The 103,463-nt window shown below is 34.4% G+C and carries 95 protein-coding genes, 2 tRNA genes, 2 pseudogenes and 1 riboswitch; of the genes and pseudogenes, 37 read left to right on the forward strand and 62 right to left on the reverse strand.

What is annotated here, in order from left to right; all coding sequences use genetic code 11:
- A partial coding sequence (locus J3U16_RS06855) for a hypothetical protein (protein WP_267342742.1) occupies positions 1-187 on the reverse strand: 187 nt, incomplete at its 3' end.
- A 415-nt stretch (positions 188-602) separates the two neighbouring features.
- On the opposite strand from J3U16_RS06855, the gene J3U16_RS06860 reads away from it, so the two are divergent.
- Positions 603-827: a hypothetical protein gene (locus J3U16_RS06860; protein ID WP_267330249.1), complete on the forward strand. Its 225-nt coding sequence runs from the start codon at positions 603-605 to the stop codon at positions 825-827.
- On the opposite strand, the gene J3U16_RS06865 is transcribed toward J3U16_RS06860, so the two are convergent.
- The 6 genes from J3U16_RS06865 to J3U16_RS12120 all read right to left on the reverse strand — a co-directional run bounded on the left by J3U16_RS06865 (position 817) and on the right by J3U16_RS12120 (position 2,892).
- The gene (locus J3U16_RS06865) at positions 817-1,035 is read right to left on the reverse strand and encodes a hypothetical protein (RefSeq protein WP_267330248.1); all 219 of its coding nucleotides are present in this window, start codon (positions 1,033-1,035) and stop codon (positions 817-819) included. The two genes, J3U16_RS06860 and J3U16_RS06865, sit on opposite strands and share 11 nt — an antisense overlap.
- 32 nt (positions 1,036-1,067) lie before the next feature.
- Positions 1,068-1,250: a hypothetical protein gene (locus tag J3U16_RS06870; RefSeq protein ID WP_267330247.1), complete on the reverse strand. Its 183-nt coding sequence runs from the start codon at positions 1,248-1,250 to the stop codon at positions 1,068-1,070.
- Between the two features lie 19 nt (positions 1,251-1,269).
- Positions 1,270-1,470, reverse strand: coding sequence for a D-Ala-D-Ala carboxypeptidase family metallohydrolase (locus J3U16_RS06875; RefSeq protein ID WP_267330246.1), 201 nt, complete (start codon positions 1,468-1,470; stop codon positions 1,270-1,272).
- Between the two features lie 89 nt (positions 1,471-1,559).
- A complete protein-coding gene (locus tag J3U16_RS06880; RefSeq protein ID WP_267330245.1) occupies positions 1,560-1,778 on the reverse strand; it encodes a hypothetical protein in 219 nt (72 codons plus the stop codon).
- A 199-nt stretch (positions 1,779-1,977) separates the two neighbouring features.
- Complete coding sequence (locus J3U16_RS06885; protein ID WP_267330244.1) at positions 1,978-2,427, reverse strand: hypothetical protein; 450 nt, start codon at positions 2,425-2,427, stop codon at positions 1,978-1,980.
- A gap of 303 nt (positions 2,428-2,730) precedes the next feature.
- Complete coding sequence (locus J3U16_RS12120) at positions 2,731-2,892, reverse strand: endonuclease (protein ID WP_416379929.1); 162 nt, start codon at positions 2,890-2,892, stop codon at positions 2,731-2,733.
- Positions 2,893-3,336: 444 nt separating this feature from the next.
- Here J3U16_RS12120 and J3U16_RS06890 point away from each other — a divergent pair.
- Positions 3,337-3,687: pseudogene (locus J3U16_RS06890) on the forward strand (tyrosine-type recombinase/integrase); the annotation flags it as partial.
- A gap of 23 nt (positions 3,688-3,710) precedes the next feature.
- On the opposite strand, the gene J3U16_RS06895 reads toward J3U16_RS06890, so the two are convergent.
- The 3 genes from J3U16_RS06895 to dusA all read right to left on the reverse strand — a co-directional run bounded on the left by J3U16_RS06895 (position 3,711) and on the right by dusA (position 7,131).
- Positions 3,711-3,787 (reverse strand) — tRNA-Arg (locus tag J3U16_RS06895).
- 269 nt (positions 3,788-4,056) lie between these two features.
- Positions 4,057-6,072, reverse strand: coding sequence for a DNA helicase Rep (gene rep / locus J3U16_RS06900; RefSeq protein WP_065734450.1), 2,016 nt, complete (start codon positions 6,070-6,072; stop codon positions 4,057-4,059).
- 99 nt (positions 6,073-6,171) lie between these two features.
- Complete coding sequence (gene dusA / locus J3U16_RS06905) at positions 6,172-7,131, reverse strand: tRNA dihydrouridine(20/20a) synthase DusA (RefSeq protein ID WP_267342744.1); 960 nt, start codon at positions 7,129-7,131, stop codon at positions 6,172-6,174.
- A gap of 381 nt (positions 7,132-7,512) precedes the next feature.
- On the opposite strand from dusA, the gene J3U16_RS06910 reads away from it, so the two are divergent.
- Positions 7,513-7,884 carry a DUF5362 family protein gene (locus tag J3U16_RS06910; protein ID WP_220224822.1) on the forward strand — a complete coding sequence of 124 codons (372 nt, stop codon included), beginning with the start codon at positions 7,513-7,515 and terminating at the stop codon, positions 7,882-7,884.
- An 86-nt stretch (positions 7,885-7,970) separates the two neighbouring features.
- Here J3U16_RS06910 and bamE read toward each other — a convergent pair whose 3' ends face one another.
- Complete coding sequence (gene bamE, locus J3U16_RS06915) at positions 7,971-8,414, reverse strand: outer membrane protein assembly factor BamE (protein WP_065563231.1); 444 nt, start codon at positions 8,412-8,414, stop codon at positions 7,971-7,973.
- Between the two features lie 208 nt (positions 8,415-8,622).
- Between bamE and J3U16_RS06920 the strand changes: the two genes are divergently transcribed.
- The 6 genes from J3U16_RS06920 to J3U16_RS06945 all read left to right on the forward strand — a co-directional run bounded on the left by J3U16_RS06920 (position 8,623) and on the right by J3U16_RS06945 (position 17,135).
- A complete protein-coding gene (locus J3U16_RS06920; RefSeq protein ID WP_267342747.1) occupies positions 8,623-9,234 on the forward strand; it encodes an FKBP-type peptidyl-prolyl cis-trans isomerase in 612 nt (203 codons plus the stop codon).
- A 363-nt stretch (positions 9,235-9,597) separates the two neighbouring features.
- Positions 9,598-10,419, forward strand: coding sequence for a 4-hydroxy-tetrahydrodipicolinate reductase (dapB, locus tag J3U16_RS06925; RefSeq protein WP_267342748.1), 822 nt, complete (start codon positions 9,598-9,600; stop codon positions 10,417-10,419).
- Positions 10,420-10,427: 8 nt separating this feature from the next.
- Positions 10,428-10,925 carry a tRNA adenosine(34) deaminase TadA gene (gene tadA, locus J3U16_RS06930; RefSeq protein WP_220224824.1) on the forward strand — a complete coding sequence of 166 codons (498 nt, stop codon included), beginning with the start codon at positions 10,428-10,430 and terminating at the stop codon, positions 10,923-10,925.
- A 132-nt stretch (positions 10,926-11,057) separates the two neighbouring features.
- Positions 11,058-11,597 carry a hypoxanthine phosphoribosyltransferase gene (gene hpt / locus J3U16_RS06935; protein WP_065563227.1) on the forward strand — a complete coding sequence of 180 codons (540 nt, stop codon included), beginning with the start codon at positions 11,058-11,060 and terminating at the stop codon, positions 11,595-11,597.
- Positions 11,598-11,614: 17 nt separating this feature from the next.
- Positions 11,615-13,333, forward strand: a complete 1,719-nt coding sequence (locus tag J3U16_RS06940; RefSeq protein WP_305082836.1) for an autotransporter assembly complex protein TamA — start codon at positions 11,615-11,617, stop codon at positions 13,331-13,333.
- A gap of 1 nt (position 13,334) precedes the next feature.
- Positions 13,335-17,135 (forward strand): translocation/assembly module TamB domain-containing protein, encoded by a 3,801-nt coding sequence (locus tag J3U16_RS06945; RefSeq protein WP_267330238.1) that lies wholly within the window; start codon positions 13,335-13,337, stop codon positions 17,133-17,135.
- 41 nt (positions 17,136-17,176) lie between these two features.
- On the opposite strand, the gene mnmD is transcribed toward J3U16_RS06945, so the two are convergent.
- Positions 17,177-17,890 carry a tRNA (5-methylaminomethyl-2-thiouridine)(34)-methyltransferase MnmD gene (gene mnmD, locus J3U16_RS06950; RefSeq protein ID WP_267330237.1) on the reverse strand — a complete coding sequence of 238 codons (714 nt, stop codon included), beginning with the start codon at positions 17,888-17,890 and terminating at the stop codon, positions 17,177-17,179.
- Between the two features lie 86 nt (positions 17,891-17,976).
- On the opposite strand from mnmD, the gene J3U16_RS06955 reads away from it, so the two are divergent.
- Both J3U16_RS06955 and cmoM read left to right on the forward strand, forming a co-directional pair.
- On the forward strand, positions 17,977-18,714 hold the full coding sequence (locus J3U16_RS06955) for a 1-acylglycerol-3-phosphate O-acyltransferase (RefSeq protein ID WP_065734458.1): 738 nt from the start codon (positions 17,977-17,979) through the stop codon (positions 18,712-18,714).
- A complete protein-coding gene (gene cmoM / locus J3U16_RS06960) occupies positions 18,704-19,471 on the forward strand; it encodes a tRNA uridine 5-oxyacetic acid(34) methyltransferase CmoM (protein WP_267342749.1) in 768 nt (255 codons plus the stop codon). The genes J3U16_RS06955 and cmoM overlap by 11 nt, the downstream gene beginning before the upstream one ends.
- A 54-nt stretch (positions 19,472-19,525) precedes the next feature.
- Here cmoM and J3U16_RS06965 read toward each other — a convergent pair whose 3' ends face one another.
- The 4 genes from J3U16_RS06965 to J3U16_RS06980 form a co-directional block, all read right to left on the reverse strand.
- A complete protein-coding gene (locus J3U16_RS06965) occupies positions 19,526-20,866 on the reverse strand; it encodes a GntP family permease (RefSeq protein WP_065563268.1) in 1,341 nt (446 codons plus the stop codon).
- A 199-nt stretch (positions 20,867-21,065) separates the two neighbouring features.
- Positions 21,066-22,067, reverse strand: coding sequence for a 4-hydroxythreonine-4-phosphate dehydrogenase PdxA (gene pdxA / locus J3U16_RS06970; RefSeq protein WP_065734461.1), 1,002 nt, complete (start codon positions 22,065-22,067; stop codon positions 21,066-21,068).
- 74 nt (positions 22,068-22,141) lie between these two features.
- The gene (locus J3U16_RS06975) at positions 22,142-23,440 is read right to left on the reverse strand and encodes a four-carbon acid sugar kinase family protein (RefSeq protein ID WP_065563221.1); all 1,299 of its coding nucleotides are present in this window, start codon (positions 23,438-23,440) and stop codon (positions 22,142-22,144) included.
- A gap of 69 nt (positions 23,441-23,509) precedes the next feature.
- A complete protein-coding gene (locus J3U16_RS06980) occupies positions 23,510-24,274 on the reverse strand; it encodes a DeoR/GlpR family DNA-binding transcription regulator (RefSeq protein WP_141673957.1) in 765 nt (254 codons plus the stop codon).
- A 249-nt stretch (positions 24,275-24,523) separates the two neighbouring features.
- Between J3U16_RS06980 and J3U16_RS06985 the strand changes: the two genes are divergently transcribed.
- The 5 genes from J3U16_RS06985 to J3U16_RS07005 all read left to right on the forward strand — a co-directional run bounded on the left by J3U16_RS06985 (position 24,524) and on the right by J3U16_RS07005 (position 28,819).
- Positions 24,524-25,519 carry a KpsF/GutQ family sugar-phosphate isomerase gene (locus J3U16_RS06985; protein ID WP_267330233.1) on the forward strand — a complete coding sequence of 332 codons (996 nt, stop codon included), beginning with the start codon at positions 24,524-24,526 and terminating at the stop codon, positions 25,517-25,519.
- Positions 25,520-25,637: 118 nt separating this feature from the next.
- Entirely contained in the window at positions 25,638-26,564 is a 927-nt protein-coding gene (gene rfaD / locus J3U16_RS06990; protein WP_065563218.1) for an ADP-glyceromanno-heptose 6-epimerase, read from the forward strand.
- An 11-nt stretch (positions 26,565-26,575) separates the two neighbouring features.
- Positions 26,576-27,616, forward strand: a complete 1,041-nt coding sequence (rfaF, locus tag J3U16_RS06995; RefSeq protein ID WP_220224830.1) for an ADP-heptose--LPS heptosyltransferase RfaF — start codon at positions 26,576-26,578, stop codon at positions 27,614-27,616.
- 2 nt (positions 27,617-27,618) lie between these two features.
- Positions 27,619-28,581 carry a lipopolysaccharide heptosyltransferase RfaC gene (gene rfaC, locus J3U16_RS07000; protein ID WP_267330232.1) on the forward strand — a complete coding sequence of 321 codons (963 nt, stop codon included), beginning with the start codon at positions 27,619-27,621 and terminating at the stop codon, positions 28,579-28,581.
- Positions 28,582-28,618: 37 nt separating this feature from the next.
- Entirely contained in the window at positions 28,619-28,819 is a 201-nt protein-coding gene (locus J3U16_RS07005) for a YaeP family protein (RefSeq protein WP_065734473.1), read from the forward strand.
- Here the strand turns inward: J3U16_RS07005 and J3U16_RS07010 are convergent.
- The 3 genes from J3U16_RS07010 to trmA all read right to left on the reverse strand — a co-directional run bounded on the left by J3U16_RS07010 (position 28,812) and on the right by trmA (position 32,340).
- Positions 28,812-30,224 carry a heavy metal sensor histidine kinase gene (locus tag J3U16_RS07010; RefSeq protein WP_081299540.1) on the reverse strand — a complete coding sequence of 471 codons (1,413 nt, stop codon included), beginning with the start codon at positions 30,222-30,224 and terminating at the stop codon, positions 28,812-28,814. The genes J3U16_RS07005 and J3U16_RS07010 overlap by 8 nt on opposite strands.
- On the reverse strand, positions 30,202-30,888 hold the full coding sequence (locus tag J3U16_RS07015; RefSeq protein WP_065563213.1) for a heavy metal response regulator transcription factor: 687 nt from the start codon (positions 30,886-30,888) through the stop codon (positions 30,202-30,204). Before J3U16_RS07015 ends, J3U16_RS07010 begins: the two co-directional genes overlap by 23 nt.
- Before the next feature lie 351 nt (positions 30,889-31,239).
- Positions 31,240-32,340 (reverse strand): tRNA (uridine(54)-C5)-methyltransferase TrmA, encoded by a 1,101-nt coding sequence (trmA, locus tag J3U16_RS07020; RefSeq protein ID WP_267330231.1) that lies wholly within the window; start codon positions 32,338-32,340, stop codon positions 31,240-31,242.
- 243 nt (positions 32,341-32,583) lie between these two features.
- Here trmA and srmB point away from each other — a divergent pair, with 243 nt between their 5' ends.
- Together srmB and J3U16_RS07030 are read left to right on the forward strand one after the other, a co-directional pair.
- On the forward strand, positions 32,584-33,894 hold the full coding sequence (gene srmB, locus J3U16_RS07025) for an ATP-dependent RNA helicase SrmB (protein ID WP_267330230.1): 1,311 nt from the start codon (positions 32,584-32,586) through the stop codon (positions 33,892-33,894).
- A 125-nt stretch (positions 33,895-34,019) separates the two neighbouring features.
- Entirely contained in the window at positions 34,020-34,622 is a 603-nt protein-coding gene (locus J3U16_RS07030; protein ID WP_065563210.1) for a peroxiredoxin C, read from the forward strand.
- Positions 34,623-34,770: 148 nt separating this feature from the next.
- On the opposite strand, the gene J3U16_RS07035 is transcribed toward J3U16_RS07030, so the two are convergent.
- The 4 genes from J3U16_RS07035 to J3U16_RS07050 all read right to left on the reverse strand — a co-directional run bounded on the left by J3U16_RS07035 (position 34,771) and on the right by J3U16_RS07050 (position 36,872).
- Positions 34,771-35,103 carry a DMT family transporter gene (locus J3U16_RS07035; protein ID WP_065563209.1) on the reverse strand — a complete coding sequence of 111 codons (333 nt, stop codon included), beginning with the start codon at positions 35,101-35,103 and terminating at the stop codon, positions 34,771-34,773.
- A 934-nt stretch (positions 35,104-36,037) separates the two neighbouring features.
- Positions 36,038-36,113, reverse strand: a tRNA-Lys gene (locus tag J3U16_RS07040).
- Between the two features lie 97 nt (positions 36,114-36,210).
- A complete protein-coding gene (locus J3U16_RS07045) occupies positions 36,211-36,525 on the reverse strand; it encodes a DMT family transporter (protein WP_065563283.1) in 315 nt (104 codons plus the stop codon).
- Between the two features lie 23 nt (positions 36,526-36,548).
- Positions 36,549-36,872 (reverse strand): DMT family transporter, encoded by a 324-nt coding sequence (locus tag J3U16_RS07050; RefSeq protein ID WP_065734479.1) that lies wholly within the window; start codon positions 36,870-36,872, stop codon positions 36,549-36,551.
- 599 nt (positions 36,873-37,471) lie between these two features.
- Between J3U16_RS07050 and J3U16_RS07055 the strand changes: the two genes are divergently transcribed.
- From J3U16_RS07055 to J3U16_RS07065, 3 genes are read left to right on the forward strand one after another with little or no spacing between them, the layout of a single operon-like run.
- Entirely contained in the window at positions 37,472-38,128 is a 657-nt protein-coding gene (locus tag J3U16_RS07055; protein ID WP_065734480.1) for a nucleoside recognition domain-containing protein, read from the forward strand.
- On the forward strand, positions 38,121-38,594 hold the full coding sequence (locus tag J3U16_RS07060; protein WP_267342751.1) for a YjiG family protein: 474 nt from the start codon (positions 38,121-38,123) through the stop codon (positions 38,592-38,594). The genes J3U16_RS07055 and J3U16_RS07060 overlap by 8 nt, the downstream gene beginning before the upstream one ends.
- Positions 38,595-38,608: 14 nt before the next feature.
- Positions 38,609-39,709: a M20 peptidase aminoacylase family protein gene (locus J3U16_RS07065; RefSeq protein ID WP_065563279.1), complete on the forward strand. Its 1,101-nt coding sequence runs from the start codon at positions 38,609-38,611 to the stop codon at positions 39,707-39,709.
- A 42-nt stretch (positions 39,710-39,751) separates the two neighbouring features.
- On the opposite strand, the gene ribB is transcribed toward J3U16_RS07065, so the two are convergent.
- The 6 genes and pseudogenes from ribB to eco all read right to left on the reverse strand — a co-directional run bounded on the left by ribB (position 39,752) and on the right by eco (position 46,124).
- Entirely contained in the window at positions 39,752-40,390 is a 639-nt protein-coding gene (ribB, locus tag J3U16_RS07070) for a 3,4-dihydroxy-2-butanone-4-phosphate synthase (protein WP_220224838.1), read from the reverse strand.
- A gap of 146 nt (positions 40,391-40,536) precedes the next feature.
- Positions 40,537-40,675: riboswitch (FMN riboswitch) on the reverse strand.
- A 109-nt stretch (positions 40,676-40,784) separates the two neighbouring features.
- Positions 40,785-41,543 carry an ABC transporter permease subunit gene (locus J3U16_RS07075; protein ID WP_416380372.1) on the reverse strand — a complete coding sequence of 253 codons (759 nt, stop codon included), beginning with the start codon at positions 41,541-41,543 and terminating at the stop codon, positions 40,785-40,787.
- A 237-nt stretch (positions 41,544-41,780) separates the two neighbouring features.
- Positions 41,781-42,653, reverse strand: a pseudogene (gene potH / locus J3U16_RS07080) (putrescine ABC transporter permease PotH); the annotation flags it as partial.
- Between the two features lie 324 nt (positions 42,654-42,977).
- Positions 42,978-44,114, reverse strand: a complete 1,137-nt coding sequence (potG, locus tag J3U16_RS07085; RefSeq protein WP_267342753.1) for a putrescine ABC transporter ATP-binding subunit PotG — start codon at positions 44,112-44,114, stop codon at positions 42,978-42,980.
- Between the two features lie 100 nt (positions 44,115-44,214).
- Positions 44,215-45,324: an extracellular solute-binding protein gene (locus tag J3U16_RS07090; protein WP_065734484.1), complete on the reverse strand. Its 1,110-nt coding sequence runs from the start codon at positions 45,322-45,324 to the stop codon at positions 44,215-44,217.
- Between the two features lie 305 nt (positions 45,325-45,629).
- Positions 45,630-46,124 (reverse strand): serine protease inhibitor ecotin, encoded by a 495-nt coding sequence (gene eco / locus J3U16_RS07095; protein ID WP_065563276.1) that lies wholly within the window; start codon positions 46,122-46,124, stop codon positions 45,630-45,632.
- A 102-nt stretch (positions 46,125-46,226) separates the two neighbouring features.
- Between eco and ydiK the strand changes: the two genes are divergently transcribed.
- The gene (gene ydiK, locus J3U16_RS07100; protein ID WP_065734485.1) at positions 46,227-47,279 is read left to right on the forward strand and encodes an AI-2E family transporter YdiK; all 1,053 of its coding nucleotides are present in this window, start codon (positions 46,227-46,229) and stop codon (positions 47,277-47,279) included.
- Between the two features lie 132 nt (positions 47,280-47,411).
- A complete protein-coding gene (gene pssA / locus J3U16_RS07105; RefSeq protein ID WP_267330226.1) occupies positions 47,412-48,767 on the forward strand; it encodes a CDP-diacylglycerol--serine O-phosphatidyltransferase in 1,356 nt (451 codons plus the stop codon).
- Positions 48,768-48,819: 52 nt separating this feature from the next.
- Here the strand turns inward: pssA and J3U16_RS07110 are convergent, their stop codons facing one another.
- The 3 genes from J3U16_RS07110 to J3U16_RS07120 form a co-directional block, all read right to left on the reverse strand.
- Entirely contained in the window at positions 48,820-49,785 is a 966-nt protein-coding gene (locus J3U16_RS07110; RefSeq protein WP_267330225.1) for a sugar-binding transcriptional regulator, read from the reverse strand.
- 546 nt (positions 49,786-50,331) lie between these two features.
- On the reverse strand, positions 50,332-51,891 hold the full coding sequence (locus J3U16_RS07115) for a hypothetical protein (RefSeq protein ID WP_267330224.1): 1,560 nt from the start codon (positions 51,889-51,891) through the stop codon (positions 50,332-50,334).
- A gap of 631 nt (positions 51,892-52,522) precedes the next feature.
- On the reverse strand, positions 52,523-54,496 hold the full coding sequence (locus J3U16_RS07120; protein WP_267330223.1) for a TonB-dependent receptor domain-containing protein: 1,974 nt from the start codon (positions 54,494-54,496) through the stop codon (positions 52,523-52,525).
- A 194-nt stretch (positions 54,497-54,690) separates the two neighbouring features.
- Between J3U16_RS07120 and J3U16_RS07125 the strand changes: the two genes are divergently transcribed.
- The 4 genes from J3U16_RS07125 to J3U16_RS07140 all read left to right on the forward strand — a co-directional run bounded on the left by J3U16_RS07125 (position 54,691) and on the right by J3U16_RS07140 (position 60,272).
- Complete coding sequence (locus tag J3U16_RS07125) at positions 54,691-55,590, forward strand: siderophore ABC transporter substrate-binding protein (RefSeq protein ID WP_267330222.1); 900 nt, start codon at positions 54,691-54,693, stop codon at positions 55,588-55,590.
- Between the two features lie 195 nt (positions 55,591-55,785).
- Positions 55,786-57,102: a 30S ribosomal protein S12 methylthiotransferase RimO gene (gene rimO, locus J3U16_RS07130; protein ID WP_065561714.1), complete on the forward strand. Its 1,317-nt coding sequence runs from the start codon at positions 55,786-55,788 to the stop codon at positions 57,100-57,102.
- A gap of 9 nt (positions 57,103-57,111) precedes the next feature.
- Entirely contained in the window at positions 57,112-58,500 is a 1,389-nt protein-coding gene (locus J3U16_RS07135) for an MATE family efflux transporter (RefSeq protein ID WP_267342754.1), read from the forward strand.
- 602 nt (positions 58,501-59,102) lie between these two features.
- Positions 59,103-60,272, forward strand: a complete 1,170-nt coding sequence (locus tag J3U16_RS07140) for a phosphoethanolamine transferase (protein ID WP_267330220.1) — start codon at positions 59,103-59,105, stop codon at positions 60,270-60,272.
- 120 nt (positions 60,273-60,392) lie between these two features.
- Here the strand turns inward: J3U16_RS07140 and J3U16_RS07145 are convergent, their stop codons facing one another.
- The 12 genes from J3U16_RS07145 to J3U16_RS07200 all read right to left on the reverse strand — a co-directional run bounded on the left by J3U16_RS07145 (position 60,393) and on the right by J3U16_RS07200 (position 72,804).
- Positions 60,393-60,746 (reverse strand): PTS glucitol/sorbitol transporter subunit IIA, encoded by a 354-nt coding sequence (locus J3U16_RS07145; RefSeq protein ID WP_065734494.1) that lies wholly within the window; start codon positions 60,744-60,746, stop codon positions 60,393-60,395.
- 18 nt (positions 60,747-60,764) lie between these two features.
- Complete coding sequence (locus tag J3U16_RS07150; RefSeq protein WP_065734495.1) at positions 60,765-61,790, reverse strand: PTS glucitol/sorbitol transporter subunit IIB; 1,026 nt, start codon at positions 61,788-61,790, stop codon at positions 60,765-60,767.
- A 12-nt stretch (positions 61,791-61,802) separates the two neighbouring features.
- Positions 61,803-62,324: a PTS glucitol/sorbitol transporter subunit IIC gene (locus J3U16_RS07155; RefSeq protein WP_065734496.1), complete on the reverse strand. Its 522-nt coding sequence runs from the start codon at positions 62,322-62,324 to the stop codon at positions 61,803-61,805.
- 45 nt (positions 62,325-62,369) lie between these two features.
- Complete coding sequence (locus tag J3U16_RS07160; RefSeq protein WP_065734497.1) at positions 62,370-62,756, reverse strand: transcriptional regulator GutM; 387 nt, start codon at positions 62,754-62,756, stop codon at positions 62,370-62,372.
- Positions 62,757-62,835: 79 nt separating this feature from the next.
- Positions 62,836-64,083, reverse strand: a complete 1,248-nt coding sequence (locus tag J3U16_RS07165) for an NAD(P)H-dependent oxidoreductase (RefSeq protein ID WP_267342755.1) — start codon at positions 64,081-64,083, stop codon at positions 62,836-62,838.
- 217 nt (positions 64,084-64,300) lie between these two features.
- A complete protein-coding gene (locus J3U16_RS07170; protein WP_065734499.1) occupies positions 64,301-65,248 on the reverse strand; it encodes a sugar-binding transcriptional regulator in 948 nt (315 codons plus the stop codon).
- A gap of 359 nt (positions 65,249-65,607) precedes the next feature.
- Complete coding sequence (tkt, locus tag J3U16_RS07175; RefSeq protein ID WP_267342756.1) at positions 65,608-67,614, reverse strand: transketolase; 2,007 nt, start codon at positions 67,612-67,614, stop codon at positions 65,608-65,610.
- 115 nt (positions 67,615-67,729) lie between these two features.
- A complete protein-coding gene (tal, locus tag J3U16_RS07180) occupies positions 67,730-68,680 on the reverse strand; it encodes a transaldolase (protein ID WP_065561718.1) in 951 nt (316 codons plus the stop codon).
- A 766-nt stretch (positions 68,681-69,446) separates the two neighbouring features.
- The gene (locus J3U16_RS07185) at positions 69,447-69,683 is read right to left on the reverse strand and encodes a FeoC-like transcriptional regulator (protein WP_065561719.1); all 237 of its coding nucleotides are present in this window, start codon (positions 69,681-69,683) and stop codon (positions 69,447-69,449) included.
- Between the two features lie 15 nt (positions 69,684-69,698).
- On the reverse strand, positions 69,699-71,999 hold the full coding sequence (gene feoB / locus J3U16_RS07190) for a Fe(2+) transporter permease subunit FeoB (RefSeq protein ID WP_267342758.1): 2,301 nt from the start codon (positions 71,997-71,999) through the stop codon (positions 69,699-69,701).
- Positions 71,996-72,235 carry a FeoA family protein gene (locus J3U16_RS07195; RefSeq protein WP_267342760.1) on the reverse strand — a complete coding sequence of 80 codons (240 nt, stop codon included), beginning with the start codon at positions 72,233-72,235 and terminating at the stop codon, positions 71,996-71,998. Before J3U16_RS07195 ends, feoB begins: the two co-directional genes overlap by 4 nt.
- 194 nt (positions 72,236-72,429) lie before the next feature.
- A complete protein-coding gene (locus J3U16_RS07200; protein WP_255561409.1) occupies positions 72,430-72,804 on the reverse strand; it encodes a nitrous oxide-stimulated promoter family protein in 375 nt (124 codons plus the stop codon).
- Between the two features lie 72 nt (positions 72,805-72,876).
- Here J3U16_RS07200 and J3U16_RS07205 point away from each other — a divergent pair, with 72 nt between their 5' ends.
- Complete coding sequence (locus J3U16_RS07205; protein WP_267342761.1) at positions 72,877-73,707, forward strand: shikimate 5-dehydrogenase; 831 nt, start codon at positions 72,877-72,879, stop codon at positions 73,705-73,707.
- Between the two features lie 203 nt (positions 73,708-73,910).
- On the opposite strand, the gene J3U16_RS07210 is transcribed toward J3U16_RS07205, so the two are convergent.
- From J3U16_RS07210 to coaE, 6 genes are all read right to left on the reverse strand, one after another.
- Entirely contained in the window at positions 73,911-74,864 is a 954-nt protein-coding gene (locus J3U16_RS07210; RefSeq protein WP_267342762.1) for a carbohydrate kinase family protein, read from the reverse strand.
- A 422-nt stretch (positions 74,865-75,286) separates the two neighbouring features.
- A complete protein-coding gene (ycaO, locus tag J3U16_RS07215; RefSeq protein ID WP_267342763.1) occupies positions 75,287-77,044 on the reverse strand; it encodes a 30S ribosomal protein S12 methylthiotransferase accessory factor YcaO in 1,758 nt (585 codons plus the stop codon).
- Positions 77,045-77,075: 31 nt separating this feature from the next.
- Positions 77,076-78,095: a tRNA (adenosine(37)-N6)-threonylcarbamoyltransferase complex transferase subunit TsaD gene (gene tsaD, locus J3U16_RS07220; protein ID WP_267342765.1), complete on the reverse strand. Its 1,020-nt coding sequence runs from the start codon at positions 78,093-78,095 to the stop codon at positions 77,076-77,078.
- Complete coding sequence (gene yacG / locus J3U16_RS07225; protein WP_065734517.1) at positions 78,095-78,307, reverse strand: DNA gyrase inhibitor YacG; 213 nt, start codon at positions 78,305-78,307, stop codon at positions 78,095-78,097. Before yacG ends, tsaD begins: the two co-directional genes overlap by 1 nt.
- Positions 78,308-78,332: 25 nt before the next feature.
- The gene (gene zapD, locus J3U16_RS07230) at positions 78,333-79,070 is read right to left on the reverse strand and encodes a cell division protein ZapD (RefSeq protein WP_065734518.1); all 738 of its coding nucleotides are present in this window, start codon (positions 79,068-79,070) and stop codon (positions 78,333-78,335) included.
- The gene (gene coaE / locus J3U16_RS07235; protein ID WP_065734519.1) at positions 79,063-79,677 is read right to left on the reverse strand and encodes a dephospho-CoA kinase; all 615 of its coding nucleotides are present in this window, start codon (positions 79,675-79,677) and stop codon (positions 79,063-79,065) included. The genes zapD and coaE overlap by 8 nt, the downstream gene beginning before the upstream one ends.
- 324 nt (positions 79,678-80,001) lie before the next feature.
- Between coaE and lexA the strand changes: the two genes are divergently transcribed.
- Entirely contained in the window at positions 80,002-80,628 is a 627-nt protein-coding gene (gene lexA, locus J3U16_RS07240) for a transcriptional repressor LexA (RefSeq protein ID WP_065734520.1), read from the forward strand.
- 51 nt (positions 80,629-80,679) lie between these two features.
- Complete coding sequence (locus J3U16_RS07245; RefSeq protein WP_267342767.1) at positions 80,680-81,060, forward strand: hypothetical protein; 381 nt, start codon at positions 80,680-80,682, stop codon at positions 81,058-81,060.
- A 79-nt stretch (positions 81,061-81,139) separates the two neighbouring features.
- Here the strand turns inward: J3U16_RS07245 and hisM are convergent, their stop codons facing one another.
- The 3 genes from hisM to J3U16_RS07260 are packed head-to-tail and all read right to left on the reverse strand — an operon-like array spanning position 81,140 to position 83,349.
- Positions 81,140-81,859 (reverse strand): histidine ABC transporter permease HisM, encoded by a 720-nt coding sequence (gene hisM, locus J3U16_RS07250; protein ID WP_267342768.1) that lies wholly within the window; start codon positions 81,857-81,859, stop codon positions 81,140-81,142.
- A gap of 12 nt (positions 81,860-81,871) precedes the next feature.
- The gene (locus tag J3U16_RS07255; protein ID WP_267342769.1) at positions 81,872-82,555 is read right to left on the reverse strand and encodes an ABC transporter permease; all 684 of its coding nucleotides are present in this window, start codon (positions 82,553-82,555) and stop codon (positions 81,872-81,874) included.
- A 5-nt stretch (positions 82,556-82,560) separates the two neighbouring features.
- Positions 82,561-83,349 carry a lysine/arginine/ornithine ABC transporter substrate-binding protein gene (locus J3U16_RS07260; RefSeq protein ID WP_065561733.1) on the reverse strand — a complete coding sequence of 263 codons (789 nt, stop codon included), beginning with the start codon at positions 83,347-83,349 and terminating at the stop codon, positions 82,561-82,563.
- Positions 83,350-83,685: 336 nt separating this feature from the next.
- On the opposite strand from J3U16_RS07260, the gene yccS reads away from it, so the two are divergent.
- The gene (yccS, locus tag J3U16_RS07265; protein ID WP_218060024.1) at positions 83,686-85,776 is read left to right on the forward strand and encodes a YccS family putative transporter; all 2,091 of its coding nucleotides are present in this window, start codon (positions 83,686-83,688) and stop codon (positions 85,774-85,776) included.
- A 26-nt stretch (positions 85,777-85,802) separates the two neighbouring features.
- Here yccS and J3U16_RS07270 read toward each other — a convergent pair whose 3' ends face one another.
- The 4 genes from J3U16_RS07270 to yejK are packed head-to-tail and all read right to left on the reverse strand — an operon-like array spanning position 85,803 to position 89,261.
- The gene (locus tag J3U16_RS07270) at positions 85,803-86,360 is read right to left on the reverse strand and encodes a hypothetical protein (RefSeq protein WP_267342770.1); all 558 of its coding nucleotides are present in this window, start codon (positions 86,358-86,360) and stop codon (positions 85,803-85,805) included.
- 46 nt (positions 86,361-86,406) lie between these two features.
- Positions 86,407-87,414 (reverse strand): hypothetical protein, encoded by a 1,008-nt coding sequence (locus tag J3U16_RS07275; RefSeq protein WP_267342771.1) that lies wholly within the window; start codon positions 87,412-87,414, stop codon positions 86,407-86,409.
- Positions 87,411-88,253: a deoxyribonuclease IV gene (gene nfo, locus J3U16_RS07280; protein WP_065561737.1), complete on the reverse strand. Its 843-nt coding sequence runs from the start codon at positions 88,251-88,253 to the stop codon at positions 87,411-87,413. The genes J3U16_RS07275 and nfo overlap by 4 nt, the downstream gene beginning before the upstream one ends.
- A 9-nt stretch (positions 88,254-88,262) precedes the next feature.
- On the reverse strand, positions 88,263-89,261 hold the full coding sequence (gene yejK / locus J3U16_RS07285; protein WP_065561738.1) for a nucleoid-associated protein YejK: 999 nt from the start codon (positions 89,259-89,261) through the stop codon (positions 88,263-88,265).
- A 178-nt stretch (positions 89,262-89,439) separates the two neighbouring features.
- On the opposite strand from yejK, the gene J3U16_RS07290 reads away from it, so the two are divergent.
- A complete protein-coding gene (locus J3U16_RS07290; protein WP_267338398.1) occupies positions 89,440-90,828 on the forward strand; it encodes an MATE family efflux transporter in 1,389 nt (462 codons plus the stop codon).
- Between the two features lie 55 nt (positions 90,829-90,883).
- On the opposite strand, the gene J3U16_RS07295 is transcribed toward J3U16_RS07290, so the two are convergent.
- Positions 90,884-91,777 (reverse strand): hypothetical protein, encoded by an 894-nt coding sequence (locus J3U16_RS07295; protein ID WP_267342773.1) that lies wholly within the window; start codon positions 91,775-91,777, stop codon positions 90,884-90,886.
- A gap of 392 nt (positions 91,778-92,169) precedes the next feature.
- Entirely contained in the window at positions 92,170-93,036 is an 867-nt protein-coding gene (locus tag J3U16_RS07300) for a YicC/YloC family endoribonuclease (protein ID WP_267342775.1), read from the reverse strand.
- Between the two features lie 150 nt (positions 93,037-93,186).
- Here J3U16_RS07300 and rph point away from each other — a divergent pair, with 150 nt between their 5' ends.
- The 3 genes from rph to J3U16_RS07315 all read left to right on the forward strand — a co-directional run bounded on the left by rph (position 93,187) and on the right by J3U16_RS07315 (position 95,823).
- Positions 93,187-93,903 (forward strand): ribonuclease PH, encoded by a 717-nt coding sequence (gene rph / locus J3U16_RS07305; protein WP_065561744.1) that lies wholly within the window; start codon positions 93,187-93,189, stop codon positions 93,901-93,903.
- Between the two features lie 13 nt (positions 93,904-93,916).
- On the forward strand, positions 93,917-94,564 hold the full coding sequence (gene pyrE, locus J3U16_RS07310; protein ID WP_065561745.1) for an orotate phosphoribosyltransferase: 648 nt from the start codon (positions 93,917-93,919) through the stop codon (positions 94,562-94,564).
- Positions 94,565-94,710: 146 nt separating this feature from the next.
- Complete coding sequence (locus tag J3U16_RS07315) at positions 94,711-95,823, forward strand: SIMPL domain-containing protein (protein ID WP_267337016.1); 1,113 nt, start codon at positions 94,711-94,713, stop codon at positions 95,821-95,823.
- Positions 95,824-95,892: 69 nt separating this feature from the next.
- On the opposite strand, the gene J3U16_RS07320 is transcribed toward J3U16_RS07315, so the two are convergent.
- Positions 95,893-96,633 (reverse strand): GntR family transcriptional regulator, encoded by a 741-nt coding sequence (locus tag J3U16_RS07320; protein WP_267342776.1) that lies wholly within the window; start codon positions 96,631-96,633, stop codon positions 95,893-95,895.
- A gap of 137 nt (positions 96,634-96,770) precedes the next feature.
- On the opposite strand from J3U16_RS07320, the gene J3U16_RS07325 reads away from it, so the two are divergent.
- Both J3U16_RS07325 and J3U16_RS07330 read left to right on the forward strand, forming a co-directional pair.
- Positions 96,771-98,642 (forward strand): beta-glucoside-specific PTS transporter subunit IIABC, encoded by a 1,872-nt coding sequence (locus tag J3U16_RS07325; protein WP_267337017.1) that lies wholly within the window; start codon positions 96,771-96,773, stop codon positions 98,640-98,642.
- 13 nt (positions 98,643-98,655) lie between these two features.
- Positions 98,656-100,092 (forward strand): 6-phospho-beta-glucosidase, encoded by a 1,437-nt coding sequence (locus tag J3U16_RS07330; RefSeq protein WP_065734534.1) that lies wholly within the window; start codon positions 98,656-98,658, stop codon positions 100,090-100,092.
- Positions 100,093-100,173: 81 nt separating this feature from the next.
- On the opposite strand, the gene dinB is transcribed toward J3U16_RS07330, so the two are convergent.
- Both dinB and cptA read right to left on the reverse strand, forming a co-directional pair.
- Positions 100,174-101,229, reverse strand: coding sequence for a DNA polymerase IV (dinB, locus tag J3U16_RS07335; RefSeq protein ID WP_267342777.1), 1,056 nt, complete (start codon positions 101,227-101,229; stop codon positions 100,174-100,176).
- A 73-nt stretch (positions 101,230-101,302) separates the two neighbouring features.
- The gene (cptA, locus tag J3U16_RS07340) at positions 101,303-102,997 is read right to left on the reverse strand and encodes a phosphoethanolamine transferase CptA (RefSeq protein ID WP_267342778.1); all 1,695 of its coding nucleotides are present in this window, start codon (positions 102,995-102,997) and stop codon (positions 101,303-101,305) included.
- Between the last annotated feature and the right edge of the window lie 466 nt (positions 102,998-103,463).

The raw sequence follows: 103,463 nt of genomic DNA on the forward strand, positions 1-103,463 counted from the left end.
CAGACAAATAAGCTGTACCAAATGATTGAGCTCTCTCGTCTTTAGAGGATATAAAATTATTAAAATCATTGTAAGAAATATATCCTTTTATAAGATATAGATTTATCCAATCATCTTTTTTAGTGTTATCTGCAAATACAATAAAGGTAAATAAAGTTAATATAAAAAAATATAATATTTTTTTCATAAACAATCATCCAAACAATAAGATGATTTATTATACCATTAACATTCAAAGAATAACTATAACTTAGAGTTAGTGTCATTTCTAAGTGTAACTGATTGAATATGCAGTTATTCTTTATAGCTGCTCGTGAATTTTTATAGTTTATACGGTAGAAGTGAATGGTTATTCAAACATCAATTACGTTTATTATTAACATTCCTGTGTTGGATTGTTTTATATTCAACCAAAATGTCTCTAATTTGCTCGAAGTGTTGCTTTATAGCACCATTAAACAACCCTAAGGGGAAAGACACAGTTTTAACAGGTCTATGAAAATTAAACTCAGACTCAACTTGTTTCCACATTTCTTTAAAAAATTCACTGTAATCCATTACTAACCCTTTTTATTGCGCTTTTATCCTTATTACACTTCTCAATGACATTTAATAAATGCTCGTTATATCGGAAGCTATCACCAAAAATCATGGGATTAGGTGGTAAATTTGGTAAACAGTTACTTAATAGATTGGCTGGTATCGGTCGATTCACGTATACCTTTCGCTCGGTTGTACAAGCTTGTATAGGCATAGGCACAAACTGCTTAGCACAATCATTATCTTTGAGTTGCTCATTAATTTTCTCCTGCCGTTCTAGTGATTGATTTTCAAATTCACGTTTTGATATTTCGTTATCTGCGATGATTTGGTTGTTTCTAGATATGTTTGCTCTAGCTGGTTAATTTGATTAGTTAGCTCGGCGTTAGCGGTTTTTAATCGTTTTTTCTCCTGGTAATTGTTGTAACCAAAATAAATAGAGAAAACAAAACTGACAATAAGCAATGCTATACTTAATAACTTTTCTTTACTCATAGCAAACCCTTCTTATAAATCGTCTTACCGCCTTACTTAACAGCAGTCAAAACTATCTGACGGTTACTTTTTTTGCTAAATCCAATATGTACCCACTGGTTGTGCTCCTGGATAAGTTTGTCAAATTGAACACCAGCATCAATCAATTTTTGACATATTTCTTTAGGGGTACCATACGGTGAATGAAAATCGACAGCTAATCCCGGTATGGGCACTGATTGATACTCCACCTACTCATGCATTTAATGCAGGACAGCGATACCCAGAGGTGATAATTATAGGCTTACCTAGTGCTTTTCTAACCAGCTCAAATTTGATAGCAGTCAGTTGCACATTTGGCATTAAATTTTTGGGTACTGAATTATCAATTTTTAAACGACTAGCAGTTGATGAACGTGTAAATTCTTCTAGCGTGAAATGTTCAGTTAAGTTCATTAATCGTCTCTTTTGGCTTTTCTTATTAACTGTTCTTCTAATGCTTTGATTAGAGCCGCACCTGACCATCCAGCTAAGCCAGTTATACCTCATGCTAACTCAAAATCCCAATTAAAATAACTTGCGGCTAATACAACAAGCGTTCCAGCAAATATAGATATAAATATTTGTGCAACTAGCACCCAGATATTGAATTTATTTCCGTTCAGAAACTGATAGCAATAGTTAGATAATGAACCGAGCAAAGTGACAAAAAATAAATAGACAACAACTGTCCAGTTGACGTTGTCAGGATCTTTTATCGGCATGTTTAAATCTTCTTATTAATTATGAGTGGCAACATACTAGCTGAATGTGAGTTATGGGTGAGTCTTGCATTGCTACCGATTTGATGTTGAGTGAATACTCAAAATTTAGGTATAAAAAATCAGTAATTAAGTTAAGCTATTTCGTATAAAATCTTATTGAATTAATTAGGTTAAAATACATTATCAATTTTCTGTATAATTAAAGATCATACTCAAAATTAACTCCTTCCGATTTTAAATAGTCTTTAATTCCATTTATTGAAAATCTTTCTAAATCTTGTATATTAATTGTAGGGGTAATAAATTCTTTTTTTAATTCATCTGGCTTAGATGATAATAGTTCATTGTTATGAAACCATTGAACTTTTGATTCATTTTCAAAAGTAGAATACGATAGTTCAATATAATTTTCTATTTTCCCTGAAATACAATTATTTGATTTTTTCTTTAATTCATAAAGTAACGAATTATTATTAGGTGTGAAAAATTCATACACAATTCCAGTGGAAGAATTTAAATGAATAGAGTTATTATAAAATTGCAGTGGTATTTTAATTTTATTTTTGCCATATTGATTCAAAACAATAAAAGACTTCACTGTAGGACTTTCTGAAATTCTCAGTGGACCGCCAATATTTTCAAGTTGCAATACTTGATCGGTATATATATCTCCTTTCTTAATAAGAGTTTCATTTACTATAAAAAATGGCTCATTAGAGATTTTATCGACTTGATACTGCCTTATAGCAAAATATACTAAAAAATTGTTAAGAATATATTAACTACAATAGAACATATATTAACTTTTTCGTTTACAGTTAAATTTTCTTTATCTTTATTTTTCTCTTTTAATTTATCTTCAGGCATATTTTATGTTGAAACTGAACATGTGATTTTTTAAAAAGTTATATAATTTATATACTATCATGTGCCAGTAATATATCCTATCTAATTATTTACACGGCAGAGTAACGAACTTATTATCATTACTCTGAATTTGTTCTATTAGTTTGTTGTGATCACATTCCCAGTCATCAGACGAGTTCGTTTTATTCCACACAGTCATTAATTTGTGCTCTGAATCAGATAAATTGATATTGTATTTATCTGTCATTTATAAATATGTACGAGCTATTGCTACCCTGATTTCTTCTCTTGACTGAAATTAGCGGATTTGAAAATCCACATTTGTTTTACATGCTGTGAGAGCTCATTAGTTAATTGCGAATAGAGATAACTTGAACGCTCGCCATTTATCTCCCAAATGACAGCTGTTAATTGTGCAAATTTAATGAAATCCATTTCGAATACTAAATAGCTGTATAAATATTTAACTTTTTAATAAATAATGTTGACCCTCATTGTAAGGTACCTTAAAACACTAATCATAACGTAAGGAACTTGATAAGGTACCCCCAATCTAAGACGAAGGCTTAAAGAAAAGAAAATGAAGTATTTAATCATATTTCTTCTACTACTTTTAAGTTTTCCAGCTTTTTGAGTAGCATCAAAGGTGTGGCGGAAGCCTCACCTATGACCTTTATTATTAAATGACTAGGCAATAGATTTATTAAAAAGCCGACGGTTGATCAATAAAACATATATGCTTGTAAATTCAAAAAACAATCATATCAATGATATTGATCGCCGTGCGTTTAATCGTGCTACTGAAAAATGTAATATCGAAGATTTTCATTTTCATGATTTACGGCACACATGGCCGAGCTGGCATGTTCAAAGTGGAACACCGCTATTTACTCTAAAAGAGTTTGGAGGCAGAGAAACGCTAGAAATGGTTAAAAAGCAGGCTCATTTGAATGCTGACCATTTAAGTCAATTTTCAAATGCAGTCACAATTTGGTCACAAAATATTAATAAAGATACTCAAGCCGTAAACTTGGCAGTATAACTCATTGATTATCTTATATTTAATGGCGTCCCCTACAGGATTCGAACCTGTGACCTACGGCTTAGAAGGCCGTTGCTCTATCCAGCTGAGCTAAGGAGACATCGATTGGATTTAGTGATTAAACGCTGAGTATTATATAAAGCTATTTTGATCCGTCAATGCTTTTTAATTGATTATCAATCTATATAGACAAAATATCGTCAATTTTGACGTTATCGGCAATAAATTCAATACTAATAATCAGAAAAAATAAAAAAATATTCATTTATTCGATCTCAAAAACCCCGTTCCTCAACTTTTTTTCAGTTATGTCGATAAATTTGTTTAATAATTTGAGCTGTAGTTAATTGTTTTTGATATATAGATAATTTATTTTGCGCTAGCTATTTGCGCTTTTAGCATCGCTAACCGGCTTTGGCCTTGTTGCATTTTCTTTTCTGGTGATAGTTCATTACGCTGATCTTGCCACGCTAAATCGTCTTGTGGAAGTTCGAGTAAAAAGCGACTTGGTTCAACATAAACTGTTTCACCAAATTGTTTTCTCTGCCGGCTGAATGAAAAGGTTAGCTCTTTTTGGGCTCGAGTTATGCCTACATAAGCAAGTCGTCTCTCTTCTTCGATATTGTCTTCATCAATACTTGTTTGATGAGGTAATACCCCTTCAGACATACCAACTAAATAAACATAAGGAAATTCGAGGCCTTTTGAGGCGTGTAATGTCATTAACTGTACTTGATCTAGCTCTTCTTCAGTTTCATTTCGCTCTAACATATCACGTAACGTAAATCTTGCTACTGCTTGTTCTAGCGTTAATGCTTCGTCTATTTCATCACCCTGTAACATTTCATTCAGCCAGCTAACTAACTGTTCAACATTACGCATTCGCATCTGCCCGGCTGTTGGTGAGGTAGACGTTTCATAGATCCAACTTTCGTAGTGAATCCCATGTAATAATTCATGAATCGCGGCCATTGGTTCGGAATGTGATTTTTCTATCAGAGAATCAAACCAATGGATAAAAGCATGTAGGGTTTCCATCCTTTTGCCTGATAATAATTCGGTTAGCCCCATATCATGACTTGCATGATATAAGCTTACACCACGTTGATTTGCCCACTCACCCAGTTTTTGGATAGTTGCCGGCCCTATTTCTCGTTTTGGTGTATTAATAATGCGGATAAAAGCATTATCATCATCTGGGTTGGTTAATAGGCGTAGGTATGCCATTAAGTCTTTAATTTCAATGCGAGCAAAGAAAGATGTCCCACCAGAAATTCGGTAAGGTATTCGATACTGCATTAGCATTTTTTCAATTAAGCGAGACTGGTGATTTCCGCGATATAAAATAGCATATTCACCGTATTGGCTATTATTAGCAAAACGATGACCAATTAAGTCATTAACAACTTTTTCCGCTTCATGTTCTTCATTGTCGGCGGAAATCACTTTTAAATGTTCACCATAACTGAGTTCTGAAAATAATTTTTTTTCAAAGATATGCGGATTGTTTTCAATTAAGATGTTAGCAACTTTTAGAATTCTTCCTGATGATCGGTAATTTTGTTCTAATTTAATCACTTCTAACTTAGGAAAGTCTTGTTTTAGTAAAATTAAATTTTTAGGACGAGCCCCCCGCCATGAGTAAATCGACTGATCATCATCACCAACAACCGTAAATTTAGCTCGGCTACCTACTAATAATTTGATAAATTCATATTGGCTGGTATTAGTATCTTGATATTCATCAATAAGCAGGTAGCGGATACGGTTTTGCCATTTTTCTCTAACTTCTTCATTTGTTTTTAGTAACAATGTAGGTAGTAAGATTAGATCATCGAAATCTAATATACTGCAAGACTTAAGTTGTTTTTCGTAAAGTTGATAGCAGTGAGCAAATAATTTTTCTTTGTTGGTTTGTGCTCTAGCCATTGCAACTGTCGAATCAACGATATCATTCTTCCAATTTGAGATGGTAGAACGTAATTGGTTGATGAGATCTTTGTCTCCATCGAACCATTGTTGTGTTAGTTCTTTGAGTAGAGCAATTTGGTCGTGGTCGTCAAATAATGAAAAATTAGATTTTATACCAAGATGTTTATGTTCTCGTCGAACAATATCTAAGCCTAAAGTATGAAAAGTTGAAATTTTCAGACCTCTTGCCTCTTGCTTACTTAGCGATTGAGCAATACGTTCTTTCATTTCTCGTGCAGCTTTATTAGTAAAAGTCACGGCAACGATATGACGAGGTAAATACTCTTTGACTCGAATTAGATAAGCTATTTTATTAATGATTACCCGAGTTTTGCCCGAACCCGCACCAGCCAATACAAGGCATGGCCCCGAAACATATTCCACAGCTTGTTGTTGACTTGGATTTAAACGCACAGAAGAAAAGCCCTAAGTAAAGTTGTTCGTTAGTATATACTGATTTATCAATCATGCGCAATCAGACGCATGACCAATTAAGCTAGACAAAATTCTTTATTAAATGAAAGTTAATGCGTGTTCAACAACTTCAATTCCCGCTCCTGGTTTATGCGCATTTTCGCTAAGGTAACGTCGCCACTGTTTTGCACCTTTTCTACCATTAAATATTCCTAAGGTGTGTCGCATAATATGATTGAGTTGTCCGCCTTGACTAAGTTGTGTTTCAATATAAGGATAAAGAGTTTGTATTGCGACAATAGGATCGATAATTGGCGTATCATCTCCAAAGATTTGCTGATCAATCTGAGTTAATAGCATTGGATTTTGATAAGCTTCTCGCCCAACCATGACACCATCAACATAGTTTAGATGATGTTTGATTTCTTCAATGGTTTTAATCCCACCATTTATGGCGATAGTTAACTGCGGATAGTCACGCTTTAGCTGATAAACTCGCTCATAATCAAGTGGTGGTACTTCTCGATTCTCTTTTGGGCTTAGCCCCGAAAGCCATGCTTTGCGAGCATGAACAATAAATGTATCGGTATATGGCATCACTTTTTCAATAAAATCACATAAAAATGAATAACTATCTTGGTTATCAATACCTATGCGTGTTTTTACCGTGACAGGTATATTTACCTCTTTTTGCATGGCATCAATACAATTTGCGACTAAATCAGCTTTTCCCATTAAACAAGCACCAAACATACCATTTTGAACGCGATCTGATGGGCAACCTACATTAAGGTTAATCTCATTATATCCTCGTTCCTCTGCCAACTTAGCGCATTTAGCCAACGCTATGGGATCACTTCCACCTAATTGTAAACTTACTGGCTGTTCCTGTTCATTAAAAGCGAGATAGTCTCCTTTACCATATAAAATCGCGCCAGTGGTTACCATTTCGGTATAAAGTAATGTTTGTTTAGTTAATATTCGATGAAAATATCGACAATGTTTGTCAGTCCAATCCAGCATTGGAGCTATAGAAAATTTATTTAAGGTTGATTTCATTGATATACCGGTGATTAAAACTGTCTTTGTTGGTTATATTAAAATATTATTATACTTGGAACAACTTCATCTACACTCTTTAAACCTTCATTGTAAATACACTTTAGCCTTAATCAGGCATTAAGCAGCTAATTTTAAGATGTTTAAAGTCTTTTTCTAATATCATTCCCAGTGGTACTAATTTCCCATTTAATTGTCTTACTCAAATGCACGTTAGAGCTAGTCTTTTCGTTATTTCAGGGGGCACCTTAGAATGATGTGATTAATATAAAAGTTAACAATGTACAATTCTTAAACAAATTTACCTCGACATAGGTAAATAACGTGTTATTCTGACTTGCATTTTTTTAAATATAATAATTGGTAGTGATAGGAATGGAAATGTTAACAGATAATACAGATACTATTTTAATTAAATCAACAGAATTGTTAAAAAGCCAATTGAGATTTATTGGAGTTATGCAACAAATCTTTGGCGTAGTAAATATTGTTATAGGTGCAATTAGCTGTTTAGGTATAATTACAGCTATTGTTGGTATTCCAGTAATAATCAACGGAGTTAAACTTTTTCAATCCGGTAGTGCATTTAGTCTAGCAGCAGCCCTCGGTAGAGGAGAAGACTTTACTGAAGCTATCAGAAATTTACATGGGTATTGGAAATATGTATTAATTGGAATTATATGTACAGTTATTCTTTTCTTTATTTACTTTTTAATCATCTTTTCAATCATTGCTTCTATAGCTAATCACTAATAATTTCCACAGTAATAATTTATCGAATTAAATAAATAAAAACCTCGCAGAATGACGAGGTTTTTTTGAAATTTTTATTCCGATTATTACTCTTCAGGGGCTTGTGGCGGACGTGAACTATTCGGTTGATCATCATCAGATTTTATATTAATTGGGTCTGAAATACCCTGTTGGTTCATCTCTTCTAAAGATAAAGAACCTTCTAAAGACGAAGTTTTAATATCAGTAACTATCCCCATCTCATTAAAGTAAATAGCATAATTAATTTGGCTTAATTTTCCATGTTGAGGTTGTTGGCGGAAAACATAGTACCAAACATTACCACCAAAGGCTGAAGTTAACATTGGCGAGCCCATAATAAATACGACCTGATCTTTGGATTGACCAACTTGTAATAATTCGATCGCTTCTGGAGAGATATAATTACCTTGATTGATATCAGGTCTATAAACTAAACGGTCAACAAGTGAACAACCAGTTATCGATATACTAGTCACAATTGCAAGCGGAATAAGTTTGAAAAACGACATCTAAATTAATCCATTCAAATATATAATGTCGCTTATTATCGCTGATATTTTGACTAAGCGCTAGATAAAATAAAAAAAACTTTAGGTAATAGGATATAAAATGTTTGCTTATATTGATGATAATTAACAACTGTTAATATTTTACTTTTTATCTCGAATGTTAATGCTCTATAATAAAAAACTATTCTCAACAAATGACAGGTAAAAAATGAAATTAGATACAATTGAGCAAAAAGCAAGTTATGCAATTGGACTTCAAATTGGCCAACAGCTAAAAGAATCTGGCTTACATAATTTAGAGTTAAATGCATTGAAACTTGCTATGGAAGATGTGCTAAGCGGTAATCAACCGGCTTTACCTTTACAAGAATTACATGATGCCCTTCGTCATGTTCATGAAGAAGCAGCTAAAGAAAAAGCTAAACAAGCAGAAAAAATTGCCCAAGCAGGTAAGGACTTTTTAACTGAGAATCTAAAAAAAAATGGCATCAAATCGACTGAATCTGGTTTACAATACGAAATTATTAAACAAGGTGATGGTGCATTCCCTAAAGCAACAGACCGTGTTCGAGTCCATTATACTGGACAGTTAATTGATGGTACGGTATTCGATAGCTCAGTTGAAAGAGGACAGCCAGCTGAATTCCCTGTCAATGGTGTGATTCGCGGTTGGGTTGAAGCATTACAATTAATGCCAGAAGGTTCAAAATGGCGTTTATATATTCCTCAAGAGTTAGCCTATGGTTCGCAAGGGGCTGGCGCTTCAATTCCTCCTTATAGTGCATTAATTTTCGATGTAGAATTATTAAAAGTGCTATAAGTTTATATGGGCGCATTCGCGTCCATATTATCAAGTTCAATCGCAAATCAATTGCTTTATTTGATCTCTCAATATTTCGCAATAAAAAATGGATATACCAAGCAAGTATTATCTATAAAATAAGACAACGCTTTTTGACTAAAGTGTAAATTATCAGCAATAGGCAAAAATGCCCCCTTCAAATCAATCCTCTTAAAAATATGGTTAAAAGTGCCGTCTTATGGCATCCGTTATTGCTATTTAGTTTCGACTTAGTCACATAAAGCATGAAATGTATATCATTTTGTTTAAGTATATAACTTGAAAGTTTTCCGCTATAATAATTTGTTATAAATATCTGATAAAAAAGTTAAGGAAAGTTATATGGCTACAAGTATGATTCGTATCGCTATTGCTGGCGCTGGTGGAAAAATGGGGCGACAGCTTATTCAATCTGTGTCACAAATAGAAGGGGTTACATTAGGTGCCGCATTTGAACGAGAAGGATCATCATTGGTCGGTAGCGATGCTGGTGAACTTGCCGGAATTGGGGCCTGTGGAATTAAAGTGACTGATAATCTACAACAGGCAAAAGACCAATTTGATGTATTAATCGATTTTACTCGTCCTGAAGGCACACTTGCTCATTTAGCTTTTTGTACAGACAATAAGAAAATGATGATTATCGGTACAACAGGATTTGATGAAGCAGGAAAAAAAGCTATTGCAACAGCCGCTAAGCAAATTGCTATTGTATTTGCTGCAAATTTCAGCGTTGGCGTGAATTTAGTGCTCAAGTTACTTGAAAAAGCGACTAAAATTATGGGTAGTTATACTGATATCGAAATTATAGAAGCACATCATCGTCATAAAGTTGACGCACCTTCTGGCACTGCACTAGCTATGGGCGAAGCAATTGCTGATACTTTAGGCTGCGATTTGAACGACCGCGCAGTTTATTGCCGTGAAGGACATACCGGAGAAAGACCAAAAGGTGCTATTGGATTTGCAACTATTCGTGCTGGTGATATTGTTGGTGAGCATTCGGCTATTTTTGCCGATATTGGCGAAAGAGTCGAAATTAGCCATAAAGCCTCAAGCCGAATGACGTTCGCCAATGGTGCAGTCCGTGCTGCATTATGGCTTGCTGAGCAACCTGAAGGACTTTATGATATGCGCGATGTGCTTAATTTAAACAATCTATAATATTGAGTATGTTAGATGAAATTTGGATGCGACGAGCATTAGAATTAGCAAAACACGCAGAATCACTAGGCGAAATTCCTGTTGGAGCGGTTATTGTTGATGAACATAACCAAATCATTGGTGAAGGTTATAACCAATCAATAATTAATCATAATCCAACTGCTCATGCGGAAATTATGGCAATAGAACAAGCCGGTCAGCATAAAAAGAATTACCGATTAGTAAATACAACTTTATATGTCACCCTTGAACCTTGTATCATGTGTGCGGGTGCAATCATTCATAGTCGCATCAAGCGTGTGGTCTATGGAGCAAGTGATTTTAAAACTGGTGCGGCAGGTTCTTACATTGATATTCTTTCCCGAACAGGAATTAATCATTATGCTCAAATCATTGGTGGCGTATTGGCTGATGAGTGTAGTTCAATGTTAAGCGCTTTTTTTCAGAAGCGCCGCCAACAAAAAAAGCAAAATAAACAATCAATCCTCAAAACAATTGAAGATTAATTTAATATTTAAAAGAAAATTCTTTTAATCATTTCTTAATTATTTGATAAAAAATTAGTTTAGTTATTCTTTTTACCTATGAAAATTGTTAAAATCTGTTCTGATTTTTTTAAAGTACACTGAGCATTATTGATGAAAAAGCACACATTAGAAACGATGATATCGGCTGAAGATATCCAAACACGAGTAAGTAAATTAGGACAACAAATTAGCCAAGATTATGCTCAAAGTCAAAACGAGCTTATATTAGTTGGTTTGTTAAGAGGTTCGTTTATTTTTATGGCTGATTTAAGCCGTGCTATTACTGTCGGGCATGAAGTCGATTTTATGACGGCTTCGAGTTACGGCAATGCGGTGGTAAGTAATAGAGATGTTAAAATATTAAAAGATTTAGATGAAGATATTCGTGATAAAGATGTGTTGATTGTCGAAGATATTATTGATACAGGTAATACGCTTAGCAAAGTGATGGCAATTCTTAAGTTGCGTCATCCGCGTAGTATTGAAATTTGTACATTACTAGACAAACCATCTCGGCGTGAAGTAGCAGTACCTGTTAAATATATTGGATTTTCCATCCCTGATGAGTTTGTGGTTGGTTATGGTATCGATTATGCACAACATTACCGCCACTTACCTTATATTGGACATGTGAAATTACTTGAATCTTAAACATTATCGAGGTGTATGTGTTACGATTTTCTCGCTCATTATGCTTACTTTTAATGGTTACGACAGCATCAACTTATGCAGATATGAAGTTATCCATTAAAGGATTGTCTGGAGAGCTTGAAGAAAATGTCGACGCGCGCCTTTCTTTAATTACGCCAGATAAGATTAATAATACGCCAAATTTCAAACGTTATTTTGAGAGTGAAACGCAAAAAGCATTACGTGCTTTAGGTTATTATTCCCCTACTTTTGAATATGATGAAACCGATCCTAAAGTATTATCAGTAAAAATAACTCCTGGACAACCTGTTAGAATAAAACAATTAAATATCAATCTGAATGGTGAAGGGAAACAAGATAAAGATTTTCAAGAATTAATGGCGACACAATTACCTAAAATTGGTGATGTGTTGAACCATGGCACTTATGAGAATTTCAAGAAAGGATTACAAAGCATATCGTTAAAAAAAGGGTACTTTGACGCAGATATGCCTACTCATCAATTGGCTATAGCTCAATTTGATCATCAAGCTTTTTGGAATATCGACTTTAATACAGGTAAGCGTTACAAATTTAGTAAAGTCAATTTTCCTAATGCAAAAATCCGTCAGGATTATCTTCAAAATATTGTACCGTTTAAAGAAGGTGATGAATACTCTGCTGAAGATTTATCTTTATTAAATCGCCGTCTTAGTTCAACTAACTGGTTTAATTCTGTTGTGGTTACACCAGATTTTCCTCATCTTACAGCAGATAAAGCATTACCCATTGAAGTTGCAACAACACCTAGAAAAAGAAATGCAATGGACTTAGGTTTGGGCTTTTCAACCGATAATGGTGTGCATGGTAAAATTGGTTGGAATAAACCTTGGATTAATAGCCGAGGACAGAGTTTTCAAAGTAGTTTATCCCTCTCATCGCCTGAACAGATTATTACGATGAGCTATAAAATTCCACTGAAAAAAAATCCGATTGAACAATATTATACTATTCAAGGTGGTTATAAAAAAATCGATAATAACGATACCTATTCTCGATCTTATACATTTGGCGTGCTTCGTAATTGGGATAACTTTGATGGTTGGCAAACAGCATTAGGCTTAAATATGTTGCGAGACAACTTCACCCAAGGTGATGACAGTTACAAAACTAACTTATATTATCCATCAGTTAGTATTTCGCGTGTTCGTAATGATGGTAAGTTATTGCCTATGTGGGGGGATTCTCAGCGTTTTTCAATTGAAGGCGGTGCTGATGCGTTAGGATCTGATATCAATTTAGTGCGTTTTCAGACGCAACAAACTTGGATTCGTTCAATAAATCAATCTCATCGATTCATTGCTAGAGGTAATTTCGGCATTATCCAAGCCAGTAACTTTGAACGAGTTCCGCCCTCTTTCAGATTTTTTGCTGGTGGTGACCGAAGCATCCGCGGGTATAGTTACCAATCCATATCACCTAAAGATAAAAAAGGTAAATTAAAAGGCGCGTCAAAACTGATAACCGGTTCTGCTGAATATCAATACAATGTTACTGGTTCTTGGTGGGGAGCGGCATTTATTGACACTGGTGAAGCGATAGATAAAGTCGATAAAGCTAAGTTTTATACAGGTACAGGCTTAGGTGTTCGATGGGCTTCACCGGTAGGCCCAATTAAGTTCGATTTAGCAACACCTCTAAACAAAAAAGATAAAGGCTCAATACATCTATATATTGGTTTGGGAAGCGAATTATAAAATGGCAAAAAATCCAAATAGAGTAAAAAAAGCTGAAAAAATAAAGCGAATCCGAAAGTGGAAAAAACGCAGTATTGTCGTGTTATCCATTTTTGTTTTTCTCATCACCTTTATTATTTTGATGATCTATACCAGTTTAGGTGTAAAACTAACAACTTACGTACTTAATAAGTTTTTACCAGAATTAAAAATTGAACAAATAGATGGCACTTTTCATAATTTACACCTTCAAGGGCTGTCATTAGAACTTCCGGGCATTGATGTTAAAGTAAAAGATGCAAAATTCAAATTGAATGGTTCATGTTTGATTCAAACCAAAATTTGTGTCAAACAGTTTGATGCTGATGGTGTAAGCGTTATTATTGATACTGACAAAATCAATCGTTCACCAGATGAACCTATTCCCGAAAAACGAGAAACAATTAGTACACCACTACCAATTGATCTTAAGCAGACCCATATCACTAATGTCAATGTAAAAGTCAATGATATGCAATTTGGCATGTCAGACTTTACAGGTAAAGCTAGATGGGTGAATGAAAAAATTTATGTTTATCCATCAGTTGCTATGGATTTATCAGCTATCTTTGCCGATACTGATGATAATAAATCAATTACTACTTCAAATGATGATTTACCATTAAATCAAAAAATTAACCAAATATTTAATCAACCTCTAATTACGTCACTACCACAAGTTAATATTCCATTAGATTTTGATGTTACTAGTTTAACCGGTAACAATTGGTTGCTACATATTGGTGGTCAAGATTACCATTTCAACCAGGTTAGTATTAAAACGGATACAATTAATAATCATATTATTGTAAAACAAGTTGAAACTGATGCTATAACACCATATGCCAATGGGCATGCTTTTGTATCAGGGCAGATTACCTTAGGCGATGATTGGCCTATTTTTGCTTTAGTGAAAGTGGATACTGAAAGTAATCATCTTAATGGACAGTTTTCAGGAAAATTATTAGGTCAATTGTCCACTTACACCAATATTAACGGATTGAACCAAATTACTATTGATGGGCAAATTAACTTTATTGAGAAATATTTACCATTAATGGCTAAAATCAATGGTAAACATATTCAATGGCCAATTGAAGGTAAGTCACAATATCAGTTAGATAATTTTAATATCGCATTAGATGGAAATACCGAAAAATATAATATGCTAGCCAAAGGCGATATTAAAGGTGAAGGTGTGCCTGATACCAGTTTCGACGTTGTTGGTAATGGCACAAATCAATCAGCATCCTTTGATCATGCTAATATTAAATTACCTCAAGGTAGCATTAATATTACAGGTTATTTAGATTGGCAAAAAGCTTTAAAATGGGATACTAATATAAAATTAGATAATGTTGATCTTACTAAAGAATTACCTGCCTACCCTATTCGTTTAGCCGGACAATTAAAAACCACAGGGGCATTCGATGAGGATTCATGGCAATTAAATATACCGGATATGCAGTTAAAAGGTAATATAAAACAAGCAAACTTTTCAGCTAATGGTAATTTGTTTGCCGATTCTAACCACGCTATATCAGCCAATAACCTTGAAATGGTTTGGGGTAAAAACCAAATTAACATCAATGGTTCTACAGATAAGGGAAATTTGACTGCGCAACTTAATTTAAGTGCTTTATCATTACTGGCTGATAATCTCAATGGTGCTGTTGTAGGTAATATTAAAATGACAGGAAATAGTGCTTCCTCTGTTATTAATACAAATTTAAATATTAACGCATTAAGTTATGAATCTATTTCGATAGCCAAAGCAAACCTAACTGGCAAAGTTCAATATACCAATCAATTTAGTGGTCAATTGAATCTAGTTGGTCAAAATATCGATATTGCAAATGAAAGTATCAAAAAAGCTAACATAGAACTTTCAGGTAATGAAGCTCATCACACTTTAACCATCAATCTTGATGGTAGCCCTCTTTCCATGACAACTTCTTTAACAGGTGAACTTGATAAAGAACATACTATATGGACTGGAAATATACCACGTAGTTTAATAACATTAGGTGATAAGAGCCGTTGGCAATTAACCAAGCCGATCAGTCTTTCTTATGATATCACTAAAGAAATTCCAACTATTGGCGCTCATTGTTGGCGTGATAATATTTCAAGTATCTGTTTAGATAAATCATTTTCTATTGCGCCAAATAATGAAACATCAATTACATTAAAAGATATTGATCTGGCTAAGTTACCTATTCCAAATGATGGTGAAACTAAAATTGATGGTTTCATAAATGGAAAGGCAAATATTAAATTTGATGACTCAAGCAAAATTCCAAGTATCAAAGCAAATATAACTAGTAATAAAGTTTATGTTAAACAAATGATCACCAATCAAGCTTTGCCGATTCCATTTGATTTATTCAATATCAATGCAGAATTTAATGAGCAACAAGCTAAGCTAGATTGGCGTTTTAGTTTAAATAAATTAGGAAAGATCACTGGTGATTTATTAATTAAAGATCCTACCGCCAAAAAAGAGTTAAGTGGCCAATTGAATATTGACAATTTGGCATTAGCGATTGTAAATCCGTTATTAAGTAAAGATGAATATGCCAAAGGCGCTATCAATGGTAATATCAAATTCTCTGGCTCATTAATGGACCCAATCTTAAATGGTGGCATCAATTTAAGACATAGTGATATTAAGACTTATCAATTACCAATTGATGTAAAATCCGCTATGGTTGATATTAAATTTAATGGTAAATCATCAACCTTAAAAGGTGTATTAGTTACTAAATCTGGAAATATCAATATTAATGGCCAAGCTAGTTGGAATAACTTTGAAAAATGGCAAGCTAATATAACTGTAAATGGTGCCGCTATGGAGGTTACTGTACCGCCAATGATTGTTATGTCTGTCATTCCAGACATTAAGATCGAGGCAACGCAAGATGAACTAACGGTACTTGGTAAAGTTTCAATTCCAAAAGGTAAAATTACGGTTGATTCACTTCCGCCTTCAAGTATTGATGTTTCTCCTGATGAAGTAATGTTGGATAGGAACTATAAACAAATTCAACCACAAAACTTTGGTATGAAAATTAATAGTCATATCGAAATCAATATTGGTGATAACGTCACGGTCGATGCATTTGGATTAAAAGCATCATTAAAAGGGAAATTGATCGCTACACAGACTAATAAAGGGTTGGATTTACATGGTGAAATTCTTATTCCTAATGGTCGATTCCATGCCTATGGACAAGATTTAATTATCCACAAAGGAGTTGTCACTTTTTCAGGACCAACCGATCAAGCTATCTTAGACATAGAAGCAATAAGAAATCCTGACTCAATGGATAATAGCAATATTACTGCAGGGATTCGAGTTAAAGGATCTACAGAAGATCCTAAGATCGAAATATTTTCTGATCCAGCTATGTCACAACAAGAAGCACTTTCTTATTTAATTCGAGGTCAAGGTCTTGACAGCTCCGATCAGAGTGACAACGATATGATGACGGCATTTTTAGTCGGTGTTGGGACAGCAAAAACAGGAAAATTCATCGGTGATATAGGTAATGCTTTTGGAATTAAAAATCTAACTTTAGATACTCAAGGAGCAGGCAATAATTCAAAAGTGGTAGTGAGCGGCTATATTTTACCTAATCTACAATTAAAATACGGTGTAGGTATTTTTGACTCATTAGCAACGTTTACCTTACGATATAGACTTTTACCAAATTTATACGTGGAAGCTGCTTCTGGTCTAGCGCAAACTTTAGATCTTATTTATCAATTTGAATTTAATTAATTTCAAACTCTAATTTAGTTTGTCAAAATTGGCAAACTAAATTAAGATTTACTGCCAATAAGCATTTCTCGCTTAACCCCAAATCCCTTATGTTTTTTGACATTAAAACCTGCATTGATTAAATTACGTCGAACAAAGCCTGCCGCTGTAAAAGTAGCAAAAGAACCTCCTTCATTCGTTAAGTCATAGCACTTTTTAAAAAGCGATTCCGACCACATTTCAGGATTCTTTGCAGGTGAAAAACCATCAAAAAACCAAACATCAATCAAACAATTTTGTTGTTTTAAAAACTTTGGATAGTGAGTGATATCGTCATAACAAATAACTAAATGAGTATAATCTAAAACGATACTTTGAGACTCGTTTAAAGAATCTCTTAATTGTTTGGCTAGTAAACTCAAAGAATCATTACTGTTGATTATTTTACTATGAACTTTTGACATTTCTTTTTCAGATAAAGGATATTTTTCAACACTAAAAAAATCCAATCTTTTAAGAGGACTATTAGGTTTATTCTCTCTAAATTGTTTGAACATTTGCCAAGCAATTAAAAAACTTAGACCTGTACCAAAACCTGTTTCTGCTATAGTGAAGCTTTCGCGCTGATGTAGCAAAAAACGCTCATATAAACTATTTCCTTCAATGAACACATAACGAGTTTCATCGATTGCGCCGTTGGTATTAAAATAGATATCATCAAAATAACGAGAAATTGGGGTTTGATTTTCATCCCAAATGATTGTTGATTCGTGCATAAACATCCTTCAAAGCGATATTTAACAAACTGTATATTCTTATAGATTACGTATATAATACGCCAAGTTAACTTATGAGGTAAATTATGGTTTTTCTTTTTCGCTTAATCATCGTGTTATTTATTGGTATTTTAACTTGTGTACTAGGCGTTATTTTTTGCTTATTCAATCCTCGCAACCCCAAAAATGTGGCTCGATTTGCCCATCTTTTCAGCTTTTTCTTTAAACCAATATTAGGAGTAAAAGTCGATACTCGTAAATACCCCGAAATTGAAAATTTAGGTAGCTGTGTATTTATTGCTAATCACCAAAATAATTATGATATGGTTGTCGCTGCTGATATTGTACAGCCTAAAACAGTTACAGTAGGCAAAAAAAGTCTTGCTTTGATTCCATTCTTTGGTCAACTTTATTACCTTACAGGAAATATTTTGATTGACCGTAACAATAAATCAAAAGCTCGTGATACGATTAATTTGGTCGTTAAAGAAATAAAAAAACGTGGTATATCAATTTGGATGTTTCCTGAAGGAACCCGTAGTAAAGGGCGAGGTTTGTTACCCTTTAAAACAGGCGCATTTAAAGCAGCTATTGCAGCTGGAGTCCCTATTGTGCCAATTTGTGTATCGGATACGAATAACATTAAGCTAAATCGCCTCAATAATGGTCATATGATTGTCGAAATGCTCTCGCCTATTGAGACAAAAAATTTACGTAAAGAAGATGCAAGAACTTTGATGGAACAATGTTATCAACAAATGTCAGAAAAAATTGCTCAGATTAATTTAGAAGTAACTAAATTAAATAATAAATATGACTGTTAACGATCGTAATTTTGATGATATTAGCCATAAATTTGCCAAAAATATTTATGGTACAACTAAAGGCAAAATCCGAGAAGCTATTGTTTGGCAAGAACTTGAAAACATATTAGCCAAATATCCTAAACCTATCAACATCCTTGACGCTGGTGGTGGTCAAGGACAAATAGCGTGTAGACTTGCCAAATTAGGACACAATATAACTGTTTGTGATATTTCCAAACAAATGCTGGATTTAGCTAACCATCAAGCGCAGCAAGAAAATTTAACCTTAAACTTTATTCATTGTTCAATTCAAAATCTTGATAAGTTTATCGATCAACCTTTTGATCTTGTGATTTGCCATGCTGTATTAGAGTGGGTAGCTGATCCTGTACAGATAATCCAATCTTTAAAAAGACATCTAAAAAAAGAGGGTTATTTATCTTTAATGTTTTATAACTATCATGGACTATTATTTAAAACGGTGACATTAGGTAACTTTGGATATACTCAATCAGGACTTGCTAAACGCAAAAAGAAAACCTTATCGCCTGATTATCCTCGTGATCCAAATCAAGTGTATCAATGGCTAATTGAACAAAGTTTTGAGATTACGAATAAAACAGGAATCCGAGTCTTTCATGACTATTTAACTAATAAGTCAAAAGCAGAAACTCATTTTGATCAGTTATTAGAAATTGAAAAACAATACTGCCAAATCGAACCTTATATTAACTTAGCTAGATATATTTTAGTTACTGCAAAATTATTAAATTGAAATTTATAGAAGATATTAAGGATAGCATATTCCTTTACGCTATCCTTTTTTATTTTAAAAGAAAATTGCATTAACAACTAATAATGTAACCGTTCCTGCAGCCCAAAGAACGGTAGTTGTCATACTCCAAACTTTAATTTGTTCTTTAACTTCTGTAACCCCTAATGAACGATTAACCACCCAAAAGTATGCATCATTGAAGTGAGAGAACATAAATGATCCAATAGAGCACCCTAACCCTGCCATAATTGGATTTACACCTAGTGTCCCAATCATTGGGGCAGTAATACTTGCTGCTGTAATCATTGCAACCACACCTGATCCTTGTATTAACCGAATCAAAGTCGAGATTGTCAACGGTAACAAAATACCTGGGACTCCAATTTGAACAATATACTCTGCGATTATTTGCCCTGTCCCTGAATCACGCAACACCATTCCTAATGCGCCACCGCCACCAATGACAAGCAATATAATACCTGCTGATCGAATTGAATTTTCCATTTGATGTACAACATCTTTTCTTGGGAATGAATTGGTTAAGGCCATAATTGCGATTAATAGCCCAATTCCAACAGCAACAATTGGGTGCCCGATAGTTTTTAACATAATAGCAATAGAGTTATCCCATTTCATTTCATTAACTAATGTCGCAGTTAATATCAGAATAATTGGAGTAACTATTGGTGCAAAAGATGCTAATGCGCTTGGTAATTGTTGGTCATCTTGTATATTTTGTGATGTAACAGTCAAGCGTTCCCGTGTGAAGTTTTCACCATCTTCAGTTGGAATTTGATAAATGCTACGACCCACATGACGAGTATAAATAAATCCAGCAATAGTAATAGGTATAGCTACAACCATTGCCCATAGCATATATTCACCTAGTCCAATACCAAACTGAGAAACAACACCAAATGGCCCAACTGCTGGCGGGATCATACTATGACTAATAACTAATCCCATTGCTAATGTTGAACCAAGTCCCACAACGGACTTACCTGTACTACGAGAAATTGCCTTTACAAGAGGTAATAGGACAATAAATGCTGAATCACAAAAAACAGCCAAACTAACTAATAATCCTATAATAACTAGGGCTAATTCTTCTCTTCCTTTCCCTAATAAATTAATAAAAACTTGAGCCATTTTTTGTGCAGCACCACTCATCTGCAAAACAGACCCCATCATAACACCAAAACCAATTACAATTCCGATGTTACCAAGTGTGTTACCAAAGCCTTTACTAATTGTTGCTATCATAAACTCACCAGGCATTCCCCCTAATGATCCAGTAATTACAGCTGATATAATTAATGCAGGAAATGCTTGAATTCTTGTTTTTAAAATCATAAAAAGTAATAAAGTTATTGCAACAAGCAAACCAGCTACCATTCGCCAGCTACTTTTTTCAATACTATGTAAACTTCCTAAATAAAAAACAATTAATCCTACAACCACTAGAATAATGCCATTTAATAAGACATAAGGATAAAGTGATTTTTTATTATTTTCTTTTTTAGACATATGCAAACCCTCCTTCGACAATGATAATCATTATCGAAAAATAAATAGTTATAAGTATAAATACTTACTAACGTTTGAAATTTGGTGCGTAAAGTGCAGCTAAACGAATTGCTTCAATCAAACTAACTGGATTGGCTATTCCTTTACCGGCAATGTCATTTGCTGTGCCATGATCAACTGAAGTACGGAGAATAGGCATACCATTGGTAATTGAAATAGTACGATGAAAATCAACCATTTTCGTTGCAATATGACCTTGATCATGGTACGGAGATAACACTGCATCATATCCCCCACCCATGGCAAAATGGAAAACACTATCTGCCGGTTTCGGACCATTAATATCAATCCCTTGTTGTTTAGCCATCTCAATACCAGGTAATAGGACATCATCATCTTCATGACCAAAAAGACCATGCTCACCACAGTGTGGATTTATTCCTGCAACGGTCATTTTAGGTTTATCAATACCTAATTTGATTAATGCTTCATTACAACGGATAGCATAATCACATACTCTTTCTGGTGTTAATGATTCGATGGCTTTGATGAGAGCCAGATGGCGTGTTAGGAAAAAGACTCGTAAATCTCTAACTTGAAACATGGTTAAAGGATCTTTACTGCCAGTAAGGTCTGCTAATATCTCGGTATGACCGATATAATTAACATTTCCTGCTTTTAACGACTCTTTATTGATTGGTGTAGTTGCTATAGCATCAAGTTTCTTTTGCATAGCAAGCTCGGTTATAACTTTAATATAATTAAATGCAGCTTGCCCACATTGGCCTTCAATTTGGCCAATTTTGAAAGTGTCATAATTTAATTGGCCACATTGAATAAGATTCAAAACATTAGGTTCATCTTGTATTTGTGAAAGATCAGTTATTTGATTGATATGTAAATTTACTTTGGAGAATTTACAGGCATCTTCTAATACTTTTTTATCACCAGCTACCACTACACATCCATATTTATACGTTTCTGGTGCAGCGATACTTTTAACAACAATTTCAGGACCGATTCCTGCGGGATCGCCCATAGGCACGCCAATTAAGCTACGATGGTTCATGTCTTACTCCTTTAACTTTTTTCAGAATTTATTAAACTCTATTTTTATTTATTAACTAAATTAACTCAGGGTTATTAATGCTTTAAACTTTCATGTGATGAAATTTTTGTACTCAGATAATCGATACAATGAACTAAAGTATTATCATTACCAACAAAACCACCTTTAGTTACAATCGAATAACCATCGCATTGTCCTCCAACCAAATGCCCGTAAACTGTTAATGGTTCTACTTCATCTTTTAGCAAGAACCCACTACTGCCTAAGCGATTAACAACATTTACGGTTACATCACCTCCACTGGTATAAATGCCACGTATGATAGATTCAGGATGGAGTAATACCTGTGCAGTAATTTCAGCAATGGCTTGATTTAACGTGTTGCTAATTTCGCTCTTATTCATATTATGTTTAGTAGCGAGTTTACTTAAATCACAGACATGCTCAGGCATTTCAACTGTATCAATACCAATAACATCAAATTGTTCGACTTTTTCTAACAATTTATCGACGATAGGTTTAGCTTTCTTAGTGTCTTTTGCAATCTCAATTAATTCATCGACTAAAACTGTTTCTAACCAAACTTTCCGGTCATATCTCAATTTTTTAATTTGTCTTTGAGTAAGATCCGAAACACTTCCTATTGCAACAAAGACTTTGTTTGCCATTTTTTTTTCAGACGAATAACGAAGATCTGCAAATTGCGCAGTAAATGGTCCAGGATCTACACAAAAAACAGGCAAATTAATATTATTAGCTGCTTGAGCGATAACGCTTATATCCGTATCTGTTGTTGCGTCAAATATGACAATTCGTCCTCCCTGTTGATATATTTGTTTTAACCGTTGCTCAATTCTATCTTTGCCTTCTAAAACATCCTTTAGTGCAATATGAGAAACTGGATAACGGGATTGGCATCGAAATAATTCAATAATTGAAGACTCAGTCATTGGATTTTTAGGATCGTTACGCATCGCTGTATTTTGTAATGGAACGCCATTAACTAATAAAGAACCACCTACACAGATACGATCACTCGATGGGTAAACTGGAACAACTAAAGCCATTAAATTAGGATCATTATCAATAACGGCATCAACTTCTGCTCCTAGATTTCCTCGTAATGTTGAATCAATTCGTTTACTAATTAAAGGTTGATATTTACTAAATTGATTTATGCAATCAACAACACGCGAATATGCCTCTTTATAAGGTATTGAACGAGAATCTGTTGCAAACGAAATAACATCAAATTTGCTAAGATCTTCATTAAATTTTTCCAAACAAGTGATCGCGTTAAACCCTTTTTTGCTTAATAAAGCACATGTGGCATTAGCACCTGTTAAATCATCAGCTACAACGGCTACTTTCATATTTTTGCTTCCTCTCAAAAATTAAGTTCAGTTAATGAACTTTTTATACATCTACCATTAGATAGTTTGTTACACGACTTCAAACATATATTTAATATCCTGTTTTAATAATTGCTTTTCAAAATTACTCGGAAATTGCTTTTCAGTTATAAGGTAATTGAAGCGACTCAAATCACAGATTTTAAATCGACATCTAAGTCCTAATTTACTGCTGTCAACAAGCAAAACAGATTGAATAGATCGGGTTAAGGCCATCCATTTACAGTCAGCTTTAATTTGAGATGTCGTTAATGCGCCATCTTCAAGATTAAAACCATCAGCGCCAATAAATGCCAAATCGATAACCTGTTCAGATAGATACTTCATTGATTGTGAGTTATAAATGGCTGCACTAGACGCTTGTATCTCACCAGGGCAAATAATGGTATTCACTTCTGGATGAGAAGATAATTCAAGAGCAACGTGTAAATCTGGAGTAATAACTGTAATAGGAACATTGATGTTCAATGCAAATTCTCGCATTGTTGTGCCTGCATCAATAAAGATCACCATTCCTGGTTGCAATAATCCTGTTGCAATTTTACCTACCTTCTTTTTTCCTTCTGAAAATCGATTTTGCTTGATGTTATATAGAGGGGTACCATTTAAAAAACTTCTCTTTATTTCACCACCATAAGATACTTTTATTAGGCCTTTTTCTTGCAAAAGCTTCAAATCACGCCTAATACTCATATGCGAAACGGAAAAAAGCTTAGATAATGAATTGATATTGGCAACATCATATTCATCTAAGTACTCTAAAATTCTTTTGTATCTCGGTAATTCTTGTTTCATAGTTAATTTCTCAATTAATTTGAGGGCATTGTAGTAATAAAATAATTCACAAAATGTTAATCTTTTAACACTTTCACAACCAAGTTTAACAATTGTGATCCCAATCAAACTTTCACTTTTTCATCGTAATTATTTTGTGAATCATCAAAATTATTTTTCATTTTATTAGTACAATTTCTAAACATGTTTAATTCGTTGTTGACAGAATTAATTCAATTAAATCAATTTATAAATAAGGATAATTGAGATATGACCACAAAATCTGCGAACCTTTTGACACTTAAAAGTGAAACTTTAAAAATGGCGAAACAAGTTTTAAAACAAGAAGCAGCTGCAATAGAGGATATTGTTGATACCATCAACGAAAGTTTCTTTAATGCTGTCGAGTTAATTTTGAATACGTCAGGAAGAGTTATCGTAACTGGAATGGGAAAGCCAGGATATATTGCTCGTAAGCTTTCAGCTACATTTATGAGTACTGGAACACCATCATTTTATTTACATCCAGCTGAAGCAATCCATGGTGACTTAGGTAGCCTTACTAAATTTGACACCATTATTGCGATATCAAATAGCGGAGAAACCGCCGAGATTCTTAATATCTTATCCACCATACAAAAAATTAACATTCCACTAATTTCAATTTGTGGTAATCCTTCATCGACGTTAGCCCGATTTGCAACATATAATTTAGATGCGCATATAACTAATGAAGCATGCCCATTAAATTTAGCGCCAACTACAAGTACTACTGTCCAATTAGCATTAAGTGATGCTTTAGCAATTTCAGTTATGAACGCTAAAAAATTTACCAAAAATGATTTTGCTTTTTATCACCCAGGCGGAAGTTTAGGGCAAATTCGTTTAATGACTGTTAAGCAATTGGTAGAAAAACATAATAGACAGATATCGATTACTGCTGAAAAATCTATTTCTGATGCCATTTTTGTGATGACTAATTCTGGAATAGGTGCAGTTGCAATAGTAAATAAGGAAAATGCATTACTTGGTATAATCACTGATGGCGATATTCGAAGACAGCTAAAGACTTATCCAGATTTATTAAATATCAATGTTACTCAGTTGATGATATCAACTCCTGTAACAGTTGAACAACACCAAACAGTATCAGATGCTTTAAATATAATGGAACAACACAAGCCAAGACCAATAACAGTTTTACCGGTACTTGATGTTAATGAAAAATTCATAGGTATGATTCACATAACTGATATATACCATTAAATCGTGTCATTTTTTATCATAAATTCATTAGCAACAAAACTAAGATGTAGAAATGAATACTCGAAAATTTGCCAATAAATCGTTATTATATTATTTTTACTAGTTAAAGGTTGTGATTATGATTGTTGTTACTGGCGGTGCTGGGTTTATTGGAAGTAATATCGTTAAAGGATTAAATGATCTAGGGCACAAAGATATTTTAGTGGTAGATGATTTAACTGATGGTACTAAATTTTCAAATTTAGCCGATTTAGATATTGCTGATTATATGGATAAAGATGAATTTATAGCAGAAATAATATCTGGCGAAAATCTTGATATTGAAGTTATTTTCCATCAAGGTGCTTGTTCATCCACAACAGAATGGGATGGCAAATTTATGATGGAAAATAATTATAATTATTCTAAGGATTTGCTCCATTATTGTTTAGATTTTGATATTCCTTTTTTATATGCATCCTCAGCTGCCACTTATGGTGGTCGGAGCGATAATTTTATTGAAGAGCGTTCCTATGAAAAACCATTAAATGTTTATGGTTATTCAAAATTCTTATTCGACCAATATGTCCGTGAAATATTACCACAAGCAAATTCACAAATTTGTGGATTTCGTTATTTTAATGTTTATGGTCCACGGGAAAACCATAAAGGTAGCATGGCTAGCGTCGCATTCCATTTAAATGAACAAATCAATAAAGGGGAAAAACCTAAATTATTTACTGGAAGTGATAATTTTAGACGTGATTTTATTTATGTTGGAGATGTCGTTGAGGTAAACTTATGGTTCTGGAAAAATAATGTTTCTGGCATCTTTAATTGTGGAACTGGACGAGCTGAATCTTTCCAATCAGTAGCTGATGCAGTTTTAAATTATCATCAAAAAGGTGAAATTGATTATATTCCTTTCCCAGAACACCTGAAAGGACGTTACCAAAGCTTTACTCAAGCTGATTTGACTAAATTTAGAAAAACAGGATGTCCAATTGAGTTTAAAACAGTTGCACAAGGTACAACTGAATATATGAAATGGTTAAACGAGCAATAAGAGGAACAACAATGAAAACCCTGATTATTGGTCCATCTTGGGTTGGTGACATGATGATGTCACAAAGTTTATATCGCACTTTAAAGCATCTAGAGCCAAGTATTGAAATTGATGTAATGGCACCAGCTTGGTGCCGTGCTTTATTGAATAAAATGCCTGAAGTCAATCAATCAATTGCTATGCCAATTAATCATGGGGAGTTTGCATTAACTAAACGTTACCAGCTAGGAAAAGAATTACGTCAATACGACCAAGCAATCATTTTACCTAACTCATTTAAATCAGCACTGATTCCTTTCTTTGCTAAAATTCCTAAACGCACTGGCTGGAAGGGTGAGATGCGTTATGGTTTATTAAATGATATGCGCATACTTGATAAAAAAGCTTTTCCATTAATGGTCGAACGTTATGTCGCCCTTGCCTACCCTAAACAAGATATCCATTCAGCAAAAGATATTCCTCAACCAATTTTATGGCCAAAACTGAGTGTTGAAAAGGATGAGGTTGAGCAAGCATTATCAAACTTTAATATTCCTACAGATGTTCCTTTAATTGGATTTTGTCCTGGCGCTGAATTTGGCCCTGCTAAACGTTGGCCTGATTATCACTATGCTGCATTGGCTGATTTGATAGTAAAACAACATGCTAAAATTATTATCTTTGGTTCAGAAAAAGATAAAGCTGTTGGAGAACAGATTATTGCCAAAATGGCGCATGGTGATCAGTGTATTAATCTTGCTGGCCAAACAAAATTAGAACAAGCGATCAACTTGATTGCGGCATGTAAAGCAATTGTCACTAATGATTCAGGCTTAATGCATGTTGCAGCTGCACTTGATAAGCCTTTAGTTGCACTTTATGGACCAAGTAGTCCTGATTTTACTCCCCCATTATCAAATAAAGCAGAAGTCATTAGACTCATTACTGGCTACCACCGAGTTCGTAAAGGTGATAGTGAGCAAGGTTATCATCAAAGTCTAATTGATATAAAACCCGATCATGTTTTTGAAACATTGATGAAACTTATCGTTCGCTGTGAAAAGAGTAATTAATTATGCGTGTATTGGTTGTTAAAACTTCATCAATGGGTGATGTGTTGCATACTTTACCGGCTTTAACCGATGCCGCCAACAATCTACCAAATATTACATTTGATTGGGTAGTTGAAGAAAACTTTTCACAGATTCCAAGTTGGCATTTTGCTGTAGATGAAGTTATCCCAGTTGCAATAAGACGTTGGCGAAAAAACTGGTTTGCTAAAACGGTTCGTGAAGAACGCCACCAATTTATAGAACATTTAAGACGACAACAGTATGATTGCATCATTGATGCTCAAGGTTTAATAAAAAGCGCATTTTTAATTACTCGTAAAGCGCGAGGTATTAAGCATGGCTTAGATCGACAAAGCATCAAAGAACCCATCGCTAGTTGGTTTTATGATGTTAAACATCATGTCCCTAAACAGATGCATGCCATAGAACGTGTTCGGATGCTGTTTGCTAAAAGTCTTAATTATTTGCAACCTGATTCAATCGGTGATTATGCTATTGCTAGTCATTTCTTAACTGCATTACCTGATGATAACCAGAAATATTTAGTATTCCTTCATGCTACTACTCGCGAAGAAAAGCACTGGACAGAAGAAGCATGGCAAGAATTAATTAAATTAATTCAACCAACAGGACTAAGGATTAAACTACCATGGGGAGCTCCTCATGAGCAAGAACGGGCTTTACGCTTAGCACAAGGATTTAATCACGTTGAAGTATTACCAAAGCTTTCTCTTAACGAAATCGCAACGGTTATTGCGGGTTCAAAAGCTGTAGTGTCAGTAGATACAGGATTAAGCCATTTAACAGCGGCACTAGATCGTCCTAATATAACTTTATTTGGAAAAACCGATCCAAACCTAATTGGAGGATATGGCAAAAACCAACACAGCATCATTTCAAAAGATAAAACGATGCAATCAATCACATCCAATGAAGTTTATCAAATGTTAACTGCGTTTATTTAAATTGTATTTGAGTTTCAATAAATAGGAAGATAATAATATGAACAAATATCATGAGCTAATTCGTGAAAGATATGCTCAAATTGGCAGTAATGATTTAGGTTATATTGAAGATGCGTTAGGTGCGGTAATGATGGTACTTAATGAAGTAGTCGATAATCAACTAGTACCGCAAGATCTAAGAGAAAAAGCCGCATACGCTGCAGCTAATCTCTTAATAAGTGATTATGATGTTAAATAACGGTCGGAAGATTGATTATAAAACGTGTAGACAGATCATCTGATTCAACATAAATATGACCCTTATGTGTATCAATAATCGATTTCACAATAGCCAAACCAATTCCGGTACCTGAGCTATCTTTGTTATTTCGATGACGCGATTCATCAACTCGATAAAAGCGGTCAAAAAGATGAGGTAAATGACGACTTTCAATCTTTTTACCAGGGTTAGAGATGATAATTTGAATTCGTTTTTGTGTAAGTTGACCCAATTTAATCTTAATTGTTTGATTTTCAGGGGTATAACGAATCGCATTGGAGATGATATTACTTATCGCCCGCCCTAACATCATTTTATCGCCTTGAATATGAGAACAATTACCTTCAAGTTCAAAAGTAATATTTTTCTCATCAGTCAAAGGTTCAAAATATTCACACATTAAACTAATCATCGAATGTAAATCTATATCGATAAGATTAGGTACTAGCTGATGATTATCGGCTTGTGCTAAAAAAAGCATATCCGATATCATCTGAGACATTTTTTCATACTCTTCTAAATTAGAATATAAAATTTCTCGGTACTCTTCTGTAGAGCGCGCATTATTTAAAACAATTTGCGTTTGTGTCGTTAGATTTGTGATTGGTGTTCGCATTTCATGGGCAATATCTGCGGTAAAATTGCGTTGTCGTTCAAAGACATCTTCCATTCGATGAAGCATATTATTAAACGCCTTAACCAAACTCACATATTTTACAGGAACCGAAGCTGTTGAAATACGATAATTTAAGCTTTTCATATTAATTCGTTCAATTTTTTTAATTAAACGATTAATTGGTTTTTGTGTGTAATAAATGGAAATTAACGATCCAATCAATGCTAACACACAAGAGATAGCAATTAGTAAACCTAATCCATTTCTCAATCGATTTATAAATTCAAGCTGTAAATTGCGCGCTACTGCAACTATTGTCGTATATTGACGCCCTTCATCCAGTAGAACTCTGGAAGCACCGATACGATAAGATGATTTATCGATATTCCAAATCGCCGTACTATTTTCGGTAATCAATCGTTCAAAATCTTCTTGTGATAAAGCAATAGATAAATTAGGACCACGAGTGCGATACACAATTTTTCCTGAATCATCAATGATATAAACAAATAGATGATGATGACCGGTCAAGATGAGTAGTAGATTTTGAAAGAATTCATCTCGATTTTCATCGGGTGAATAATAGGTAAGTTCACGTTCAATTGAGGTAATAACTGAATTCAATTCCGAAACATTTTGCTGAATTGAAATTTTTTCAAACGTATGTTCAATAAGATAACTGAAACAATAAAGTAGCCCGCAGGTTAGCAGGCATACGATAAGTGGTATACGAAACGATATGAAGTTACTCTGCTTCATCCAAGACATCTAATTTATATCCCATTCCACGGACTGTATGAATTAATTTAGGTTCAAAATCGGCATCGATCTTGTTCCTCAATCGCCTAATTGCTACATCAATTACATTGGTATCGCTGTCAAAATTCATATCCCATACTTGTGAAGCAATAAGTGATCTTGGTAAAACTTCTCCGGGATAGCGTAAAAAATATTCTAGTAATAAAAATTCTTTATTCGTTAAATCAATTCTTTTATCACCTCGGGTTACTGTTCGTTTAGGTAAGTCCATAATTAAATCAGCAATGCTTAATTGATAATTATTGACTTGTGGAACGTTTCGTCTTAATAAGGATTTAATTCTTGCTAACAATTCAGCGAAAGAAAAAGGTTTAACTAAATAGTCGTCTGCGCCTAAATTGAGTCCTTTCACTTTATCTTCAACACTTCCCATTGCAGTAAGTAAAATAATTTGAGTATCTTTCCCCGCTTCACGCAAAGACTGTACAATTTTCCAACCCACAATATCAGGCAGCATTACATCAAGAATAATCAGATCATAATCTTCAGTCATTGCTCGATGATAACCATCGAGTCCGTTATCAGTAAGATCTACAATAAATCCTGATTCAACTAAACCTTGACGAAGATATTCACCGGTTTTTTGTTCATCTTCAACAACTAACAATTTCATATTGAATATTCCTTAATGTTTTATCAGGTTATCGAAATTGCATAATGCAGTTATAGGATATATTAGAAAGTCAAATGACATCATGACATTTCAGTGACTATTTTGTAATTTTGCAGTCATTAAAACGTCTGTTTAGGTTTGCTATAGTAGCACCACAATGATTCATGAGGCTAGACAGTATTGTTTCATTGTTTTATTTCCTTTCATCCATTCCTTGCAATTTAATGCAGCCCTAGTTTATCTAGGGTTTTTTTTTGCTTTTTAAACCACTTAATATGAAATAATTGGAATAAAACAGTTAATTTGGCATAAAATTTATCTTATTTAAACCAGATTAACCGTTTTTGAATATTATTGATATTCCTTTTTACGTAATACAATACCTGTTTCAATATGATCAGTATAAGGAAATTGGTCAAACATAGCAAAATGTTCTATATAATGCGTTTGAGTAAGTTGTTGCAAATTATCTTTTAAAGTATAAGGATTACATGAAATATAGACAATTCGATCATAACTTTGAATGATATTAATCGTTTTATCGTCTAATCCCGCTCGAGGAGGATCTACCAACACAGTTTGACAATGATAATCATCTAAATTAATACCATTTAATCGATTAAAATCCCTCTCTTTCCTAATGGCAGAAGTAAACTCCTCAGCAGATAATCTCACAATAATTAAATTATCAATATTATTGATTTTGATATTATGTTGTGCTGAATAGACGGAAGCTTTTGCAATCTCAGTTGCTAAGACTTTATTAAAATTTTGAGCCAATGCAATAGAGAAATTACCGTTACCACAATAAAACTCTAGAAGATCACCATTCGACTCTTTAGTTACCGAAATAGCCCATTCCAACATTTTTATATTGATAGCCGCATTAGGTTGAGTAAAACTGTTTTCAACTTGTCGATACTTAAAAGTCTTATCAAATATTGGTAAAACCTCATCAACATAATCAGCATCAATGGCAATTTTTTGATTACTTGCTCGACCAACCAGATTAGCATTAATTCCTAGTTCAGCTAATTGTTGTTTTAAACGCTCAGCAGCAATTATCCATTCGTCACCTAATTTTTTATGATACAAAAGTGTTATTAATAACTGCCCACTAAGTGTAGAGAAATAATCAATTTGAAAAAGCTTATGACGCAAATTATCGTTATATTGAATTAAAGGTAAAATCGACTGCATTGCCTTGTTAATCAGTTTTGAAGCAATAGGAAAACTATCTATTCTGACTCTTTTCTTCTTATCATACATTATATGATAAAGCTCATCACCATTATGCCAAATTCTAAATTCAGCACGCATTCGATAATGACTAATAGGTGAAGAATAAGTCACTAACTCGGGTAATTGAAAATCAGATAATATCGTTTTTAAATTGATTATTTTATTTTGTAACTGCTGGTTATATTTATCGTTCGAAAAAGATTCTGTCATATTTATAATTCGACCATCAATTTTGATAAAGAGTGAATAGTATTTTATAATTTCTAAAAATCATAATTCTATCATAATCCCCAGCTTATGATAAGCTCATACGCCAGTAGTTGCCTATCAAATAAAGCGTCTGCAATTAAAACAATTTTTACTTTCATATAATATGATTGGTTGCTGATAAAGATTGTAGTTATAGCGATTGCCGTTATAATGTGGGGCAAAATGATAGATTAGAAGAGCACTATGACAACGCAAACTTTCTCTGATTTACAGTTAGATGATATTTTAATTGAAAATCTGCAAGCGCAAAACATTAACGAACCCACTGTAATACAAGCACAAACTGTCCCTGTAGCCCTAGACGGTAAAGATGTTCTAGGATCAGCTCCGACAGGAACCGGTAAAACATTGGCATTTTTAATTCCAGCAGTACAACATCTGCTTGATTTTCCGCGTCGAAAACCTGGACCTCCAAGAATATTAATCTTAACCCCCACTCGAGAATTAGCTATGCAAATAGCTGAACAGGCAAAACTACTAACAAAGTCAACACACTTGAGTATAGCCACGATTACAGGTGGAGTTGCTTATATGAATCATGCCGAAGTTTTCAGCAAAAATCAGGATATAGTCATTGCAACAACCGGACGTCTATTACAATACATTAAAGAAGAAAATTTTGATTGTCGTGCAGTTGAAATGCTCATTTTGGATGAAGCCGATCGCATGTTAGATATGGGGTTTGCTCAAGACGTTGAAACCATTTCAGCTGAAACACGCTGGCGTAAACAAACATTATTATTTTCAGCAACGTTAGAAGGAGAAGGTTTACATAGTTTTGCTAATCGAATTCTTAACGAACCTATTGAAATCAATGCAGATCCTTCTCGAAAAGAACGAAAGAAGATTTTACAATTTTATTATCGTGCTGATGATTTAACACATAAAGTCGCGTTGTTAACTCACTTATTAAAGCAGAAAGAAGTTAAAAAAACTATCGTCTTTGTTCGTAAACGTGAACGTGTACATGAATTGGTTTCACTGCTGCATCAAGCTGGAATTCATAGTTGTTATTTAGAAGGAGAAATGGTTCAAGCCAAACGTAACGAAGCCATCAAACGGATGAATAACAACACGGTCAACGTACTGGTAGCAACTGATGTTGCTGCTAGAGGGATAGATATTAACGATATTACCCATGTTATCAATTTTGATGCACCTAAAACGGCTGATGTTTATCTACATCGAATTGGTCGAACCGCTAGAGCAGGGAAAAAAGGTACAGCAATTATGTTGATTGAGGCACACGATAATGAGTTATTACAAAAAATTGAACGTTATATTCGTGAGCCTATCAAATTAAGAACAATTGATGAACTACGCCCAAAAACCAAAGCACCTAAACCAGTAACAAAAAAGAAACCTTCGCAAAAAGCTAAACAGAAAAATGCGGCTAAAAAGCAAGAAGAGACTAAAAAGAAAAAGCTAAAACAACGTCACCGAGACATTAAAAATAAGGGAAAACCCAATAAAACGATAATTAAAACCGAATAATAATTTATTTACCATAGGTTAAACTTATGAAATCAATTGCTGATAACAACTTGGCGTATTGGCTAAGATTGATATAATAAAACGCATATTCAGTATATACATTTGCTACACAAGGAAAAAATTTTATGACATTAGTCACTCGTAAAGCACCAGATTTTACTTCAGCAGCAGTACTAGGTACTGGCGAAATTGTAAATAATTTTAATTTAGCTGAGCATATTAAAGGTAAATATGCCGTAGTATTTTTCTGGCCTATGGACTTCACTTTTGTATGCCCATCAGAAATTATTGCATTTGATCACCGTTTAGAAGAGTTCAAAAAACGTGGTGTCGAAGTAATTGGTGTCTCAATGGACTCAGAATATGTTCATAATGCATGGCGTAACACACCACAAGATAAAGGTGGTATTGGAGAAGTGAAATTCCCTATCGTTGCTGATATAAAGCATAGCATTATGCAATCTTATGGTGTTGAACATCCTGAAGCTGGTGTTGCTCTTCGTGCATCATTTTTTATTGATAAATCAGGCGTTGTTCGTCATGAAACAATTAATGATTTACCAATCGGTCGTAACATTGATGAAATGCTACGTATTGTTGATGCTTTCCAATTCCATGAAGAACATGGCGAAGTTTGCCCTGCACAATGGACAAAAGGAAAGCAAGGAATGCAAGCAAATCCAAATGGCGTTGCTAGCTACTTAAAACAACACGCTAATGAAATCTAAGTTGAGAAACAAGCTATTATAATCAGCTTAGAAATATTTTGAAAAACGCAAACCGGAGTACAACTCCGGTTTTTTATGTTCAAACGCGAACTACAGTCAGATAACGTTCAAATAGTATTTAAGTTATTATCAACGCAATATGTTTATATTAATGCCCGCTAACATTTGAAAATAGGTTAATAATAACCACACCAAATATAATAAAGCCCATACCAATTAACGCTGCTAGATCTAAAGATTGCTTCATAAAGATCCAAGCTATCAAACTGATAATAATAATCCCGATTCCCGACCAAATCGCATAAGCAATACCGACAGGAATAGTTTTTAAGGCCAATGAAAGAACATAAAATGACGCGCTATAACCAATAATAGTAATTATTGAATACATTAAATGCGTAAAACCGTTAGAAAGTTTTAACGAAGAAGTTGCAATCACTTCACAAATAATCGCAATAAAAAGTAATAGATATGAATTCATATTATGACTCATAAGTTAGTTGAAATAAAAATGAAGACTCGCCATAAATCTTAGTGTAAAAATGATCTATACAAACTCAATAAACACACAATTCAGGAAAAAATAGAATAAATGCTGGGGTATGAGGGATCAGAAAAGAGCTATTAAAAAAATACCCATTAAACATATATCGTTTATCATCCACTCAATACCTTGATGTAATATATCACTCCTCAATAATAAAGTAAAAAGTTAAAAGAAAACGGATTACTTTTTAGTATATTACTTTTTGAGTGATGAGTCCCTTAAAGTAATTATCAATTTTCATTGATTTATACACTTGATTCAGAACTTTTTATAATCAAACTAAACTATTTAATAGGTTACTCAGCACCACAATTACTCATTATTTTTGATAAAATACAAATACCCAACTAAAAGATTTCGGTAGTCGATTCAATCTCATACATTGAAAAAATTGTTCAAGTTCAATTAAATACCTGCACTTCAATTAGCATTCAATACTCTTATCTTATCAGCATCATCTCAAAAAAGATTCAGCTATTAAGTAAACACAAAATGCTTAATAATGAAATAATTAAGCTAACAATGATAAATCCAATTAAAAATTTACCAACTTTGTAATAAAATCTATTTTTTTGATTTTCCCGCTTCTTTCTATTGAAACAAAGCAAAAAAATACCTATGAGAAGAATCGGTAAATAGATATACCAAAAATAAAACGGTGCAACTATTAACAGAATTAGAATTGCTTGGCCTGTAGTTAGTGAAAACATTTGAAATTTATATACTTAAATAATTATAACGTGTTATTAAGAATCATAACAAATTTATGATTCAACTTGATAAAATAGAAATAGTATATGTAAGGCCTTAATAAATCAATAATTATTTTCGAAGAAGAGTTATCATCTTATTGGATAAATCTGGTGAATGGTGGGTTGTGAGGGGATCGAACCCGCGACCAATTGATTAAGAGTCAACTGCTCTACCGACTGAGCTAACAACCCATTTAGTTAGTGGGGATATTCTATATAACTTTATATTCTAATGCAAATCCTCTATTCTCAAATTAATATAATTGTGAGAATGAAAACTCATTTACAACTAAACGGTAACATGTAAACCAACGATACCGATAATAATCACACTCAGACCAAATATTCGAGTGAAATTCTTCGGTTCATTGAAGATGAGCATGTTAGCCAAAACCGCACCCGAAGTACCTAACCCTACCCACACTGGATAAACTATACTTAAATCCAGATACTTTAGTGAAAAATAAAATAGTATAAATGAAACAAAAAAACCGCCCCAATAAAACATTAATCGCAACAAGCTTTTTTGTTGCGAGTATAGCTTAAGACCTATCGCGCCAATAACTTCGAAAATTGCAGCAGTTAAAATAAATAACCATCCCATATCTCAATCCAAATTTTAGTTAATTAGCTATCAGCTCGTTTTAATTGCACAACACCAATGATAATTAATGCTACAAAAAATATTTCAATCAGTTTAATTTGTTTGCCAAATACAACCATATCAATCAGTAATGAGCCAATCGCGCCAACACCAGAAAATATTGCATAGACAGTGCCTGTAGGAATAGTCTTACATGCATTAGTTAAAAACGTAAAATCAACAATAATGACTAATACAACAATCACCCAATGCCACCACTGGCTCGCAGTAGTAAAACCAAATACCCAACACAATTCAAAAAAGCAGGTGAGAACAACAAATACCCACTCTTTATTCCTGCTGTACATAATGACCTCATTATTTTTTTATTTTTTGTTTATATTGCTTAATTTTATTATTTCACTAATGTGCTTAATGAAAACAAAAGACGGTTCGCAAACTAAAACATTTGCCACCTAAAGATTATGATGTTTATGCAGAGAAACAGTTCAACCTTATATATAATATCGATAGTTTCTGAAACACTTTAATGCTATTTCTTACTATTTATTAACAATTCTATAATGACGGATGAAAAATGGCAAGCCTAGAATTATTGATAATTGTATGCTTTTAAATAACTTTCTCAAAAATTGAGAAAAAATCCGAAATAAAATTAATCCATTTAACTTAAATCAATTACCAAAAATGATAACTTAATATAGCTTAGATCCTATCCTTAATCCCAGCAAATGATCAATCTTACTCAACGCGTAATTGACGAATAAAATCTATCTAATTTTAAAAAAAAGTTGAGGAAAGGGGTTTTTTTTCAATTAAATCAATATAGAATACGTCGCTTAGTATTTTAATTCATTTTAAATCAAAATAATTCAAGTACTTTAAGTGTAACTTATTTAATATTTATATTAGAAAATAAGTCAGATAAATCAAAAAGGAATAGACAATGTCAAATAAATCGGACAATGAGTTTAAAGTCGGAATAAAGGCCTATGTGTCACTAGTTGTTGCCATACTGTTTTTTTCCGGGCTATTTTATAACGTGGATGGAAAAGCTTGGTTAGGTGCATTTGATTTTACCAGCTTAAGTGGTAAGTTTGGTACGATGCTTCACCCTGAAAAAAATACTTTTGTTGGTGAAGGTGGAAATAGCGCCAGAGCCGGCTTTATTTTTGCCTTATCACTAATACCGACAGTTATGCTTGCGTTAGGTGTTTTAGAAATTTTTACCCATTACGGTACAATTCGTGCAGCTCACAAACTATTAACTCCCCTTCTTAAACCTATTTTAGGGGTTCCTGGTAAAACGGGCCTTGCGTTAATTACTGATTTACAAAGTACTGACGCTGGAGCCGTATTAACTAAAGAGTTGTATGATGAAAAACAGATCAGTAAAAAAGATCTTATCATTATCAGCGCCTGGCAATATTCAGGAGCTGGCTTAATTAATAACTATTTTTCTATTGGTTCTGCGCTTTTCGCTTCAATGACTGTCGCAATATTTACACCATTAGTCATTATGATTGTATTGAAATTCGTTGGTGCGATTTTAGTACGCATGATTTTAAATTCAGTTTATAAAAAGGATTTTATCAATGAATAACTCAACCAATCAAAAACAGACTAACAATCCATTAGATATTTTCGTTATTGGTGCACGCAAAGGCTTCAATATTGCAATAAACAATTTAATGCCTAACATTATTATGGCATTTGTTATCACGGAAATATTAAAAAGATTAGGTTTGATGCAATTAATCGGTGAAATATTTGCTCCCGTTATGGGGCTATTTGGTTTGCCGGGTGAAGCTATAACGGTATTGTTGACCGCTTGGCTATCAGCTTCAGCAGGTACGGGTGTTGCTGTAAATTTAATTTCTGGCGGTATTTTAAGTGGTGTTGATATCACGATCTTAGCACCAGCTATTTTCTTAATGGGCTCACAATTACAATATATGGGACGTTTATTGGGTGTTGCTGATGTACCTAAAAAATATTGGCCACTATTAATGCTTAACAGTATAGTTAATGCTTTAATTGCGATGATCATCATGCGATTTATAGTGTGATAAAGGAGATATCTATGTCTAATGTACTTGAACATTACCACTATTTACATCAAATTCCTGAGTTGGGTTTTGAAGAATTTAAAACCTCAGCCTATATCGCGGATAAACTTGAAGCTGCTGGCTATAAAGTAACACGAAACATTAACAATACCACAGGAATTGTTGCTGAATATGACAGTGGAAAACCCGGTCCAGTGTTAGCATTACGAGCTGATATGGATGCTCTAGGTCATATCATTGATGGTGAACACTGTGCGAGACACACTTGTGGACATGACGGTCACTCATCAATGTTATTAACTGCAGCCCAAGAACTCATTAAAGAAGGTAATATAAAAAAAGGAAAATTAAAGCTAATTTTTCAACCTGCTGAAGAGTTAGGTTCAGGTGCTTTAGCCATGATAGAAGGCGGTGCTATTGACGATGTTGATATGATCATTGGCTTACATGTACGTCCTAAAGATGAATGCCCAAAAGGCTGTGCATCAGCTGCCATGTTTTATTCAGCCTCAACGACAGTTGAAGTAAATATTCATGGTATTCCTGCTCATGGTGCAAGACCACATTTAGGCGTAAATGCATTAGATGCTGCAACTATGGCAATTCAAGCTGTGAATACTATTCATCTAGCGCCTAGCTTAACTTATAGCGTGAAAGCAACGCGTTGTATATGTGATGCAGGTGTAACGAATGCTATTCCATCAGAGGCCTATGTTTGTTGGGATTTAAGAGCCCCAACTAATCCTGCTATGGATGATTTAAAAGCAAAAACACTTAAAGCAATCGAACTCAGCGTTGCATCAATTGGTGCTAAAGCTGATATCAAAGTATCAAAAGAAATACCAGCAGCTGAAATTGATGATGAAGTCACAAAAATTATTGCTGAATCTATTATAGATGTGCTTGGCAAAGATGGATTAAAAGATCCTATTTTTACCCCAGGTGGAGAAGATTTCTTCAATTATCCTCGTGAAAGAGATGTAAAATCAGGTTTTTGGGGATTGGGTGTTGACTTAACACCGGGTCTACATCATCCAGATATGACTTTTGATACATCAGCATTAGAAAATGGTGTAAAAATCACTAAAACTTGTGCTTTAAAAGTTTTGGGTTAAGTAAATTATTCCGCCGAATATTTCGGCGGTTTCTTGAAAGGCTTATAATGATTTACGATAGGCCACAATATCATCAATTGTAACTACTGGTAACTGATGCTTTTTAGCAAATTCGACAACTTGTGGTGCTCTAGCCATTGTTCCATCATCATTCGTTAATTCACAAATTACTGCTGCTGGTTTAAAGCCCGCTAATGAAACTAAATCAACAGAGGCTTCTGTATGACCTCGACGACTCAAGACACCATTCTCTTTTGCGACTAATGGAAAGACATGACCTGGATGATTTAAATCACTTGGTTTTGCATTATCTGCAACCGCAGCTTTTACCGTAGTGACTCTGTCCGCAGCCGATACGCCAGTTGTTACGCCTTTCGCAGCTTCAATAGTAATAGTAAAAGCGGTCTGGTTTTTACTGGTGTTGTTAGCAACCATCATTGGCAACTCTAATTTATCGCAAAAAGATTGTGGCATACATAGACAAACTATACCACTTCCATATCGAATCGTTAGCGCCATTTGTTGTGTTGTAATTGTTTGTGCAGCCCAAATAATATCGCCTTCGTTTTCGCGATCTTCATCATCTAGCACTAATACGCCAGATCCAGCTTTGATTGATGCGATTGCTTTTTTGACACGCTCGATGGGTGTTCCGAATTCATTTAAGTTAAACTGATTCATGGTAAATACCTATCCTGTTTTATTAAACTAATTATATTTATTCTTAATTAATTTGAATTCATTAAGTTATAAATATATTAAATACCAGAATCAGGGCAAGTGCTTGACCATAGTGATTTTGCTATAGCGCAAATATAGAAAAGATAAGCTACTCTCTTTCATCCAGACTTTAACTGTCGGCTTTGGAATCTCACCAAATCTGCTAGTCCTTAATAAAATCTATTTTATTAAGCGCTCGTGGGCTATACCACCGGTGGGGAATTGCGCCCCGCCCTGAGAATTTTTTGTCAGTGAACTGACATCAAACACTATAATATAATTCAATAAAAAAAACACGTATATTTTATGAGGATAAATAAATTGCCGCATAAAGCGGCAATTTTTGATGAGGCAATTAATGCATTCGAATTTCACGCAAATGCCGTTTTTCAGCTCGACGCATCCAAAGCCATGAAATGAAGCCAATAATACCAACAATTAATAAAATAATTGTCGCTAAGGCATTAACTTGAGGGTCAACCCCTAATCGGACTTTAGAAAATACCAGTTTTGGTAACGTCATCGCACCTGGCCCTGTCACGAAATTAGCGATAACCACATCATCAAGTGATAAAGTAAATGCCAATAACCAACCAGATACAAGAGCTGGAGCAATCATAGGTAACGTTATAATGAAAAATACCTTTAATGGATTTGCACCCAAATCTAATGCAGCTTCTTCAATTGACTTATCTAACTCTCGTAATCTTGCGCTAATAACAACTGTCACATAAGCGGTACAAAATGTTGCATGAGCGAGCCAAATAGTAATTGCACCTCTTTGTGTTGGCCAACCAAGTACTTGTCCCATTCCAACAAATAGCAATAGTAATGCCAAACCGGTTATTACATCTGGCATAACTAGTGGTGCCGTTGTCATAAACGAAAACAAATTAGAACCTCGGAATCGTCTATATCGTATTATGGCATAAGCAGCTAAGGTACCAAGTACAATTGCTAATGATGCAGCACCAGCAGCAATAGAAAGGCTCAATCCTACCGCTTTAAGTAAGGCTTCATTATGGATCAATTCAAAATACCATTTAGTTGAAAATTCAGACCAAACAGTTACAAGTCTTGAACTATTGAAAGAATAAACAATCAAAATGATCATCGGTATATATAAAAAGGAAAACACTAATAATAGAATTAATCCTTTCAAAAATTTACCTAGTAATGATATCGTTACAATAATTGTCAAAATAAGACTGAAGACAAAACATCCCACATATAAGCTACTACTACTTAATAAAGCAAATCCTGAAATCAAAACCGATAGCACCAATGAACCTAAGAATGCGGAGATAAAAACAATCAATGCTGATCGCACGATTAATGGTAAATTATTCATTTATTTACCTCCCATTTGTCGGTTTTGGAATTTGTTAAAGTAATAGATAGGGACAATTAATATCAATAACATCACTGTTGCGACAGCTGATGCAGCTGGCCAATCGTGATTATTAAAGAATTCAGCCCATAGTTGAGTACCAATCATTAGACTATCTGAAGGCCCTAACAGTTCAGGGATTACATATTCCCCAACCGCTGGAATGAATACCAACATGGCTCCAGCAATAACACCATTTTTAGTTAATGGTACGATAATCCTAAAGAAGGTTTTGATTGGCTTACAGCCTAAATCTAATGCTGCTTCAATTAGGGTTGAATCGACTTTACTTAATGATGTGTAAATTGGTAACACAACAAATGGTAAGTAAGAATATACAATACCGATATAAACAGCTAGATAAGTTTTCATAATGATCAGCGGTTGATCAATAACACCTAACCACATTAAGAAATGATTTAACAAACCATTAGGATTCAATATCCCAATCCACGCATAAACACGAATTAAAAATGATGTCCATGATGGTAATATAATCAACAATAATAAAATATTTCGAGTAGATGGCTTGCATTGCGATATAGCCCATGCTAATGGATAACCAATCAAAATACATAATAATGTCGAAATTGCAGCCACTTTCAATGACTGTAAATAGGAGTCTAGATAAATAGTATCAGCTAATAAATTTAGATAATTACCAAAATTTAAAACAATATTTACCAGCCCATCTTCATAACTAAAAAGCTCAGTATAAGGAGGAACGGCTATCGCCACTTCCGAAAAGCTGATTCTAAATACGATTAAAAATGGTAATAAAAAGAGTAACAGCATCCAAAAGTAAGGAATCGCGATAACTAACAAACGACCATATAATGTCATTAAGTCGGAATCATCACGTTGTTGTCGCATCTTTTTATAAGCATAATAGATAGCAACCAAACCGACTAATTCAGGTATATATAAAATACTACCAGCTATTATCAACCGATAAGCAAATTTAGATGGTTTATAATGCGCTAAATATGCACCTAAACATAATAATAAAAAGCTTAATACCATTGATGTAAATAACGCATCTAAAAAAAGATTGTCAAATGCATTTGTTGTTACAAAACGTAAATAAATACCGAGTAACACCAAGGCATTTAATAACAAACCCCATATAATGGATCGCATCAATATATCCTCTTGTGTTTATTCAGTAAGCACAACACAACTATCGATTTCCCAACTAAGGTTGACAATATCACCCCAAGTAGGCATACCTTTACGATAGCGATGTTCGTTTTGTAGCTGTGCAATAATTATCTGACCACTTTGCAATTTTACGTAATAAATTGAAAGATCGCCTAAATAAGCAATTTCAACAACTTCACCTGTTGCAACGTTATAGGCATCCTCAGCAATTTCATCACAAAGTTTGATTTTTTCAGGTCTTAAGGCAACTTGAATTGGAACACCTTCGACAGCGGGTGAATCATAATCAACTTTTAAAGAGTGCTTAATCATAGGACAACTAATAATTAATCCATCTTCTAATGTTTCTTGTAAAATGCCATCAAACACATTTACTGAACCGATGAACTCAGCGCTATAACGACTATTTGGATGCTCGTAAATCTCTTCAGGCTCACCAATTTGCACAAATTGACCTTTGTTCATAATCGCGATGCGCCCTGCCATTGTCATCGCTTCTTCCTGATCATGGGTTACCATTACACAGGTCGCACCAACTTGTTCTAAAATGCTAACCACTTCAAGTTGCATACGATCACGAAGTTGTTTGTCCAAAGCGCCCATTGGTTCATCTAATAGTAGAAGTTTTGGTCTTTTTGCTAGACTTCTTGCTAAAGCAACTCGTTGTCTTTGACCACCAGATAATTGATGAGGTTTACGTTTACCAAATTGCTCCATGTGTACAAGCGCTAACATCTCTTCTACACGCTGTTTAATGTCGCTTTTAGCTAATCTATCTTGTTTAAGACCAAAAGCAATATTTTGCTCAACCGTCATGTGAGGAAAAAGAGCATACGATTGAAACATCATATTAATTGGGCGATTGTAAGGAGGAACTTGCGATAAATCCTTACCATCTAAAATAATTTGTCCGGATGTTGGTTGTTCAAACCCTGCAAGCATACGCAATAAGGTCGATTTACCACTACCCGATGCACCTAATAAGGCGAAAATTTCCCCATCATAAATGGTTAAATTTACATCATCGACGGCATAATAGTCGTCATTAAAAACTTTAGTTAAATTTTTGATCTCCAATAATGGAGTTATCATCTTTTTTTTAGGCTGTACCTGATTTGTTGTTTTATCGTTCACACTTTTTTCCTCATAACAACAAGCCAAAAAAAACGAGACGGAAAGGTTATTAAACCTCTCCGCCTAGAATATATAAGTCAATAATTTGACGTTCAAACGGTTATTTACCCGTTTTAAGTTTTGTCCATGTGCGAGTAATCACACGTTCAAGCTTAGGATCTTTTACTGTAAGGGTGAATAATTTTTCCATAACTTCTGGTTTTGGATAAACCGCAGGATCATTTTTCACTGCTGGTTTTACAAACTGATCGTTAGCCGCTTTATTTGCACTAGCAAAGTTAACATCATTAGTTACCTGTGCAGCAATTTCTGGAATCATAACGAAGTTTAAAAACTCATGAGCTTCATCAGGATTAGCTGAATCTTTAGGAATAGCAAATGTATCAAAAAATACTAATGCACCTTCTTTAGGAATATGGTAGCCAATATGCACACCATTATTTGCTTCGTTAGCTCTGTCACGAGATTGTAATATATCACCTGACCAACCTAAAATTACACAAATATCACCGTTAGCTAAATCAGTTATATATTGTGATGAATGGAAATAACGAATATTTGGTCTTACTTTTTCTAACAACTCGTAAGCGGCACCGGTATAATCTTTCGCATCAGTGCTGTTCGGATCTTTACCTAAATATTTAAGTGCACTCGCAAAGATTTCAGTTGGCGCATCTAAGTAAGCAACACCACAATCTTTAAGTTTTTCCATATTTTCAGGTTTAAAGACTAGATCCCAACTATCAACTGGAGCATTATCGCCAAGACGTTCTTTAACTTTATCAATGTTATAACCAATACCTGTCGTCATCCATACATAAGGAATTGCATATTTATTATCAGGATCATGGTTTGCCATCAATTTCATCAAATTAGGGTCAAGATTTTTCCAATTTGGTAATTTACTTTTATCTAATGGCAGATAGATATCAGCTTTGATCTGTCTTGCTAAAAAACTATCAGAAGGTGAAACGACATCAAAGCCAGAATGACCGGCCATTAATTTACCTTCAAGTGCTTCATTAGAGTCATACACATCATAAACTAATTTGATACCAGTCGATTCTTGAAAATCAGTGATAGTATCGTTACCAATTTGACCTGCCCAATTATAAAAATGCACAACGCGATCTTTAGCTATAGCAGATTGAGATAATGCTAGTGAAACACCAGCTATGATTGAAAGAATTGTTTTACGTTGAGTAAACATGCTCACCACTTCTCCTCTAGTTAGGGATATTACATGTTAGACACAAGCCCATTGTGAAACACAACGGACCCCCAAATTTTACCATTATCTTAATTAACGGCGAAACCGAGGTAATCAGGCAATTACGAGTCATTAATTGAATTAATGAACAAGTAGAGCTAACCTTGCATTACGAGGGATAAAATACCTTTTTTTTTACAGATGTCTACATAAAAAATCAAATAAACTTAGATTAAGGACCGAATGACTATATTTTAATCAATCAGCCCTTTGTTAGCGAGCTATTAACAATTAATTAACGTTTTTTATTCGGCAGTGGCTTGCAAAACTTTTGAATCTGGTTGCCAAATTCTATATTTAACTGTTACATCGTTTGGTACATAAAATACCAATGGTAACTGACTGTTATAATTTAATAAACCTAAATTATGTCTGATTGTAACGAACTGGTTTTTGTTAGCACTTTCAGGGCAAGCCATCATGGTTGAAAGCGTTCCTTTAACTTCTTCAACTTCGTAATAAGAATATCCCCATCCTTTAAGCTCTTTTTCTTTAATTACCCCACCTAAATTATGCGCATTACAATCTACATTCATATCTTTACCAACTAATATTTCTACTTTTGCGTTAGCTTCATCTTTTAAGCTAGGAAGATGAATCACATAACGCGTAGCACCGACTTTAGCGTTAGGATATGGCGCGATTTCATTCAATTTTTGCGCAACTTGAGGGACTTTTTGTGTATTTGCACACGCTGATAATGTTACACCCATCAAAACTAACAACATTAATTTTTTCATTTTATATCTCCAAGAAAATTGTCTAATTGATACGACATCGTATGCTTTTCAAAACATAATGCGTATAATAACATTATCTAGATTAAAGAATATGAGGTAAAAATGCCAGCAGAAAAAAAAACCGATGATTTACTAAAGCTAATTTTAAATCTATTACTGATAGGTTTACTTATAACAGTAACTTATCGAGTGATAGAAGTATTTTTGTTTGGCTTTTTTTGGGCTGTTATGGTGGTTATTGCTACTTGGCCATTAATGATAAAAATCCAACAAAAGCTGTTTAATAAACGTTGGTTATCACTGTTAGTTATGGCATTAATATTGGCATTTGTTTGTGTCATTCCTTTTCTTCTCATCATTAGTAGTGTCGCTCAAAATGGGCATTACCTTATCGAATGGGTTAGAAACCTATCTCATAGAGAATTACCTACTTTTGACTGGTTAATAAACGTTCCTATGTTTGGTGAGGAGCTACACCAAAAATGGCTCGAAATTATTAAAACCGATGGGTCGGAATTAGTATCTGATATTCAACCCTATATTGGTACAATGATTGGCTGGCTATTAGAACAAGTCACCAACATTGGCGTTTTCATATTCCATGCTGGTGTGATGATTATATTTAGTTTATTACTATTTCTTAAAGGTGAAAGCATTACTAAATATGTTTATGTTTTAGCTAATCGTTTATCTAAACAATATGGAACAACTACCGTTACATTAGCCGGTCAATCTATACGAGCGGTTGCATTAGGCGTGGTTGTCACCGCCATTACATTAGCTTTAATTGGTGGCTTAAGCTTTATTATTACCAAAATGCCATTTCCAGGCATATTAACCCTCATTTTATTCATCTGCTGTGTTGCTCAAATTGGACCAGTTATCGTAATGATTGGCTGTATTATTTGGCAATTTTGGGATGGTCATATCGTATCAGGTATTGTATTAATTGTAGTTGCCATCATATTAACCACACTAGATAGCGTAATGCGAGCATATTTGATAAAAAAAGGGGCCGATCTTCCTTTCTTACTTATACTTTTTGGTGTAATTGGAGGTATTCTGGCTTTTGGCATTATGGGACTATTTATTGGTCCAGTCGTGCTAGCATTAAGCTATAAAATTATTCAAACTTGGGTTAATGAACAATCTTAAATATTGAGTTAATAGACTGAATAAAAACAGATTAATTTAAACATAGGATAACCTATGAAAAATAGGAGTGTTATTTTCTGACATAAATTGTGATATTCTACACTTTGTGTCAGTTTTAATGATATTTAAATCATGCGAATACCATTTATTAAATACAACCATCAAAAGCATCTAAATGAATTAGCAAAACTTCAGCAAAATGCTGAGCAATATCATATTGTATACGATCCAAAATCTTATCGAATTACATTGCTTGAGCATATCATGAAAGCTAAGCACCGTATCTACATTGTTGCACTTTATTTAGAAAAAGATGAAGCCGGCCGTGAGGTACTTGATGCACTTTATCAAGCAAAAGTAGCGCGCCCAGATTTAGATATCAAGATTTTTGTTGATTGGCATCGTGCTCAACGTGGACGAATAGGTGAAGATAAAGCCCAAACGAATGCACGGTATTACTATGATCTAAAACAGCAACATCCAAATATTGATATTCCTATTTATGGTGTCCCCGTTAATCGCCGTGAAGTACTTGGTGTACTGCACTTAAAAGGTTTGATCATTGATGACACCGTCATTTATAGTGGTGCGAGTATCAACAATGTATATTTACATAAACTGGATAAATACCGCTATGACAGATATCACTTTATAACCAATAAAGCGCTATCTGACACCATGGTCAATTACGTCAATGACAATTTCCTTTCTGCTGAAGGTGTGCAACGTTTAGATGTTAGTGAACATAAAACTCGCAAACAAATTAAACCAGAAATTAAAGCGTTACGTCAAAATCTTACCGACGCAAATTATCAATATGTGGCAGATACGGATAATGATACATTATCGGTTTCTCCAATAGTTGGTCTTGGGCGAAATAATCAGCTCAATAAGGTCATTCACCATTTAATAAATGTCACAAAACAAAAAATTATATTTTGTACTCCGTATTTCAATCTACCCAATATATTAGTACGCGATATTATTCGCCTCCTAAGAAAAGGAAAACAAGTTGAGATCATTATTGGTGATAAAGTTGCTAACGACTTTTATATTCCAGAAGATCAGCCATTTAATATTTCGGGTGGACTACCCTATTTATATGAAATCAACTTAAGACGCTTTGTTGAACGCCTTCAAAATTTCATAGACAAAGAACAGTTAATCATTAGATTATGGAAAGATGGCGATCAAACCTATCATCTAAAAGGTATTTGGGTCGATGATAGTTGGATGATGATCACAGGTAATAATCTTAATCCTAGAGCATGGCGTTTAGATCTGGAAAATGCAATATTAATCCACGATCCAAAACACGAATTACAAAAACAAATCAAACAAGAACTCGTCGCAATTCGAGAAAAAACGACTTTAGTTACACATTTTCAACAAATTCAAGCTAGCGTGTTCTATCCTAAAAATGTACATAAATTAATTAAACGATTAAGCCGAATTCGGGTTGATAGAATTATTAAACGCTTATTATAATTAACAAAGTGATAATAAATAGCTACATTGCTACAAATAGCTCATATACAACTTAAATTTTATTTAGGTTTAACACCATTCTAGCATTTGAAGCACTAGTAGCAATAATATCAATGACACCAGAGCGAAGCGCACCTAAAATTGCTGTCGCTTTAGTGTTTTCTGATGCAATGGCAATAACACAAGGAATGTTACGTAGCTCATCAATACTTAAACCAATTACCCTATCATTCATGGTTGTATCAACAGGATTGCCATTGATATCAAAAAAACCATAACCTGCAATATCACCAACTACGCCTTGATTTAAAGTAGCATATGTGACTTCTTGCGGGGTAAACCAGCCTAACTGTACCATGTAACAGTTTTCATTCATATCACCAATACCAACTAAAGCAATATCAGCTTTACTCGCGCGTTCGATCGTATCTTTAATAACCCGATTTTGCATAAACGCACGTTTCAGTTCACGATTCTCAACATAAGCTGGCGCATACAAAGTTTCGCTACTTGCGCTAAATTTTCTCGCAAGGCTACGGCTGATATGATCGGCATCAATAATCTCTCCAACTCGCTGAGTACCACCAATACCACAGATAAATTTACACTGTTTTTCAGGAAAAACGCCTACATGACTAGCAATTGCAGCCACATTACGCCCCTGTCCAACCGCTACCGTCATACCATTTTTCAAAGTACTGGATAAATAATTTGAAACAAGTGCCGCCACTTGTCGTCGTTGCTCATCCTCATCTAGGTGATCTAAAGCAATTAACGCTCTTTTAATACCAAAATTATTAACGAATTGCTGCTCAATACGCGAGCTAAAAATCGGGTGATATTTGACATTAATCTCAACAATCCCCTCTGCTCTCGCTTTTTTTAGCAAACGCCCTACTTTAATACGTGAAAGACCAAATCTCTTGGCAATCTCTTCTTGCGTTTGTTCATACTCATAGTAAGCAACGGCAATTTCAGTAAGTAGTTCTGACTCTTGTTTATCTTCAAATATATCCATTAGGCTTGCCTTTCGTTATTAGCTTAGCTGATTGTTAATATATTACAAAATCCTCTAGCTTGCCATTCTCCATGTCTAATAAATGATTTCGCAATGTTTAGTTTATCGATTAATAATCTTTAATTTTCGAGATTTGCACTATCTTTGTATAGTTAAATTATTAAAATTATTATCAATTTAATCAATGCAGAACATAATTTAACATATATATTTTTCTTCATTAGGATGAGAAATAGATCTTGTTTGGTAATGGCAAATTGGTTGATGAGCTATTATGACTTAGCTAACTTGTATTTTATAGAAATAGAATAAAGCTACCTTCATTTATATAACAGTGGATTGAGCTTAGACATCATTTTTCTTTAGCACTCTCACCATTATATACAAATGGAGTAAAATTAGATTTTAATAAAAAATATTCACTTTTTTAAGTTCAAAAACCCCGTTCCTCAACTTTTTTTCATAGTTAAAGGGTTGTCATGCAGATTAATCAAACCCATGCGATGATTATCACATGGGCCTATATCTAATTGAATTTATGCGTTCTTACCAAGTTTCTTTACAAACTTCAAACGTTACTGAGAAAGGTGCACTAGGCCAAGGATTGTTATAAGCTTTAAAAATTCCACCATTTAACATAAATACAACACGATGTACTTTTCCTTGCGGCTCCATAGTGAAATCAGAAACCCATGCATGCCGTTGGAAAGTACCATTAATTGCACCGGATGTAGGAAACCCAGATTCAGCATATCTATCAACTGTTAACTGTCCCCATTCACCACTTAGACCACCATTCATTTTTCTGGTCATCGCATTTCCGGTTTCTCTAAAACTTGCGTTAGTATTTGGGTTGGTTGCTTGAGGCGTATTAATCCAGTCAGTAAGTGTTAATTGATTTTGAATTCCACCACAAAGATCATCTGAATATGTTAATTTCTCTTCTCCGGGTATTGCCCAGAAATTTAAATCACTCCAAAATACAATCCTATCAGATTCTCCGTTTGCATCTTTAGGCCATGCAAAAATTTGGATGGTTCTTTTTTTAGGTTTGCCCTTAAAAGTTAAAATACCAAGTTTATCAATTGAGAGATTCTCATCATCTGTTGAAAACAAATAATCTTGCTGATGATTACTCATCCAAAGTTGGAATGATGCCCCTTTAAACGCAGTATGAGGAAAACGATTATTATGCCCAGCACTGGTATTGAGTAAAAATCCTAATTCTGGATGCCACTCATCTTTATTATAACCACCACCATGTTTTGGATTAGGTGTAGGATCTATTGATGCTCCCCAACCATAACCACTAGGCTCATCATTATTATATTGAATCCAAGACCATTTAGTTTTATCCAACATTGGATAAGGCCGGGCATAACACACTTGATTAATTTTGGATTTAAAATAATATGTTTTAAAAAGATCGTTATAAATATGTTCTGACTCATTTGGCAGACCATATTCTGTTTCTACTTTTATATTTTTAACTGAAAGCTCTAATTTATAAGGTGCTTTGCAAGGATCTATTGTTTTAGTTAACTCATTTTCAGGTACTTTTTTATAGTCCTCTAGCCCTTTTTTATTACCATTATAACCACCAGGAACACTATAATACCAAGTCGCCGTTAATACGCCATCAGGAATACCTGTATCACCATCTTGATCAAAAATACTGATATTGAGATTATTGGCGATATCCATCAAATTGACATCTTGACCATTGGCCTCAATAACTTTTTTTACTTCATTTGAACCCTCTTTTCCTTGAATTACCCAACTTATTTGGCTAAGAGTGGTATCCGGTTCCAATTTAAAATCGTTAATATCACTTTCTGAAGTGCGTAACCGACCATCAGGCATACTAACAACACTCAATTTTTCCTTAAAGCCAGTTGAATCAACCATTTCATCATTGACCGCTATCATTGGTGAATTACCATGAACCAATTGAGTCGCTGAGACAGGAAGTAATGCGTTAATATTATTAACAAATGACAATAGCAAGATGACCAATAAATAATTTTGTTTATTTTTGAATACTCCATTGCCTGAGATAGAAACTGAATTAAAGTTTCCATTTTTTAATATTGCTAACCAGTTCAAGCTAAATCTCCTTTTTATTAACATGCTGTTGCAAATAAATCTAATGACACTCCTTTATATGTCCTCTTTTAATACACTACATCAAACAGCTAAACTGGATATGATTTATACAGCTTGTTATGTGAAATTGTTTCTTTAAAGATCAGACATTAAAGCTTTTAAATTTGAAAACGATCAAATTATTGATCGAAACTTCCGATCAATCAATAACCATTTGATCGTGACTGGCTATCAAATGTACAAATTAAGCTTTAGAAGTTTAAAATAAGATAGGAGTTGATTTAGCCTACAATTTTATAAAAATTATATTTATATGATTAATAATAATTAATATAGAATTTTTATAATAAGATCATAAGTTAATAAAAAGAATTAAAAAATTTTTAAGAAAGGTTAAGAAAGGATAATTTTAACTATTTGATCAATAAAATAAATAAAACATAATTTTTAGTTAATCAAAGATCATTTTGCAAATATCAATAAAAAATAATTTCAAAAGAGAGTTAATTAAAAACGATTAATAAAATAAAGAAAGAAGAGTTATTAAAATTTCAAATCGGTTTTATTATGGATTAAATAAACAGTTTTTCCAAGTAGCTATGAAGTATAGCTACTTGGTGAGAGTTAAATATTAAAAATTAATTTCTGTTCCAATAAAGTAACGACGCCCTTCTAATGTTTTACCAAAGTCATCGTTTGAAACATCTTTGTCAAACAAGTTATAAACGCCACCATATACTTTAGCATTTTTATTTATTTGGAAAGACGCACCGACATCCCAGAAGGTATAGCCTGGATATTCAATTTTCTTACCACTGCGATCTGTGGTAGTTTCTACCCCGTAATAAGCAACCTTAGTCCATAAATCCAACTCTTGAGTGAGATTCCAATCAAGTTGAGTATTGAATTTTTGTTTTGGTGTACGGTTTAAAGGGTTACCCTTATTTTTACCGGTTTTTTGCTCTGTTTTGATCCAAGAGTAATTAGAACTTAATACGAAATCAGTAAACAATGGTGTTTTGAATGAAAGCTCAAGACCTTTAAGATCGGCTTTATCAACATTTTCTCGCCCTTGAACAAAATCAAATTTTTCCCTATAACCAGAAATTTGACAATTTCTTGAACCAGCTGCCCCACGACAAATATAATAAGATTGGATCTTATCTTTATATTTTGTATAGAATGCCGTTGCAGAAGCATCAATACCATATTCATTGGTATAACCGACACCTATTTCGAATTCATTTGTTTTTTCTGGTTTAAGATCTGGATTACCCATTATCATCCCTTTATTACCCGTTCCAGAACCACCAGTAACTTGACCCCAGTCAGAAACAACTTGACGCAGTTGAGGCGTCGCAAATCCAGTTGAATAGCCACCTTTTAAAGTAAAGTTATCATTAATATTCCAGACACTATAAATCCTTGGATTCCAGTTATTACCATAGTTTTCATCTTTATTATAGCGAAGACCTAATGTCATACTCCAATTGTCTAAAATACTTAACTCATCCTCAGCAAACAACGCATAATTCCAACGATCGATTTTGGTTAAAGTTTTCTTTAATTGGTTGCCTTTATCATGAAGTTCTTGATAAGTATATTTACCACCGATAGTTAACATATTGATTGAAAATGGAATTGTCATACGTGAGTCAACATCAGTATTACGAATTTTCATTTGTCTTTCTGGATTATTATTGTCTTCATGAGCAATAAAAGATGTCGTTGATACATCACCAAATAAACCATTATGAGTTAACGCATAAGAGTTTCGGCGATTATCTCGATTGAAATTACCACGACTAAGAGGTCTTGTTTTTCCTGCTGATGCATTACTATTTTGTCTAGAGCGACCAAAATCTAAATCAAATTTTTGTGTGTCTGAAGCATTAAGCGATAATTTTCCATTTATACTACGTAATCTTTGTCCGGAATGGCCATTCAAAAATTTATCTTCATGACGCTTACTATATTGACCATATAATTGAATCCCCAAAATATCATCAATAATTGGTCCCATAGTTGAAAAACTACCTACATAGGTATTTTTTTCATCTGAACGATAAGGCATGATTGATTCAACTCGAATACCGCTATACCATTTATTTGAAACTTTCTTAGTAATGATATTGACGACCCCACCCATAGCATCTGAACCATATAACGATGACATTGGTCCTCGGACAACTTCAATACGTTCTATAGCAGTTAAAGGCGGTAACCAGCCTTGTTCAAAACCAGAATTATCACTATTAGGTCTAGTTTCACGAGTGCTAACTTTTTTACCATCAATTAATAATAAAGTATATTTTGCATCCATACCACGAATACTAATATCAGTTGAATCACCGCCACCAGTTATCGTGACACCTGGAATATCCTTAAGCGCATCAGTCACATCACGATAAGGTTTTTTGCTGATTTCCTCTGGCGTGATTACCGAAATTGTTGCTGGAGCTTCTTTAATTTGTTGAGAAAATCCTGATGCTGTCACCACCATAGTATCAGTATTTTTATCAGTGTCTGCTATCGCTAAACCAGATAATGATAATAAAATACTTGTATTTATGACATGTGTTGCCAGTTTAATTTTAGTATTCATGTTTTATAACCTTATTATTTATATTGATATTTTGCAAAGCAAGCCGTGCGTTACAATAACCTACGTGAGAATAATTATCAATAACTTTTTGATAATAATTATCAATATCTTTACGAAAAATTATTTATATCTAGACATTTCACATTATTTAAATAATAATGGTTATCATTTTCATCAAAGCAGAAGGTATCAATATGAATAAAAAAATATTATTAAGCACTCTAATAGCTTTTACTTTAGGGTTATCAGGTTGCCAATCATCAATCACTGTGAATCCAGATAATAAACAAACCGTTGTTGTTCCTAAATCACCAAGTAAAGTGGTAGTAATGAACTATGGTGCTTTAGATACCTTAGATGCATTAGGTAAAGGTTCTATTGTTGTAGGAACACCTCTTTCCGTTCTTCCTTCTTATCTTGAACAATATAAAAGTGTCTCTGATACAGGTAGTATGAAAGAACCAAGCATCGATGCAATTAAACAAGTTAAACCGCAACTCATCGTTATTGATGGTCGTCAAGCTAGTCGAACTGAAGAATTATCGAAAATTGCACCAGTAATTAATTTAAGTGTTGACGCGAAGAATTATCTTGAATCAACTAAAAATCATATCAATGTTCTAGCAGATATAACTGGAACTGAAAAGAAAGCTGAAGATTTGATTCAATTGCTTGATACAAAAGTGACCAACGCACAAGCTGTTGCACAAGCCAGTCACAAAAAAGCAATAGTTGCTATTCATAATGATGGAAAAATGATTCTTATTAATGGCAGTTCAAGTGCAGCATTAATTCATGATGTGTTGAAAGTAAAACGGGCTGTACCATTAACACCACAGCCTAGTGGCAAACCAAAACCGACCTTTATTGATAACAGCTATATTAGTAAAGTAAAACCTGATATTGTTTATGTCGTTGACCGAAGTAAAGCTATTGGTCAATCAGCAATGAAAAACGACTTTTTAAATCCAAAAGTATTAGCGAAAAGTAAAACTGAGGTTATCTATTTAACACCCGATCTTTGGTACTTATCGGGTGGCGGTTTCGAAAGTTTGGATCGTCAAATTGATGAAGTCATTAATGCATTGAAATAATTTTTTATCATAATGTAGGCCCTTATTTCAATAAGGGCTTTTTTCTCGTTTCTCTCCATATTCATCACTGCAAATTAAAAATTTTTATTTCGACTAATTTAATTATGTTAGAATGCTCACCTATTATTTTAATCTAAATGAATAAACTTTTAGATTCTCGATAAATACCTCAATAAATTTTAAATTACTATGAATATGTCATCCCCTACTATTGGATTTGTGAGCCTTGGTTGTCCTAAAAATTTAGTTGACTCTGAGCGAATTTTAACTGAACTACGTACTCAAGGTTATCAAGTAGTGCCAAGTTACGACAATGCTGATTTGGTTATTGTTAATACTTGTGGCTTTATTGATAGTGCTGTACAAGAATCATTAGAGGCCATCGGTGAAGCCCTTAATGAAAATGGCAAAGTTATTGTGACAGGTTGTCTTGGTGCGAAAGAAGATCAGATACGTAATGTTCATCCTAAAGTCTTAGAAATATCAGGACCTCATAGTTACGAAGCTGTACTTGAACATGTTAATAAATATGCGCCAAAACCTAGCTACAATCCATTTACAAGCCTTGTACCAGAGCAAGGAGTAAAATTAACACCTAAACATTATGCTTATTTAAAAATTTCTGAAGGTTGTAACCATAGCTGTACATTTTGTATTATCCCATCATTACGTGGTGAGATGGTTAGTCGTCCTATCGGTAATGTTCTTGATGAGGCAAAACGTTTAGTCGATAGTGGCGTAAAAGAGCTTTTAGTTATCGCACAAGATACGTCTGCTTACGGTATCGATGTCAAAAATCGTACAAACTTTTGGAATGGTATGCCATTAAAAACTGATATTCATACCCTTTGCGAGCAATTATCTACCCTTGGTATTTGGGTGCGTTTACATTATATGTACCCTTATCCAAGTGTCGACAATTTGATTCCATTAATGGCTGAAGGAAAAATATTACCTTATCTAGATGTCCCTTTACAACATGCTAGCCCTACCGTTTTAAAATCAATGAAACGCCCAGGCACAATTGAAAGAACCTTAGAGCGAATTCATCATTGGCGTGAGATTTGCCCTGAAATTACCTTACGTTCAACGTTTATTGTTGGCTACCCTGGTGAAACTGAGAAAGATTTCGAACTATTACTCGACTTTTTATCTCAAGCGCAATTAGACCGTGTTGGTTGTTTCCCTTATAGCCCAGTGGAAGGTGCTGCTGCAAATCAACTAGCTGATCAAATACCAGAAGAAATAAAGCAAGAACGCTTCCACCGTTTTATGCAATTACAACAATCGATTTCAACACAGAAACTTCAAAATAAAATAGGTAAAACATTATCTGTATTGATTGATGAAGTTGATGAAGAAGGTGCTATTGGGCGAAGCATGGCCGATGCGCCAGAAATAGATGGTGTTGTCTATCTAAATGAAGAAAAAGATGTTAAAGTCGGCGATATTGTTCAAGTAAATATTGAACATTCAGATGAATATGATTTATGGGGTACTGTAAAACAGTAAATAAATCCAATGAAGCAACATTATCGACACGAAATAAAAAACTTAGTTACGTTAGCAATCCCAGTCATGATTGCACAGATATCTCAAACCGCGATCACGTTTGTTGATACCATTATGGCTGGTAACTACAGCAAAACAGCGCTATCGGGTGTAGCCATAGCTGTATCAATTTGGTTGCCTACTATTTTATTTGGACAAGGCTTATTAACGGTATTAACACCGATAATTTCCAATTTAAATGGTGCGGCTAAACGTGAACAAGTTGCTGATCAGACTCGTCAAGGTGTTGTGATTGCTTTAATCTTATCCATAATCATGATGCTAGTTTTGTACAATTCGGACAAAATAATTAGTTTTAGAAGCTCAGCTGACCATCCAATCGATCCAGAAATGGTTGATGTAGCGGTATCATTTTTACGCTCAATTATGTGGGGTGTACCTGCTTTCTTGCTATTTTTAGTTTATCGTAATCAATGTGAAGGTTTATCTAACACAAAGCCTGCTATGGTGATTATATTTATTGCATTACTTGCTAATATCCCCATTAATTATGTTTTAATTTACGGTAAATTAGGATTGCCAGCATTTGGTGGTGTAGGTTGTGGTATTACCGCAGCAATAATCTTTTGGTTAATGTTTGCTTTAATTCGTATCTATACATTAACGACAACTACTCAACGGGATATTCGTAAAACACCACTAACAAAACTGATTGATTTTGCTATCATCAAAAAAATAGTTGTATTAGGTACTCCCCTTGCTTTAGCCTATTTTTTTGAAATGAGTTTGTTCGCGGTAGTTGCATTACTTATTGCACCACTTGGTCAAATAACTGTTGCTGCACATCAAATTATCTTCACGATTAGCAGTTTAACGTTTGCAATACCTTTATCTTTAGGGGTAGCAACTAGTATTAGAGTTGGTTACCTATTAGGTAAAAACAAACCCATATTGGCCAAACAAACAGCTTATGTAAGTTTAGCCATATCATTCATGATAGCCGTAGTGGTAGCATTAATTCTGGTGGTATTCAGGTCACCAATTATTACCATATTCACCCATGAGATTGATGTTATCACTATCTGCCTACAACTTATTATTCTACTCGCTATCTATCAAATATCTGATTACTTACAAGTTGTTGCAAGCAATGTATTACGTGGTTATAAAGATACTAAAAGCATATTTTTTATTACCCTTATCTCTTATTGGGTAGTAGGGTTACCAGTTGGATATATCTTAGGATTAACCGATCTTGTCATACAGCCAATTGGTGCAGCCGGTTTTTGGATAGGAATTATTTTAGGACTAGCTGTAGCAGCGTTCTTACTTATCGGTAGAATGATCTACATTCAAAAACAACCGCAAGATATCATACTGAAAAGAGCTTCACGATAATAAAAATTTCTCGCCAAACTTATCAATAAACTGAGTGAGTTTGGCAATATTTTATTTAAAATTGTTAATATCTATACTTAATCTAACTTAATAAATATAAAAGTCATAAAAGAAATTAAATTGTAAATAAATTTATATTGCTTAAAATTTAATTACTTATATAATTTTTTACCTCTTCAATGGATTGTTATTAATATAAATTTGTAATGTTAAAAAAAGAATTACTATCGCATGTTATTTGTATTTGTCTTTCAGTAGTATTGGTTTACTTATTAGGTTACCCGCTAAGATTTGATAGGATACTTCTTACTTATTTTTCTCTAATTTTTTTAGCTAGATTCACTTTTTTCCGTTTCTTATTCGGATTAACATTCGTCATAGCTGCACTTTATTTTCCAATAGGATTTTATTATGGATATCCCAATGTTGCTGTAGTAAGTGCCATATCAGAAACTGATATCGATGAAATGCAAGAATTCTGTTCGCAATTACCTCTCTATTTTTATTTAATACCATTCCTATTAGTAATTTTCTTTATTCTTTTTTTTAAAAAGTTTAGATTTCCTAAAATAAAAAATTATTATGTTATTGCAGTAGCATTAATGATTTGTTTTTATAAACCGGTTAAAAGTGCCATCAAATATCAGCCAACTACTTTATCTTCGATAACAACTTTAATAATAGATAATTTCAAATATCCCGCATTTGAGTTTTGCTTCGATTTATATTCAAGTGCAAAAATATATCAGACTGAAAAGGCTGAACAACTTAGACAAATACAACAACCCAATACAATACCCATTATTTCTGTCAATCCTAAACATAAAACCTATGTTGTTATCATTGGTGAAAGTGTTCGTAAAGATTACATGAGTGCTTATGGCTTTAAATATGATAATACTCCTTTCACCAATAAAAATGCCTCGGTGATTTGGGACGGATTAATTGTTCCTGCATCAAATACCCAATCTTCAATTCCACATTTAATTAGTCAGTCTAGCTATTTAGATGATAATGAAGTCAATGCACAATTAAATAATAATATTATTGCTATTGCTAATGATGCTGGATTTGAAACCTATTGGCTATCTAATCAAGGAAAATTAGGTAGAATGGAAATAACTGTACCAAGAATTTCCGCTTATAGTAAAAATATCTTTTACACTAAAAAAGGTGAGTACAATGGTAAATCAACTCGTGGTAAATATGATACTTTACTATTACCAGAATTAGACTCCTTATTATCTAAAAAGCAAGATAAGCCAAAACTTATTATTATGCATTTAATTGGCTCACATCCTCATTTTTGTAAAAGATTACAATTTGATATTCAGTTCGATCTCAAAAACGAAAATATATCTTGTTATGTCAGTAGCATTAAAGAAACCGATGACTTAATAAAATCTACGATTGATATATTGAAAAAACACAATGAAGATTACTCTGTAGTCTACTTTGCCGATCATGGGCTTTCTCACGCTGAGAAATATCAAGATTTAAGGCATAATTGGGAATACCAAAATAGTTATCAAGTGCCATTAATATTTTTTGATTCATCAGAAAAAAATCAAATTAAAATCAATAAACAAATTACCGGATATCAATTCGTATATCTACTAAGTCATTGGATGGGGATTGATTTAAACGTTCACCATGATTATATGCAATATAATCTGATTGATATCCCCGAACAAAAAGATATTCAAATTAAAGATTGGAAAAATAAGTTATATCCATTTGATAATTTGAAGAAAGATCCTAATCCGTATTAAGTATTGATGTTTACTGATTAAGATCAATTCACCATCACTAAATTAATAGTGATGGTTTTTCAAAATTTGTTGAATCCAAAATAATAATTATTGTCTACTAAATGGATAAATTCCTAGCTATTATTCAAAACAAATATCATCACCAATATTTAAATCAGGAAAAACAGCAGGTTCAACTTCTATTGCACCTGGCAAAATGCCATCATCACTTTGTTTAAAATAAATAGAAATATGACCTAATTCTTCAAAGTTTTTATTTGCCTCACTGCCAACCTGTTTAATGGTATATTTATGCTTACCTAACGTAAACTCTTTACCTTCAACCAATGTTTGATTAGGCTTTTTATGAAACTCATGAATAACACAAATTTCACGTAAATCAGGTGTTGCCATTGGACCAAATAGAATGATAACTTTTTCTTCCTTGAATTCTGGAACAATTGAACCGATTTCAGTAATGATACTTTTAGCCATATTTAACCCTTTTTTAGTTTAGTACATTCCAATACTCATAACCCATGCAATAACAACAGCCAATATTCCAGTTATCATACGACTATACAATACTGCGGGTACACCAAATTGAACTGTTTTAGGTTTTGCTTCACCTAAAGATAATCCAACAGGAATAAAATCACATCCAGCCTGAGCATTAATAGCAAATAACGCAGGTAATGCATACGCAACTGGAATTGCACCAATTGCAATTTGCGAACCAATCAGAACCCCAATCACTTGCGCTATAACTGCTCCTGGTCCAAGAATTGGAGATAAAAATGGTAAGCTACAAATAAACGCAATAACCATCATCCCCCATATTGAACCTGCCAAAGGTGACAATGTTGTAGCTATAATATTACCAATTCCTGTGTAATTAATAATCCCTATAAGCATACTAATAAATGCCATGAAAGGAATAATGTTTTTAATTAACATATCTGTCGAATCGCGACCAGCTTGATAAAAGATCCCCATTGCCTTACCAATACCTCGTGATAATTTAATCAACAAGCTTTCCTTTTGATTTTGGGAATGTTCTTTCTTTATTTGTGCATATTTTTCTTTGAATTTTTCGCGATCCAAAACTGGATCTTCAACCGTTTGCTGTTGTTGATCCTGCGAAGATGTCGTCGTTGATTGTTCATTATGACCTTCTGATAACATTATGTTTTGAGGTTTAACGCCTGAAACAAAAACATCTTCAGTAATATGTTTTGCTAGAGGACCAGTTGGAGCAGATGGAATAACATCAATGGTAGGAATTTTTTTCATTGGATAAACACCAATTCGAGCTGTACCACCACAGTCAATAATTGCACACAAAATTTCATCTTCTGGAATTGCATTTTTAAAGCCATCTACAGCCTCACCACCTGACAATTCAGCAATTTTTTGGGCTACTGGATGAATACCACCACCAGTAACAGAAAGTATTTTATGTTTTTCAGCAGTTGGCGTTAAAGAAAAACCTTTTCCCCAGCCACCTTGGCCTTTCTCGATAAAAATTGTTTTATACATAGTGACTCTCCCCTACAGATTTTCTTTACGCATCAAAAATTTAGTAATCATTTCGGTAATAACACCACGCATTAAAATAATAATAACACCAGCTAAAAAGTACCGAACAGAAAGACTCGAAATGTTATAACCCGCATCCATAACACCATTTGCAATACCCAGAAATACAAATAACTCACCTGCGTTTGCATAAGGAAACAAACCGGTCACTGGGTGCAAAAAAGAAACAACCGAATCATAAAAAGCCGGTTTTTGCTCTTCTTTAACAAAGCGACCAAAAGTATAAGCCATTGGGTTAGTTAACATTAAAACTGAAAGTATCGGCATTAAACTGTAACGCAATAACATATTCTTAGCAGAAAATTGAATAGCTTTAGTGACTCTTTGTTCACCAATAAAAGCAATTAAAGAATAAGTAAATGTCAATAGCACAATTAAAAGCGGGACAATTCCAGTCATAAATCCAACAAAGACTTGCCCACCAGCCTGAAACAACCCAATAAAATGGGTTCCAAACCACTCAATATATTCCATTATTATCTCCTTTAAAGTTGTAATAACGCTTTTATTAATGTTTAATCAAATAGGAACTTGATTTGTTCCCATTTTTATAATTGCTTTTTCTTCAAGAGAGAGTCTTCTAGTTCCACTCTCTTCTTGTAAATTAGTTAAAATTTGTGATAGATAGCACCCATTAAATTTTGGTAAAGGTTTAAATTTGGCAAATACAGATTTTCCTTTTAAAATCTGACAATCCTTAATCATATTATTTTCATCAATTACCATAACCACAATCGCACTTGAACCAAACCATTTACGTTCAATAGCTGTATAAAGATGATAATTTTTAGAATTTGAATATTGTTGAGTTATTTTGTATATATATCTTTGATAATACTTAATTTGCATTAAGCTCAATATAGACTGTAAAACAAAAATAACAGTGGCAATTATTACAATATTCATATTTTTCAACCCTATTAAATCTAGTTAACACATCGCTTTAAAAACTGCTGAGCCTTATTGCTCAGCAGTTCTTATATTTTTAACTAAAGACTTCATCTTGAAGTTTACGCAATTTCCAAACTGTTGTTGTTTCATCTAAAACAACATCATCTTCAGTTAAAAACTTACCATTTGGAATATCTCGTTTAGCAACAACATTACCGCTGATAAGACCAATTGGAATATTTTTGTTTTTCTTCATATCTGCATGTGTTTCAATAACACCGCGGACACAAAAACCACCAATACCATCAAGTTTCTCACCTCGTTTAATATTCTTTTTAGCGACCGCAACAGTTTCAGATACAGGAGCGCCACAAGGAACAATGGCGGTATCGTGATTTAAAATCGCTTTAGCAATCGTCATTGGTGTTTCAAGGCTAGCTAAGTGGAAAGGACGATATAAAATATGATGATCCCTATCACCTTTTTTCATCAAGTAATTCAATTCATTACTAACATTTGGATTTTGTCCTTTAACAATAACAAAAATCCCAGGTGCTAAACCATCTACATATTCAACAACGCCAAATTTATTAAGAACACCACCGTTTTCTTTAAGGTTTAAATCTTTAAGAACAGAATCTAAATCACCTTTAACACCATGCATACCCACTACATCTGGAATAAATCCCATTGCATTAGAAAGTAAATTCATTTCTGCCATCGTTTTCGTACCATCTTGGAATGCTGCTAACATATGAGATGACATATGCTTTGAATCAGCTTCAGCTTGTGCAGTATCAGGGTTTGCCTCGATTTTTAATTTATTATTTTTCCCTTTACCTACAACTAATACTTCCATACCCATTGATTTAGCAAATTCGTACATTTCAAGAGTTGCAGCTGGTTCATCACCATCAGAACCGGTATAGATAAGATCTGCAGCACTAAATAGTTTATGCATCAAAGGACCTATCGTGATATCAATTTCAACATTAAGAAGAACTAAATGTTTTTTGGTCAATAATGTTTCTAAGGCAATTTTTGCACCTACTTCTGGCACCCCAGTAGCATCGACGATTATTTCAACATCTTTTGATTGGATCACTTCTTTAAAATTTTTAGAAACCAGAATACTATTTTTCTTACTAGCACTAGCCTTATAATCTTTCGCTGCTTGTTGTGCAGCTTTTAAATTAATATCACTAATTCCGGTTACACTCATTCCTGGAATGGTTGCTATTTGCGCTATCATTCCTCTTCCCATTTGACCAGCACCTATAACACCAACTTTAATCGGGTTGTCATTTTCTTCTCTTTGTAACAATTGTTTATATATGGTCATTATTATGTTCTCCTTATTAATTTTTTTAATTAAATAGATATACTAACTATTTATCATAAAGATAACATAACAAATCATAACTACAATTAGGAAAGTAACGTTATGTGACTTTTGTCACAATAAATGACATTTGTCACCAATTACAAATTTAGGACATAAAAAAGCCTCTTTTATAAAATAAAGAGGCTTATTAACTAAAATTAATACTATAAAATTATTAATGATTAATATTTAAAACATATTCTGCCATTTTGTCAGTCATAACGATAACATCAATAATCTTAGAATTTAAAGCTGCAACGACCGCTTTTTCTTTATTTTCACCAGAGACAATTGCAACTACTGTTGGAATTTTACGTAAATCATCTAACCCTAAACCTATAATTCTATGATTTATAGGGCTTTTCGATTCATTCCCGTCAGAAGTATAAAAACGTGAATTACAATCTCCTACTACATCGTAATAACGAAACTCCTCAAGATCTTTGTTATTAATATAACCAATCTCTTCCATAGTACTATTATGATAAGGATTAGAAATACCTACGATTGCCATATCAACCGTTTTACCTTCATTGAGAACTTCATTTATATATTTATTTTTGCATAAATCTTTTTTCATTGTTTCGTCTTCAACCAGTGCAGGAGCATAAAGGTATTTACATGTACATTGCATCTTCTTCTTAAGATCATAACAAATTTGATTTGAATGTAAGTCTACTTCCTCGGCGCCCATGCCACCAATTAAAGGTACAATAACAAGCTCTTTATGAGTGATATAAGGGAACTCGTTAACGAATTTCCTAATCGTTTTTCCCCATGAAATACCTAAAGTTTTAACTTTCAAAATTCGTTTATTCAATGCGTAAACTGCTTTTTTAGCTAACCAATTGGTAGATTCCTCATAAGATAGATCATGCGTAGCAACAACAATCGCTTCTTCCAATTTGAATTTACTTTCAAGTTTTTGCTCTAATTCAACTGTATATGCTGTTTCATCCTTGATAAAAATTTCGACAATACCTAATTCTTTCGCATCTTGTAATTTTTTAGAAATAATTGATCTCGAAATACCTATCTTCTGAGCTATCTGAGCCTGAGTCCAACCGTATTGGTAATACCAAGTCGCAATCTTGACTAAATCTCGCTTTTCTTCCCATCTCATAAATCACTCCTATAATTAACAATAGTCAGCTAATATAACAAATGTTTTACCCATAGTAACATAAATGGAAAAAAATCATATATTAGGTCAATTTTCCTCATGAATATAATTCAAAATAACTAAAATATAGTTTAATAAAAATAGTTGTAGTTAATTGAAAATAAATAATTTATAAAAATAAATCATATTAAAAATAAGTTATAAAAAGAATGTTATAAATTGGTTATGGAGTTATTAGCGACAAAAGTAATAGATAAAGGGGGATTTAAGAATTGGGATCTAAAAAATATAAAATAGAAATATAAAAAAACTTCGCTAAAGTTATTAGCGAAGTTTTATTTTGTTAATGAAACTATGATTTATTTCAATAGGCTTTTGGCTTGGTTTAAAACATTTTCAACCGTGAAACCAAACTTAGCAAATAGTTGTTCTGCTGGGCCTGATTCACCGAAGGTTGTCATGCCAATGATTTTGCCGTTTAAACCGACATATTTAAACCAATAGTCACTAATACCAGCTTCGATAGCGATACGAGCTGTTACTGAAGATGGTAATACTGATTCTCTATAAGCTTGATCTTGCTTATCAAATGCATCAGTTGATGGCATTGAAACAACTCTTACTTTTCTACCTGCTTCGGTTAATTTGTGATAAGCCTCAACAGCTAGCTCAACTTCTGAACCTGTTGCAATAAGGATAAGTTCTGGCGTACCGCTACAATCATTTAAGATATAACCACCACGGTAAACATTAGCTAATTGCTCAGCTGTACGCTCTTGTTGTTTAAGATTTTGTCTTGAGAAGATAAGTGCAGTTGGACCATCTTTTCGTTCAACCGCATATTGCCAAGCAATGGCTGATTCAACTTGGTCACAAGGACGCCAAGTACTTACATTTGGTGTCACGCGTAAGCTTGCCATTTGTTCTACTGGTTGGTGTGTTGGGCCGTCTTCACCCAATCCAATTGAATCATGAGTATAAACGAATAAAGAGCGAATCTTCATTAATGCTGCCATACGTACTGCATTTCTAGCATATTCCATAAACATCAAGAAGGTTGCACCATAAGGAATAAAGCCACCATGTAAAGAAATACCATTCATAATTGCTGACATACCAAACTCACGCACACCATAATGAATATAGTTACCAGCAGGGTTGGCTAAAATTTCTTTAGAACCAGACCACATGGTTAAATTACTTGGCGCTAAGTCAGCAGAACCACCTAAGAATTCAGTTAATACTGGAGCAAATGCTTCAATTGCATTTTGTGACGCTTTACGAGTTGCAATTGTTGCTGGATTTGCTTGTAATTTATTAACAAAATCTTTGGCTGTTTGTTGCCAATTACTTGGTAAGTCGCCATTCATACGGCGTTTAAATTCTTTCGCTAAATCAGGATAAGCTTTAGCATAGGCATCAAAACGAGCATTCCATTCATCTTCACGTTGTTTACCTTTAGCTTTTGCATCCCATGCATCATAATATTCTTTTGGAATTTCAAATGCAGGATGAGACCAACCTAATGCTTTACGTGTTGCTTCAATTTCAGCATCACCAAGAGGAGCCCCGTGACTTTCATGGCTACCAGCTTTATTAGGCGAACCAAAACCGATGACAGTTTTACACATTAATAATGATGGTTTATCAGTTACAGCTTGTGCTTGTTCGATAGCTTCAGCTAACGCTTTAGCATCATGTCCATCAATACCGCGAATCACATGCCATCCATAAGATTCAAAACGTTTAGCAGTATCATCAGTAAACCAACCTTCAACTTCACCATCGATTGAAATACCATTATCATCGTAAAAAGCGATAAGTTTGCCTAATTTAAGGGTTCCCGCTAAAGAACAAACTTCATGAGAGATCCCTTCCATCATACAGCCATCACCCATAAATACATAAGTATTGTGGTCAACAATTGTATGGCCAGACTTATTAAATTGAGCAGCTAATGTTCTTTCAGCTATTGCCATACCCACTGCATTAGCAATACCTTGACCAAGTGGACCTGTTGTGGTTTCAACACCTGGAACATGACCAAATTCAGGGTGACCTGCTGTTTTAGCATTTAATTGACGAAAGTTTTTTAAATCATCAAGCGTTACGTTATAACCAGTCAAATGTAACAAGCTATAGATTAACATTGACGCATGACCGTTGGATAACACAAATCGGTCACGATCTGCCCAATTTGGATTGGTTGGATTATGTTTTAAAAATCCACGCCAAAGTACTTCAGCCATATCAGCCATCCCCATTGGTGCACCTGGATGACCTGATTTTGCCTTTTGCACGCCATCCATACTTAATGCTCTTATCGCATTTGCTAATTCGCGGTGGGATAGTGTGGTTGCATTCATGATAATGATCTCCAAAAAATATTTAATAATTCATTGATAGTCTGCGATCAGCAGACAAATAAAACAGGTTTGTAACAAAATTAAAAAGGGGAACTTTCTCCCCTTTTATTAATAATTAAAGCAGTGCCCCGATCATATCTTCTAGTTTACCTTGATCGACCGCAAAGGCTCGAATGCCTTCAGCTAATTTCTCAACTGCCATTGCATCACTATTATGTTGCCATCTAAACTCAGCTTCAGTCATTAACGATGGACGCTCTACAATTGTTTGATTCGGATTCAATTTGCGTTCTACTGGCGCATTTGATTGTTGCATTTCCGCTAACAAATTAGGAGAAATGGTCAAACGATCACAACCCGCTAACGCTAATATTTGATCGACTTTACGGAAACTCGCTCCCATCACAATTGTTTTATAACCATGCTGTTTATAATAGTTATAAATATTACGAACAGATACTACGCCCGGATCTTGATCGGCAACATAAGGTTCTATTGGTTTCTTTGCTTGATACCAGTCATAAATACGTCCAACAAATGGTGAGATTAGAAATGCATTAACTTCTGCACAAGCTCGCGCTTGAGCAAAGGAAAATAGTAAAGTTAAATTACAGTTAATACCTTCTTTCTCTAAAACTTCCGCTGCTTTAATTCCTTCCCAAGTTGAAGCGATTTTGATTAGAATTCGCGATTTATCAATGCCTTTTTGTTTATATAAATCGATAATTTTCCTAGCTTTTTCAATACATCCCTGTTTATCAAACGACAATCTAGCATCGACTTCGGTTGAAATTCGACCTGGAACTGTTTTTAGAATTTCGGCGCCTATATTCACCGCAACTTGATCACAAGCATTAACTAATTGTTGTTCTTTACTGCCACCTAATTTTTTAGCAGTATCAACAGCTGAATCAATTAAAGAACGATATTGAGGAAGTTGAGCTGCTTTTAACACAAGCGATGGATTAGTCGTTGCATCTTCTGGAGAAAACTGTTTAATCGAATCAATATCACCTGTGTCGGCAACCACGACAGTTAATTTTTTAAATTCATCTAATTGGCTCATACTTCAAATTCCTCTACTACATGTTTTTTAAACATAATTATAATAACATTTATTAAGTAATAAAACGACAGGATAAAGTCGTTTCAGTTCAGGCTATTTTTATCAAAAATAGTATAAAAACAAAGCAAAATTAAAAGTTAGCAAGCTCAAGCAAGCTAAATTTAAGCGTAATTCAACAACTCGTTACTTTAAAACTCATCATAATAAAAAACGTTCTACTTCTTCAGCAAATAGACCACTTTTAAATTATGATTTTTATCTCAGTTGAATCAATTTTTAGCAAATTCAACCCTTTTCCATCCATTGCCATAATGTGATCACTATTTTTCACGGCGGATAATCTATCACGGCATTATACTGTATGTATTTCATGACCTTATTTAAGCAATGTAACCTAAAATACTGTTTTAATATGCTACAATGCTTTGTCTCACTTTACATAAAGCATCATCTGCACCAATAGCTTCATGTTTTATATTTTGTGTTTCATCACACCAAAATGAACATGCGTTCATATTAATATCATTTGTTACTTTGAGGTATAAATAAATTCAATTTTGTGATGTAAGTCTCGAAAAAAGATATTGAATAAAAAATATATTGACCTTTTTATTTAAAAGATAACAAAAATAGGCAAAAATAAGCGGTTAAATTTTAAAAAAAGTGACAGGGTTTAATCAAAGGTTAAAGATTAATACATTTGATACATTTAGTCTATTTAAGGCAGGTTAACCTGATTTAATTAAGATTGTTAAAAGAAGATAAATTATTGAACCCAAACATAATTGGGATAAACGGCTAAATTACAACTAATACATGCAGAACACTGCTTACCAGCACAAGTTAATAAATTATTATTTACTAATTTAATGACTCCTTTATTTACCCAAAAATCAAGCATCGGTTCAACGGCGCTTTCAGGTAAACGAAAGTGACGAGCCACATCTAGCAAATTGGCTCGCCCTCGTAATTGAACATAATCTCGGATTGATGTTATAAGCATAAAAATTAAAATCTATTATTCACAACAAGCCGATTTATTGTTTGTGCGTGGTTTAGGTAACTGATAATGATTAAAGCATGGCAAATTCCCAAGTTTACGCATAACAACAAAAGTCAGAATAATAAATACCCCTATACCAGTTAGCCAATATGGTGCAAATGTTGAATGGCCTAATAGACTAGATTGGTAATAAACCGTTGCACATAACCACCCAATAACAAATGTCCAAACTGCAACAAAGATCATCCATTTTAGCCCTGCCTCACGATAAATGGTGCCTAATGCTGCTGCACAGGGTGTGTATAGTAGAATAAAAATGAGATAAGCAATGGCAGAAGTTGAAGTAATGAAAGAATTGCTTATTTTAGTTATCGTAATTGAATCAACAGATAATTCATCTTGTCGGCTATCTTGATTAACGAGCCCGAGTGGATCGCCAATTGAGTTTGCTAAATCAATAAGATGAGCAGGAATCGTGGAAAAAGCTGACTTAATTCCACCATAAAATGAAAACTCTTCTTGCTCATGATGATCCATTGAATAGAGTGAATTTAAAGTTGCAACCACTGATTCTTTGGCAAAAATTCCGGTAAAAATACCCACGGTAGCTGGCCAATTTTGTTTATCTATCCCCATTGGTGTAAAAGCTGGCGTCACTTTTTGGCCAATAACAGATAGCATAGAGTCATTTGAATTTTCATGCCCAAACGAACCATCAACACCCCATGAGTTTAATATGCTAAGTACTGTCACCATCACTACAATTGCTTTACCTGCACGTAAAACAAAGCTTTTTAGCCGTTGGCAAGTTATTCGCAACATACTGCGTAAAGTCGGAATACGATATACCGGCATTTCCATAATAAATGGTGTTAATTCGCCTTGTAGTAAAGTATTTTTTAAGACAAAACCGGTCAGCATTGCCACAAAAATACCAAGTAAATACAACATAAAAACCACAACCGATGCATAATTAGGAAAGAATATCACAGCAAACAATGCATAAACTGGCAAACGTGCACTACAAGACATAAACGGAATTAGACAAATAGATAAGAGACGATCACGAGGGCTATCTAATGTTCTTGTCCCCATAATAGCTGGCACCCCACAACCAAATCCCATTAACATTGGTACAAAGGCTTTACCGGGTAGTCCGATACATCGCATAAAACGATCTACAATCATCGCAGCTCGAGCTAAATAACCTGAATCTTCCAAAAAAGATAAAACAAAAAACATCGCCGCAATAACTGGAATAAATGTTGATACAGTCGTGATCCCATTACCAAGCCCGTCAGCTAAAATAACCGTTAACCAAGTTGGCGCATGCAGCATATTTAAAAGGTAATTAAAGCCATCAACAAAAATCGTACTAAAAATACCTTCAAAAAAATCAACAAAAACGGAACCAAAATTAATCGCAACCAAAAACATGGCATACATTGCAAACAAAAAGAAGGGAATCCCAGTAAAACGTCCTAAAGCTAATTTATCCAATTTTTCAGTAAGATTTAAGCTGGCCTCACGAGGTTTATCGACCACCATTTTGCAAACCATATCAATCGTATCGTAACGTATAGAGGCTAAGGCTACATCAACTTGATAATCAAAATTAATCGATACCAAACGACGACAAGTCTCTAACTTCTCATTTTCAACTAAATCAAATGAGGGATCAGAACCATTAAGCAATGCTTCTATTAATTGCCACCGGTTAAATTGATGGATTTTGCTCGTCACGGGTAATTCATGCAAATAGCGATTAAAGATCACTTTTGAATCCCAATTTAAGGTATCTATTGTTGGTTTTGCTATTTTCAGATCTAGAGTGCTAATTTGTATTTGCTGATAAAATTGTGTTAATCCCGTCTTTTGCGTAGATGAGATAGCCACAACTGGGCAACCTAATAGTTTCGAGAGTTTAGCGATATTTAATTTTTCCCCCATCACAGTGAGAGCATCAACCATATTAAGCACAATTATCATCGGCACTTGCATATCAATTAGCTGAAAAGTTAAATACAAGCTACGTTGCAAATTGGTTGCATCAATAACATTAACAATCAAACTGTCTTTGTCTGTTAACAAAAACTGACGAGTAATAAATTCATCTTGAGCGGTAGAATCTGACTCAATGGAATAAGTTCCAGGCAAATCAACAACATCATACTGTGTATTTTGATAATCAAATGAGCCTGACTTATGCTCAACCGTCACACCAGGCCAATTACCAACACGCTGCTTTGAGCCTGTTAACAAATTAAATAAGGTGGTTTTACCACAATTGGGATTACCAATTAACGCAATTTTCATGCAACTACCTCAACTTCGATGGCTGCTGCTTCACGTCGACGCAAACAGAGCAAAAAACCTCGAAGGCTTATTTCAATCGGATCACCTAGTGGTGCGATTCGTAATACCTTCAATTTACATCCGGGTGTCATTCCCATAGCTAAAAGTTTGCTTCGAAAAGGTAAAGAGTCAGGTAACAGGCGTTTAACAACAGCCTCATGCCCTATAGAAAGGTGTTCAAGCGTGAATACAGACATCATACTTCCTATCAAATACGGTTGTATTTCAATAAATGGCGACATTTTAAAAGATAATCATTCGCATTTTTAGTGTTTAACTGCGAACAAATCGCAAAGAACATCTAAAATAAGTGAAAACAATTGAATTTATAGGCAAATTAGAAGATAACCCTGACAAAAGTTGATAATTGAAGGCTCAAAAACCCCGCTCCTCAACTTTTTTTTGCATTAGAAAAGCGCTTTTCTACAAATCTCTTCAAAATCGTTTTTAAGTTTTTATTAAGATGCTTGATAGCCATTATAGGGTGATAAATCATCATTCTTGGACCAGAATAACGCATGACTTCTTTTATTCGCTGCTTGTAGTCTTTACGGTAACAATGTTTTAAACAGAGTTCGCAGGTAGTTTTAGACTCGCCAAATCGGCACATAGTCAATCGTTGCATAGCGTACTGTAATAAATCATTACACTCATCGCATAACTGGTTTTTTGAGGTGTGGTGTTTTTGGTGACAATAAAGATATATCATCACTTTTACTGTGTTTTTTTCCTGATTTATTTTGGGGCCAGTGTTATTTGCAACCATAATTAAATATATATCGGTCAAAAAGATGCTAGAATACTAAATTAATTAGTATGATCACAAGGATTTTGGTTAATGGCAAGAATTATCAACAAAGATACTACTGTTTGTATGTCACTTTCAGCTAGACCAAGTAATTTTGGTACTCGCTTTCATAATTATTTATATGAAAAATTGGATCTAAATTATATCTATAAAGCCTTCACCACCAATAATTTGAAAGATGCAATTTATGGCATTAAAGCATTATCTATCCGTGGTTGTGCAATTTCGATGCCTTATAAGCAAGCTTGTATAGAATTTATTGATGAGTTAGATGTATCAGTACAATCCATTCAAGCAGTGAATACGATCGTTAATACCGACCACTATTTAAAAGCGTATAACACCGACTATATTGCTGTAGAAAAACTAATTAAGGCCAATCATATTAACAACAACACGCCATTTGTTATAAAAGGCAGTGGAGGCATGGCTAATGCGGTAATTGGCGCTTTTTATGATGCTGGTTTTAAACATGGGATTGTATGTGCCCGAAATCAGATTAAAGGCGAAGCTTTAGCTGAGCGTTACAATTATAAATGGGTTAAGGATGAATCAACCATTACGCCAGAACAAGCAAAATTAATTATTAATGTGACCCCTATTGGTATGCAAGGTGGCGTTGAAGCAGATCAACTAGCATTCAGTGAAGTCCTGATTAATCATGCCGATATTGTATTTGATGTGGTCGCCCTACCAATTGAAACACCACTAATTAATTATGCAAAAAAATTAAATAAAACTGTGATTACCGGTGCAGATGTTGTTGTGTTACAAGCCGTTGAACAATTTATTTTGTACACCGGTGTTACGCCTAGCGATGAACTCATCAATCAAGCTGCTGAGTTTGCCAGACAAGGTTAATCTCATTGATAACATAATTTGTAAAGCACACTCTAAAAAATCTCTTGATTCGGACGTTTATTCCTTAATGAAATACAGGTTAAAACGTCCAAACTTACCTAAAATCTGTTTAATAGAAAAACTCGAAGCCCCCTTTTTTACTCCAAAAAAAGTTGAGGAGCGGGGTTTTTGATGTTTGCAAACCTTCTATAAAATATCATTAATTAAAAATAGGGAGTAAAATGCTTACTAAACGTTTTACCTACTCGATTGATATCAACCAAGTTTGGCATAGCGCTTCGCCCTCTTTTTTGCTGGTTAACAGCAGCAACTGATAGATTTGCAAATAATAGGGTCTTTTCTAATGGCCAATCATAACTAATGCCGTAAGCAAAAGCGCCCTGAAAAATGTCACTTTCGGTCATCTTATCAATCGGTTGGTTTTTAAAACCGGGAATAATGATGACTTCTTGACGATCAAGATATGCACTCCCCTTTTCACCCATGCGGATGATGACTTTACCGCTAGTTAAACTACGCAATTTTTTAAATGCGTCTTTAATTGTTTTCTTATCACTAAAGGATTTTATTTTTAAAAATGCACATGCAAATTGTTCAGTTACAATGACATAATCTGCATGTTGAGCTAGGTACAGACTCGAATCAGACAGACTATCTATACTCATAATAACTTTCGTTTTAGGTAAATTCTTGATGATATATTCACTTAATTCGGCTTCATATCCATCCACTAAAATAACAATATTGTAGCCACGAATGGTTTGCATAAAGTGATTGAGTTTATTTTTTTCATCATCAGTTAATTTTGGTGGCGTGGTTAATCGGTGCGATATAATGGTTTGCATTCCGGTTTGTTCATCAATGGTGATTGCTTCTAATGGGGTGATCATTTTTTCTGAAAAAATAAATTGCTCAGTGTTCACGCCTGCATCAGTAAGTTCAGAAACAATCTGATTACCATAGGAATCATTATTTAAATGACTAATGTGATAAATAGCTTCGCCCCAAAGTGCGAGCAAATAAGCCGTATTAGCACAAGAACCACCTCCACAACGGACTATATTATCTGGCGGGATAACACCGTTTTTTTCTAAATTAGGTGAAGTAAAACAAACTAGATCTAAACAAGCAAAACCTACGGTAAGAATTGTCATCATTTAGCCTCAATAAATGGATTAATTTAAAAAAACTAAAAATTGAAAATTTTTGACTTAACTTTGTTCGACTTGATTTAAATAATTATGCCAGCGTTCAAACTGCTAGAGAGAAAATGAAAAGCAATAAGGGAATCTACTTATTGCTTTTAGAAAAACGATGCCTCAAAAAGGCTTTATCATATAAAACTATAATATATTATTATAGAACAACCCGTTTAAGGATTCATTTTATGCTAAGTGAATTTTTTAAGTTTAGTAAGCATAAAACTTGAATTTTGTGACATAAGTCTCAAATATAGTCCTTTTATCACTAAATATCAAATTCAAATGTACATAAAATCATCAGCAAAGATGGTTTAGGTTTATCACTGATGATGAATGCTTTCTCTTTAAATAATGATTTATCTTAAAAAACAGCAATTTTACATGGTCTGTTTTAATTTGTTGTAGACCTCTAAAAGTTTTTGATGCATCACAAATTGATCCATTGGATGATTATGCTCATTGCTAATCAAATCAGCGAGACCAAAAAACTGTTTTTTGCCTGTTGCATATTGCCACATTTCGTCAACGCAAGTTTTTCCATACATTTTATTGAATGCATTTTGGTAATCAATAAACTGATTTTCGCCTCGTTCAATAATAAAATTCACTAAGGTTTGCAAACAACGATAAGCATGGTTACGTTCAGACGTAAAGATGGATTCATTCATTTCAACCGTCCAATCGATCCACAATTTTGCTTGTGGTAAATCACCAGCGGCTAATGCCAGCATAGCTTTTAATTCACCAATTCGTAAAGTCAGCCATGCATTATCTTTACCTGTTGCAATGCCAAGCAGTTCACGAACACGAGCAAAATCATCTAAACCTTCATCATCAAACTGTTCAATAATTGCCAGCAACTCTTTTGCTGTTCGCTTTTGATGAGGAAGCGATAAGATCAATTCGCGTAAATGGATCGCCATATTATTGTTTGCGATCAATAGATCTTCAGGTGGATAGATTTCTGACATGCCGACAGCTAAAATACGGCAAGCATAAACCCCAAGATGTTGGTAATCCATGATCAGGACTTCAATTTGATGACGATTAAAAATTGCCATTAAATTAGCAAATTCTTGCTCTGTCGATCCTGAAAAATCCCAATCTACAAATTCATAATCCGATTTTTCATTAAACAGATCCCACGAGATTAAACCACTTGAATCGATAAAATGCGTTTCTAAGTTGCTTAAATCGGCAACATCATCATTATCAAAACTTGGTGGTGAAAACACATCCAAATCTTTAAGACTTCGGCCTTGTAAGAGCTCGGTAACGGTTCGCTCAAGAGCCACACCAAAATTAGGGTGTGCACCGAAAGAGGCATAACAAGTACCATTTTGAGGATTAAATAAAACAACACAAATAACGGGGAATTCGCCACCTAATGAGCCATCAAAGCAGTAAATCGGGAAGCCTTCGTTTTCTAGAGCGTCGATTGCAGCTAATACTGCTGGATAACGATTGAGTACTTCGACAGGTATGGTTGGCAGACTGATTGCCTCAGTAATAATTCTATTTTTAGTGTAACGTTCGAATATTTCTGACAGACCTTGTACTCGTGCTTCGTTTGGAGTATTGCCTGCTGACATTCCATTAGAAGCATATAAATTAGCTATTAAGTTAACCGGTACATAGATGGTTTGACCATCGGATTGTTGTACAAACGGTAAAGCACAAATCCCACGTTCACCATTACTTGACTGTAAATCAATTAAATCGGTAGCAGTTAATTCATGATCCGGATCATAAAACTTGAGTAATTTTGGCGATAATAATCCTTTAGGTAAGCTATTATCTTTCGGTATCGTAAACCATTTTTCAGTTGGATAATGAACAAATTCACTATTGGCAGCTTTTTCACCTAAATAAAAATCAGAAAAAAAATAATTGGTTGAAAGCCTTTCAAAATACTCACCAAGAGCAGAAGCTAATGCCGCTTTTTTGCTGGCGCCTTTACCGTTAGCAAAACAGAGTGGACATTTAGTATTTTGAATATGTACCGACCATACGTTAGGTACAGGATTAAGCCAAGATGCCTCTTTAACAACTAAGTCAAATTTTTCCAATTGTTGCTGAAAATAGTTAATCGAATCTTCAAGTGCTGCATCTTTACCGGGGATAAATGTTTTCATTAAAAAACCTTTTTAATATAGCTTGAACAATTTATTTGTCATTAAGTTCACTTAATGGCCATCTTGGTTTAACTTCTATTGCCAGATCAGCAAATTGTGAGGATTTAAGATGGATCATACCTGCATAAGCAATCATCGCACCATTATCTGTACAAAATTCTAATCTCGGATAATATACCTGCCCTTTTCGCTCAGCCATTAGTTGAGCTAATTTACGGCGTAACGTTTTATTGGCGCTAACACCACCAGCGATAACTAAACGATTAAAACAGGTGAGATCTAAAGCTCGACGTGATTTAATTAACAACGTATCGACTAATGCATCTTCAAATGCTCTAGCAATATCAGCTTTGCTTTGCTCGTCAAGGTCTTGCCCTTGTTGATGAATAGTATTTGCTGCGGCCGTTTTTAGACCGGAAAAACTAAAATCTAAACCCGGTCTATCTGTCATCGGTCTTGGAAAATGAAAACGTGACGCATCGCCTTGCTCAGCAAGTTTAGATAATTTAGCGCCACCAGGATAATCCAATCCTAATAATTTTGCTGTTTTATCGAACGCTTCACCTGCAGCATCATCAATCGATTCGCCAAGTAACTCATATTCGCCAACACCAGTAACTTTAATTAATTGAGTATGACCACCGGAAACGAGCAAAGCAACAAAAGGAAACTCGGGCGGGTTATCTTCTAACATAGGCGCGAGTAAATGGCCTTCCATATGGTGCACCGCAACCGCAGGCACATTCCAAGCATAAGCAAGCGAGCGACCGATAGAAGCACCAACCATTAATGCACCAATTAACCCAGGCCCAGCGGTATAAGCTACGCCGTCAATATCACTGGGTTTTAAATTTGCTTCTTTCAATGCAGCTTGAATGAGCGGTACCGTCTTACGAATATGATCGCGCGAAGCGAGCTCAGGTACAACGCCACCATAATCAGCATGTAATTTGATTTGTGAATAGAGTTGATTGGCGATAAGACCTTGCTTGTCATCATAAATAGCAATCCCCGTCTCATCGCACGAGGTTTCAATGCCTAAAATCTTCATTAATGTTTACTCATCAGATCAGAAATTTCGTCTTCACTCCAAAGATCTTGTTCAGAAAGTTCTTTATCAGCGATGCGATGTTCTTCTGTGGCCCAATCACCTAAATCAATCAATTGGCAACGTTTACTACAAAATGGACGATATGGACTTTTTTCAGACCATTCAACATCTTTTTGGCAGGTAGGACATTTTACAATGGTATTTTTATTCATTTAAACGCTCTTAAATTCTATTTGACTAACAACATGCAAGTTCAAATTCGATTGCATCAATATTGTTATTATCGCCAGCATAAAGGGGTAAAAAACGAATACTATAACGAGACATGTGACCGGATACTTGAGGATAAACATTTTTATCCAAAGCAACACGAATTCGAATCAAACTCACATCACCATTGGTTTCTTGGAAGAAGTTGTTGGTACAAGTGAAAAGACTAAATTCGCCTAATTGTCGAATAAATTGTAAACAAGCTTTCAAAGGCTCATCAAGTACCGCAATATGTTTTAACCACTCATCAACTTGTGAATTGCGTTTTTCTTGTGTTTGATTTAACCATAAATGAAATGATGGTAAATCAAAACTACAACATCCACCTGGGATCATCAAACGCTGACGAATTGCCGTAATAAAACGGTCATCTTTCAAAGCTTGTCCTAAGCGTAAACTCGAATTAAACTTTGTTAAAAAAAGATCATATTTTTTAAGCATATCGCCAAGTAACTCTTTGTCTACACCATCAAGTTCAATCCAAGATAGTATTTTCTGTTTTTGAGCTTCGATCTCTTTAATTAAATCGCCTTTAACATCATTACGCTCAACGATTTCTAATAACTCTGATAATGCATGAAAAAACAATAATGCATTATTTTGTGAAAAATGGCGATGTAAATGTAATTGTTTAAGTAAAAACTCAATACGTAACCAAGTACGCATTCTTTCATTTAATGGATGTTCGAAAATTATGTTATTCATAGCTATTCTTAACTTTTAAGTTATGTAGATATTGCTTATGCAAGTTATCTACTTGAATTTTCAGTGACTCTAAATCACCATCATTCACAATAATATCATCGGCAAAGGCTAAACGATCGGTCAAACAAACCTGTGTTGCAATCATTTTTTTTGCCAATGACTCACTAATTCTATCTCGATTAATTAGGCGTTCTAATTGTAACGCTTCTGGAATATCAATCATCAAAACGCGATCAGCCAACTGGTGTAAATTGTTCTCAATTAATAAAGGCACCACCCATATCACATAAGGTTTGGTTTGCTGAGCAAACTGTTTTTGCGTCTCTTGTGCAATAATCGGGTGCAATAAATTATTTAACCATAACCGTTCATGATCATTGTTAAAAATGATCTCTCTTAATTGACTACGGTCTAATTCACCATTTTCTAACAAGATTTCTTGACTAAAATGTTTAGTAATTTGCTCCAAAGCAGGCGTACCTACTTCAACCACTTGGCGAGCAATAATGTCAGCATCAATAATTGGAACGCCTAATTGAGCAAATAGATGGGCTATGGTACTTTTACCACTTGCAATGCCTCCACTAAGGGCAACAATATAAGACATAAATCAAATTCCAACTAAAATGACTATATTAAGGGATTATATCATACAACTGGGCAACAGAATATATCGCATCTATACCTAAAATAATTTTAATAATTGCCCGCAAAAGGTCCCACATAAAACATTTAAATCATCTCTGTCAGAATATCATCAATAACGCATTTTGATGCAAAAAATGCCACCATATTTTGTGATTTAGATCAAAAATAATACTTTTTGTGGATTTTTTAATGTCTAATATCAAAAAAATTAGATAAAACAGTTGTTTTGTTCGTATAGCTGTATATAATCACATGTATCTGTATATAAAAACAGGAATAAACCATGAGACCATTAACCGAACGCCAACAACAAATTTATGATTTAATTAAAGAAAACATTCAAACAACCGGTATGCCACCGACTCGAGCCGAAATTGCCCAAAAATTAGGATTTCGATCCGCCAATGCAGCTGAAGAACATTTAAAAGCATTAGCTAAAAAAGGGGCGATTGAGATGATAGCTGGCTCATCTCGTGGAATTCGTTTATTACTTGAACAACCAGATGACGCATCCGACTTTGAAGGCATCCCTTTAATTGGTAAAGTAGCCGCTGGCTCACCAATCTTGGCACAAGAACATATCGAAAGCCATTATCAAATGTCACCAGCATTATTCAAACCACAAGCTGACTTTTTATTGAGAGTACAAGGCATGTCAATGAAGGATATTGGTATTTTAGATGGTGATTTACTTGCCGTTCACAAAACTCAAGATGTAAAAAACGGCCAAGTGGTTGTTGCGCGCATTGATGACGAAGTCACCGTAAAACGATTATCGCAAAAAGGAAGACATGTAAAACTTCTAGCGGAAAATCCTGAATTTGCGCCAATCGATGTTGATTTAGAGCAACAAAATTTTGCCATTGAAGGTATCGCAGTTGGTATTATTCGTAATGGTTCATGGATGTAATCTTAAAGTTAGTATAAAATATCCAATAATTGTTGCTTAGGAGATAACAATATGTGGTTATTTTGGGTATATGAATTTTTAGGATTTGTTGGCGTTATATTATTAGTCTTCGCTTACTGTCGTATTCGTAAACAAGGTTTTTGGTCTTTTTTGTGGCACAATTTAAAATGGATTTCGATTGCCGTTGCTTGTGTTTGGTTACTAATAGCACTCATTTGTCGAAATGATTTATACAGCGCTGCAAAATGTTATTTCCGTGGTGAGAGTATGCACGCTAACACCAAATATTCTATTTTTTGGAGTGAGTGCCAGATCGAAACTTCAAACGGTAACTTTTTACCAATTGACCGCACCCGAGCACTGCCTGGCGCCAAAGATGGTGGTGATAGTCATGGTGACGGAGTGCCTGCTGATGATTTAATCATCAATTAAATTGGTTGATTCTAAAAACAGGCAATGCAAAACGTTGCCTGTTTTTTTATTTGGTAAAATTCTATTTGATTGATTTTATTTATACCACTTTTTCATTAACCCGCATGTAAGCTAAGCAATGTTTTTCAAGTTGTTTAAAGCCAAAAATCAGAACAAAACTCACACACAAATAGATCACCGCTGCAATCCCAAAGGCATGAAAAGGTTGATAGGTTTCAGCATAAATATCACGGGCAATCTTCATCACATCTTGAACCGTCACAGTAAAAGCTAATGCGGTTGAGTGCAACATAAAAATCACTTCATTGCTATAAGCAGGCAATGCAATTCGAAAAGCTCTTGGTAAAATAATATAGCGATACAATTGCCAGCGATTAAAACCAAGTGCGGTAGCGGCCTGAATTTCACCACTTGGTACATTACGAATCGCACCAGCAAAAACCTCAGTAGTGTACGCGCAAGTATTGAGTGTAAAAGCTAAAATAGTACAATTTAATCCACTTTGGAAAAAGTCACTTAAATACTTATGTTCGCTAACAAAACTCAATGTATATATGCCGGTATAAATAATCAATAACTGCACATAAAGTGGCGTCCCACGAAAAACATAAGTAAACAAACAAATCGGCCATTTAATGAAGATATGGTTAGCATTTCGCCCCACCGCTAACACTAATGCTAAAATCCCACCTAATGACACAGACAAAATCAAGATCCAAAGCGTCATTGCCAGACCTGTAATATGGTAGCCATCCGACCATAATAGAGCTTTCCAGTAATCTTGAATGATTTCTAACATAATATGGCTCGATTATAATTTTGCTTTAGTGACACCGGCGGAATAATGTTTCTCAAGCCACCATAAAACAACATTAGATATAGAAGTAAAAAATAGATAAAACGCTCCGGCTAGTAAGGCAAAAAATAGCGGTTGATAGGTTGCCTCGCCAGCGGTTTTGGTTGCTTTTACTAGATCGAACAATCCTAATAATGATACAAGTGCCGTGGCTTTTAAAATGACTAACCAATTATTAGCAACTCCGGGAAGAGCATAACGCATCATCAATGGGAATCGCACATAGATAAAAACTTGACGCTTGTTTAAGCCTAATGCAGTAGCAGCATCAATTAATGTTTTGGGAACCGATTGAAAAGCACCGCGGAAGGTTTCGGTAAAATAAGCACCATAGATAAATCCTAAGGTGATAATACCTGCCACAAAAGGATTGATTTCGATCATATCTACTTCAAAAAAATCAGTAATGCTATTTAACAAAAATTGCAAACCGAAAAAGATCAGCATCATCAAAACTAAATCAGGCACACCGCGAATTAATGAGGTATAAGCCTGACAAAGTAGTTGCAAAATAGGCTTTTGAGATAATTTGCCAAGAGCACAAACTACCCCCATCATTATGGCAAGAATTAGCGAACAAATCGCTAATTCAATTGTAACTAGCGCACCTTGTAATATTAATGAACTATAGCCTTGCATATAATTTATTTTTTATTGCCATAAACGCTAAAATCAAAATACTTATCATTGATTTTCTTATAGGTGCCATCATTTAAAATTTCAACAAGTGCCTGATTAAACGCTTCACGAAGCTCATCATCCTTTTTACGGAATCCTAGCCCAACACCAACATCAAAATAGCCTTTATCACTAAGCACATCACCAGCGAACGCAAAGTCTTTACCTTGAGGCTGTTTTAAAAAGGCGTAGCTACCAGTAACCTCATCTTGCAATGCCGCATCTAAACGCCCCGCTGCTAAATCCGAAAATACTTGTAACTGATTTTGATATGGCACAATCACTACACCATTTGGGCGCCACTTATCATTAGCAAAATGCTCTTGAGAAGTCCCCTGCTCAACGCCAACCCGCTTACCTTTTAATGACTCAATGGTTGGTAACAAATCAGAGCCTTTTTTTGCGATTAAGCGAGAATTAGTAATAAAAATTTCGTCGGAAAAAGCTATCTGTTTTTTACGTTTTTCCGTCATCATCAATGAAGAGGATATCATGTCGATTTTGCGTGACAATAAAGAGGGAATTAACGCATCAAAATCAGTAGTTTGAAACTCACATTTGATCTTGGCTTTTTCACAAAGTGCTTTGGTGATTTCGATATTAAAGCCACTGATTTCACCATTTTTATCAATAAAATCAAACGGCGCGTAGGATGTATCCGACCCAATTTTAATCGATTCAGGCACTTTGGCTTGAATTGTCCAAGCACAACTTAACAACATCGCTACCGAGGCAATTTTAAATAGACGCTTCATGATTTAATCCTGTAAAATTTTTTGAACGCATAATATAGCGTGTTATCAAATGAATTAATAATAAAAAAAAATTATCAACATGCGGGTGAAAATTGAGTAAAAGTTATAATTAACATTGTTAAAAGGCGAATTTTTAGGCCTCAAAAACCCCGTTCCTCAACTTTTTTTGGTTTAAAAAGTATACCATTCAATACTTTTAAGTCTGATTTGATATTAATAAATTTACTTTCGCTAATTATATAGTATGCTTTGCATTATGATGTTAACTCATTTCAAACACTAAATAACGTGCATTCTTTTATCTTATCTTTGCGTAAAGTTTTTTATAGCAGTAATTTGCTATTTAGTATTCGTATGCTGGTTAGTTTGACTGGCTCTACGCTCGTGCCTTGGTATTTTGGTTCAGTTTCGTTGGTGATTCCACTCACTTTAGGCGTGGTTGCCGCAGGCCTGACAGAGATTGATACCCGGTTGCTCAGTCGCTGTATTAATATTTTACTTACGTTAGTTTGTTTTGCGATTGCAACGTTTTCGGTCGAGTTGTTGTTTAATTTTCCTTTGTTATTTATTGTTGGATTAGTTAGCTCGACGTTTATGTTTATTATGCTTGGTACGCTTGGACAACGATATGGCGTGATTGCTTTTGGTTCGTTATTGATTGCTGCGTATACCATGCTGGGCCACAATCTGTTTGATGATAACTATACTCTGCCTTGCTTTCTACTATTGGGTGCACTTTGGTATAACATTGTTTCATTAATTGAATCTATAGTACAACCGATTCGTACAACTCAACAGACATTAGCAAATTGCTTCTTGAAATTATCACTTTATCTTGATGCCAAAGCAGCGATGTTTGATCCTGATGAAACTGATGGCTTTAGACGACAAACGCTTGAATTAACAGAATGCAACACTCAAGTGATTAATGCGTTTAATGATACCAAGCGTTCGCTATTTAATCGTTTAAAAGGCTTTCGTGGGCAATCTTATATTAGAAAGATGCTTAGTTATTATTTTGTTGCCCAAGATATTCACGAACGAGCAAGCTCCTCTCATGGTGATTATCAAGCACTCAGTGAACACTTTAAGCATAGCGATCTGTTATTTCGTTTTGCAAGAATTTTGAATTTACAAGCTAAAGCTTGTGCCAAATTGGCGGTATCGATTAAATTAAATCAAACTTATCACCATGATCCGCTGTTTGCTCGTTATTTTGCTTATTTAGAAGAGGCAATCGTCCAATATCAACAGCATCCTAATGCCAATATGTTATTTATTAAATCGTTGCAAAATCTCTATCAAAATTTGCAAGCCATCGATTTATTATTGGCCAATATTGATACCGAGCAACACTTATCTAAGATACAAGAAGATAATCAGTTGATTGATGAGGAACTAACTCGCTTTCATGATATATTTTCACGAATTAAGCAAAATTTAACTTTGAAATCATCATTATTTCGTCATGCTATTCGTATGAGTCTAGTGCTTTTTGTGGGTTATATGGTGATTTTCTTCTCTCATCTTTCACATGGCTATTGGATTATTTTAACCAGTTTATTTGTTTGCCAACCTAACTATTCCACCACTAAATACCGCTTAAAATTGCGAGTAATCGGGACAATTTTAGGGATCATCATCGGGATTCCGTTAACCTATTTATTTCCAAGTATTGAAGCACAATTAGTGTTGATTATTTTGACCGGCTGGTTATTTTTTCTATTTAAGAATTCGCAATATGCCTATGCGACTGCTTTCATTACTTTATTAGTATTTTTTAGTTTTAGCTTGATCGGTGAAAGTAGTATTTCGGTGGCAATATCACGTATTATAGCAACGTTAATTGGATGCTTTATTGCATGGTTTGCGGTCAGTTTTATCTGGCCTGATTGGAAGTTTAGAAACTTACCTAAATTACTTGATCGGGTCTGCCATGATGATAGTCACTATTTGGCGCTAATTGGTAGTCAATACGTATCAGGTAAAACTAATGATCCTAAATACCGTGTTGCACGGCGAGCTGCACATGATAGTAACGCCGATTTATCTTCACTTATCAGCTTAATGACCAAAGAGCCTCATGTAAAACCCGATCTGATTGAGCAAGGTTTCCGATTATTAACACTTAATCATACATTTATCAGTTACTTATCAACCTTAGGGGCGCATCGTGATAAAAACATCTCGCCCCACACGCTTGAACTATTTGATGATGTTTCGCTTTATATTATTACCATTTTGAGCAATAAGAAGATCGACTCTGAATATCTTCCTTTGAAAAAAATGGTGGATGATCATCTTGAGATTGTGTCCGATGATGATAAAGATAATGATTTGCTGGTCATGCAACAGTTAGCTTTGATTTTGGATATTCTTCCTGAAATCATCGATTTAATTACCTCAATTGAAGAAAAAACTAATTGACCAGCATGCTTATTAATTTAACTTCGTTATTGAATAAATGGGTTTTGTTCACCAATGTAGACTAAGGGTTGTTTGAAGTTGTTAACTTTATCTGCATCAATTTCAAAACCATATAAATAATCTGATTCGAAATATGGACCTTGGTTTTGATTCGGTTTAATCACTGCTGATATTTTGAGATCTTTAATATCAAATGATACTGATTGCTTAGTGGCTTTGTCATAAATAAATATTGACGAATTTGGTAAACCTATTTTGCCAAGAAAAATGTCGTGGTATCTGCCGTCAATTGAATAATAGGGTTTTGAATATTGTGCATTGACAGGATCTGAGTGAGTTCGTTCTTCATCTGGTATCAAAAAGAAAGCCTCAATTGATTTATCGCCATGAGCAAGTAAATCATCTGTCACAGAAACAAATGCAAATCGCTTTTTATCTTTTATATAATCAATAAACGTTAGTTGATGAAGATTTACTTTTTCAGTTGATGGTGAATGATTCACTGTTTTTGGATGCACTGATGTTTGAGAATAAGCACCAAAGCTTAATAAAGAAATAATAGATACAATTAGTATTTTTTTCATTGTTTACCTACTCCTTAAGTACATATCCACAAAATTAATCTGAATTTTATCTATGATCTTCCTGTCGATAATCAGATTTTATATCTAAACGTTTAAATGTATATAATGGATCAATATAATAAATATATGAATATGGAAATATCATTGATTCAAATCCAAATGCCACTAAAGGTTGATTTTTAAACAATTTGCCAGTCCATTTGTCTTTATTCATTTCATTAAAATCTTTGTCAGTTAGACTTCCAATCCTTGAACTTTCAGTATGGGAATATTCAAAATAAGTAAAAATGTTTTTTTCATTATCAGCTATTACCAATTTCCTATGATAGGTCCCAGTAAAGTTGTCATGCTTAATTATTTCATCTTGAAGATAGTAATTTAATTCATTTAATTGAGCTAAATAGCTTTGAGTAATACTATTTTGAACAGAAGTATCGTTATTTTTCGAGACGTTTGGAAAATCTTGATTGTCAATTTTTTGCCAGTCTATTCGCGTTAGTTGTTGCATAGCAAACGGACTTTCCTTACCGATATAAACAAATGTATTTTTAGGGTTTAAGTTGGGTAATTGCTTAAGGTTCAGTTTAAAACCAAATTGATAACTCTTCTCATCATGATGTGGTGCTTTACCGATACTATAAATATTTATGATTGCAAAAGCTTCTAATTTGCGAATAGGGTAAGTAAATAGTCGATTATGTTCGTAATCATAAAGATAGAAATTATCGTCTTCAGATATTCCAGCTTCTTTCAAAAAACGTTGTCGATAGATTTTTGTTAATTTATAGCTATCTTTCTTATAATTACCTATTTCATCTGGAATTAAGTGTGGAACGATTCGAGCATTTCCATTTTCATCATATGAGTTAAAATTAATTTTTTCTGATACTGAAGTAAAATAAAAAATGGGGTTATCTTTTTTCTCAACAATAAAAATATCTAAGTCTTTTATAGTGTTATCTGAATGATTTTGTATTTCCTCGTTAGCATTTACAAAACAACTCAGTAATAATAATATTAATAACTTTATTTTTATTATTTTCATTATTTTCATTTTTCCTGCTCTTTTAACCACGCTATTTCTTGTTTCCAAAGATCCGGATCGACAGTTTCGAGGATGAGAGGAATTTCATCGATTCGCGAGTCTTGCATGATAAATTTAAATGCCGTTTCGCCGATGGTTCCTTTGCCTAGGCTATCATGACGATCAACATGGCTTGCCAATTCACTTTTAGCATCGTTTAAGTGCATACCTCGTAAGTATTTAAAGCCAACAATTTTTTCAAATTCGTCAAAGGTCTCTTTACAGGCTTTTTCAGTACGTAAGTCATAACCGGCAGCAAACGCATGACAGGTATCAATACAGACACCAACACGACTTTTATCTTCTATTTTATCGATGATTTGAGCAAGATGTTCAAATTTATAACCAAGATTAGACCCTTGCCCTGCGGTGTTTTCTATCACTGCAACAACATTTTTAGTTTTATCTAAAGTGATATTTATCGACTCGGAAATACGCGCCAAACACTCATCCACCGAAATTTTTTGTAGGTGACTACCAGGATGAAAGTTGAGTAAAGTTAACCCTAGCTGTTCACAGCGTTGCATTTCGTCTAAAAAAGCAGTTCGGGATTTATCGAGTTGCTCACTATCAGGGCTACCTAAATTGATAAGGTAACTATCATGCGGTAGGATTTGTTTACTAGTAAATCCATATCGTTCACAGCGTTTTTTGAAACTATCAATCACTGCTGATTCAAGCGGTTTTGCATGCCACTGGCGTTGATTTTTAGTAAATAAAGCAAAAGCCGTTGCACCAATTTGATAAGCATTAATTGGAGCATTATCGACACCACCAGAAGCACTCACATGAGCACCAATATATTTCATAATTTTTTCCTAGTTTGAGCCACTGTTTCGTTGAAGTTGGTCACGTAAATTAGGTGGAACACCTTTAATCACAAGTGAGTCAGTTTGCGGGTCCCATTTGATTCGTTCGCCTAATAGATCAGAATCAAAGCTTAAGGTTAATCCACCACCGCTACCAGAGAATTTTTTAAGTTGGCGTAGTGCACTACGATCAACGGGGAAAGTGTCCTCTAGATCATATTCATTATTTTTGACAAATTCCATAAAATTATTCTCGTCAGTCGTTGGCAATTCGTTAGCAAGATTTTTCAGTTCAATCTCTTCACCTGCTTGTAATTGCGCTTGGCAATAATTATAAACATTTTCACGGGCATTATTCTTGTTGTCAAATTGCATTTCTTGGCAATAGTCATCAACCGCTTTAACAAGTGTTTTATTTTGCGCTTTAGCATCTAATCCTTCACTCGCACCTAAATAATCCATAAAGAAGTCAGAAACCTTACGCCCTACTCGTCCTTTTAGGAAAGTTAGATAACGTTTTGAGTCAGGAGCCGTTTCCCATTCGGTTATATCTATACGAGCAATGATGTCGGCATGGTCAATATCTAAATACTGGGTTTCTGATATATTGAGTTGTTCGTTGACTAACATACTTAAACAGCTATTTAATACAGCAATAATAAGATACTCAACAGCTAGATATCGATAATGGCAAAAAATAACGGTGCCACCTTCAGCAAATGGATATTTGGCCAGTTCATTACGTAATTGTTTGGTAGATTCTTGACTAAAATTAAGGAAGTCTTGATTACCTAAACGTAATTCTTTAAGCGACTGTTCAAAAAGGCTTTCACTATTAAATAGTCCATAAGCTTTACTTTTGTTGTTATAAACGCGGTTTATATCTTCAATCAAGTTGGTTACCGCTTGTTCATTGTTCAGTAATGAGTCACGAAGTTGTAATTCGATTTCCGTATCGCTTTTTCTTATTAATTTATGTAAAACAACGTTTTCTATTTGTACACTCATGAAAATTCCTATTACGCTAGACGATTTGATAATCGACTATTTTATCAAAGCACTAAAAAAGTGCTATCATCAATTTTTATCTCTGTTAAACTAGTTATGATTATTCAAGTCAATTTTATACTTTTACGTATATTCTAAAATTCTTAGCAACTTTAACTTTTTTTCAATGTGAATAAAAATGACAAACTCACGCGATATTTATGATGATTTTAAACATAAAAAAATTAGCCTAATATTTTGGCAATATGCGCTACCATCAATTATTGGGACAACAGTAAATACGCTTTACAATATTATTGATGGAATTTTTATTGGTCATTGGATCGGTCGCGAAGCGTTAAGTGGCGCTGGTATTATTTTGCCTGTGATGAATCTTGCTGCCGGCATTGGTATGTTGGTTGGTATTGGTTCGGCAAGCCGTATTTCGATATTTTTGGGTCGAGGCGAGATTGATAAAGCCGAAAGAGTAGCAGGCACATCGTTTATGTTAACTGCCGTGCTAAGCGGTATTACTTTAGCATTATTACTTTATTTTATTGATCCGGTTTTACACTTTATCGGTTCAAGCCCCACTAATCATATTTATGCACGGGAATTTTTAGAGGTATTTTTACCGGGTAGTATTTTTATCACACTAACATTTAATTACAACAACATGATGCGCGCCAGTGGTTATCCTTTCAAAGCCATGGTAACGATGTTTATCAGTGTGATTGCTAATATTATTCTCGCACCAATTTTCATTATTGCTTTAGGTTGGGGAATGCGTGGCGCAGCGTTTGCAACTACGTTATCGATGTTTATTAGCTTTTTGTTTGTAATGCAACACTTTATCAGCAAAAACAGCAATATTAAATTATATCGTCGCAACTTCAAGCTCGATTTTACTTATGTTAAATCTATTTTATCGATTGGTATGTCACCGTTTGCTATGCAGGTGGCTGCGTCGGTTGTTGTGGTATTTATCAACTGGCAGTTAACCCATTATGCACCAATATCACATGTTTCAAGTGATGATGCAATTGCCGGCTATTCTAACGCTAACCGATTAATTACACTGATTATTATGATTGTTATTGGCGTAAACCAAGGTATGCAACCGATTATTGGTTATAACTACGGTTCCAAAAATTATGCTCGGGTTAAGGAAACGTTTATTTATGCGGTTAAAATTGCCACCGTCATTACTAGCGTTGGTTTTATATTAGGTTGTTTTATTCCTGATGTGCTGGTTAGAGCATTTAGTTCTGATGTTGATTTAATAGAAATATCTGCAATTGCACTACGTTATACCACATTTTCTTTTGCGTTTGTTGGGTTCCAAATGGTAACTACCAGTTTCTTCCAATGTATTGGTATGGCAAAAATTTCTATTTTGTTGAGCCTTTCAAGACAAATTTTAATCTTGTTACCAACACTTTATATTCTTCCATTATTCTTTGATTTAGATGGTGTATGGGCAGCATCACCAACTGCTGATTTGTTATCGACGGGGATCGCTTATGCTGCGTTATATTGGTACTTTAAATCAATTAAAAATCGACACTATCCTAAAAATCACCCTTAAAAAAAGGGACATCAGTCCCTTTTATCTTTCTTATTCATTTATCTTTTTTACCGATTTATATTTCTTTTTCAAATAATGCATCGGTTTTGTTATCGATATAGGCATCTTGGACTATAAATCCATCACTAACACCTTTTAATTCATACTCTTTTTTGTCTTTTTTCAATAATTTCTTCTCTATGGTAAGAATGCTTTTCTGACGACATTTTGGGCATTGGCAATATTGATATTCTAATACATCGATATTTCCTGCTGATTGATCGACTTGGTTAACTATTCCTTTTGTATCAGTATAAAAAGTTGTTTGCGATAATACATCGGCATAACTACCAGTTAAATTGGCAGAAAGTTTAGTTTCTAGGCTTTCATTACTTAATGAAAAGAATTGATATTTTTTGTACCATGCTTGGCAAGCTTCACAATAATAATCGTCAATATGAAATGAAACGATTAATGGATAGAAGAAAACAAGTAATTCAATTAAATAAACAACACCCAACATTAAACCAGAAATGTGACTTGTATTCGATTTTCTGGTGATGGATATTTCACGGTATGGAAGAATTTCATCAAACATGATGTCAACGACAGTGAATGGTGAAAAAAACAGTTCAATATAATCTGTAAAATCACCCGAAAAAAGGCCTACTTCAAATCCACATACACTTGAGTAGTAAGCAAATAAACAGATAAAGAATGCCATAAAAAAATTAACCATGGTATTTCTTACTTTTGCTGCTTTTGCAAGAAATGAAGCAAGATAGGCTAACGTCAATCCCATTACAACGACTAAACCAATATCAATTATGACAAACGGAGAATAATAAGAGATGATTGAATAGATAATGCCCAAAGCAATTGCGACAAAAATACCTATTAAAGTAAAGATAATGGTTAAAAGCGGATTAAATTTTTGTGACAACTGATAATGACTAACTGTAGAGCTCATTGTTTTATTCCTTATTATTCCTTAAAAATTATAATACTAATAAAAAAACTTCTAGCTATGTTTAAATGATAATTGTCAATTTTTGTTATTTTTTCCAATAACTAGGACTGAGTTATTAATTTGACTGGTGCATTTTAAACTTGCTCTATGAAAAGTAAAGTTTATTAGGCTAGATAAAAGTAAAGATTTTTATTTTTTAATTAAAAATAATCTTTGAAAAAGCAATTCATAATATCTTGATATAAAAAAGGGGCATTGCGCCCCTATTGTTAATTTAATCTACATTGATTGTTTTTTAGAGTAAATAATAAATCAGTCTGTTAATCGATATAAACATTTAAGACTATATTGAGTGAAGGACTTTGCCGATGACAAAATACTTGCTCATTAAATTACTCGATATTTTGTACTTGCTCTCGAATCTGCTCAATCAATACTTTAAGTTCAATCGCACTTGCAGTTACATCCGCATTAATTGATTTTGAAGCGATGGTATTTGATTCACGATTAAATTCTTGCATCATAAAATCAAGTCGGCGCCCTACTGCTTCGTTTTTCTTTAGAATTGCATAAGTTTCTTTAACATGAGTCATTAATCGATCTAACTCTTCAGCCACATCAATTTTTTGTGCAACCATCACAATTTCTTGTTCAAGACGTGAGCTATCTAGTTCAATATTGGCTTCGTCTAGTTTGCTTTTTAAACGCTCTTTCTGCCAATCTAAGATTTGTGGCATCCAATCTCGAATTTTATTAACTTCGACAGTTATTGCGTCTAAGCGTTGAGTAATTAATTCGCTTAGGGCTTTACCTTCACGTTCACGAACAGTGATAAATTCATCGATTGTCTTTTCAAGTAAAGCTAAAATTTCTTGCGAAATTGCATCTAAATTTTGTTCTTTACTCGACATCACTCCCGGCCAACGTAACACATCAAGCGGATTGATTGGACCGGTTTGGTATTCACGTTTAATCCAATCACCTGCATTTAATATCTGTTTAGCCAGCTCAATATTTAATGATAACTCTTGGTTCTGAGTAGCGGGATCAAGTTCGAAGCGTAAGTTACATTCAATCTTTCCGCGAGTTAATCGAGCACGAAGACGCTCACGAACGATCGGCTCAAGTGAGCGAAACTGTTCTGGTAATCGAATATAGGTTTCTAAGTAGCGTTGATTGACCGAACGCAACTCCCAAGACGCATTACCCCATGATTGGTTCAACTCTTTTCTCGCATACGCGGTCATACTAGAAATCATAATAGGTTCCTAAATTTATAAAAACTTAGTGTGCATTGTATCACAAATTCTGTATAATGTGCCCTTAGCTTAGGCTAAACATCGACGCTTTCTTGTTGATGTCCCCCTAAAAAATTAATTCGAAGATAAAATAAACTGCTGGAGAATTGCATGCGCCCGTCTGGTCGATCTGCGGAACAAGTCCGCCCAATCAAAATAACCCGTCATTACACTAAGCATGCAGAAGGTTCTGTATTAGTCGAATTTGGTGAAACCAAAGTACTTTGTAATGCAACAATTGATGAATCTGTACCCCGCTTTTTAAAAGGTCAAAATCAAGGTTGGATCACTGCTGAATATGGCATGTTACCTCGCGCAACAAATTCAAGAACACAACGAGAAGCTGCAAAAGGCAAACAAACTGGCCGAACAATGGAAATCCAACGCCTAATTGCCCGTTCACTGCGCGCGATGGTTGACCTTGAATTATTAGGTGAGTACACCATTACCTTAGATTGTGACGTTATTCAAGCCGATGGTGGCACAAGAACTGCATCGATTACCGGAGCTTGTGTTGCACTCGTTGATGCAATAAACACATTAATTTCTAATGGCAAAATCAAAGAAAATCCAATTAAATCTTTAGTGGCTGCCGTATCGGTAGGCATTGTAAACGGTGAAGCCTTATGCGACTTAGAATACATTGAAGATTCTAATGCTGAAACCGATATGAATGTCGTTATGACAGATGATGGTCGTATCATAGAGGTTCAAGGCACTGCCGAGGGTGAACCATTTAGTCATGAAGAATTATTAACCCTATTAGAACTAGCAAAAAATGGCATAAAAACTATTACAGAAGCACAAAAACAAGCTTTAAAAGATTAATTGGAGAGGATCGATGAAATCATATAAAAGTGAATTTATAGAATTTGCTTTAGATAGGCAAGCATTAAAATTTGGCGAGTTTACTTTAAAATCAGGTCGAAAAAGCCCTTACTTTTTTAATGCAGGACTATTTAATACCGGTAAAGATTTAGCGTTATTAGGTCGTTTTTATGCCGCTGCATTGATCGATGCAGATTTACAATATGATGTTATCTTTGGTCCAGCCTACAAAGGCATTCCAATCGTTTCATCAACAGTGGTTGCCCTATCTGAACACCACAATGTTGATGTTCCTTACTGCTTTAACCGAAAGGAAGCGAAAGACCATGGCGAAGGTGGTAATCTAGTAGGTAGTTCAATATATCAACAACGCGTTATGTTAGTTGATGATGTAATTACCGCTGGTACAGCAATTCGTGAATCAATGCGAATTTTGGAAGACAATCAATCTAAACTTGCTGGCGTATTGATTTGCTTAGATCGTCAAGAAAAAGGCCGAGGTGATTTATCTGCTATTCAAGAAATCAAACAGACTTATCATTGTGATGTAATTTCAATTATTACTTTAGATGATTTGATCCAATACCTCTACCAAGATCCATCACGAAAAGACCAAGTCACCCAAGTCGAAGCCTATCGTGCTGAATATGGAATAAAATAATAAAGCGTCGTAAGACGCTTTTTTATATTCATAAAGTTTTACAATTTTTTTACAACTTTCCAATTAGATTAATTATAATCATCTTATCTTTCTACATTGAACCTACTTTACTAGCCCATTTCACTAGACTGAATAAAGGAAATAAAATGAAAAAAACCTTATTATTAATCCTATTAATGAATATGAGTACCATCTTTCCATCTCACGCCCAAAATAATGCGTTAAACGTTAGCAATAATTATTTAGAACTACAGCAATTAAAATATGGAAAGAACCTTATCCCTGTTGGAGAAATCACCTCCAAAATTACTGATAACATTATATTAAAACCCGATACAGTTGAATTTTATGTAACCTTAGAAACAGAGGGTGAGACATCAACGGAAGCTTCTAATCTTAATGTCGAAACAATGAAGAAGTTAAAAACTTATTTAAATACACTTAATATTACCGACGATAATTTAGTTACCACCGACTACAAAAACAGTGTTAGAACTGTTACGAAACCAGATAGTAAAAACAATACCACTTATGCAGCTATTCTTAATGTTGTATTAACGATTGATAATAATGATAGCTTCATCAATCTTAATAAAATACTTGATAAATATGGTATAAACAACATTTATCAGATTGACGATAAAAATTTGACTAACTACTATGAATTCTCCATTGCTACAACCAGTAATAGAGAAAGTAGAGCAAAGGATGATCTGTACAAAGACTTTAACAATATCGCTAACGAATTAAAAAAGATAGGCTTAACGAACGTATCAATTAAAAAATATATGGTACGCGAAATGGAGGCTAAAGAAATTGAAGAAAAACACTATTTCGTCAATAACACACTAAAAATAAAAATAAATAAATTAGATCTTATTGGTAAAATTATTGCTAAAGCGCAAGAATTAAAGATGCAAGTCAACAATAACATCTCTTATAGTGTTTCGCCTGAAGCAATTCAAGCTGCGCTAAACGAGCATGAAACCCTTTTACTAAACAAATTGAGCGCTAAAGTTGAACGATTATTGGATAAACAGTATGTACTAGGCGCACCAATTACACTATCACTCGACTCAAGAGATTTTGATACATCATATTCATCATTTAACAACGCCAAAAGTCAAAATCGTTATCTAGGTATGGATAGAAGTGTTGATGATGCTATGGATGTAGATATCAATACCCCACCAGAATATGAAGTCACATTAACTTTATCAGGTACATTCGAAACACTTAAAAAAGTTGAACAAAAGTAGTAGCTGTTAAATTGATAAAATTTCATTTAGTTAGTAATTTATTTTATTAACTAAATGAAATACCTTCGACTATTTTGAATGACTTTGTACATAGAATTTTGCATTGTCGTAATGATAAATAATTCTTGAAAAATCGAAAGGTTCGCCTGCTGTAGTATAAAAAATCTCTTCAACACATAATGCGGGATCGCCAGGTTTTAATCCTAAATAAGGGGCGATCTCCTCATCTAATTTTATCGCTTTGAAATATTTATCAGAAAAACCAATATTGATTTTACAAATCTCTTTAACGTAACTAAAAATTGAGTTTTCGGCAATTTCTCGGTTAAGGTAAGAGATGATCTTTTTACGATAATAAGATTGCTCAAAACCATAAACCTTCCCTTCAACCAAACGTAATCGTTTTATGTAATAGACTTCTTCACCGTCTTCACACTGTAAGTTCTCTTTCACTTTGGCATTAGGCTGAATAACGTCAACATTAAATACTTGTGAAGCGCCGGGTAAATCATTTAGGTCAACACTAAAACCGTGACTCTCTAAAAAATTCAGATAACCCCTTTTTTTGGGTTGCCTAACAAAAATACCACTGCCTTGAATTTGATAGATCACACCGTGCCTTTCAAGGCGGTTAAGTGCTTTGATAATGGTGGTACGACTAACTTGATATTGTTGAATTAACCCTTCGATATTAGGCAATTGTGTATCTTTAGGCAGATTTTGTTGATAAATCGACTGTTGAATTTTCTTTGCCACATCTTGGTATTTTAACATTAGTCGTTCTTTGATATTGGTATAAATGACTGACATTCTATACTTATCCTTAATTAAATAAATCAAAATTGCTAGAAAACGCGATCTAGATCACAAACAATAAAATTGGTCATTAACAATTTTCAATTTAAGGATAAGATATGCTCTCTTACCTGTTAAAAGGAGCTTAATTGATGTCATCTAAAATTAGAGATTATAATAAATTAGCAGTTGATATATTAAATGAGTTAGGCGGCGAAAATAATATTGTTTCTGTCGCGCGTTGTGCAACTCGTTTGCGTGTCGTTACTCAAACCACCCCAGCAGAAGCGAAAGAGAAAATCGCCAGTTTGCCGGGTGTTATCACCGTGGTTGAAAAAGGTGGACAAATTCAAGTTGTTATCGGCACAAATGTAGACAAAGTCTATAATGCATTTACGCAATTAATGAGTGGAAACAATAAAGTTGATGTAAATAGCAAAAGTAGTATGTTAAATCGTGTTATCGCCACAATGTCAGCTGTTTTTGCTCCCTTCGTTTATGTTTTAGCGGGAGCAGGTATATTACAAGGGATCTTAATTTTAATTAAGCTTGCCTATCCAGAATTTGAACAAACTGGCACTTGCCAAGTATTTAGCTTTATCTCTTGGGCGCCATTTACTTTTTTACCTATCTTTATTGCCATTACTGCTTCGCAACATTTCCGTTGCAACATCTATATTGCAGTAGCATGTTGTGCAGCGCTACTATCACCAACATGGGCAGAAATTGCAACATCAATAAAAAATGGGGGAACATTTGACTTATTTGGTTTACCGTTATCTGAAACCACCTATATGTCAACCGTATTACCACCACTATTTTTAGTATGGTTACTCTCTTATTTAGAACGCTTCTTAGAACCTCGCTTACACAGCATTATTAAACCATTAGTCATGCCATTAATCTGCTTAGTGATTATGGTTCCATTAACCTTATTAGTAATTGGACCTATTACAGCTGGTGCAGCGCACTACCTTGCAAGCGGATACAACTGGATTGTTAACCTTGCGCCATGGGTCGCGGGTGCGATTATCGGGGCATTTTGGCAAGTTCTGGTTATATTTGGTGTGCATTGGGGTATTACACCAGTTATTATCGAAAACATTAACCAATATGGTAAAGACTCTTTCCAAGCCTACCAAACTATCGCGGTAATTGGTCAAGTCGGTGCAGCATTAGGATTCTATATCAAAACTCGCTCAAAAGAGATGAAAGGTGTATCAATCTCAGCCTTTATTACGGGTCTATTTGGTATCACAGAGCCAGCTATTTATGGGGTTAACTTACGCTTTAAAACACCATTTATTTATGGCTGTATATGTGCTGCAATTGGTGGGATGGTCGCTGGTATCTTTACGCCTTACTACTACACCTATGCAGCATTACCTGGACCACTAACTATTGTTAATGCAATTAATCCAGAACATTATGGATCAATCATCGGCGTAGCACTGGGTTCAGCAATAGCACTATTGGGGCCAGTGATTTTGATGCAAATTTTTGGTACGAATGAAAAAGCACAAAGTGATGAAAAAATTGAAAACGACACTCCAAAAGTCGTTCTTGATAAAGTGAATATCACTAGCCCAATGATCGGTAAAGCATTACCACTAAGCGAAGTGCCAGATCCCGCTTTTGCACAAAAATTAATGGGTGAAGGTATTGCTATCGAACCAACAGATAACCATGTTTATGCACCATTTGATGGCGTAGTTAGTGCGGTATTTGAAAGTTCAAAACATGCTATCGGCTTAGTCCTAGATAACGGCGTAGAATTATTAATTCACGTTGGAATAGATACCGTTAATTTAACTAATAACGAATTTAGTTATCACATCAGTATGGGTCAACAAGTTAAAAAAGGTGATTTGCTAATCAGCTTTGATCCACAAGCGGTCAAACAAGCGGGTTATCCATTAATTACACCAATTATTATTGTTAATACAGATCAATACCAATTGATCACATTAACTGAAAATAAAGACGTGAATCTTGACGATATCATATTCGAAATTAAGCAATAACAAGGAATCAAAAATGACTAAAAAACCATTTTTATGGGGCGGTGCATTAGCCGCTCACCAATTCGAAGGCGGCTGGAATGAAGGGGGCAAAGGACCAAGCGTGGTTGATGTCATGACCGCTGGCGCACATGGTGTTGCAAGACAAATCACTCAAGATATCGAAGCAGGCAAATTTTACCCAAATCATACAGCAATTGATTTCTATCATCATTATAAAGAAGACATCAAATTATTTGCTGAACTTGGACTAAAATGCCTTCGTACCTCCATTGCTTGGACTCGAATTTTCCCTAAAGGCGATGAGCTAGAGCCAAATGAAGCAGGCCTACAATTTTACGATGACGTATTTGATGAACTCATTGCGAATGGAATTGAACCGGTTATTACCCTTTCACATTTTGAAATCCCATTACACATTGCTCGCCAATATGGTGGTTTTCGTAATCGTAAAACCGTAGAGTTTTTTGAACGTTTTGCTATAAGTTGTTTTGAACGTTATAAAAACAAAGTTAAATATTGGATGACTTTTAACGAAATCAACAACCAAATGGACACCAGTAACCCAATCTTCTTCTGGACCAACTCAGGTGTACAAGTTAAACCAGGTGAAAATCCACAAGAAGTGCTTTACCAAGTTGCGCATTACGAATTATTAGCCAGTGCTAAAGCGGTTATTGCTGGTAAAAAAATCAACCCTAACTTTGAAATTGGTTGTATGATTTCTCACGTGCCAATTTACCCATACTCATGTAACCCTGAAGACATGATGGCATCAGAAATTGCTATGCATCAACGCTTCTTCTTCCCTGATGTACATGTTCGTGGATATTATCCATCATACGCATTAAAAGAGTTTGAACGCGAAGGCTACAAACTTGATATTACAGAAGAAGACTTAGCTTGTTTAAAACAAGGTACGGTTGATTACATCGGCTTTAGTTACTACATGTCAACGGTCGTAAAAGCGGATGTTAAAAACGACAACCGTGACAACATCGTCAATGGTGCATTACCAAATGCAGTTGAAAATCCATACATTAAAAGCAGTGACTGGGGTTGGCCGATCGACCCAGAAGGATTACGTTACACACTTAATCGCTTATACGATCGTTATCAACTACCACTATTTATTGTTGAAAATGGTTTTGGGGCGATTGATGAACTTGAGCACGACAACCAAATTCACGATAAACCACGAATCGAATACCTCGGCGCGCATATTAAAGCGATGCAAAAAGCGATGGATTACGACGGTGTTGATGTGATTGGTTATACCGCTTGGGGAATTATCGACGTCGTTTCATTCACCACTGGCGAAATGAAAAAACGTTATGGCGTAATTTATGTTGATCGTGACAACGAAGGTAACGGAAGCATGAAACGCTATAAAAAAGAGTCATTCGAATGGTATAAAAATGTGATTAAGACCAATGGTCAAAACTTAAAATAATCATTTAATAATATAAAGGATCTGATTTGCGAATTAAAATCAGATCCTTTAACCCATCTCATCTAATCAACACATCATCAATCAAAACTTAAAAATAAGTTGCTTTTCAACTTGTGGATCAATCAACGTCACATGAAAACCAATTAACCTAACACCCCGATCATTGCGCCTTTCTAGCCAAACTTTATGAGCTTGTTCAATCAAATCAGCTTTATCCAACTTAGACCAAACATGCTCTTGAGTTGTAAGCTGAAAATCATCAAACTTAAATTTCACACCTTGGCGAGCAATAGAGAGATCCGAGCGAACTTTGCTTAAACGCTTCTCCAACTCCTCAAATAGCGGATCAAATTGCGCTAAACACTCATCCCAACTGTGAATATCATCAACCAACGTGCGCTCTACCCCAACTGACTTGCGTTGCCTATCATTACAGACTTCGCGTTCATCAATCCCTTGGCAACGTTCATATAAAATACGTCCAAACTTACCAAACTGATTAAGTAACTTAGTCAAATCATAATTAACCACATCTTTACAGGTATAAAGCCCCAACTCTGCTAGCTTCTTCTCGGTCACTTTACCCACACCGGGGATCTTCTTCAGTGGAAGTTGCTCAATAAATCCTTCAACCTGATCGGGTGTAATCACATATTGCCCATTTGGCTTATTCATATCAGAGGCGATTTTAGCTAAAAACTTAAGTGGAGCCACACCTGCTGACGCGGTTAACTCTAGCTCCTTATAGATTGCTTGTCGAATATCTTGGGCGATTAACGTAGCAGAACCATGACAAAGCTTACAATCCGTCACATCCAAATAAGCCTCATCAAGCGAAAGCGTCTCAATGGCTTGAGTATAACGCTTAAATATTTGATGGATTTGATTGGAAACATCTTTATAAACGGCATGACGACCAGGAATGACCTTAATATTAGGACACAGCTTAATTGCCTGTGCCATTGACATCGCACTATGCACACCATACTGACGAGCAATATAATTCGCAGTTGCCACCACACCACGCTTACGCGGATCGCCACCTACGGCGATCGGCACATTGCGATAACGTGGATTGTCTCGCATTTCGACAGCAGCATAAAAACAATCCATATCGACATGAATAATTTTTCGCATATTGAGGGTATTAGTATATAGAAAATAACTGTATAAATATACAATACCATACCTTTACTTTATCTGTAAATCCCTATTTAGCCAGCTGTTCGAAATCGGTTAACCCCTCTTTACCATGAGGATCACCAATCCATCGAGTTGGCTGTGCAAATTTTTCATTCACAATACTTTTTTCGGGTTGATAATCATCGAAGCTTAACCCAGCCAAATCAGACCAAGTATGAATCAAATCCTGAGTACTAAATTTTCGATTCACATAAGACTCAAAATGATTATTAGGATGACTCACAAGCCACTTTGGCGATTGCCAAAGCATAAAAGGAACCGTATACATAGCCCTAGTTGGCGCCTTCTCATTACGCCCTAAAACATCATGTGGAGCCGTTTGATAAACTTCCTCACCATGATCGGAAAAATACAAAATAAAACCATTTGGATCACTATTCTTAAATAGCTTAAACAGCTCAGTGGTAACAAAATCATTAAACGCGACCGCATTATCATAACTGTTATAAACTTTTAACTTATCGTTATCCAAATCAAAATTTACGCCAGTCTTATCTTTAAAACGCTGATACTCCTCACCTTCCGGATAGCGCAGCTCATATTTCATATGCGTACCGAGCAGATGAATAACAATAAATTTCTTTTCAGCAGGATCATTTAGCACATTCTTAAACGGCTCAAAAACCGACGAATCATATTGTCTGGAACTCTGGTTACGATCATTATTCATATAAAACTGCTCATCAGCTTGCTTAGAGAACATCGTCAACATCGTATTGCGCTTGGTCATCGTTTGTTGATTGGTAATCCAAAAAGTCTTATAGCCGGCCTGTTTCATCAAATGAATTAATGATGGCTTAGAAAGATATAAATCAGGATGTTGCTCATCGGCCAAAGTTAACGCTTGTTGCAAAATCTCGATCGTATAAGGTCTTGATGAAACAACATCATTAAAAGCAAGAAAATCAGGATTATCTTTTTTAAATTGCTCGATTAACGGCGTCGTATCACGGTCATAACCATAAATGCCCATACGGCTACGAGTCGTTGACTCACCAATCACCAGCACTAACGTTCTTGGAGTATTTCCATTGGCATCGGTTAAATTTTCGAATTTAGGCAAGGTTTCGAGATGATTTAATATTTTTTCCATATTAGAAAGCTGAGAACGATAAGCAATATAACTACTAAGCAATTGCCATGGAACCGTCGTTTCCATCCGACTTAACAGATGCTGGGTAGCGCGCTCAAACGAAGTCTTCTTAATCGCCACACTAATAAACAAAGGCATCAACGCATAAACCACAATGATTATCGACACTAACCATTTAGTCATATTTTTTACATAAACCGGTTTAACCTTAAACCACAAAAACACCCCAACCAAAATATAAATCAACAGCACGGCGACGAGTTTAATACTAAGGTACTGGGAAATAAATTCATGTGACTCATTATAATTCGACTCCGCCATCACAAAAAAAACACTCTGCGAAAACTCCTGTCGATAAATAGTAAAATAACCAATCGAAATTAGTGACAACCCACCGACGATAATGCCATAAACGGTAGCAAATTTTTTGGTAATATTAGGAAAAAAGAGAATAGGCACCAGCCAAATCATACTATAAATTATCGAGTCACGAAGCCCAATAAAATTAGCATGTCCTGACAATGCAATATAAAGTTGTAATGCACAAGAAAAGTAACAGAAATACAAAATAGCATAAACCAACGAGCGCCAACTAAAATTTCTATCCAAATTTTGCTCCAATAATTACAAATAAAAGTGCAACTAAACTAACAAAAACAGATTAACAAAACCTTAAGATGGAACTAATAAAGATTATTTATTGATTGATTATGATGAAAGGGATTCAAAAACCCCGTTCCTCAACTTTTTTTGATGTAAAAAACGGCTACTAAAAAAAGCCACAGTTTAAGGCAGAATTATTTATTTAGACAACATTGCAGAATTTTAAACCCTAAAAACCCCACTCCTCAACTTTTTTTCGATAAAAAACTTAAAAAAACCACCCTAGTTGGGGCGGATGATTTATTTTCAACATCACTCTGCTATTAATGCAATTCACTAAAATAATTCTTCAACGTCTGTATAAACGCACTATCTACCATAGCAGGATATTTATTTGCCTGCCATGATTGTAAAAATAATAGATGCTGAACCGTTAACGGTTTGTTCATATCGCGAAATTCGTTTAACTGTT

The organism is Gilliamella sp. B3023 (assembly GCF_026536845.1).
In the GTDB taxonomy this organism is placed as follows: domain Bacteria; phylum Pseudomonadota; class Gammaproteobacteria; order Enterobacterales; family Orbaceae; genus Gilliamella; species Gilliamella apicola_E.

Excerpts from the sequence above, each read along its gene's own strand:
- J3U16_RS06860 (WP_267330249.1), top strand. The coding sequence starts at position 603 with ATGACATTTAATAAATGCTCGTTATATCGGAAGCTATCACCAAAAATC.
- J3U16_RS06865 (WP_267330248.1), bottom strand. The coding sequence starts at position 1,035 with ATGAGTAAAGAAAAGTTATTAAGTATAGCATTGCTTATTGTCAGTTTT.
- J3U16_RS06875 (WP_267330246.1), bottom strand. The coding sequence starts at position 1,470 with ATGAACTTAACTGAACATTTCACGCTAGAAGAATTTACACGTTCATCA.
- J3U16_RS06880 (WP_267330245.1), bottom strand. The coding sequence starts at position 1,778 with ATGCCGATAAAAGATCCTGACAACGTCAACTGGACAGTTGTTGTCTAT.
- J3U16_RS12120 (WP_416379929.1), bottom strand. The coding sequence starts at position 2,892 with ATGACAGATAAATACAATATCAATTTATCTGATTCAGAGCACAAATTA.
- dusA (WP_267342744.1), bottom strand. The coding sequence starts at position 7,131 with ATGAAATCAACCTTAAATAAATTTTCTATAGCTCCAATGCTGGATTGG.
- J3U16_RS06910 (WP_220224822.1), top strand. The coding sequence starts at position 7,513 with ATGTTAACAGATAATACAGATACTATTTTAATTAAATCAACAGAATTG.
- bamE (WP_065563231.1), bottom strand. The coding sequence starts at position 8,414 with ATGTCGTTTTTCAAACTTATTCCGCTTGCAATTGTGACTAGTATATCG.
- J3U16_RS06920 (WP_267342747.1), top strand. The coding sequence starts at position 8,623 with ATGAAATTAGATACAATTGAGCAAAAAGCAAGTTATGCAATTGGACTT.
- dapB (WP_267342748.1), top strand. The coding sequence starts at position 9,598 with ATGGCTACAAGTATGATTCGTATCGCTATTGCTGGCGCTGGTGGAAAA.
- tadA (WP_220224824.1), top strand. The coding sequence starts at position 10,428 with ATGTTAGATGAAATTTGGATGCGACGAGCATTAGAATTAGCAAAACAC.
- hpt (WP_065563227.1), top strand. The coding sequence starts at position 11,058 with ATGAAAAAGCACACATTAGAAACGATGATATCGGCTGAAGATATCCAA.
- J3U16_RS06945 (WP_267330238.1), top strand. The coding sequence starts at position 13,335 with ATGGCAAAAAATCCAAATAGAGTAAAAAAAGCTGAAAAAATAAAGCGA.
- mnmD (WP_267330237.1), bottom strand. The coding sequence starts at position 17,890 with ATGCACGAATCAACAATCATTTGGGATGAAAATCAAACCCCAATTTCT.
- J3U16_RS06955 (WP_065734458.1), top strand. The coding sequence starts at position 17,977 with ATGGTTTTTCTTTTTCGCTTAATCATCGTGTTATTTATTGGTATTTTA.
- cmoM (WP_267342749.1), top strand. The coding sequence starts at position 18,704 with ATGACTGTTAACGATCGTAATTTTGATGATATTAGCCATAAATTTGCC.
- J3U16_RS06965 (WP_065563268.1), bottom strand. The coding sequence starts at position 20,866 with ATGGTAGCTGGTTTGCTTGTTGCAATAACTTTATTACTTTTTATGATT.
- pdxA (WP_065734461.1), bottom strand. The coding sequence starts at position 22,067 with ATGAACCATCGTAGCTTAATTGGCGTGCCTATGGGCGATCCCGCAGGA.
- J3U16_RS06975 (WP_065563221.1), bottom strand. The coding sequence starts at position 23,440 with ATGAAAGTAGCCGTTGTAGCTGATGATTTAACAGGTGCTAATGCCACA.
- J3U16_RS06980 (WP_141673957.1), bottom strand. The coding sequence starts at position 24,274 with ATGAAACAAGAATTACCGAGATACAAAAGAATTTTAGAGTACTTAGAT.
- J3U16_RS06985 (WP_267330233.1), top strand. The coding sequence starts at position 24,524 with ATGACCACAAAATCTGCGAACCTTTTGACACTTAAAAGTGAAACTTTA.
- rfaD (WP_065563218.1), top strand. The coding sequence starts at position 25,638 with ATGATTGTTGTTACTGGCGGTGCTGGGTTTATTGGAAGTAATATCGTT.
- rfaF (WP_220224830.1), top strand. The coding sequence starts at position 26,576 with ATGAAAACCCTGATTATTGGTCCATCTTGGGTTGGTGACATGATGATG.
- rfaC (WP_267330232.1), top strand. The coding sequence starts at position 27,619 with ATGCGTGTATTGGTTGTTAAAACTTCATCAATGGGTGATGTGTTGCAT.
- J3U16_RS07005 (WP_065734473.1), top strand. The coding sequence starts at position 28,619 with ATGAACAAATATCATGAGCTAATTCGTGAAAGATATGCTCAAATTGGC.
- J3U16_RS07010 (WP_081299540.1), bottom strand. The coding sequence starts at position 30,224 with ATGTCTTGGATGAAGCAGAGTAACTTCATATCGTTTCGTATACCACTT.
- J3U16_RS07015 (WP_065563213.1), bottom strand. The coding sequence starts at position 30,888 with ATGAAATTGTTAGTTGTTGAAGATGAACAAAAAACCGGTGAATATCTT.
- trmA (WP_267330231.1), bottom strand. The coding sequence starts at position 32,340 with ATGACAGAATCTTTTTCGAACGATAAATATAACCAGCAGTTACAAAAT.
- srmB (WP_267330230.1), top strand. The coding sequence starts at position 32,584 with ATGACAACGCAAACTTTCTCTGATTTACAGTTAGATGATATTTTAATT.
- J3U16_RS07030 (WP_065563210.1), top strand. The coding sequence starts at position 34,020 with ATGACATTAGTCACTCGTAAAGCACCAGATTTTACTTCAGCAGCAGTA.
- J3U16_RS07035 (WP_065563209.1), bottom strand. The coding sequence starts at position 35,103 with ATGAATTCATATCTATTACTTTTTATTGCGATTATTTGTGAAGTGATT.
- J3U16_RS07045 (WP_065563283.1), bottom strand. The coding sequence starts at position 36,525 with ATGGGATGGTTATTTATTTTAACTGCTGCAATTTTCGAAGTTATTGGC.
- J3U16_RS07050 (WP_065734479.1), bottom strand. The coding sequence starts at position 36,872 with ATGTACAGCAGGAATAAAGAGTGGGTATTTGTTGTTCTCACCTGCTTT.
- J3U16_RS07055 (WP_065734480.1), top strand. The coding sequence starts at position 37,472 with ATGTCAAATAAATCGGACAATGAGTTTAAAGTCGGAATAAAGGCCTAT.
- J3U16_RS07060 (WP_267342751.1), top strand. The coding sequence starts at position 38,121 with ATGAATAACTCAACCAATCAAAAACAGACTAACAATCCATTAGATATT.
- J3U16_RS07065 (WP_065563279.1), top strand. The coding sequence starts at position 38,609 with ATGTCTAATGTACTTGAACATTACCACTATTTACATCAAATTCCTGAG.
- ribB (WP_220224838.1), bottom strand. The coding sequence starts at position 40,390 with ATGAATCAGTTTAACTTAAATGAATTCGGAACACCCATCGAGCGTGTC.
- J3U16_RS07075 (WP_416380372.1), bottom strand. The coding sequence starts at position 41,543 with ATGATCATTTTGATTGTTTATTCTTTCAATAGTTCAAGACTTGTAACT.
- J3U16_RS07090 (WP_065734484.1), bottom strand. The coding sequence starts at position 45,324 with ATGTTTACTCAACGTAAAACAATTCTTTCAATCATAGCTGGTGTTTCA.
- eco (WP_065563276.1), bottom strand. The coding sequence starts at position 46,124 with ATGAAAAAATTAATGTTGTTAGTTTTGATGGGTGTAACATTATCAGCG.
- ydiK (WP_065734485.1), top strand. The coding sequence starts at position 46,227 with ATGCCAGCAGAAAAAAAAACCGATGATTTACTAAAGCTAATTTTAAAT.
- pssA (WP_267330226.1), top strand. The coding sequence starts at position 47,412 with ATGCGAATACCATTTATTAAATACAACCATCAAAAGCATCTAAATGAA.
- J3U16_RS07110 (WP_267330225.1), bottom strand. The coding sequence starts at position 49,785 with ATGGATATATTTGAAGATAAACAAGAGTCAGAACTACTTACTGAAATT.
- J3U16_RS07120 (WP_267330223.1), bottom strand. The coding sequence starts at position 54,496 with ATGAATACTAAAATTAAACTGGCAACACATGTCATAAATACAAGTATT.
- J3U16_RS07125 (WP_267330222.1), top strand. The coding sequence starts at position 54,691 with ATGAATAAAAAAATATTATTAAGCACTCTAATAGCTTTTACTTTAGGG.
- rimO (WP_065561714.1), top strand. The coding sequence starts at position 55,786 with ATGTCATCCCCTACTATTGGATTTGTGAGCCTTGGTTGTCCTAAAAAT.
- J3U16_RS07135 (WP_267342754.1), top strand. The coding sequence starts at position 57,112 with ATGAAGCAACATTATCGACACGAAATAAAAAACTTAGTTACGTTAGCA.
- J3U16_RS07140 (WP_267330220.1), top strand. The coding sequence starts at position 59,103 with ATGATTTGTTTTTATAAACCGGTTAAAAGTGCCATCAAATATCAGCCA.
- J3U16_RS07145 (WP_065734494.1), bottom strand. The coding sequence starts at position 60,746 with ATGGCTAAAAGTATCATTACTGAAATCGGTTCAATTGTTCCAGAATTC.
- J3U16_RS07150 (WP_065734495.1), bottom strand. The coding sequence starts at position 61,790 with ATGTATAAAACAATTTTTATCGAGAAAGGCCAAGGTGGCTGGGGAAAA.
- J3U16_RS07155 (WP_065734496.1), bottom strand. The coding sequence starts at position 62,324 with ATGGAATATATTGAGTGGTTTGGAACCCATTTTATTGGGTTGTTTCAG.
- J3U16_RS07160 (WP_065734497.1), bottom strand. The coding sequence starts at position 62,756 with ATGAATATTGTAATAATTGCCACTGTTATTTTTGTTTTACAGTCTATA.
- J3U16_RS07165 (WP_267342755.1), bottom strand. The coding sequence starts at position 64,083 with ATGACCATATATAAACAATTGTTACAAAGAGAAGAAAATGACAACCCG.
- J3U16_RS07170 (WP_065734499.1), bottom strand. The coding sequence starts at position 65,248 with ATGAGATGGGAAGAAAAGCGAGATTTAGTCAAGATTGCGACTTGGTAT.
- tkt (WP_267342756.1), bottom strand. The coding sequence starts at position 67,614 with ATGAATGCAACCACACTATCCCACCGCGAATTAGCAAATGCGATAAGA.
- tal (WP_065561718.1), bottom strand. The coding sequence starts at position 68,680 with ATGAGCCAATTAGATGAATTTAAAAAATTAACTGTCGTGGTTGCCGAC.
- J3U16_RS07185 (WP_065561719.1), bottom strand. The coding sequence starts at position 69,683 with ATGCTTATAACATCAATCCGAGATTATGTTCAATTACGAGGGCGAGCC.
- feoB (WP_267342758.1), bottom strand. The coding sequence starts at position 71,999 with ATGAAAATTGCGTTAATTGGTAATCCCAATTGTGGTAAAACCACCTTA.
- J3U16_RS07195 (WP_267342760.1), bottom strand. The coding sequence starts at position 72,235 with ATGTCTGTATTCACGCTTGAACACCTTTCTATAGGGCATGAGGCTGTT.
- J3U16_RS07200 (WP_255561409.1), bottom strand. The coding sequence starts at position 72,804 with ATGGTTGCAAATAACACTGGCCCCAAAATAAATCAGGAAAAAAACACA.
- J3U16_RS07205 (WP_267342761.1), top strand. The coding sequence starts at position 72,877 with ATGGCAAGAATTATCAACAAAGATACTACTGTTTGTATGTCACTTTCA.
- J3U16_RS07210 (WP_267342762.1), bottom strand. The coding sequence starts at position 74,864 with ATGATGACAATTCTTACCGTAGGTTTTGCTTGTTTAGATCTAGTTTGT.
- ycaO (WP_267342763.1), bottom strand. The coding sequence starts at position 77,044 with ATGAAAACATTTATCCCCGGTAAAGATGCAGCACTTGAAGATTCGATT.
- tsaD (WP_267342765.1), bottom strand. The coding sequence starts at position 78,095 with ATGAAGATTTTAGGCATTGAAACCTCGTGCGATGAGACGGGGATTGCT.
- yacG (WP_065734517.1), bottom strand. The coding sequence starts at position 78,307 with ATGAATAAAAATACCATTGTAAAATGTCCTACCTGCCAAAAAGATGTT.
- zapD (WP_065734518.1), bottom strand. The coding sequence starts at position 79,070 with ATGAATAACATAATTTTCGAACATCCATTAAATGAAAGAATGCGTACT.
- coaE (WP_065734519.1), bottom strand. The coding sequence starts at position 79,677 with ATGTCTTATATTGTTGCCCTTAGTGGAGGCATTGCAAGTGGTAAAAGT.
- lexA (WP_065734520.1), top strand. The coding sequence starts at position 80,002 with ATGAGACCATTAACCGAACGCCAACAACAAATTTATGATTTAATTAAA.
- J3U16_RS07245 (WP_267342767.1), top strand. The coding sequence starts at position 80,680 with ATGTGGTTATTTTGGGTATATGAATTTTTAGGATTTGTTGGCGTTATA.
- hisM (WP_267342768.1), bottom strand. The coding sequence starts at position 81,859 with ATGTTAGAAATCATTCAAGATTACTGGAAAGCTCTATTATGGTCGGAT.
- J3U16_RS07255 (WP_267342769.1), bottom strand. The coding sequence starts at position 82,555 with ATGCAAGGCTATAGTTCATTAATATTACAAGGTGCGCTAGTTACAATT.
- J3U16_RS07260 (WP_065561733.1), bottom strand. The coding sequence starts at position 83,349 with ATGAAGCGTCTATTTAAAATTGCCTCGGTAGCGATGTTGTTAAGTTGT.
- J3U16_RS07270 (WP_267342770.1), bottom strand. The coding sequence starts at position 86,360 with ATGAAAAAAATACTAATTGTATCTATTATTTCTTTATTAAGCTTTGGT.
- J3U16_RS07275 (WP_267342771.1), bottom strand. The coding sequence starts at position 87,414 with ATGAAAATAATGAAAATAATAAAAATAAAGTTATTAATATTATTATTA.
- nfo (WP_065561737.1), bottom strand. The coding sequence starts at position 88,253 with ATGAAATATATTGGTGCTCATGTGAGTGCTTCTGGTGGTGTCGATAAT.
- yejK (WP_065561738.1), bottom strand. The coding sequence starts at position 89,261 with ATGAGTGTACAAATAGAAAACGTTGTTTTACATAAATTAATAAGAAAA.
- J3U16_RS07290 (WP_267338398.1), top strand. The coding sequence starts at position 89,440 with ATGACAAACTCACGCGATATTTATGATGATTTTAAACATAAAAAAATT.
- J3U16_RS07295 (WP_267342773.1), bottom strand. The coding sequence starts at position 91,777 with ATGAGCTCTACAGTTAGTCATTATCAGTTGTCACAAAAATTTAATCCG.
- J3U16_RS07300 (WP_267342775.1), bottom strand. The coding sequence starts at position 93,036 with ATGATTTCTAGTATGACCGCGTATGCGAGAAAAGAGTTGAACCAATCA.
- rph (WP_065561744.1), top strand. The coding sequence starts at position 93,187 with ATGCGCCCGTCTGGTCGATCTGCGGAACAAGTCCGCCCAATCAAAATA.
- pyrE (WP_065561745.1), top strand. The coding sequence starts at position 93,917 with ATGAAATCATATAAAAGTGAATTTATAGAATTTGCTTTAGATAGGCAA.
- J3U16_RS07315 (WP_267337016.1), top strand. The coding sequence starts at position 94,711 with ATGAAAAAAACCTTATTATTAATCCTATTAATGAATATGAGTACCATC.
- J3U16_RS07320 (WP_267342776.1), bottom strand. The coding sequence starts at position 96,633 with ATGTCAGTCATTTATACCAATATCAAAGAACGACTAATGTTAAAATAC.
- J3U16_RS07325 (WP_267337017.1), top strand. The coding sequence starts at position 96,771 with ATGTCATCTAAAATTAGAGATTATAATAAATTAGCAGTTGATATATTA.
- J3U16_RS07330 (WP_065734534.1), top strand. The coding sequence starts at position 98,656 with ATGACTAAAAAACCATTTTTATGGGGCGGTGCATTAGCCGCTCACCAA.
- dinB (WP_267342777.1), bottom strand. The coding sequence starts at position 101,229 with ATGCGAAAAATTATTCATGTCGATATGGATTGTTTTTATGCTGCTGTC.